Source organism: Arthrobacter senegalensis (assembly GCF_059091765.1).
The window spans coordinates 399707-515049 of record NZ_JBNHGZ010000001.1 but is presented as its reverse complement, the minus strand read 5'-3'; the positions used below and the strand labels follow the sequence as shown (position 1 = coordinate 515049).

The window sequence follows — 115343 nt, the reverse complement described above, 5'->3', positions numbered from 1 at the left end:
CCGCTTTCGTGCGCGCCCACGGGGTTGAAGTAGCGCAACAGGGCCACGTGCCAGCGCGGGTCGGAGTCGCCCAGGTCGGACAGGATGTCCTCGATCTGTTCCTTGGTCCGGCCGTAGGGATTAATCGCGTCCAGCGGAAGCTTCTCGGTCAGCGGCACCTCCTCGGTGGCGCCGTACACGGTGGCCGAGGAACTGAACACGATCGTGCGGACGTTGTGGGCATCCATCGCGCGGAGCAGGTTCAGCGTGCCGCCCACGTTGTTGTGGTAGTAGTGCAGGGGTTTTTCAACGGACTCGCCGACGGCCTTCAGGCCGGCAAAGTGGATCACGGCGTCCACGGACTCTGTCTCCAGCACCCGGTTAAGCGCGGCCTCGTCCAGCAGGTCGGCCTGGTGGAACCGTGCCTGCCGGCCGGCCAGCTCCTGGACGCGGCGCAGCGACTCCTCGCTGGAATTGGCCAGGTTGTCGAGCACCACCACGTCGTGCCCCGCCTCCAGCAGGGCGAGCGTGGTGTGCGAGCCGATGAAGCCGGTTCCTCCGGTGACCAGAATTCTCATGCCCACCAGCTTAGTAGCTCACCCCGGATCACCCCGCCACGGCCCGCAGCGGGGCAGGTACAAGGGCTGGACAGCAAGGTCTAGAGTTGAGCTACAGGCGGCAGTGGGGATGCCCGCCGGCGGCACCCGCGTGCGGGGGCAACTGCAGATGAGCTGCGTCGTCGGTCCGAGCGAAAGGACGCGGACAGCATGCACGAGACGGGCGGGCCGGGGTGGCGGATCACCGCAGACACCTCGGGACATATGCTGCTGGCCCTCTACCTTCGCGACGCCGCCGGCCTGGCCGGAGCCGGCCGGCCCGCGGTGTCGCCGGTGTTGCCGACGGTCCGCACCGCCGATCCCACCCAGCTGACCGCGCATGTCGGCGGCCCGGCGGCGCTGCGGGACGAATGGGAGAAGTGGTGGGAGGACCTGGTCCGTGACCGCCCGGGCAACGCCGCCAAACTGGCCCCGCCGTCCTTTCCCGCCTTCGCCGGCAGCCCCGCGCTGCGGCTGCTGCTGCAGGCCCACTTCGGCGCCGGGATGAGCTGGGCGCGTGCCCGGATGGCCGAGTACGGGAAGTTGGCGCAGGAGCGCGAGGCCAAGGGCACGAACGGGTTGATCCGCGAGCTGGTCCAGGACCGGGAAATGGAGCTCGGCCGCGCCGCGCGCACCTTCGAGCTGAAGCTCATCGAGCTGCCGCTGTGCGAGCCGCGTGCCTGGTTCGTGGAGCCGGACCGGGTGCTGCTGTGCCAGACACTGTTGGACGACGAAAGCGCCTTCCGCAGTTACCTTCAGCCGATCGTCGAACTCATCGTCTAGCCGCGACGGGGGGTTCAGGCGACCGGGCCCCGCGCCACCGTGATCACGACGTAGCCGGTGTCGGTATCGGCGCCGACCCAGCCGCCGTCGTCACGCTGCCAGCTGAGGCCCGCGTGGGCCACCGACTCAAGGTCGAGCCCTTTGGCAGAAGCCACCGCCCACTGCGCCACCGCCCAGCCCCGCTCGTCGGCTGCCGCCACCCGGACCTCGCGGCCGGCGACGGCCATGTCCAGGCCGGGATGCACGGCCTCCAGCTGCGCCAGGACGGCAGCGGGGTCGCCGGCTGCCTCGGCATCCTTGAGCACGCAGTTCAGGGCGGCGGGCGAGTGCCCGGTCAGCGCCGAGGCGAAGGCCTTGGCCTCGGCCTCATGGTCCGCGTACGCCAGCGGATAGGCGCTGCGCTGGACGGTCTGGGCCGCGTCGGTCACCGGCATGGACTCGTAGCCCGGGACCTGTTCGAGCACCTCGTAGAACTTGTTGGCCGCATACACCGGGTCCTGCACTTGTTCCTCGGTGCCCCAGCCCTGGGACGGCCGCTGCTGGAACAGCCCCCGGGAGTCGGGACCGGCCGTGTCGCCGTAATCGATGTTGCGCAGCTTCGACTCCTGGATGGCCGTCGCCAGGGCGATCGACGCGGCGCGTGCGGGCAGCCCGCGCCCGACGGCAATCCCCGAGATGAGCGCGGCGTTCGCGGCCTGGTCCGGTGCCAGTTCGTAGGTGTCCGAACCGACGACGGCGGTGCACCGCTCGCGGACCAGGGTTTGGGAACGGTCAATGAAGGTGGCGGCGAAGTAGGCGGCACCGCCGACCAGGGCCAGCAGGACGATCAGGCTGAGCAGGCTGCGTGTCCTGCGTGCACGGGCTTGCCGGGACATGGCGGTGCCGTCCGGGACTGCTAGTTGGCGTGCAGGACCGCGTTGAGCTCCACGCTCTGGCCCTTGCGCGGCAGGACTTCCACTGCGCCGCTGGTGGAGTTGCGGCGGAAGAGGAGGTTGGGCAGGCCGGAGAGTTCCACGGCCTTGACCTGGCGGTGGTCCCCGGTGGCAACGTCGATCAGGCTGACCCGGGTTCCGGCGGTCACATAGAGGCCGGCCTCGACCACGCAGTCGTCGCCGATGCTGATGCCGACGCCCGAGTTGGCGCCCAGCAGCACGCGCTCGCCGATGCTGATCCGTTCCTTCCCCCCGCCGGAGAGCGTGCCCATGATCGAGGCGCCGCCGCCGACGTCGGACCCGTCGGCCACAATGACGCCGGCGGAAATGCGGCCCTCCACCATGGAAGTGCCCAGCGTGCCGGCGTTGAAGTTGACGAAGCCTTCGTGCATCACCGTGGTGCCGGCGGCCAGGTGCGCGCCGAGGCGGACCCGGTCGGCCTCGGCAATCCGCACGCCGGTTGGAATCACGTAGTCCACCATGCGCGGAAACTTGTCCACGCCGAAGACGGTGACCTGGCCGCGGCGGCGCAGCCGGCGGCGGACCGCTTCGAAACCGTCCACGGCGCACGGGCCGAAGTTGGTCCAGACCACGTTGGGCAGCTGCCCGAAAATGCCGTCCATGTTCAGCGAATTGGGGGTGACGAGGCGGTGGGAGAGCAGATGCAGCCGGAGGTAGGCGTCGGCGGTGTCGGCCGGCGCGGCGTCCAGGTCGATGCTGCGGGTGAGGACCTCAAGACGGGTGCCGCGGTCCGCGTCGGCGCTGTCCGCGGCGTCGGCCTCGAGGCCGGTCTCCGCGTCCCGGGCGGCGCCGGCAGGGCCCAGCGCCGGCGCCGGATACCAGACGTCGAGGACGGTGCCGCTGTCGGTGACGGTGGCCAGCCCGGTGCCGTGGGCGGTGCGGGGAGTGGCGGTGGCGGTGGTGCTCGCGGTCATGGATGCAAGTCTACCGAGCGTGCCGGGGCCGGTGACGCCGGGATGCCGCAGGCGCGTCTGGCTAAGCTGGGGGAGTGACTTCCACCATTGCCCTGGACTTGACCGCCGACGTCGCCGAGCTGACCGCGGCGCTGATCGACGTTAACAGCGTGTCCGGCAACGAGACCGCCCTGGCCGACGCCGTGGAGGCCGCCCTGCGGGCCCTGCCGCACCTGAAGGTGCTGCGCGACGGCGACGCCATCGTCGCGCGCACGCAGCTGGGGCGGCCGGAGCGGGTCATCCTGGCCGGCCACCTCGACACCGTGCCGTTGCCCGCCGTGCCCGGCTCCCTCGGAACCGTGCCGTCGGTGTGGGACGGGGACGTGCTGTACGGGCGCGGCGCCACCGATATGAAGGGCGGGGTAGCGGTGCAGCTGGCGCTGGCCGCCGAGCTGGCGGCACCCAACCGCGATGTCACCTACGTCTTTTACGACCACGAGGAAGTGGATGCTGCGATGAGCGGGCTGGGCCGGCTGGTGCGCAACCACCCCCAGTTGCTGCAGGGCGACTTCGCCATCCTGCTCGAACCGACCGACGGAACCGTGGAAGGCGGCTGCAACGGCACGGCCCGGTTCGAAGCGAGCACAGTCGGCCAGGCGGCGCATTCCGCGCGCGCGTGGCGGGGCGTCAACGCTATCCACGCCGCGGCAGACATCCTGGTCCGGCTCCGGGACCATGAACCGGCCACTGTCACGGTCGACGGCCTGGAGTACCGCGAGAGCCTGAACGCGGTGAAGATCAAGGGCGGCACGGCGGGCAACATCATCCCCGACAGCACCACGGTGGAAATCAATTACCGGTTCGCTCCGGATAAGACGCCCGCGGACGCCGAACTGTACGTGCGGAACCTGCTGGAGGGCTTCACGGTGGTCTGCACGGATGCCGCGGCCGGCGCCCGGCCCGGCCTCGACCACCCGGCAGCCGCCGAATTCGTCGTCGCCGTGGGGGCGGAGCCAAAGCCGAAGTACGGCTGGACCGACGTGGCGCGGTTCAGCGAGCTGGGCATTCCGGCCGTCAACTTCGGCCCTGGCGACGCGTTGCTGGCGCACACCGACAACGAACACGTTCCGGCGGAGGCCGTCCGCGAGTGCCGGGCGGCGCTGCGCCGCTGGCTGCTGGCCTGACCGTCCGGGGGCGCCGGAGGATGCCGCCGCCGGGCAACAAGGCCGCCGGGCAACGGGGAAGGGGAGGACGCGCAGGCGTCCTCCCCTTCCCCGTCGGCGGTCAGCGGCAGCCGGTCACACCTTGACGGCCATCGGCTGCGTGGTCAGCGGCGCGGTCTCGCCCGCGGTCCGGCTGCTCAGGAACTTGGAGAGCCAGTTGGCTACCCAGGACAAGGCGAAGTTGACGATGATGAAGAGCAGCGCGGCAATCGTCAGCGACTGCAGGATCGGACCGGCGGAGCCGTAAATCTGCATCGACCGCAGCAACTCGGAGTACGTGATGATGTAGCCGAGGGCAGAGTCCTTTAGGATCACCACGAATTGGCTGACCAGGGCCGGCAGCATGGCCACCAGGGCCTGCGGCAGTTCGATGCTGCGCAACGACTGGGCACGGGTCATGCCAATCGCCATCCCGGCTTCACGCTGGCCCTTGGGCAGGCCGAACACGCCGGAGCGGACCAGTTCCGCGATCACCGATCCGTTGTACAGCGTCAGGGCCGTCACGACGGCGTAAAACGGGATGTCTGCCGGGGTGCCGATTCTCAGCTGCCCGAACAGGAGCCAGAAGAAGATCATCATCAGCAACACCGGGACAGCCCGCAAGAGTTCGACGATCACTCCGCAGAGCCACCGCAGGGGGCCGTTCGAGGCGAGCCTGCCCACGCCAAAGAGCAGCCCGAAGACCACGGACGTGAGGATCGAGACTGCGGCGGCCTTAAAGGTGTTGATCAGCCCCGGCAGGATGGTGAACTGCCAGACCTCGCCGGTCAGGAACGGCGTCCACAGCTCGGGTGCCAGCTGGCCCTTGTCGTTCAGTCCGACGATGACGAAGATCGCCGCGCCGAGGAAGAGCAGGATGCCGATGATGTTGGTGACCATGATCCGCGCACGGGCCTTCGGGCCGGGCGCATCAAAGAGGACGTTCTGCTTGATGTTCATCGTGACACCGCCAGTTTCTTGGAGAGCCAAGTGGTCACCAGGCCGATCGGCAGCACGATGATCACGAAGCCGATGGCGAAGGTCGCGAAAATGGCCATGATGACATCCGGCCGGAACTCGATCATGGTTTTCATCAGCCCGGCGGATTCGGCGACCGACGCCGCCGTTGCCACCGTGGTGTTCTTGGTCAGGGCGATCAGGGTGTTGCCCAGCGGCGCCACGGCACCCCGGAAGGCCTGGGGCAGGATGACCATCCGCGCCGCCGGCAGGAAGCTCAGCCCGATGGCGCGGGCCGCCTCGGCCTGTCCCAGCGGCACGGTGTTGACGCCGCTGCGAATGGATTCGCAGACGAAGGCCGCGTGGTAGACGGACAGCCCGACGATGGCCCAGAGGAAGAAGTTGAAGTCGAAATCGCCGGAGAGGTTCATCTGGAGCTGGAAGACCGCCACCAGAATGCAGAACACCATGATGATGGTCAGCGGCGTGTTGCGGAAGACGTTGACGTACGCCGCGCCGGCCCAGCGGAAGCTGGGCACCGGTGAGATGCGCATCAGGGCCAGGACAGTACCCAGCACCAACGAACCCAGGGCGGCCCAGAAAGCGAGCTGGATATTGACCCACAAGGCTCCGACGACGTCGTAGGTCTCCAGCGCCGTCAGGTAGCTCTGGAAATACTCGGACAAACTGTCCATCCCCTTTCGGTGGGAAGAGGCAGATCATGTTGTGGGGCGGGAGTGCCCCGCCCCACAACGGATGGTGCTAGGCGCAGGCTTCGCCCGGCTTCGGCGGGTTCAGGTCCTTGTTGTAGGAGTAATCCACACCCTCGGTGTTCTTCTTGAGGGCTTCTTCCCAGGCACCTTCCTCGACCATCTTGTTGATGGCTGCGTTGATGTCCGCGCAGAGTTCCGAGCCCTTCGGCAGGCCGACGCCGTAGTTCTCCTCCGAGAACGGGTTGCCGACCACCTTGTACTTGCCGGCGTTGTTCGGCTGCGCCGCGAGTCCGGCCAGGATGATGTCGTCGGTGGTCACCGCGTCGATCTGGCCGCCCTGCATGGCGGTCACGCACTCTGCGTAGCTGGGCCGCTCGACCAGGTTCACTTCGGCGGCGTGCTCGTCCTTGATGCGCTGGGCGGAGGTGGAGCCGGTCACCGAGCAGAGGTTCTTGCCGTTAAGCGCATCCGGGCCGGTGATTTCGGTGTCGTCGGTCCGGACCAGCAGGTCCTGGCCGGCCACGAAGTACGGTCCGGCGAAGTCGACGGTCTGCTTGCGCTCGTCGGTGATGGAGTACGTCGCGAAGATCATGTCCACCTGGTTGTTGGCGAGCATGTTTTCGCGGTTCGCCGAGGGCGACTCGACGAATTCGATCTGGTCCTCCGAGTAGCCCAGCTCGTTGGCCACGTACTTGGCGACATCCACGTCGAAGCCGCTGAACTTGCCGCCGGAGGAAAAGCCCAGGCCCGGCTGGTCGTACTTGATGCCGATACGGATGCCTTCGCCGCCGCCTTCGCCGCCGCCGGCAGTCTCGCCGCCGCCTCCGCCGCCTGTGCCGCCGCCGCCGCCGCCGCAGGCGGACAGCACGAGCGCGGCTCCGGCTGCCATGGCAGCCATTCCATAACGGGTCTTTCGCATGTTTTCTCCTTGCGTTGTCGGCCCTCCGTCAGTGAAGGGCCAGGTGTGGGGGTCAGTGTTCGAGGATCTTGCCCAGGAAGTCCTTGGCGCGGGTGCTCTTCGGGTTGGTGAAGAATTCTTCCGGGGTGGCCTGCTCCACGATCTGGCCGTCGGCCATGAAGAGCACGCGGTCCGCCGCCTTGCGGGCAAAGCCCATCTCGTGCGTGACCACGATCATGGTCATGCCTTCGCTGGCCAACTGCACCATGGTGTCGAGCACTTCGTTGATCATTTCCGGATCCAGTGCCGAGGTGGGCTCGTCGAAGAGCATCACCTTCGGTTTCATCGCCAGGGCCCGGGCAATCGCCACGCGCTGCTGCTGGCCGCCGGAGAGCTGGGCCGGCAGCTTTTGCGACTGGTTGGCCACGCCGACGCGCTCGAGCAGGCTCATGGCCAGCTCCTTGGCCTCGGACTGCTTCATCCCCTTGACCTTGATCGGTCCCAGGGTGACGTTCTCCAAGATCGATTTGTGGGCAAAAAGGTTGAAGGACTGGAACACCATGCCGACGTCGGCCCGCAGCTTGGCCAGGGCCTTGCCCTCGGCCGGCATCTTCTCGCCGTCGATCAGGATTTCGCCGTCGTCGATGGTCTCCAGGCGGTTGATCGCCCGGCAGAGGGTGGACTTGCCGGAACCCGACGGCCCGATCACGACCACCACTTCGCCCTTGGTGACCTCCAGGTTGATGTCCTGCAGCACATGGAGGGATCCGAAGTGCTTGTTGACGTTCTTCAGGGACACCAGCGGCTGACCCGCCGGCGCGGCGGATGTGGCTCGGGTTGCCGCCGCAGGAGCAGCAGGCGGCGTTTTACTGTGCGATGCGTCACTGGTCATGGAACGAATCTAGCGAAAGATTCCCTTCAAGCAATGCATTCGCGACCGAACCGCCGGAATCGTGATTTAAGAGCAACCTGCGCCCCGGACCGCGTGGGGGCCGAATTGCCACCGAAACGGCGGAAACCGCCACGGATGGCCGCCGGATCTGTAGCCTTGGGAAATGACAAACCAGCAAGACATCCCGCTCCCGTCGCAACTTCCGGGCGCACCGAAAACCCGTTTCAAGGGGCCGGTGGAGCTGCGGCGCAGCCAGGCGGACATCCCGCAGGCCGACCAGTACCTGCTGGACACCAAGGACCGGGCGGAATTTACGCACACGGATCCTTGGCGCGTGCTGCGGATCCAGAGCGAATTCGTCGAAGGGTTCGGCACCCTGGCCGACCTCGGCCCGGCGATCAGCGTGTTCGGTTCGGCCCGCACCCGGCAGGGAAGCAAGCACTACGCCATCGCCGAGGAGATCGGGCAGCTGCTGGTCCGGCATAATTTCGCGGTCATCACCGGCGGCGGCCCCGGTTCCATGGAGGCGGCCAACAAGGGCGCCAGCGAGGCCGGCGGCGTCTCGGTCGGGCTGGGCATCGAACTGCCGTTCGAGCAGGGGCTCAACAACTGGGTGGACCTGGGCATCAACTTCCGGTATTTCTTCGCCCGCAAGACGATGTTCGTCAAGTACGCGCAGGGGTTCATCGTGCTCCCCGGCGGGCTTGGCACGCTCGACGAGCTGTTCGAAGCCATGGTGCTGGTCCAGACGAAGAAGGTGACGTCCTTCCCGATCGTCCTGGTGGGCACGGCATTCTGGTCGCCGCTGATCGACTGGATCCGCAACACGCTCCTGGCCGAAGCGATGATCGCGGAGGCCGATCTGGACCTGGTCAGCGTGGTGGACACGGCCGAGGAAGCAGTCGAGCAGGTCATCTCCGGGCTGTCCGCCCGCTCCGGATTTTGACCCGGCGCGACGTCCTCTCTGGCACGATGGTGCTGTGAGCGCATTCCTGGTTTTCCTTGCCATCGCCGTTGCAGGTGCGGCCGCTGTCGCCGCGTCGGGCTGGCGGGGCCGGAGGAAGGCTGCCGCCGCCGGCGCGGGCGGCGAGAGTGACGGCACCGGATGGGAGCGCGGGCACGTGGCCGCGCTCCAGGGCCTGAGCGAGCATGAGGCGCGGCTGCCGGCGGTTTTGCTGCCTGAACACCCCCGTGCCGAAGACCTGGACAGCGTCCGGTTTTCCACCGCCCTGCGGGGCTACCGGATGGACCAGGTGGACGAAGTGCTGGACGTCCTGCGGGCCGAGCTGGGAGCCAAGGAGCGCCTGATCCGGCAACTGAGCCACGAACAGCCGCAGCCCGACGGCGGTGCCCACCCGGCGCGGGAAGGATGACGGGGGTGCAGGACCGCCTTCCGCGCACGCGCGTGCTTCGGGAGGCCGTGCACGCGGAGCTTTCCTTCTGGCGCCGACGGATCTCCGGGTGGCCGTGGTGGGTCCAGGTCTGCGTGCTTTACGCCCTTTCCCGGGTGTATTCGCTGCTGGTCTTCCTCGCGGTGGCACGCCAGCAGGGGCCGAATCCGTGGACCGGACCGCACCCCGACTATCTGTCCTTCATCGGAATTTGGGACAGCGCCTGGTACGAGCAGGTCTACCGGGAGGGGTATCCCGCCGATATTCCCCGCGGCCAGGACGGGCGGGTCGACGAGAACCAGTGGGCGTTCTACGCGCTTTTCCCCGGCATCGTCCGCATCCTGGCGGCGGCCACCGGGTTGGGGTGGCAGTTGCTGGCACCGCTGGTTGCGACCCTCGCCGGTTTTGCCGCCGTGCTGCTCATCTACAAACTTTTCCGTCGCTACGCCCCCCACGGCACCGCGCTGTGGGCCGTGGTCTTCGTGGCGGTCTTTCCGGTCTCGCCGATCCTCCAGGTGCCCTACGCCGAATCGCTGAACTTGGCGCTGCTGGCGGCGGCGCTGCTGCTGCTGGTGCGGCGGAAGTACCTGCTGGCGATTCCCGTCGTCGTGCTGATGTGCCTCTCCCGGCCGGTCGGCGTGCCGTTCGCGGCGCTCGCCGGCCTTCACCTGCTGTGGCGGATCAGGCAGCGCCGCACCGATCCGCTGCAGACCCCGGAATTCCTCCGCGCGGCAGCGCTGGCGCTGGTCAGCTGTGCCGCGGCCCTCGCCTGGCCGGTGCTGGCGTGGTCGGTCACGGGCGAGATGACCGCGTACACCGATACCGAGACAGCCTGGCGGGGCGAGGCCCTGATCCTGTTCAAGCCGTGGTTCGACATGGGCGTGAACCTTTTCGGGCTGTTGGGCGGAATGGCCGCCCCGCTGCTGCTGGTGGCCGCGGCGGCCGGGGTCCTGTGCTCCCCGCCTGCCCGGAAGATGGGGGCGGACCTGAGGCTGTGGTGCGCCTGCTACCTGGGCTACCTGCTTGCCTTTCTGCATCCGCAGACCAGCACCTTCCGGCTGTTGCTTCCGCTCTTCCCGCTGGCCCTGGCGGCGGCCTTGGTATCACGCAGCCGGGCGTACCGCGCGTGCCTGGCAGTGATGTTCCTGGCCGGGCAGATTGTCTGGGTGACCTGGCTCTGGTCCTGGGCCGAACTGCCCGGCGGCGGGGACTATCCGCCCTAGCGGCGGCCGGCGCCGGTGCGCCCCGTGTCGCGCAAATTAGCACCCGGTTGTGATGTACGCGATAATGGGTAGTGGTTGGACATGGCGGCCGGGCAACTGAAGGGCCGCCGATGTGAGGTTGGCGGGCAGGGCGATCACCGATCGGGCTGCCCCATGGCGGAAGGGAATTCCCAGATGGCTGCGATGAAACCGCGTACCGGTGACGGTCCGATGGAAGTGACCAAGGAGGGGCGAAGCCTCATCCTGCGGGTGCCCATCGACGGCGGCGGGCGTCTGGTGCTCGAACTGAACGCCGAAGAAGCCGGCAACCTCAAGGACTGCCTGCTCGGCGTCACCAGCGACGTGGCAGGCTAGGAACCGTTTGCTGTGAGCCACGTTCCCTCCACCGCAGAGGAACAAACCGCCCGTCATCTGGAGCAGGCCCTGGTTGAACCGCAGATGGCGCGCGTCCAAGCCCTTCCGGCCCTCGGCCGCGGACGGTCTCCGGCCGAGGGCGCCGGGGATGTCACGGTGCTGGCGGTCCCCATTGCTGAAGGCGAGGCCAACGTTGAGCGGGCCACGCCGCAGCCGCGCCAGGGTGCCGCCGAGGCGGCAGCCGACTTTGGCGCCGACGTGGCGGCCTTGGCAGAGGTCCACGGGATTGCCGGTAAGGCCGGCGAAGTGCTGGCGGTGCCGGCGCCGCCAGGCTCCGCCCGGCTGCCGGAGCGTCTGATCTTGATTGGGCTGGGCAGTGGCAGCGCAGCGGAGCTGCGCAAGGCCGGAGCCGCCCTGGCCAGGGCGACGATGGGCACCGACCGGGTGCGCAGCAGCGCCGTCGACGGCCTGCCCGAAGGGCTGCAACAGGCCTTCATCGAGGGGTTCCTGCTGGGCGGCTACCGGCCGCCGCGCGCCGGGACGTCCGCCGCGCCCAAGCCGATGGCCGCGGTGCTGGAACTGACCGGAACCGCGGCGGGGACGGCCGCAACGGCCGCCGCCGGCGCCCGGGCCACGTGGCTGGCACGGGACTTGGCAAACATGCCGTCCAACGTGAAGAGCCCGGAGTGGATGGCCGGCCAGGCCGCGCGCCTCGCCGCGGCCCGCGGCCTGGGCATCCGCACGTGGGACGAGCATCAGCTGGCTGCCGGAGGGTTCGGCGGTCTGCTGGCGGTGGGCTCGGCCTCGCCGACTCCGCCCAGGCTGGTCCAGCTGGACTACACGCCCGCACAGGCCGGCGAGAACACCAGGCACGTTGTCATCGTCGGCAAGGGCATCACCTTCGACACCGGCGGGCTGTCGCTCAAGCCGCGGGAGCCGATGCTGCCGATGAAGACCGACATGGCGGGCGCCGGCGTCGTGCTGGCGGTGCTGGCCGCTGCGGCGGAGCTGCGCGTTCCGCACCGTGTCACGGGCCTGCTCGCCCTGGCCGAGAACGCCATCGGCGCCGACGCCTACCGGCCCGGCGACGTGGTGACCGTCCACGACGGCACAACCGTGGAGATCGGCAACACGGATGCGGAGGGGCGCATGGTGCTGGCCGACGGCCTCTCCTACGCCGCCGCCCGGCTGCAGCCTGACGTCCTGGTGGATATCGCTACCCTCACCGGCGCGGCGTCCCTGGGGCTGGGCAGGCAGCATGCGGCACTGTACGGCACCCGGCGGTCCCTGGTGCGCGCGTTCGAAGCCGCGGGGGAGGCAACCGGGGAGCGGGTCTGGCACATGCCGCTGGACGAGGTGGCGGCCGAATACGGCTTCGCGTTGGAATCCGGCATCGCCGACATCTCGCATATCGCGTCCCAGCGCTCGAAGGTTGGCGGGGGATCGATCACTGCAGCGCTGTTCCTGCGCGAATTCACCGGCGCCCTTCCGTGGATCCATCTGGACATCGCCGGCCCCGCCCGGGCAGACTCCGACCGGGCCGAGGTCACGAAGGGCGCCACCGGGTACGGTGCCCGGCTGCTGCTGTCCTTCCTGCGCTCCTACCGCGGCTAGCACCCGGCCGGCGGGTGGCCCGGCGGCCCGCGGGCAGGGCGCCGCGGGTCGGTCAGCGTTTGACGGCCAGCAGCAGTCCCTCGCCGGTCGGCAGGATGGTGGACAGCAGTTGGTCGTTTTCCCGGATGGCCTTGCCGACCTTGCGCAGCGTGGTGGTGGATTCTTCGCGGATGGCCGGATCCGAGACCCGGTCGTGGTCCAGGGCGTCGTTGACAATCAGCATGCCGCCGCGCTTGAGCAGCCGGACCGCTTGCTCCACGTACAGCGGATACGAGGGCTTGTCCGCATCGACGAAGACGAGGTCGTAGGCGTTGTCGGTCAGTCGGGGCAGCACGTCGGCCGCGCGGCCGGAGATGGTGCGGGTGCGGTTGCCCGGAATGCCGGCATCGACGAAGGACTGGCGTGCCGCGCGCAGATGGTCGACGTCCGCATCGATGGTGGTCAGTACCGCGGCCGGCGGCAGTCCGCGCAGGAGGCAGACCCCGGAGACACCGGCGCCGGAACCGATTTCCACCACCGTCTGCGCCTTGGTGCCCGCGGCGAGGACGGTCAGGGCCGCGCCGACCCCCCTGCCGACAGCGGCAACGCCCAGTTCATGGGAGCGCTCACGGGCCCGAAGCAAGACGTCATCCTCGGCGGGGAGCCCCTCCGTGTAGGACCAACTCGTCTGCTTGTCGGCACTCATGAAACATCGCTTTCTCTTCAGCTTTTGCGGGAAAACGGCGCAGGGCCGCAGTGCCAAGCCTACTGCCACAGGTGGCGGGTTCAGGCGCGTGCCCCGGGGACGGGACACGCTGCCGCCGGCCGGGTCAGACGGGGACCGGGCTTAGCGGTCTTTGTGCAGCCGGTTTACAGAATTCTCCCAGTCTTTTGCGCCAAGATGGGTACCCGGGACGCCGAAAGCCAGACCGGCAGCACGCAGCCGCATTCCCGGACCCCCAGGAGGTGGGCGGCCGCGGGCGGTCCGACGAAGGGGCACGATAATGACGAAGCTACAGGACGCCGCGTCGAACGCCGCGGCCGGCAACGATCAGTGGGTCGCTCCGACGTGGGAAGAAGTGGTGAGCAACCACTCCGCCAAGGTCTACCGCTTGGCTTTCAGGCTCACGGGAAACCGGTACGACGCCGAAGACCTCACCCAGGAAGTCTTTGTCCGTGTTTTCCGGTCACTGGACAACTTCAAGCCCGGCACGCTGGACGGCTGGCTCCACCGGATCACCACCAACCTCTTCCTGGACCAGGCCCGGCGCAAGAGCCGGATCCGGTTCGATGGACTGAGCGACGAAGCCGAAGCCCGGCTGCCCGGCAAGGATCCCGGCCCCGAGCGCAGCTTCGAATTCAACAACCTGGATATCGATGTCCAGGCCGCGCTGGAAGAGCTGCCGCCGGACTTCCGCGCCGCAGTGGTGCTCTGCGACCTGGAGGGGCTGTCCTATGACGAGGTCTCCGCGGCCCTTGGCGTCAAGCTGGGCACCGTCCGCTCGCGGATCCACCGTGGCCGGACCATGCTCCGGGAAAAGCTGGCGCACCGGGATCCCGCCGAGCGCCCGCGCCTGAAACTGCCGCGCATCGCCGGAGCCCACTGATCGCTGCAATGCTCCACCCGGAAAGAGAGCTGGCGGAGTACCTGGACGGCGAACTCTCCGATGATCGCCGCCCGGCCCTTGAACGCCATCTTCAACGCTGCCGGCGGTGCCGCAAGAGCGTCGACGAATTCCGCCAGATCCAGGACCGCCTGCGCTCGCTGGACGTGCCGCCCCCTGACGACAACCTGACCGCGCGGTTGCTGCGCTGCAGCCGGCCCGGGGCCGCCGGACCGGCCGGGCCTCCGCTCGGCCTCGAAACTTCCGGCACCGCGGAAGACCTGAACTCCCGCGTACCCGCGGGCGGGCGCACCCCCGCGCCGGCCGGTGCCGCCTGCGGCCTCCCGCCCGCCGCCCTCCCTCCCGCCGGCGCCCTTCCTGACGCCTCCGCCGGCGCCGCGGCGGAGGCGTTGCCCGCGCGCAGGCCGGCCAGGCGGTTGCTGGCCGTTGCCGGCGGGGTCCTGGCCGGCTGCGCCGTGCTGACGTTGTCCGCGGCCTTCGTCCTGGGCGGCGAGAGCGGGCCGGCGGACACCGGCCGCGGCCTTGCCACCGGGACGGCCTGGGCGCCGGTGGCCGCTGATGCAGGCGCCGCCCGTCCGGTCGCCCTGGACGGCGCGGCACTCGAGGAGCTGCGGCGCGGCGGCTGGACCTGCCCGCTGCTGCCCGGGCTCGGCTACCGCCTGCAAAGAGCGGAACAGATGGTCGTGGACGGGCAGCCTGCCGTCAGGCTCGAGCTCGGCGACGGCAGCCACCGGGTGACGGTCACCGAGCAACGGCGCGGAGACGGCCGCGCCGGCGGAACGGCCCGGGTGGCTGACTCCGGGCCGCCGGTGAACGCGGCCACGGGCCATCCCGTGACCATGGACGGATTCCGGGAAGTGGCCGGGCTGAACCGCGCGGTGTGGGTGCGCGGCGGCGAGGACTGGACCGTGGTGCTCCACTCCGACGAGGTGACGTACACGTTGTGGTCCGACCTCCCGCTGGCCGAAATGCCGGAGACGGTCAGCCACGTGGTGCTGTCGGAGAACTCCCGCCTGAAGCTGCCGATGCCGTCCCCGGCCGACGATCCGTTCAGCCGGATCGTCCGCGGACTGGGCATGATGGTCAGCCCGCCAAGTGGCTGACCGGCCCGGCGAACGGGTAACCTTCAATCGTGTTTGGAATCAACGGCTCAGAACTGATCATCCTGGCAATTCTTGCCGTGGTGATCCTCGGACCTGAGCGGTTGCCCGAATATGCCGCGCAGCTGGCCAGGTTCGTCAAACAGCTGAAGACCATGGCTGCCGGTGCCAAGGAACAGCTGCGCGAAGAAGTCGGCGACGACATCGTCGACATGGACTGGCGCAAGCTTGATCCGCGGCAATACGACCCTCGGCGGATCATCAAGGAAGCCTTGCTGGACGACGACGAGGCGCCGCGTCCTGCGCCGGCGGCGCCGGCTGTCGCGGCTGCAGCCGCGACCGCGGCAGGCACGGCCGTGTCAACCGGTTCGCGGGCGCCGGCGCGGGCGGCGGCCACGTCCCGCGCGCAGCTGGCCCCGGGTGAGGCAGCGCCGTTCGATACCGAGGCGACCTGACCTCCGGGGCGCATTAGCCACCGGCGCGCCGTTGCGCACGGGGCGTTTCCCCGCCTGTGGCCCTAGCGGGGGGTGACGCCCAGCGTTCGTCCGGCCAGGCCGCGCGGACGCGCCGCCAAGTCGGCCGCAATCCGCCGCAGTTCGGCCGCGGCGCTGCCGGCAACGGAGGCGTCCGCCCCGTCCAGGACGATCGGGCGGCCGGCGTCGCCGCCGGCGCGCAGCCGTGGCTCCAGCGGGATGCTTCCCAGCAGCGGTACCGGCTTCTCCAGCACGGCGGAGAGACGCCCGGCGACGGCAGTTCCGCCGCCGGAGCCGAAGACTTCCATCCTGGATCCGTCCGGCAGCGCCAGCCAGGACATGTTCTCGATGACTCCCGCCACCTGCTGCCCGGTCTGCGCGGCGATGGCGCCGGCGCGTTCCGCCACCTCCGCCGCGGCGCCCTGCGGGGTGGTCACCACCAGGATCTGCGAGGACGGGAGCAGCTGCGCCACCGAGATCGCCACGTCCCCGGTGCCCGGAGGCAGGTCCAGGAACAGCGCATCCAGGTCGCCGAAATAGACGTCGGTGAGGAACTGCTCCAGGGCCCGGTGCAGCATGGGACCGCGCCAGGCCACCGGCTTGTTGCCTGAGACGAACATGCCGATCGAGATGACCTTCACGCCGTAGGCCACCGGCGGCAGGATCATCTCGTCCACCCGGGTGGGGGCCTGCGTGATGCCCAGCAGCCCGGGAACCGAGAAACCGTAGACATCGGCGTCGATGATGCCCACGCGCAAACCCTGGGCGGCCATGGCGCACGCGAGGTTGACGGTGACGCTCGACTTGCCCACCCCGCCCTTGCCGCTCGCCACGGCATAGATGCGGGTGAGCGAGGACGGATCAGCGAACGGATTGCCGCGGCCGGCACCGCGCAGCTGCTCCTTGAGCGCGTCGCGCTGCTGCGGCGTCATCACGTCCAGCTCCACCGCCACCCCGGAAACGCCCGGGACGGCAGCCAGGGCGTGCTCGATGTCGGCGGTGATGGTGCCGCGCAGCGGGCAGCCCGAGATGGTGAGCAGCACGCCGACGGTGACCCGTCCGGCGTCGTCAATCCGGACGTCCTTGAGCATGCCCAGCTCCGCGAGGGGCCGGCGCAGCTCCGGATCGATCACGGTTCCCAGTGCGCGCCGTACGGAGGCCGGGTCCGGGTGTTGCGACGGGTGTGGATCAGTCATGCATCAGTTCTCCTGGCCGCCGTGCTGGACGGGCGGCAGCTTGGGCAGCGAGGTGGTGGCATCGGAGGAACGGCGCCGGCCGCGGCGGCGTTCGTCCGCGGACTCGTCGTCCAACAGTTCTTCCAGCACCGAGCGTAGCTCGCTCCGGACGAAGTCACGCGTGGCCACTTCGCGGATGGCGATCCGCAGCGCGGCCAGTTCGCGGGTCAGGTACTCGGTGTCCGCCAGATTGCGTTCGGCCCGCTGGCGGTCCTGCTGCAGCGAGACCTTGTCCCGGTCGTCCTGGCGGTTCTGCGCCAACAGCAGCAGCGGAGCGGCGTAGGAGGCCTGCAGCGAGAGCATCAGGGTCAACGCGGTGAAGCCCAGCGCGGCGCTGTCGAAGCGCAGGTGAGCGGGTCCGAACGTGTTCCAGGCCAGCCAGAGCGCACAGAAGACCGACATCCACATCAGGAACTGCGGGGTGCCCATGAAACGAGCGAAGGACTCCGTGGCCTTGCCGAAATAATCGGGGTTCGGCCGCAACCGGACCAGCAGGCGCGTACGGGTCTCGCGCGGGGTGTCCAGTCCCGCGACCTTGATTTTCCGGTCTGCCTTTTCAGCCAAAGCGTCCACCTCCGCTTACGGGGGAGTCGTCCTGCGCCCGCCAGTCGTCGGGCAGCAGATGGTCCAGCACGTCGTCAACGGTCACGGCGCCGACCAGCCGGCCGGAGCCGTTGACCACTGCCAGGGCATTCAGGTTGTAGGTTGCCAGGGTGCGGGCCACGTCGCTGACATCGGCCTGGTCCAGCACCGGCTCCAGGTCGGTATCCACGATGTTGCCCAGCGCCTCCGGCGGCGGGTAGCGCAGCAGCTGCTGGATGTGGACCACGCCCAGGTATTTCCCGGTGGGGGTCTCCAGCGGCGGCCGGCAGACGAAGATGGCCGACGCCAGGGCCGGCGTGAGCTCTTCGCGGCGCACATGCGCCAGGGCCTCGGCGACCGTGGCTTCCGGGGGCAGGATCACCGGCACCGGGGTCATCATGGAACCGGCGGTGTTTTCCTCATACTCCAGCAGGCGGCGGACGTCCTTTGCTTCTTCCGGCTCCATCAGCTGCAGCAGTTCTTCCTTCTGCTCCTCGGGCAGCTCGGCCAGCAGGTCGGCGGCGTCGTCGGGATCCATCTCCTCCAGCACGACGGCGGCGCGTTCGGCATCCAGCGACGTGAGGATCTGCACCTGGTCGTCGTCCGGCAGCTCCTGGAGCACATCCGCCAGACGGTCGTCCTGCAGCTCGCTCGCGACTTCCAGCCGGCGCTTCTGGGTCATCTCGTGCAGTGCCTCGGCGAAGTCGGCGGGCTTGAGGTCCTCGTGGCTGGCCACGAAGGTAGTGGCCGCCTGCGGTTCGTGCCGGGCGCCCTGGTAGGCCTCGTGCCAGTCCACGATCAGTGTTTCGTTGCGGCGCAGGCTGCGCAGCGGCGACGTCGAATGGCCGCGCCGGACGAAGAGCTGGGACACGTACCAGTCGCCGTCGCGGGACTGTTCCATGCCGATGTCCAGGATGGTGGCGTCGCCGCTGCCGTCGGCGAGCGTGACGCGGCGGTCGAACATCTCGGCGACCACCAGGGTCTCGGCGCCGCGCTGCTCGAACCGGCGCAGGTTGACCAGCCCGGTGCAGATGACCTGCCCGGCGGTGATCGAGGTGATCCGGGTCATGGGGACGAACACGCGTTTCTTTCCGGGGACCTCGACCACCAGGCCGACCACCAGGGGCGGCTTGGCGGGGCCGTAGTCGAGGACGACGACGTCGCGCAGCCGGCCCAGGCGGTCTCCGAGCGGGTCGAAGACGTCCAGGCCGAGCAGCCGGGCTACGAAGACGCGGTTGGTTTTTGTGCTCACCCCTTTAGGCTACGTGCTGGGCCCGGTAATCCGGGATTTGGCGGGCCGGCTGTGCCTTGGTCCGGGCCGCCGCATGGGCGGAGGCTAAGGCAGCGCGGGGGTTCCCACGTTCACCTGAAGCGATACCCAAACCACCGGTTGCGTATATCAGCGACAATGGGGGTATGTCGATGCTTGGCCGTACAGATTCCCGGGACCCCAGCCGTACCCTTCCGCAGGGCGAGTTGATCGGAAACTACCGCTCGTATCTGGATGCCCAGAAGGTGGTGGACTACCTCGCGGACGAGGAATTCCCCGTCCAGCACGTGACCATCGTCGGCAACGACCTGAAGACGGTCGAGCGGGTGACCGGCAAGCTCAGCTATCCCCGGGTTGCCCTCTCCGGCGCGGCCACCGGCGCCTGGTTCGGCCTGTTCGTCGGCTTGCTGCTGATGCTCTTCGGCGGCGGCGAAACGTTCGTGCTGCTGATCTCGTCGATGGCCATGGGCGCGGCCTTCTGGATACTGTTCGGCATCATTTCCTACGCGCTGCAGCGCGGCAAGCGGGACTTTACCTCCACCAACCAGGTGATCGCCACCAGCTATGACGTGGTGGTCTCCACCGAGGTGGCACACGAGGCCCGGCGGTTGGCCGCGCAGCTGCCGATGGCCGGGACCGCGGTTCCCGGCCGCCCGGCAAACCACGGGCAGGGGCACGTCGGGCCGCAGCCGCCTGCCGGGTATGGCCAGCAGCCTCCTGCGGGCCAGCAGCCGCAGGCCCCGGAGCGGCCGGCCCAGTGGGGCGAGGACCCGTACCGCCAGGGCGGCGTCCAAGGACAGCAGCCCCAGCCCGGCCCGCCCGACGCGGCCCAGCCCGGGGTGCCGGGCCAGCCCGTGCGCGGGCGCTTTCCGGACCTGCCCGACGGCCGGCCGCAGTACGGGATCCGCGTTACTCCGGAGCAGCCCGCCCAGCCCCAGCAGTCCGACGGGCCCCAGAACGGCTCCAGCCAGCAGGCCGACGGGCCCCAGAACGGCTCCGGCCCGCAGACCGGCAGCGTCTCCGAGCCCGACGGCGGCACGCCGGCCGGCGGGAGCCAGCCGGGCGCCGGCCCTCGGGCCGGCGAGGGGAACCCGGACTCCTTCAACGACGACGACCGGCCCGGCACCTAGCCGCTTGCCACCGGCGCCCCGCAGGATGAACCGCCCGCACGACGAACGGGCACCGTGCGAGGCCCCGCATTATGCACGCACCATAAACGGGAAGGGATCCGCCGTCGCAGACGGCGGATCCCTTCCCTGGCGTTGCTCCGGCCACGGCTGCCGGGGGCGCTATTCCCCTGACGTGCCGTAGATGCCGGCCATCCAGGACTCCACGTCCTCGGGCTTGCGCGGCAGGGCCGCCGACAGGTTCACGGGGCCGTCGGCGGTCATCAGGATGTCGTCCTCGATCCGCACCCCGATGCCGCGGTATTCGGCCGGAACGGACAGGTCTTCGTCCTTGAAATAGAGTCCGGGCTCGATCGTGAACACCATGCCCGGGGTGAGCACGCCGTCCAGGTACAGCTCGCGCTTCGCCTGCGCACAGTCATGGACGTCCAGGCCCAGGTGGTGGCTGGTGCCGTGCGGCATCCAGCGCCGGTGGTGCTGGCCCTCTGGGGAGAGCGCCTCGGCCAGGGGAACAGGCAACAGGCCCCACTCGTCCAGCCGCTCGGCGAGCACGGTCACGGCGGCGGTGTGCACGTCACGGAACTTCACGCCCGGCTGCGCGGCGGCAAAACCGGCGTCGGCGGCATCGAGTACCGCCTGGTAGATCCTGCGCTGGACCTCGGTGAACGTGCCGTTGACCGGCAGCGTGCGGGTCACGTCCGCGGTGTACAGGGAGTCGGCTTCCACGCCTGCGTCCAGCAGCAGCAGGTCTCCGGCCTTCACCTGCCCGTTGTTGCGGATCCAATGCAGGATGGTTGCGTTGTTGCCGCTGGCGGCGATGGTGTCGTAGCCCAGGTCGTTGCCTTCTTCGCGTGCCCGGGCAAAAAACGCGCCCTCCACCACGCGTTCGCCCCGCTCGTGCGTCAGTGCGCGAGGCAGCACCTTGACCACCTCGTGGAAGCCGTTCACCGTGGCCTCCACGGCCTTCTTCATCTCCTGGACTTCCCACTCGTCCTTGAGCAGGCGCAGTTCGGACAGCGCTTCGGAGAGCTTGCCGTCGAGCCGGTCTGATTCCTCCAAATCCACGCCGGTGTTGATCCGGGAGGTGTCCACGAGGGCGTCCACGTTCAGGTCGACCTCACGCAGCAGCCGGATGCGCATGCCGCCCACATGGACGACGCCGGCATCCTTGGTGATCGCGACCTCGAGTTCGCCCAGGTCGGCGGTGGGCAGGCCCAACCGGCGGCTCAGCTCCTCCAGCGTGGGCCGGGGACCGATCCAGAACTCGCCGTACCGGGCGTTGGCGTAGAACTCGGCGGAATCCCGGCCGGACATGGGGCGGAAGTACAGCGTGGCCCGGTGGTGGCCGCCGTCGTCACCAGATCCCGCCTCGGTGGGTTCCATGACCAGCACGGCATCCGGCTCATTGTCCAGGCCCAAGCCCGTGAGGTGGGCGAAGCCCGAATGCGGGCGAAAGCGGTAGTCGGTGTCATTGGAGCGGACCTTCAGCGGGCCGGCCGGAATGACCAGGCGTTCGCCGTGGAAGTGCTCCGAGAGAGCCCGACGGCGGCGCGCGGCGTAGGGTGCGACGGCTTCCTGCTCCGGTGCGGACGAGCCGGCCGGAGCCCAATGGCTGCCCATGAACTCCTTGAAGGCATCCGATTCCGGGCGCTGGGAACGGTTGTTGACGCGGTCTTCCAGCGGCTGCTCCCCGGCAGGCTGCTGTGAGGCGTCCTCATTCTGGTAAGTACTCACCGGTCCATCGTCTCACCGGCCCAAGGCGCTGCCAACATCGGCGCCCGGCAGGGGCTCCTGGCGTAAATTAGTTCTGTGATGATCGACCTGCACGCGCATTCCACGGTTTCCGACGGCACCGAACCGCCCGCCGAGGTGGTGCGTGCCGCCGCAGCCGCCGGTCTTGACGTCGTGGCGCTGACCGACCACGACTCCACTGCCGGCTGGGAAGCGGCACGAACCGCCGCCGTCGAGGCAGGCCTGGGGTTTGTGCCCGGCATGGAGGTCACGTGCCGGACCGTGGAGGGCATCAGCGTGCATGTGCTCTCCTATCTCCACGATCCAGCACACCCCGGCCTGCTGGCCGAAATCAACAAGGCCCGCGACGCGCGGAGGACCCGGGCCGAACGGATGGTGGAACTGCTCGCCGAGGACTTCCCCATCTCGTGGGCAGAGGTCACGGCCCGGGCCGGGCACGGGGCGACCATCGGCCGGCCGCACATCGCCGACGCATTGGTGGCGGCGGGGATCGTGTCTGACCGCAGCGAGGCCTTCGCCCGGATCCTGACCGCCCACTCGCGCTACTACGTGTCGCACTACGCGCCCGACCCGGCCACCGCCGTCGCCCTGGTGCGCGAGGCGGGGGGAGTGCCGGTCTTTGCCCATCCTGTGGCCAGCAGCAGGGGCCGGGTGGTCGGCGATGCCGTCGTCCGAGAGATGCTCGACGCGGGGCTGGCCGGGGTGGAGATCGATCACCGGGACAACCCGGAAGAGGGCAGGGAACAGCTGCGCCGGCTGGCCGCCAAGCACGATCTGATAGTCACCGGTTCCAGCGATTACCACGGCGCGGGCAAGCCGAACCGGCTGGGCGAAAACACCACCGACCCGGCCATGCTGGACCGCATCCTCGCCGCCGGGACGGGCGCTGCGGCGCACCTTCCCGGCCGCATCGCCCGGTGACGCTTTACGTCCTCGTCTGGCCGGTCATTGTGGCCGCAACCCTGTACGTCATTGCCCGCGGCTTCTTCAAGGAGTGGGCTCAGGCGCGCCGGGAGGGCCGCGGCATCATCTAGCCGCCGCCCCGGGACACCACAACGACGGCGGGGCGCGGTCCGGTTCCTGGAACCGGACCGCGCCCCGCCGTTCTTTTCCGCCGGTTAAGTTTCCCCGGCGCCGACCGTGGCCTCGGCACCCACGGCGGCCTCTGCTCCGGCGGCCTCAACCACTGCCGCGTGGCGGCCCAGCCGTTTGCGCATGACGTCGATGGCCTGCGGGTTCTGGTCCACGCAGACGAACCGCCGGTCCATGCCGGCGGCCACGGCGCCGAGCGTCCCGGAGCCGGCAAAGAAGTCGAGCACCCAGTCGCCGGGCCGGCTGCTCGCGGCAACCATCCGGCGCAGCAGCCCTTCGGGCTTCTGGGTAGGATAGCCGGTCTTCTCCCGGCCGGTGGGGGAGACGATGGTGTGCCACCAGACATCGGTCGGGAGCTTGCCGCGGGCGGCCTTCTCCGCGGTCACCAGGCCCGGAGCCATGTACGGCTCGCGGTCCACTTCCGCGTTGTCGAAGTGGTACGCCTTCGGGTTCTTCACGTAGACCAGGATGTTGTCGTGCTTGGCGGGCCAGCGGTTGCGCGCACGGGCGCCGTAATCGTAGGCCCAGATGATCTCGTTCAGGAAGCTCTCGCGGCCGAAGAGCATATCCAGCAGCACCTTGGCATAGTGCACCTCGCGGTAATCCAGGTGCAGGTACAGCGTGCCGTCGTCGGCCAGCAGCCGCCACGCCTCGGAGAGGCGGGGCTCCAGGAAGGACCAGTAGTCGTCGAACGCGTCGTCATAGCTGGCGAGCGTGCCCTTGACCGTCTGGTACGACTTGCCCTTGAACCCGATGCGGTCGCCTTCGCCATCGGCGCTGCGCACCATGGAGGTCTGCTGCCGGACCTGGGCCCGGCCGGTGTTGAACGGCGGGTCCAGGTAGATCATGGTGAAAGCGCCGTCGGGCAGCGTGGGCAGGAAGTCGGCGTTGTCCGCCCGGACTACCAGCGAGCTGCCGTCGGGCGTCCACCGGATACCGGCCACTATTCCCCGCTGGCGCCGTCGGTGACCTGCTGGGCGGTCCCGTTGACGACCTCGCCGTTGCGGCGGCGGGTGCGTGAACGCTTCCGGCGCGGCTTGTCGGCCGAGGCGACGGTCGTGTTCTCGGTGGCTGCCTCCTCGGTGCCGCGGCGCTGCCGCGGGTTGCCCGAGTCGGACCGGCCCTGCGGGCCGCCCTGGCGTGCGCCGCCGCGGCGCGCACCGCCGCGGCCGCCGTCCTGTCGCTGGCCGCCGGAGCGGGCAGGGTGCTTTCCGGTCTCGCCCAGGTCTTCGAGCTTCTCGGCGTCGATGCCGGCTAACTTGCGCTGGCTGCGCGGAAGCCTGCCCTTGGTGCCTTCGGGAATGTTCAGGTCGGTGAACAGGTGCGGGGAGGAGGAGTAGGTCTCCTGGGGTTCCGGCACGTCCAGGCCGAGGGCCTTGTTGATCAGGCCCCAGCGCGGGACGTCGTCCCAGTCCACGAAGGTGACGGCGGTGCCCTTGTTACCGGCGCGGCCGGTCCGGCCCACCCGGTGCAGGTAGGCCTTCTCGTCTTCGGGGCACTGGAAGTTGATCACGTGGGTGACGTCTTCCACGTCGATGCCACGGGCTGCGACGTCGGTCGCGACCAGCACGTCCACCTTGTTGTTGCGGAACGCGCGCAGCGCCTGTTCGCGGGCGCCCTGGCCGAGGTCGCCGTGGATGGCGCCGGCGGCGAACCCGCGGTCGATCAGCTCCTCGGACAGCTTGGCGGCCGTGCGCTTGGTCTTGGTGAAGATGATGGTCCGGCCGCGGCCCTCGGCCTGCAGGATGCGGGCCACCACCTCGTCCTTGTCCAGGTTGTGTGCGCGGTAGACAACCTGGCGGATGTCCTTCTTGGTGATGCCTTCGTCGTCCGGGTCTGCGGCGCGGATGTGCGTCGGCTGCGTCATGTACCGCCGGGCCATGGCGATGACCGGTCCGGGCATGGTTGCGGAAAAGAGCATGGTCTGGCGTACGGCCGGGGTCGCGGCCAGCAGCGTCTCGACGTCCGGCAGGAAGCCCAGGTCCAGCATCTCGTCGGCTTCGTCCAGGACCACGATGCGGACGTTCTTCAGGCTCAGGTGCTTCTGGCGGTGCAGGTCGATCAGACGGCCGGGGGTGCCGACCACGACCTCGACGCCCTTCTGCAGCAGCTCGATCTGGGGCTCGTAGGCGCGGCCGCCGTAGATGACGGCGACGCGGGCGTTGCGCTGCTTGGAGGCGGTCATCAGGTCGTTGCCGACCTGCACGGCCAGTTCGCGCGTCGGCACAACGATCAGGGCCTGCGGCGCACCGGGCACCGGAAGCTTGTCGAAGCCGTCGTCGTCCGGTCCCACCACCCGCTGCAGCGCGGGGATGCCGAAGCCCAGGGTCTTGCCCGTACCGGTCTTGGCCTGGCCGATGATGTCGTGGCCGCCGAGGGCCACCGGCAGGGTCATGGACTGGATCGGGAAGGGGTGGGTAATGCCGGCGTCGAAAAGCGACCGCACGATGTCCGCGCGGACGTTGAAGTCGGCGAAGGTCTGCTTGGGCAGTTCGTGGGGGCGTTCGTCGGAGGCCAGCACGGCCTCGACGACCAGTTCTTCGGCGCTGTTGTCAGCGTGGATGAGCTGTTCGCCAGCCACCTGGATATTTTCAGTGTTCAATTACATACCGTTCATTCAGGCGCCGACGCCGGCGGTGCTCAACGGTCCCGCAGATGCTGCGGGAGCGGAACAAGGCGGAAGCGTGGCGCAACCAGTGGAAGCCGATCGCGGGCTAACAACTGCTTTCCCGGCCGGCCAACGAGGCAGCCAAGGAGGTTAAAGATCGCGTAGGGACGGATCTGTTGATGGATTCACTTCACTCAATCAACGACCGGGCATCCAGTACTACACGGTTAAGTCTACCGGTCGTTGGCAAACCGGCCCCCGCGCCGCACCGTGCGGGCACTTAACCGTCGGCCAGTTCAAAGTGCAGGCGCCGTTCCCCGATGTCCGCCATGGTCAAGCGAACGCGCACCGTGGCCCCTGCCGCCAGGATTCCCGAGCACCGTGCGGTGACCGGCGGGTCGCTGAGCTGAACCACGCCGTACGGCTCCTGGCCGCCGTTGCCTTTGCCCCTGCCGGCCACCAGGACCTTCCCGTTGCCGTTCCCGTTCCCGCTCCCGTTGCGGCCGCCGGCGCCGTTTCCGTTTCCGTTGCCCGGGTACCGGGTGCCGGTGATCACGACGGCGTCGAATTCTTCCCCGACGCGGTGGCTCAGCAGCGCCGTTTCAACGGCGTCCAGGGCGGCGCGGTCCACCCGCCCCGCCAACTGGTCGGAAGCCGCCATCAGCTTGGGCAATTCCTCCAGCGCGTCCTGGGCCCACTGCGGGACGGGTTCGCCGGCGCACAGGGCATGGCAGATCACCAGCACGAAACGGTCCACCAGCCGCCGCAGGGGAGCCGTGGCGTGCGCATAGGGTGCGGCAATGGCGGCCTGCTGCCGTTCGGGCGGGAGCTCGCCGACGAACGGCGTGTAGCCGGCACCGCGGAAGAGGGCGGTGGCCCCGTGCATCAGGGCCAGTTGCTTGGGATCGGTGGTGTCCAGGCTGCGCAGATAGTCGCCGTAGGCCATCTCGTGCGGCCACGGGAACCCCAACGCCTCGGTCTGCCGGCGGTACTGGGCCTCGGCGTCAGCGTCCGGTCCCGGCATGGTGCGCAGTATCCCGATCCGGCCTGCCAGCATGATCTCGGCCGCGGCCATCCCGGTCATCAGCGATATCTGGGCGTTCCAATCCTCCACCGGCAACGGCGGCCTGGTGACAATGAAGTAGTGCCGGCCGTCATGGGCAATCTCCTGGTCGGGGACATTCAGGCTCGCCCCGCCGCGCTCGCGTTCGAGCTCCACCCGCTTGCTGCCCACTTCCTTCAGCAGCAGCAGGGTGGGCGCCGCATCGCCCGAATCGATGTCCTGCTGCACCTGCTCGTAGTTCAGCTTGGCCCGGCTCCGCACCTTGGCGCGTTCCAGGGTGGCCGCGGTGACCCGCGCGGCGGCGTCGAGCTCGAATCGCCACACATAGGCTGACCGCAGCTGGTCCGCCAGCAGCGACCCGGCCTGTTCGCCGATGACGTCGGGATGCAGCGGGATCCGTCCGTCCGGGGCGTAGATGGTCTGGCCCCGCCGCCGGGTTTCGGCATCCAGTTCGCCGCCGGCCTCCACAAAGGAGGGGACGTCGGCGATCGCGTACCAGACCGTGTAACCGCCGTCGGTGGACTCGATGTACAGGGCCTGGTCCAAGTCGGTGGACGCGGGCGGATCGATGGTCACGAATTCCAGTGCGGTCAGATCGGTCTCCGGCAGCCGATGGGCGGCCACGGCGGCCCGGGCCTCCGCGAGTGCGCCCGCGTCGAACTCCTGCGGCAGGTCGAACTCTGTCCGCAGGTCTTTCAGCACCCGTGCCAGCAGATGCTGGGACTCGTTGACCTTCGGGTCCAAATGCGGGTACGGCACACGGTTAGCCTAACGGCAGCCGCGTCGAAATGGGACGCTACCCTTGGATTCATGAGCACCGTGAGCACCGTTCCCGCAGCGCCCGGCGAGGATTCCGGCCGCCGCCGGCAATTCCTGATCGATCTGTACGGCGTGATGGCCTACGGCGAGCTGTCCGCCTTCGAGCGGTTTTCCTCCGACGCACGCTTTTCGCCCACCCTGCATGACCGGGCCGCAGTCGGCCGGCTCGCGGTGACCGAGTTTGAACATTTCGAGGCCGTGGCCGCGCAGCTGGAGCAACTCGGCGTGGACGTGGAAACGGCCATGGCCCCTTTCCAGCCCTCCATCGATGCCTTCCACGACCGGACGCGCCCGGCCGACTGGTACGAGTCCCTGATGAAGGCCTACGTCACCGACGGCGTGCTGGGGGACTTCTACCTGCACATCGCCGGAGCCCTCGACAGCGAGACGCAGAAGCTGGTCGCCCGGATCAAGGAAAACACCGAGCAGATCTCCATGATCGCGGCCCGGCTGCAGCAGGTGCTGGCCGACGATCCACGGCTGGCCTCGCGGCTGGCGCTGTGGGGGCGCAGGCTGGTGGGGGAGGCCTTGACCCAGGCACAGCGGATCGGGATTGAGCGCGCCGTGCTCAGCGAGCTGATGCGGGGGCAGGATCCCGACCGGCAGGCACAGGCCACCGGAGAGTTGTTTGCCCGGCTGACCCAAAACCATTCGCGCCGAATGAATGACCTGGGCCTGACGGCGTGAGCGCAGGCCTTCAACGGGGTTGGCTTCACCGGTAGGCTGGCGGCACAGGCGGCCGCAAGCCGCGGCAGCCGGGCCGCGCGGCAGACCGCCGCGCAACCGGGAGGGCATCGTGGGACGTGCGAAAGACGTACTCGACAGTGAGGAAATAGACCGGCAGCTGCGCGGGTTGCCGCAGTGGCGCTACGCGGACGGAGCGCTGGTCAGCGCGTTCAAGCTGGACAATGGGCGCGAGGCCCTGAATTTCATTGCCGCCGTGGGCGACCTGGCCGAGGAGCAGCGGCACCACCCGGACCTGGACTGGCGGTACAACAAGGTCTTGTTGCGCTTCACGTCGCATGACGCCGATTCGGCAGTCACTACCCGTGACGTGTCCGCGGCGGCAGCGGTGAGCGTGCTGGCGCGGAAGCTTGGCGCGGACGCGGACCCGGACGGCTATCCCGGCTAGCTTTCCTGCCCGGCCGGCTTCGTTCAGCCCAGCAGGGCGGTCAGCCGTTCGGTATCCCGCTGCACGCGGCGGCGTCCGATCCACCAGGCACCGGCCCACGCGGCCGGAACGGAAACGGCCATCGGCAGCAGCCAGGACAGGAAGTGCACGCCCGGTTCGGAGCCGAGGCCGGCGGCCATGAGGACGAACCAGAGCAGCACCGCCGCCGCCACCGCGATCCCGGGCAGCAGCAGCACCCCGTAGGCGTGGCGCCGCCGGTCCACCGCCCAGGCGGTGAAGCCGACGGCGGCGGCGACGAGCACCAGCAGGACCAGTGCGACCATGGGTGGTTAGAGAGCGCCGAATCCGACGGGGCGCGGCCCCTCGGCGCCGATCTCGACGTAGGCCAGGACATTGGACGGGATGATGACCAGGCGTCCCTTGGCGTCGGTCAGGCGCAGCTCGGCGCCGCCGTTCATGGCGCGGCTCGCGATCTCGGCCACCTCGTCCGGCGACTGCGACGAATCGAGCACGATTTCACGGCCGACGTTCTGCATGCCGATCTTCACTTCCACGCTGATGCCTCCTGGTAATGCTGTAAGCCGGGTGGGTTCCCTACTGGCGAATCTATCCTAGGGTTCCTTCGGGAACCGTGAAATTCCGCGCCAAGCTAAACGGTAGATCAGTTCGCTCGCGGCGTCCTGGTCCAGTTCCCCGCCTGAGCGCAGCCAGTGCCGGGCACTGATCTGCGCCATGCCGGCCAGGGCCCGGCCCAGCAGTGTGGCCTCGACCGCCGAGAGCTTGGTGTCCTCGGCGATGACTCCGGCGATGGCGCTGGCCAGCCGCGCGTTGAAGTCCTCCAAGCGGCCGCTCACGTCGGGGTCGTTGTTCAGGTCGGATTCGAAGACCAGCCGGTGCGCCTGGCTGTCTTGGGCGATGAACTGGTAGTAGGCCCGGATGGTGGCGTGCACGCGGAGTTTGTTGTCCGTCGTCGAGTTCAGCGCAGCCATCAGCATCGCGTTCAGCGATTCCAGGTGGTGATCCAGCAGGGCCAGATAGAGCTCCCGCTTGCCGGGGAAGTGCTGGTAGAGCACCGGCTTGCTCACGTTCGCTGCGTCGGCGATCTCGTCCATCGCCGCCGCATGGTAGCCATTGACCACGAAGACCTCGTGTGCCGCCTGCAGCAGCTGGCGCCGTCGTTCCTCCCGCGGCAGTCGGGTGGGCTTGGCGGCTGAGCGGGGTTCTGTCGTCACGGTAGTACTCGGCCTCTTCCGGCGCTGCGGTCAGGAAAACTTACAGCGCCACGGTGCAGTAAGTGTCAGTCCCGACCAGTCTACGCACCAGCAACCGGCTGGGGCGTAGATTGGAAGAATGAGCACCTTGGAGACCCGGCGGCTGCCGCCGCTCGTGGAACCGGCAGCGTCCCTCAGCAAGGCCGAGACCGAGCGGTATTCGCGGCACCTGATCATCCCCGAAGTCGGCATGGCCGGCCAGCTGAGGCTGAAGAACGCCAGGGTGCTGGTGATCGGCGCCGGCGGCCTCGGATCGCCGGCCATGCTGTACCTGGCCGCTGCGGGGGTGGGCCGGATCGGGATCGTGGACGACGACGCGGTGGAAGCGAGCAACCTGCAGCGCCAGGTCATCCATGGCGTGGCGGACCTGGGGCGCAGCAAGGCGGCCTCGGCGCGGGACAGCATCCTGGCGCTGAACCCCGGAGTGGATGTGGTGCTGCACGAGGTCCGGCTGGACACCGGCAACGTCCTGGAAATTTTCGCCGGCTACGACGTCATCCTGGACGGCACCGACAACTTCGCCACCCGGTATCTGGTCAATGACGCCGCCGCGCTGCTGGGCAAGCCCTACGTGTGGGGATCCATCCTGCGGTTCGACGGGCAGGTCAGTGTCTTCTGGGACGCCCACGGGCCGAACTACCGCGATCTCTATCCGGAGGCGCCGCCGCCCGGTTCGGTGCCGTCCTGCGCCGAGGGCGGTGTGCTCGGCGTCCTGTGCGCACAGATCGGCTCCGTGATGGTCAACGAGGCGATCAAGCTGATCACCGGCATCGGGCAGACGCTGTTGGGCCGGGTCCTGGTCTTCAATGCCCTCCAGATGAGCTGGCGGGAGCTGAAGGTGCGCAAGGATCCGGACGCCGAGCCGATCACCGGGCTGGCCGACTACGAGGCGTTTTGCGGGGTCGCGCCGCCGCGCCGGGTCGATGCCGACCACGCCGTCGACGCCCGCACCCTGTCCCGGATGCTGGCCGACCGCGATGCCGGCGGGGGCGACTTCGAGCTGATCGACGTCCGCGAACCGGGCGAATACGAAGTGGTGAACATTCCCGGCGCCGTCCTGGTTCCGAAGGGACGCATCCTGTCCGGCGAGGCCCTGGACGACCTGCCCCGGGACAGAGACCTGGTTTTCCACTGCAAATCGGGCGCGCGCTCGGCCGAAGTCCTGCAGAGCCTGCTGGCGCGGGGCTACACCCGGGTATCCCACCTCGACGGTGGAATCCTGGCGTGGGTCAGGGACGTGGAGCCCTCGAAGCCGGTGTACTAAGGGTCGCCCTGGCGCCGGCCGCGGCCGGCTGCAGGCGCCGGGGCCGCCTCAGGCAGTGGCGGCCTCGTCGCCGTGCGCGACCGGGCAGGACGCCGCGTCCGCGGCCCGGGGCAGGGCGGGGTCTTCGACCGTGATGCCGTACAGCGCTTCCAGGGCGGCAATGTAACGCTCCTGCTCGCCGTTGGCGGCCAGTTCCCGCGCCCGCACGGTGGGCAGGTGCAGCAACTGCTTGACCATGCGGCGCATGGCGAACTCGACTTCCTGGGCCGGGCCGGTGCAGCCGTGCTGCGAGCGCACTTTCTCGAGCTCGTTCTCCAGTACCTGCATGGTGTGCTTGCGAAGCGCCACGATGGCGGAGTCCACGCTGCGCGCCTGCCGGCTGGCCTCGAAGCTGCGCGCCGCGTTGGCGACGATCTCGGCCGCCTGCTGCACGGATTCGGCCTGCTCCTCGGGCGCGGCCATCCGCACGGACTCCAGCGTGATCAGCTCCACGCCCTCGAGCGCGCCCACGGCGGGATCAAAGTCGTGGCTCAGCGCGAGGTCGATGATCGTGAGCGGCTTGTCGACGCCGGTGCGCACCCCGGCCACGCGCTCGGCACTGACCTGGTTGTCGCTGCCGCTGCAGCCGATGACGACGTCGGCGGAAGCCATCGCGCTGTCCAGCGCCGCGTGGGTCAGCGGGACGCCGCCGCGGGTTTCGGTGAACGCCGCGGCGCGGCCGGAAGCCGAGTAGACGCTGATGTGGGTGCAGCCGCGTTCGCGCAGCAGCGCCATGGTGGCCCCGGCATACGCGCCGGTCCCGAAGAGTACAACCTGCTTGCCCGACCAGTCCTTCTCGACGGCCAGATCCGTGGCGAGGTCGAGCGCGACCGACACGATCGAAAGCCCGCGGCCGCCGAGTGCCGTCTGCGTCCCGACGTCCTTGGCCGTCCGGGAAGCGGTCTGGAAGAGCCGGACCAGCCCCCCGCTCGCGGTGCCCTTTTCCTGCGCCTCGATCAGGGCCCGACGCACCTGGCCGGCCACCTCGCGTTCGCCGACCACGGCCGAATCCAGGCCGGCCCCGACCGCGAACAGGTGCCGCGCAACATCCTCGCCGGTGTTCACGTCGAAGGAGCGGGCGACCAGCGCGTCGTCCAGCCCCGAGCAGCGGCTGATCTGTTCAATGAGCGCGGCGCGGGCGGCCTCCAGGTCGGACTCGCTCTCGGTCTCGCAGTAAACTTCCACCCGGTTGCAGGTAGCCAGGACCACGGCTCCGGTGACCGGGGACCCGTCTGCGAGCACGTCGGTATCGATCCGGGAGGTGCCGGCACTCAGGCGGGCCACCGTTTCCAGATCGACCTTGGAATGGGTTGCAACAAGTGAAAGTAAGACCACAGCGCCTCTATCTTAGCGGGAAGCCAGCGTCGGCTCCTCCAAGCTTGGCCCATTAACCCGGCGTTAACCTGGTTTCGGGCGCCGCCGGCGCCGGTGATATTGGCCACTCGGGCCGGTGGCCGCCGCCATCCCGCGCTCCCGGCGCCGCCCGCGGTTGGCCAGAAGCAGGGCCGCTGGACCAGAATCTATGTCATGACACTCAATGCTTCCCATCCCCTGGTGGATGGGCGTACCGCCGACTCGGACCTGATCACCGCCTACCGCGGAGGGAAGCCGGGCCGCCGTCCTGTCTGGTTCATGCGGCAGGCCGGGCGCTCATTGCCCGAATACAAGGAAGCGCGGCAGGGCATCGCGATGCTGGATGCCTGCCTGAAACCGGAACTGGCGGCGGAAATCACCCTGCAGCCGGTGCGCCGCCACGATGTGGACGCAGGCATCTTCTTCTCCGACATCGTTATCCCGTTGAAGCTGGCCGGGGTGGATGTTGACATCGTCCCCGGTGTCGGCCCGGTCCTGGGCGCACCCGTCCGCACCGCCGCCGACGTCGCCGCCCTGCCGGTACTCACCGACGAATCGCTGGAGCCCATCCGCGAGGCGGTCCGGCTGACGGTGGCCGAGCTCGCTGCCAAGCCGCTGATCGGCTTCGCCGGCGCCCCGTTCACGCTTGCCGCGTACATGGTGGAGGGCCGGCCGTCCCGCGACCACTTGGGGCCGCGCACCATGATGCATGCCGACCCGGAGACCTGGGATGCCTTGGCCGGCTGGGCCGCCGACGCTTCGGGCAAGTTCCTGCGGGCGCAGTTGGAAGCGGGTGCCAGTGCGGGACAGCTGTTCGATTCCTGGGCGGGTTCGCTGTCCCTGGCTGACTACCGTCGGCGCGTGGCACCGGCGTCGTCGCGCGCGCTGGACCACGTCCGCCACCTGGGCGCGCCGCTGGTCCACTTCGGCACCGGCACGTCCGAACTGCTCGTGGCCATGCGCGACGTCGGGGCGGACGTGATCGGCGTCGACTACCGGCTGCCGCTGGACGAGGCGAACCGCCGGCTGGGCGGACGCACGCCGCTGCAGGGCAACATCGATCCGGCGCTGTTGTCGGCGCCGTGGGAGGTGCTGGAGGCCCATGTGCGCGAGGTGCTGGCCGCCGGCAGCGGCGCCCCGGGCCACGTGGTCAACCTGGGCCACGGCGTGCCGCCGGAGACGGACCCGGAGGTCCTGACCCGGGTGGTCAAGCTGATTCATTCCGTGGCCCCGTAGCCATGCAGCACCCGCATCCGCAGCCCGCCCGCCGTCCCGAACGGCAGGGCGGGCGCAAGCCCAAGCCGGGCACCGCCGTCGTCGTCGGCGGCGGGATCGGCGGCCTGGTCGCTGCGCGCGAGCTGGCGCTGGCCGGCGTCGAGGTGACGGTCCTGGAGCGTGGCCCCCGGTTCGGCGGCTGCGTGGTCCGGCATGAGGTGGGCGGGCTGATGCTCGACGCCGGCGCCGAATCTTTCGCGACGCGCTCCAGCGTGGTCCCGGACCTGATCGGCGAACTGGGCCTGGGCAACGACATTGTCCAGCCGAACCCGGCCGGCGCCTGGATCCAGCTGCCGGACGGTGCGCAACGGCTCCCGAAGACGGGCGTGCTCGGCATCCCGGCAGACCCTTCCGACCCGGACGTGGTGCGTGCCATCGGCCGCCGGGCGGCGTTGCGCGCCTCGGGCGACAAGGTCATGCCGCTGGGTTCGCTGCTGCGCCGCGAGCAGCTCAGCCTGGGCCAGCTGGTGCGCGCCCGGATGGGTGATGCCGTGCTGCAGAAACTGGTCGCGCCGGTGGCAGGCGGGGTGTACTCGGCGGATCCGGATGTGCTGGACGTGGACTCGGTGATGCCGGGCCTGCGCGCCTCGGTGGCCGCCCACGGGTCCCTGGCCGCCGCGGTGGGCGCCATCCGGAAGGCCGCCCCGGCCGGTTCCAACGTGGCCGGCATCGCCGGCGGCATGGGGCGGCTGGCCGAGGCCCTGCTGGCCGACCTGAAAGCCCGTCACGTGGCCCTGCACACCGGGGCGGAAGCCACAGCCGTCACCCGGCACGGCGGCGGGTGGCAGGTCGAGTCGGCGGCCGGGACGTTCCGCGCGGACGCCGTGATGCTGGCGGCCGATGGCGCTGCCGCCGTCCGGCTGCTCTCCGGCGCCGTCCCCGGGCTGGCCGGACTGGAACCCGAAACCGGACCCGCCGTCTCGCTGGTGACCCTGGTGGTGGACCTGCCCGACCTCGACGCCATGCCGCGGGGCACCGGCATGCTGGTGGCGCCGTCGGTGCGCAACGTCAAGGCCAAGGCACTCACCCATGCCACCGCCAAATGGCCGTGGCTGGCGGACGAAGCAGGCCCGGGAAGCCACGTGCTGCGGCTGTCCTACGGGCGCGCGGTGGGGCAGCGGGGCGCCGAGGACTTCACCGGCTGGGCCGACGACAGGCTCTACCGCCAGGCGCTGGCCGATGCCAGCTTCCTGCTGGGGGTGGCCGTGGGCGACGACGACGTGGTGGGCTCGAAGGTGGTGCGCTGGACCAACGCGCTTCCGTCCGCCACCGTGGGGCACCGCGAGCGGGTGGCAGCGGTGCGCCGCGAACTGGTTGCGCATCCCGGGCTGGGCAGCACCGGGGCATGGCTGGCGGGCACCGGGCTGGTGGCCGTGGTGGGGGACGCACGGCGCCGTGCACGCGATCTCGCCGCACGGCTGCAGCCGGCGGCGCACTGATCTTCTACAATATGTAGAAGTGGTTTTCGATTAATTACGATGCAGAAGGCAGACTGGTAAGCATGAGCGAATCGGCAAGGTCAGAGTCAGCAATCCCCGCCGCCGGCGGCACCGACGAGGAACTGTTCTACACCCTCTGGACGGTCTTTAAGCGCACCGGCGCACCGGTGGATCCGTCCGCGGCCGCGGCGTTCGATGAGACGGTTGCCGAACTCGCCGGCCGCAACGTCACCCTGCGCGGCGCGTACGACGTTTCCGCTATGCGCGAGGACGCCGACGTGATGATCTGGCTGCACGGACCGCAGCCGGACGAACTCCAGGCGGCGGTCCGCGACATCCGCAGGACCCCGCTGTTCGCCCCCGCCGAGATGGTCTGGTCCGCGATGGGCGTCCACCGCGATGCCGAATTCAGCAAGAACCACGCCCCGGCCTTCTCCCTGGGCAAGGACCCGGAGGCCTGGCTCTGCGTCTACCCCTTCGTGCGCTCCTACGAGTGGTACCTGCTGCCGGCCGAGGAACGCGGCAAGATGCTGCGCGACCACGGACTGCTCGGCCGCGACTTCCCGCAGGTGCTGTCCAACACGGTCGCCTCGTTCGCGCTGGGGGACTGGGAATGGATCCTGGCCCTGGAAGCCCCCGAACTGATCGACCTGGTGGACCTGATGCGCCACCTGCGCTACACCGACGCGCGCAACCACGTGCGCGAAGAGATCCCGTTCTACACCGGCAGGCGCATCAGCATTGCCGAAATCGCCGAGGTGCTGCGGTGAACCAGTCCGCCGAACCGTCCTTTGACCCGCGTGCCGGCGTCGCCGCCGACGGAACCATGCAGCCGAAGAAGTACGACGCCCTGCTGCTGGCCTCCTTCGGCGGCCCCGAGGGCCAGGACGATGTCATCCCCTTCCTCCGCAACGTCACCAGCGGCCGCGGGATCCCCGATGAACGGCTGGAAGAAGTCGCCACGCACTACCGCGCCAACGGCGGCGTCAGCCCCATCAACGCGCAGAACCGGGCACTGAAGGCGGCGCTCGAGGCCGAGCTGGCCCGCCGCGGGATCGAGCTGCCGGTGCTCTGGGGAAACCGCAACTGGGATCCGTACATCACCGATGTTTTCAAGGAAGCGTACGACGCCGGCCACCGCCGGGTGTTGGCCGTGACCACCAGCGCCTACGCCGGCTACTCAAGCTGCCGCCAGTACCGCGAGGACTTCGGCATGGCCCTGGTCGAGACCGGGCTCGCCGGCAAGCTGGAAGTGGACAAGGTGCGCCAGTACTTCGACCACCCGGGCTTCGTGGAACCGTTCGCCGAGGGCCTGGCCGAGGGCCTGGACCGGGTACGCGCCGACTTGTCCGCGCAGGGCGCCGCGGACGCGCCGGTCCACGTGATGTTCGCGACCCACTCCATTCCCCTCGGGGACGCCGAAAACGCCGGGCCCCGCGGGGTGGACTACGAGGGCGGCAGCGCCTACGTGGCGCAGCACCTGGCCACCGCCCGGGCCGTCCTGGACCGCGTTCCGGGAGCAGCCGGCGTCGACTGGTCCCTCGTCTACCAGTCCCGCTCCGGCGCGCCGCATGTGCCGTGGCTGGAGCCGGACATCAACGACGCGCTCGAAGAGCTGCCCGCGCAGGGGGTGAAGGGCGTGGTCATCGTGCCGCTGGGCTTTGTCAGCGACCACATGGAGGTGATGTGGGACCTGGACACGGAGGCACTGGAGACCTGCCGCGGCCTCGGGCTGGCCGCCGCCCGCGTGCCCACCCCGGGCGTGCACCGGAAGTTCGTCGAGGGCCTCGTGGACCTGGTCTGTGAGCGGACGGTGGAACAGCACCGCGCGGACCGCCCGGCGCTGACCGGCCTGGGACCCTGGATGGACGTGTGCATGCCCGGCTGCTGCGCCAACCGCCGCGGCGAGAAACCGACGGTGGCCGGCATGGATTCGACCGTGGGGGTGCCGCAGCCATGACCGTCACAGTCCGCATCGGCACCCGCGGCAGCGCCCTGGCGGTCACCCAGACCACCACCGTGGCCGAGGCGCTGGCCGCCGGCGGGGCCTTGGAGTATGAACTGGTCCGGATCAAGACCGAGGGCGACGTGCTGCGGGGGCCGCTGGCCCAGATCGGCGGAACCGGAGTCTTCACCGCCGCGCTGCGCGAGGCCCTGCTGGATGACCGCTGCGACGTGGCCGTGCATTCGCTGAAGGACCTGCCCACCGGCGTGGCCGACGGGCTGCAGATCGCCGCCATTCCCGCCCGCGTCGACGTCCGCGACGCCCTCTGCGCCCGGGACGGGCTGACCCTGGCCGGGCTGCCGGCCGGCGCCAAGGTCGGCACCGGCTCCCCGCGCCGGGCAGCCCAGCTGCGTGCCGCCCGCCCCGACCTGGACGTGGTGGATATCCGCGGCAACGTGGACACCCGCCTGGGACGGGTCAAGGGGCTCACGGGCGAAGAAAGGCACGAGGGAAAGCACGCAGATCTCGACGCCGTGGTGCTCGCCGCGGCCGGGCTGGCACGGCTGGGGCGCACCGAGCACGTCACGGAGCTGCTGGATCCGTCGGTCATGCTGCCGGCCCCCGGCCAGGGCGCGCTGGCCGTCGAATGCCGGGTTGCCGACGCAGCTTCCGGGACGGCGCTGGCCGGCGCGCTGGCCGACTACGACGACGCGGACACCCGCCTGGCGGTGACGGCCGAACGGTCGCTGCTGGCGCGGCTGGAAGCCGGCTGCAGCGCCCCGGTCGGGGCGTTGGCATCGGTCGACGCCGGCTCCCTGGTGCTGCGGGCCGTGGTCTGCAGCCCCGACGGCAGCCGGCTGCTGCACGGCGAGCGGACGGTGCAGGCAGCCGGTTCCGAGGATGCCGTGGCCCTGGGCGCACGACTGGCTGAAGAGCTGCTCGGGCAGGGTGCCGGCGACCTGATGAGCCTGGCCGGGCGCTGACGATGGCGTTGCTGTGGCAGCGCGGCGCGCCGGACAACCAGCTGCAGGGCCTGCGGGTGGTGCTGCCGCGCAGCCCAGACCGGGCGGCCGGCATGGCCGCCGAACTGGTCCGCCGCGGCGCGTCCCCCAGCGTCCTGCCGCTGATCGACTTCGAACGGACGGACAAGCCGGACGAACTGGACCAGGCCCTGACCCTGCTGGCGCAGAACAAGGCCGTCTGGCTGGTCATTACCAGCATCACGACGGTGCGGGCGCTGAAGGCGTGCGCACTGGAGCGTGGCACCAGCCTCGCCGCGCTGGCAGGGGACACGAAGATTGCGGCCGTCGGAAGCCCGAGCGCCAGGGCGCTGGAGGCCGAGGGCCTCACCGTCGACCTGGTGCCACCCGGCAGCATGGACGCCGTCGGCCTGGTCGATGCGTGGCCGCTGCCGCCGGAAACCGCCGGCGGCCCGGCCGAGCGGATGCTGGTCCTGCTGCCGCAGGCCGACATCGCGGCGCCCACGGTGTTCGAAGGCCTGATGGCGAAGGGCTGGCAGGTGCTGCCCGTGACCGCCTACCGCACGGTGGACTACCCCGCCCGTCCCGAGCTCCGCCTGACCGCGGAATTGGAGATCGCCGCCCGCGAGCCCGCCGACGACCTGGAACTCATCACGCCCGCGGAATTCCGCAGCCGCGCCGGCAACGGCGCCATCGACGCCGTCGTCCTGACCTCGCCCAGCGTCACCAGGCGGCTGGCGGTACTCCTTGACCCGTGGCCGGCCGGACTGCGGCTGATCGCGATCGGCACCAGTTCCGCTCGGCAGGGCGCCGAACTGGGCTTGGAGATCGCCGCCACCGCTGCCGAACCGACGCCGCCCGGCATCGCCGACGCCCTGGCGCGGTCGCTTGAAAACCATCCCACCGAACCAGAAGGAACGCCATGAGCTTCCCCTCCCACCGGCCGCGCCGGCTGCGGGCCACCGAGGCGATCCGCCGGATGACGGCGGAGGTCCGGACCCACCCGAACCAGCTGATCCTGCCCGCCTTCATCCGCGAAGGCCTCAGCGAACCGGTACCGCTGCAGTCCATGCCGGGCGTGGTCCAGCACACCACCGACACGCTCAAGCGCGCGGCCGCCGAGGCCGTGGAGCTGGGCCTCGGCGGCATCATGCTCTTCGGAGTTCCCCAGGTGCGTGACGCCACGGGCAGCGCCGGAGTGGATCCCGACGGCGTGCTGAACCGCGCCATCGCCGACGTGAAAGCGGAGGTCGGGAACGACCTGGTGGTGATGGGCGACGTCTGCCTGGACGAGTTCACCGACCACGGCCACTGCGGCGTGCTGGCCCCCGACGGCACCGTCGACAACGACGCCACGCTGTCGATCTACGCGGAAATGGCCGTCGCCCAGGCGGCTGCCGGCGCGGACGTGCTCGGTCCCTCCGGCATGATGGACGGACAGGTGGCGGTGATCCGGCAGGCACTCGACGAGGCCGGCTACCAGGACGTCTCCATCCTGGCGTACGCCGCAAAGTATGCCTCGGCCTTCTACGGGCCGTTCCGCGAAGCGGTCGACTCGCAGCTGACCGGGGACCGGCGGACCTACCAGATGGACGCCGCCAACCGGCGCGAAGCCATCCGGGAAGTGGAACTGGACCTGGCAGAAGGCGCGGACATGGTTATGGTCAAACCCGCGATGAGCTACCTGGACATCCTCTCCGACGTGGCGGAGATGTCTCCTGTGCCGGTGGCCGCGTACCAGATCTCCGGCGAGTACGCGATGATCGAGGCAGCCGCCGCCAATGGCTGGATCGACCGGAAGGCGGCCATCCTGGAATCTGTCCTGGGCATCCGCCGCGCCGGCGCCGACATGGTGCTGACCTACTGGGCCCCGGAAATCGCCCGCTGGCTGAAGTAACAGTTCACCGTCGGCCGCCGGTTGCCGCGCAGCACGACCCGTCCGCAGCGGATTCCGCTGTCCCGAAAGGACCCAAGACCATGATTAAAGCCATCCGCTCCGAGGAACTCTTCGAACGCGCCCGCCAGCTGATGCCCGGCGGGGTGAACTCACCGGTCCGGGCCTTCGGCTCCGTCGGCGGGACGCCGCGCATGATGGTCGGTGCCAAGGGGGCCTACCTCACCGACGCCGACGGGCGCGAGTACGTAGACCTCGTGTGCTCCTGGGGCCCGGCCCTGCTGGGCCACGCCCATCCGGCCGTCCTCGAGGCCGTGCACACGGCCGTGGACCGGGGACTGTCCTTCGGCGCCTCCACGCCCGCCGAATCGGAACTGGCGGCCCTGGTCGTCGGCAGGGTCTCCGCCGTCGAGCGCCTCCGCATGGTCTCCACCGGCACCGAGGCCACGATGACCGCCGTGCGCCTGGCCCGCGGCTACACCGGCCGCAACCTGGTCGTGAAGTTCGCCGGCTGCTACCACGGGCACCTGGACGGGCTGCTGGCCGCCGCGGGCTCGGGCGTGGCCACCCTGGCCCTGCCGGGTTCGGCGGGCGTCACCGAGGCGACGGCCGCGGAGACCCTGGTGCTGCCGTACAACGACGTCGCCGCCGTCGAGGAAGTGTTCGCCGCCCGCGGCAGCCAGATCGCCGCCGTCATCACCGAAGCGGCCCCCGCGAACATGGGCGTGGTTACCCCCGCCGACGGCTTCAACGCGGCCCTGTCCCGCATCACCCGGGAGCACGGGGCGCTGCTGATCCTGGACGAGGTGCTGACCGGCTTCCGCACCGGCTACGCCGGCTACTGGGGCTTGACCGGGGGAGCCGACGGGGCAGCCGATCCGTTCGTGCCCGACCTGTTGACCTTCGGCAAGGTCATCGGCGGCGGCATGCCGGTGGCGGCCCTGGGCGGCCGCGCCGACGTGATGGATTACCTGGCGCCGTCCGGTCCCGTCTACCAGGCCGGCACGCTCTCCGGCAACCCGATCGCCATGGCGGCCGGTGTCGCGACCCTGACCGCCGCGACGCCCGCGGTCTACGCGGCGATCGACGCCCGCTCGCTCGAACTGCAGGCCGCGCTGACCGCCGCCCTGTCCAAGGCCGGCGTGGACCACAGCATCCAGACCGCGGGGAACCTGTTCAGCGTGGCCTTCGGCACCTCGGCCAACGGCGTCCACAACTACGCCGACGCCCAGGGCCAGGAAGCCTTCCGCTACGCCCCCTTCTTCCATGCCATGCTCGACGCCGGCGTCTACCTGCCGCCGTCGGTGTTCGAAGCGTGGTTCCTTTCGGCGGCGCACGACGACGCCGCGATGGAGAAAATCTTCGCCGCGTTGCCGGCGGCCGCGCGGGCTGCCGCGGCGGCCACGCCGCCGGCCTGACCGCAACTCCGGTGCCGGGGGCGGGGGTCGCCGTCCGCCTGCCGCCCGGTCCCGGGGACAGCGGCATGGCAGACTGATGCTGACGGCGGTACACGGAATCGCCGCGCGAACCCAGGAGCGTGCAGATGGGCCTGTTCTCCAGGCGCAGGCAAACACCGGAAGACTACGACGCCGAGGCGCTCCTGGCGGACGCCGCGGCGCCCCTGGCGGAGGCCGGGCCGCCGCCGGTGCGGTCCGGGACCGAGCCGGCCCCCGCGCCGGTGCAGTCACGGCTGGATCCGGCCCCGGCGCCCATGCCGCCCCGCGCGATCTGGTCCGACGGACTCGGACGAACGGCCACCCGTTCCGCACAGCTGCTGCTCACGCTGCTGCTGGCCGGCGTGGTGATCTACGGGCTGTTGCAGCTGCGGCTCCTCGTCATTCCCGTCCTGATCGCCCTGATTCTGGCGGCGGCCGTGGGCCCGGTGGTGCGGCTGCTGCGCGGCTGGGGCTGGTCCGCGGCGCTGGCCACGGCGACGGCGTTCCTCGGGATCCTCGTGGTGCTCGGCGGCGTGATCACCGGGATCGTCTTCGCGGTCCGCAGCGAAGCGGACGAGCTGGTCAGCTCCGCCCGCGAGGGCTGGATGCAGCTGCAGGAGTTCCTGGCCACCTTCCCGCTGCCGGTCAGCCAGCAGCAGATCGACGAGGCGCTCGCCGGGGTGGTCGACTTCCTGACCAGCGCCACGGTGGGACGCAGCGCGCTGAGCGGATTGTCGACCGCGGCCGAAGTCGTCACCGGGGCCGTCCTGATGGCCGTGATCCTCTTCTTCTTCCTCAAGGACGGGCCGCGCATCTGGCGTTTCCTGCTCAGCTGGTTCCCGGCGGCAAAGCGGCCGCAGCTTGAGCTGGCCGGGTCGCGCGCCATGGACGTGCTGGGCAGCTACGTGCGGGGCACCGCCACCGTCGCGGCCGTCGACGCCTTCTTCATCGGACTCGCCCTGTTCATCCTGCAGGTACCGCTGGCGCTGCCGCTCTCGGTGCTGATTTTCATCGGCGGCTTCATCCCGATCGTCGGAGCCACCATCGCCGGCGTGCTGGCGACCCTGGTGGCGCTGGTGGCCAACGGGCCGGTGGCCGCGCTGGTAGTGGTCGCCGTCGTGATCATCGTGCAGCAGCTGGAGGGTAACTTCCTGCAGCCGGTGGTGATGGGCCGCTCGGTGAGCCTGCACTCGCTGGTGATCCTGTTGGCCCTGACCGCGGGAACCATCCTGGGCGGCATCATCGGCGCCGTCCTGGCCGTTCCGGTCACCGCGGTGGGCTGGGTGGTGATTCAGGTGATGTCGGGAAGGACCTCCGCCGAGGAATCCGCGCCGGTCCGGCGAGGCCGCTGACCAGGCACGCCGCCGGCCAGACACCGGCAGGCCGGTCGCTGACCAGGCACGCCGCCCGGCCAGACACCGGCAAGCCGGTCGTTGGCGGGCCGGACACAGAAGGTCCCCGGAAGCCCAAGCTTCCGGGGACCTTTCTGGCGTCGGCCGTTGCCGCTCACGCCGGCGGTTCGGGACTGACTAGAAAGCGGGGAAGACGTCGCCGTTGGGCCACGTTTCCTCGATGAACTTCTTCACGTCCGGCGAGTGGAGCAGCTCTTCGAGCTTCGCCACGGCAGGATTATCGTCACCGGCGTTCCAGACCAGGAAGTTGGCATACGGGTTGTTCTCCGAGGACTCGACGACCACTGCATCGTCGGTGTTCAGCCCCGCATCCAGGATGAAGTTGCCATTGATGATGGCCAGGTCGATCTTCGGATCCTCGATCAACTGGACCAGGATTTCAGGCTGGTTCTCCTCGAATTTCAAGCCCTTGGGGTTCTGCTCCGCGGTCAGCGTCAGCGCCGCCGAATCGTCCTCGATCCCGGTCAGCAGCCCGGCCGTTTCGAGCATCTTGAGTGCGCGCGGCTGGTTCCCCGGGTCGTTGGTGATCGCAATGGTTGCGCCCTCGCCAAGGTCGTCGACGCTCTGGTGCTTCGACGAGAACCCGGCGTACGGCTCGATGTGGATGCCTTCGCCATGTTCGAAGTCGTAGCCCTTGTCAGCCACCTGCTGCTCAAAGAAGGCCAGATGCTGGAAGTAGTTGGCATCCAGCGAGCCGTCGCTCAGGGCGATGTTCGGGGTCTGGTAATCGGTGAATTCCTTGATCTCCAGATCGATCCCGGCTTCCTGGGCCAGATTCTCATCCACGAATTCCAGGATTCGGCCCTGCGGCACGGGAGTGGCACCGACCGTGACGGTGACGGGATTGGCCGGATCCAGCGTGGTCTCGGCGCTGGGGGTGGATTCGGAGCCACCGCAAGCCGTCAGCGCCAAGGCCGCAGCCAGGCCGGTACCAATGAGCGTTAGTGCTTTACGCATCTGCGTGCGTTCCTTTCGAATGACCGGGCCGGCCGAAGTCGGTTCGTCCCGGATGTGGTGCAGCTAGCGGCTACTGGCTGCATTCTTCCGCTGCCGGTGAGGCGGGCGGGAAGCGTGGGGGCGGGACGGCGGTGTCCCGACACGGTCGCGGACGTTGCGCTCAGACGGCGGTTACCGGCTCATGCCGCCGGCGCTTCGAGCCTGCGGTGGAAGCGCTGCGGTGGTCCACCCGCCGGGCCACGGCGTCGCCGATCCATTGGATCAGCTGGACAAGGACCACCATGATCACGATGGTGACCACCATGACGGTGGTGTCGAACCGCTGGAAGCCATAGTTGTAGGCGAGCTGGCCGAGGCCGCCGCCGCCGGTGAGGCCCGCCATGGCGGAGTATCCCACGAGCGTGACCAACGTCGTCGTCAAGGCGGCGACCAGCCCGGGCAAAGCCTCGGGAACGAGGACCTTGGCCACGACCTGCAGGCGGGTGGAACCCATGACGAGGGCCGCGTCGATTTTGCCGGAGCTCACATCCCGCAGCGCGGTTTCCACCAGGCGGGCGAAGAACGGCACCGTGCCGATGGTCAGCGAGACGCAGGCGGCCAGGGCACCGATCGAGGTGCCGGTGATGACCCGGGCCAGCGGGATCAGCGAGATCATCAGGATGGCGAACGGAATGGACCGGGTGATGTTCACGATGATGTCCGACACGATCCGGTTCGTCACGGGCATGGGCCGCAGCCCGGCGGGCGCACTGGTGTAGAGGAAGATGCCCAGCGGCAGGCCGATCAGCAGGGTGAAAGCCCCCGAGACCCCGACCATCAGCAACGTTTCGCCGATCGCTTCCGGCAGGGCATTGGTGATGCCCGGGTTGGTTGTCAGTTCGTCGATGAAGTTCATGCCGCTTCCTCCTGCAGGACGCGGACGGCAACGCCCTGGCCGACCAGGTGCTCGGTGAGGGCAGCCGTGTCCGCCCCGGCCGGCAGTTCGATGCGCAGGTGGCCGAACTGGGTGCCGGCCAGCGACTCCACGCTGCCGGCCAGGACGTTCAGGTCGAGGCCGAAGGCCCGGGCAGCCCCGGTCAGCACGGGCTCCGACGCGCGTTCGCCGGAATAGAGGATTTCCAGCATCGTGCCCCCGCCGGTCGCCTCGGCCGAAGGCAGCGGCAGCAGCGTGCTCGAGAGGCGGCCGCCCAGGTCGGCGGCGACCTCGCGCAACGGGCCGTGTTCGACGATCCGGCCGGCTTCCAGCAGCGACACCGAATCACAGATGCGCTTGATGACCTGCATCTCGTGCGTGATCACCAGCACGGTCAGTTGGAGCCGCTCGGTCAGGTCACGGATCAGGGTCAGGATTTCGTCGGTGGTCTTCGGGTCCAGGGCCGACGTGGGCTCGTCGCAGAGCAGCACGTCCGGGTCCGAAGCCAAGGCGCGGGCGATGCCGACCCGCTGCCGCTGGCCGCCGGAGAGCTGGGACGGGTAGGCGTCCTCAAACCCCTCCAGGCCGACGAGCCTGATCAGCTCCGAAACCTTGGCGCGGATGGACGCCTTGGGCGTCTTGACGATCTCCAGGGGATGCGCCACATTCTGGGCGGTGGTGCGGGAGTCCATCAGGTTGGCGTGCTGGAAGATCATCCCGATGCGGCGCCGGGCCGACCTCAGGTCGGCGTCGCGGGCGGCACTGAGCTCGGCCCCGTTGATCGATACCGATCCGGACGTCGGGCTGTCCAGGAGGGTCAGGCAACGCACCAACGTGGATTTGCCGGCACCGGAATGGCCGACGATGCCGTGGACGGTGCCCTTGGGGACGGACAGGCTGACGCCGTCCAGGGCCACCACTTCGCGGCCGCCTTGGCGGTAGACCTTGCGCAGGTCGGTAACGGTGATCATGGAACCTCGGGGAATCGATGTCTGAAGCGTCGACAGCCGCCATAGCATGTGCCGCCATCAAGGATTAATTATGACAGCCGCGACAACACGCCAGAATTCGACGGGACGTTGCGTCATACGGCGACCCGAAGTTGACAGGGCCGCGCTGACTCAGGGGCGGGCGGGTACGCGCGTGTGGGCGGGGGCAGGGTCAGACAGCGGCGGGCATCAGGCGCACCGGCCAGACCCCGTCCACGACGGCTTCCGGATCCTTGCGCCGCAGCCAGGCCTCGAAATTTGCCGCCTGCTGTGCGCACCAGTCGATCTGCAGGGCATGCAGCTCGGCCGCGCCGATGCACAATGCTGCGTAGCGGCGGGCGAGGGCATCCGCGACGCCGATGGTGGCCAGGGCGTCCGCCGCCGACGTGTGCGCCGCGTCGAGACGGACGCCGTAAAGTTCGCACAGCGCCCCCAAGGTGCGCTTTCCCCGCCGGTAGCGGTCCACCTGTTTGTCCAGGACATACGGATCGATCACCGGAGCCGCCGCCGGGGCCGGCAGGCCGTACCGCCAGCATTCGCGTGCCAGCACGGTGAAATCGTAGGCGGCGTTGAAGGCCATGACCGGGATGCCCGCGTCGAAGTAGCCGGTCAGTGCCTCGGCGATACCGGCGGTGGCAATTGCCGCGGGCAGGCCCTCGCTGCGGGCCCGTTCGGTGCTGACCCCGTGGATTGCGGCGGCTTCCGCAGGGATCTCCACTCCGGGGTCCACCAGCCACTCCCGCTCCTGCAGCGGCTGTCCCGCTGCGTCGACCAGGACGATGGACGCCGTCACGATCCGCGCGGTGTGGGGATCACGGCCCGTGGTTTCGAGATCGAAGGCGGCGCGGGGACCGGTATGCCAGCTGTTCATGTCCGCAACGCTATCCGGCGGATCGGACAATCCCGGGGAGGCTCCGCGCGGTGTGTGGAAGCGGCTCCCGCAGCCCGCCGGTGCAGGCCTCGCGGGGCCGCTAAATTACACTGGTGTAATGCGCGAGGCGATAGTAGAGGCGGTCCTCGACCTTGCCGCGATCGTTCCGCGGGGCCGGGTGCTCTCCTATGGCGATGTCGCCGAGCTGCTCGACGCCGGAGGCGCCCGGCTGGTCGGCAGGATCCTGTCCCTGCACGGCGCGGCGGTTCCGTGGTGGCGCGTTATTCGTGCCAATGGTTCCCTGCCCGGTGAGCTGATGGAACAGGCTGTGGCGCACTACCGCCGGGAAGGCACGCCCCTGGCGGAGCCGGCGGCGTGGCCGGCCAGGGTGCGCATGGCGGAAGCCCGGTGGGTGCCCGGGCCTGAAGAATACGCAGCGATCGAGGAGCTCCGGCGCAAAGTGTCCGAACCGGCTGATGGGATGGGGCCATGATCGAGACCAAGCCGTCGGCCGGGCTGCAACTGGTCCGGCCCGAAACCGGATCCGCCGGTGCCCCGCTTCCGAGTCCGGACCAGGCGCAGGTCATCGACCTGCCCGCCGGCTGCGGTCCGGTGCTGGTCCTCGGCGGCCCGGGCACGGGAAAATCGACCGCTCTGGTGGAACTCGCGGTGCGCCGCGTGGAGGAAACCGGACTTGACCCGGCGAACCTGCTGTTCCTGGCCCCGAACCGGCTGGCGGCCGCGCGCCTGCGCGACGCGCTGACCGGGCGCCTCAACCGCAGCCTGGGCACCACCCCGACCAGGACCTGGTCGGCCTATGCCTTCGACCTGATCCGACGGGCACGGGTGGAAGGACTGCTGCCGCTGGTGGAGCGCGCGCCCCGGCTGCTGTCCGGACCCGAGCAGGACCAGATCATCGCCGAACTGCTGGCCGGCCATCGTGCCGGCTACGGCCCGGGGGCCGGCTGGCCGGAAGACCTGCAGCAGGCTCTGGCGACCCGCGGCTTCCGGCAGGAGGTCCGCCAGCTCTTCGACCGGCTGACCGAGTACGGCAGCACCGCAGGGCAACTGGAACAGTTGGGCGCAGAGTATGGCCGGGCGGACTGGATGGCGGCGGCCCGGCTGTATCGCGAGTACCGTGACGTGATCGACCTCCGGATGCCCGAGGCCTTCGACCCGGCCGGAATCATCACTTCGGCACGCCAGCTGCTGCTGGAGCATCCCGGCCTGCTGGAGCGGGAGCGCAGCCGCCTCCGGCTGATCCTGGCGGACGACCTCCAGGAAGCCAACCCCGCGGTCTTCGAGCTCCTGGCCTTGCTTGCGGAGGGACAGGATGCCGTCTTCGCGGCCTCGCCGGACACCGTCGTCCAAGGGTTCCGCGGCGCCCGTCCGGATGTCCTCGGCAAGTTGCCCGGGCTGGTTGGCACACCGGACAGGCCGCTGCACACGCTGGTCCTCACCAGTTCGCACCGGATGGCTCCCGGAGTCGCAACCGCCTGGCAGTCAGCTGCCGCCCGGATCTCGCAGGTCGCCGGGGCGCACCGCGCCCGCGACCTCGTCCATCCCGGTGCGGAAGCAGAAACCGGGAGCGGAACCGCGCCCGCCCACGGCGGCGCGGACCGGAACGACGCGCCCGCCGCCAGTTCGCACGTGGTCGCGTCGCCGGTCCACGAGCACCGCTATGTGGCGCAGCGGATCCTGGAAGCCAGGCTGTTCGAGGGCTACCGGCTCAGCGAGATGGCCGTGATCGTCCGCACCGGCGGCCAGCTCTCGGCCCTCGCCCGCTACCTCACCGGCCAGGACATCGCGGTCAAGGTCCCGGTTGCCGAAAGCGCGGTGCGCGACGAGGCCGCGGTCCGGCCGCTGCTGGACGCGTTGGCCGTGGCCCTGGAGCCGGAACTACTCACCCCCGACGCTGCCGTCGCCCTCCTGACCTCCAGGATCGGCGGCGCGACGGCGATCGACCTGCGCCGCCTGCGCCAGGCACTGAGGCGCGAAGAGCTGCTCGGCGGCGGGGGCCGGTCCAGCGATTCCCTGCTCGTGGAAGCGATCGGCGACCCCGTGTTCCTCGGCACGCTCGGAAGGGAAGGCGGATCCGCCAGGAGGATCGCGCGGATGCTCAAGGCCGGTCGGGACGCGGAGGCCGAGCCGGGGGCCAACGCCGAGACGGTGCTGTGGGCACTGTGGTCCGCCACCGGGCTCTCCGATCGCTGGGCGGCACAGGCACTGCAAGGCGGCCCCGTCGGCGTGCGGGCCGACCGGGACCTCGACGCCATGATGGCGCTGTTCCAGACCGCCGAGCGGTATGTGGACCAACTCCCCGGCTCGAGCCCGCGGCAGTTCCTGGAATACCTGTTGAACCAGGAACTGCCGATGGACAACCTCGCGCCGCGCGCCCAGGTGCGGGAAGCCGTGGAACTGCTCACGCCCGCCTCGGCGGCGGGCCGGGGCTGGCCGCTGGTCATCGTGGCGGGCGTCCAGGAGGGGGTGTGGCCGAACACCAGGCTGCGTGGCGAACTGCTGGGCAGCACGGAGTTCGTGGAGGTTTTGGAGCGCGGCGTCGAGGAGGCCCGGCGGATCGACGCGGTGACCCGGCTGCGGGAAATCCGGTACGACGAATTGCGCAGTTTCTCCACGGCCATATCGCGCGCCGAACGCCGGCTGATCTGCACGGCGGTGCAGTCCGAAGACGCCCAGCCGTCCCAGTTCCTCGATCTGGTTGAGCCCTGGCTGGATCCGGAAACCCCCCGTCCGGCGACCGAAGTCCTCCGCCCGCGAACCGTGCGTGCCTTGGCAGCGGAACTCCGGCAGGCCGCCCAGCAAGCCTCGACCCGTCCGGAAGAGGCGGCGGATGCGGCCGCCGTGCTCGCCATGCTGGCGGCCAGCCCGGTGCCGGTGCCCGGCGCTCACCCGCGCGACTGGTGGGGACTGCTGCCGCTGAGCAGCACGGCACCGGTCGTTCCGGAGGGGGAACCCGTCCCGGTTTCCCCCTCAAAGGTGGAAGCCGTCCAGAAATCCCCGCTCGACTGGTTCATCCAAGCGGCAGGGGGCGAAGCGGCCACCGACTTCGCCCGCAGCCTGGGCACCCTGGTCCACGGAATTGCGCAAGACATCCCCGCGGGCACGGGAACGGAATACGTGGCCGAACTGGTCCGACGCTGGCCGCAGTTGGGGATGAAGGAGAACTGGGAGGGACGGCTTGACTTCAACCGTGCCGAAGGAATGGTCCGGAGACTGGCCCAGTACGTGATCCAGATGCGTGCGGAGGGCCGGAGCCTGGTCGGCGTGGAACAGGACTTCTCGGTTGACCTGCCGGGTCCGGAACGCGTGGCCAGGCTGCGTGGACAAGTGGACCGGTTGGAACTGGACGCCGACGGGCGGCTCCACATCGTGGACCTGAAAACGGGACGCGCTGCCCCGACCAAGGCAGAACTGGAGCGGCACCCGCAGCTGGGCAGCTACCAGGCGGCGGTCCAGGCCGGAGGATTCCCCGAACATGCGTCAGCCCCGGGCGGCGCTTCCCTGGTCCAACTGGGACAGGACCTGAAATCGGTCAAAGTCCAGCAGCAGGAGAGCCTTGCCGACGGCGAAGACTGGGCCACAGCGATGATCCACGAGGCCGCGGCGCTCATGGCCGCTTCCGAATTCGAGGCCCGGCACGATCCGCAGCGGTCCGGCAACGGCGGTCACGGCTGCCGTGCACCGGAAATTTGTCCCCTGTGCGCAGAAGGAAGGCAGGTCACCGAATGAGCATAGGAACGGTCACCACAACCTACAGCCCGGAAGAGCTTGCCGGACTGCTGGGCCAGCACCTGCCGACAGCCGAACAGTCGGCCATCATCAGCTCCCCGCTGCAGCCGATGCTGGTCATCGCCGGCGCGGGTTCCGGCAAGACGGCGACAATGGCCGACCGCGTTGTCTGGCTCGTGGCCAATGGCTTTGTCCGCCCGGATGAAATCCTCGGCGTCACTTTCACCCGCAAGGCCGCAGGCGAGCTGGCCGCCCGGATCCGCGCGCAGCTGGCCAAGCTGGACCGCAAGGGCCTGCTGCCGCAGGACGCCGACGATGCTGCCGGACTGGTGGAACCGAAGGTCTCGACGTACCACTCGTACGCCAATGGTTTGGTCAGCGACTACGGGCTGCGCCTGGGAATTGAACGCGACGTGGTGCTGCTGGGCACCGCGCAGTCCTGGCAGCTGGCCAGCCACTGCGTGGAGGCGTACGACGGCCCCATCGAGCACCTGGTGGCCGGCAAATCGACCCTGGTCAACGCCGTGATGCAGTTCGCCGGGGAATGCTCGGAGCATCTGGTCACCCCGGACCAGGCTGCCGGCTACCTCGCGGAGGAGGTGGAGCGGATCGCCGCCCTTCCCTACATCGACGGCAGCACCAAGCAGGCCAAGGCGGAGGTGCGGAAATTGCTGGACCGGCTGCGGACCCGGATCACCGTGGCCAACCTGGCGGCCGGCTACAACCGGGCCAAGCGGGAACGGGGGGTGCTGGATTTCGGTGACCTGGTCTCCCTCGCGGCCCGCATCGCCCGTGAAGTGCCGCAGGCCCGCCAGCTGGAACGCAGCCGCTACAAAGTCGTGTTGCTGGACGAATTCCAGGACACCTCCCACGCCCAAATGGTGCTGTTCTCCGAACTGTTCGGCGACGGGCATGCCGTCACCGCAGTGGGCGACCCGAACCAGTCCATCTACGGCTTCCGCGGTGCCTCCGCCGGTCAGCTCTTCGCTTTCCGGGAGCACTTTCCCCTGGTGGGCGACGACGGCCGGCGGGCCCCGGCTCCGGCCGGTTTCCTCACGGTGGCCTGGCGCAACAGCATCAACATCCTGCGGATGGCCAACCGGATCTCGGCACCGCTGAACCGGGAAGACCCGAACCGTCCGCGCCCCGGCCGGATCAGCGTGCCGCCGCTGCGCCCACGGCCGGGAGCCACGGAAGGGACGGTGGCACTGGGGCGCTACGCGACCGAGGCGGAGGAGACCCTCGCCCTCGCCGACGCGATCGAACGGGCACGGAAGACGGTTTTCGCCCGGGACCCTGAAACCGGCCGTGCCGAACCCGTCAGCACGGCCGTGCTGTGCCGGCGGCGGGCACAGATCCCGGGCATCGCCAAGGTACTCGAAGAGCGGGGCATTCCCTACGAAATCATCGGGCTGGCCGGGTTGCTGGCGCAGCCGGAGATCGTGGACCTCGTGGCGACCCTGCGCGTCCTGGCTGATCCGGGACGGTCCGACGCGCTGATGCGGCTGCTGGCGGGGGCACGCTGGCGGATCGGACCGGCGGACCTGATGGCCCTGGCCGATTGGTCCCGGTTCCTGGAAAGCCGGCGCCGCGCGGCAACGGCAGGCGAGGCCGCCGAGCTGGACCGGGACGAGGCCGCGGGGGAGGCCGTCGTCGAACAGGACCTGGCCGAGGCCGCGTCCCTGGTCGAGGCGCTGGACCGGCTGCCCAAGCCGGGCTGGACCTCGCGCCACGGGCGGTCGCTGACACCCGTCGCGCTGGAGCGTCTGGGGCGCCTCGCGGAAGAGGTCCGCTACCTGCGCAGCTTCGTCGGCGACGACCTGACGCTGTTGCTGGGCGAGGTGGAACGCACCATGCTGCTGGACATCGAGGTTGCCTCCAAACCCGGGCAGAGCATCCACCAGGCGCGGCGCAACCTTGATGCTTTCCACGACGCGGCGGCAGCGTTCATGCAGACATCGCAGCGCGTGGACCTGCTGGCCTTTTTGGCGTGGCTGGAAGCGGCTGCCGCCGAAGAGGGAGGCCTGGACATGGCGCAGGTGGACGTGCGGCACGATGCCGTGCAGCTGCTGACCGTGCACGCTTCCAAGGGGCTCGAATGGGACGCAGTCTTCGTCCCCGGACTCAACGACGGCGCCTTCCCCTCCTCCTCGGACAACCGGTGGAGCAGCGGCCACGCCGCCCTGCCCTGGCCGCTGCGCGGAGACCGGTCCGACCTTCCCCAGTGGGATACCGACCAGCCGGACCAGTTGTCCTGGCTGAACGCGGAAGCGGACTACAAGTCGGAAGTCCAGGCACACGGTGAAGACGAAGAGCGCCGGCTGGCCTACGTCGCCTACACCCGGGCCAAGCACCTGCTGGTCTGCAGCTCCGCCGGCTGGACCGGCAGCAAGGTCAAGCCCACGGCCGTGTCGGCCTTCCTGGCCGAACTGCACGCAATGTCACAGGACGAACCCACGGCAGTGCAAGTGCGGCAATGGGTAGGGGACGAGGAACTCGGGCCGGAGAATCCGTTTCGGGCCGAAGTGGAAACAGCCATGTGGCCCTTCGACCCGTTGGAAGGGCCGCGGGTCTACCGCAGCGGTGTCCCGCAGCGGCAGCGTCCGGGCCGCCGGGCGGCCATGGAACAGGCCGCGCAGGCCGTGCTGGAGTCGCTGGCACAGCACCGGCAGCCGGCCGCGGACTCGACCTGGGCCCATGAGGCCAGGCTGCTGTTGGAACGCCACAATGCCGCACCGACCGCCGGCGAGGTGGAGCTGCCGGCGCACGTCTCCGCGTCGCTGCTGGTGGACCTGGCCGACGACCCGGACGAAGTCACGCGGCGCCTGCGGCGCCCGGTGCCCCGGAAGCCCGGCATGGCCGCCAGAAAGGGTACCGCCTTCCACAGCTGGATCGAGGAATACTTCGGCACCACGGGGATGTTAGATCTCGAGGCCTACCCGGACGCGGCCGACGCCTTCGTCGACGAGGCCTATGAGCTGGCCGGACTGGTCGAGAACTTCAAGGCATCCGAATGGGCCAACCGGGTCCCGGCAGCCATCGAAGTGCCCGTCGAGACCCGCGTCGGCGGCGTCGTGGTGCGCGGGCGCATCGACGCCGTGTTCCGCGACGCCGACGGCAGCTGGGACCTGATCGACTGGAAGACCGGAACCGCGCCGACGGGCCGGCAATTGTCGGTGAAGTCGGTGCAGCTGGCCGTCTATCGGCTGGCGTGGGCACGCCTGCACGGCATCGAATTGGACCGCGTCAAGGCCGCCTTTTACTACGTCGGGCAGGACAAACTGGTGCGCCCGCACGGCCTGGCCGGCGAGGCGGAGCTGGAGGCGGCGGTGCTGCGGGCCTACGCGTAGGGCCGCCGCGCGGCAGCGGTCAGCGCCCCGCACAGCAGCGGTCAGCGGTCAGCGGCGCCGCGCAGCAGTGTCAGCGCCGCTGGTTGATGATCGGAAGTGCCGTGGTGTCCGCGGACGCAGGCTCGGCTTCCTTGGCCGGCGGGGCCTCCTTGCCGGCGGCCGCTGCGCCGTCGGCGCGGCCGTTCTCCGGCGGCGCAGGCTCCGCGGCGTCCTGTTCCGCCGCGGGCGGTGCCGGAGAAGCTGGATCGACGTCAGGCCCCTCAACCGGGAGCAGCGTGACCTTGGAACTCCCGGATCGCCCGGCGAGCTGGACGCGGGCCGGTTCGTCGTGCCGGTGCTCCTGCCCGGCCGAACCGTTCCCACCCGCCGCAGCCGCCCTGCCGGCGCCGTCCTGCTCGCCGTCCGCCGCTTCGTCCCCTGTCGGCCGGTCGGCAGCAGCCGGCTCAGCGGCACGGTTCCGGCCCTCGGAACCGGCGGCCGGTTCCCGGGCCGGAGCCGCAGGGACAGCGGCAACCGTGGGCGGAACGGCAGGCGGCGGGGGAGCGGTGACACTGATGGGCTGGCCGCCGTGTACGGCCACGTCGGCCTCGAGCTCGTTCAGCATGTCGACCGCCTCGTCAACCATGGTCTGGTCGCCCGCAGCCAGTCCGCGGACCAGCCATTGGGCCAGCGCGAATTCGGCGGACAGCGCTGCCCGGCGCATCAGGTGGGGATCGACCGGGTCCTTGCGGTACTTGCGGTAGGACTCCAGCACGACGTCGGCGAACGACTGTTCGTGCACGGCCACCAGCCACGCGAAGTCATCGGCGGGATCGCCAATGCGCAGGTCGGTCCAACCGGTCACCGAGCTGACGCTGCCGTCTTGGACCAGGAGGTTGTCTTCGTGCAGGTCGCCGTGCACCACGCACGGATTGAACTTCCAAAGGGCCACGTCCTCCAGGGCGTGCTCCCACCGGCGCAGCAGGGCCGGCGGTATCTTGCCGGTGGTGGCAGCCTGGTCGAGTTCGTTGAGCTTGCGCTGGCGGAACTGGTCGGCCGTGTAGCTGGGCAGATCCGCGGCGTCGACCATGCGCTGGGGCAGGTCGTGGATGCCGGCTGTCGCCCGTCCGATCGATACCGGGACGGCGGCGCCGGCGGCGACCAGAGCTTCCAGCGCCAGCATGCTCCCCGGCACGTGGTTGTAAACGAAGGTGCGCAGCTCGGACTGCTGGACGGTCCCGGCGACCGTGGGCACCTGGAAAGGCAACTCCGCGCGGATCGCGGGCGAGAAGGCCCGGAGCACCAGCAGTTCCGTTTCGAGCCGCATGCTCGCCTCGGCGTGCTTCGGAGAACGCACGCGCCACCGCTTGCCGGACGCATCGGTGAGTACCGCGGACTGGAAATCCGCCGCATCATCCGGCAGCCCGGCAACGCCCGTGGGCGTCAACCCGGGAACGGCCGCGGTGGCTATGGCCGCCAGCTCCAGAGGTGTCTTTCTCACGTAGTCCACCGTACGTGCAACCGGTACCGGCAGCCCGGCCACGGCCGCGGCGAGTCGCCGGAAGGGTGAGGCAGGCCGCACCGGCGGGGCACCGCCGGTGCGCAGTCCACAGCGCCGGCGGCGCGAATAACGGTCCGGGCGCCGGGGTGAGTACGGTAGAGAGCATGAGTCTTAGCACCGCCGCTGCAGGGTTCCCGCCGCTGGGCCAGCTGATGCTGGCGCGCACCACCATGGACCGCGGGTGCGAGCGGCGCAGCCACCCCGGCCTGGTGGACGGCATCTGGGGCAGCGACACCACGCATGTGATGCTGATCGCCGACGGCAAGACGCTGGTCCGCGGCGGAAGAATCGTGTTGCTTCCGAGCAGGGAACGGACCGCAACCGACCTCTCCGTCTACCTCGGCCGGGCCGTGGAGGGTGCGGATGTGCCCGTCGGGACCGACATTGTGCTCTCGGTGTTGGCGGACCGCGCAGAAGCTGCCGGGTACGACGGCGAGTGGCTGGGCCTGCGGGATGTGGCGGGGGAGCTCTCTGCGCAGGACGCCGGGCTGTTTGTGGAGGCCGCGGCGATTTCCAACTGGCACCTGACCCACACCCACTGCCCGCGTTGCGGCCACCGCACGGAGATCGAGCAGGGCGGCTGGGTGCGCCGCTGTCCCGCCGACGGAAGCCAGCATTTCCCGCGCACCGATCCCGCCGTCATCGTTTCGGTCATCGACGAGGACGACCGCCTGTTGCTCGGCCGCAACAGCGCATGGCCGGCCAGCCGGTATTCGACCCTGGCCGGCTTCGTCGAGCCGGGGGAGTCGCTCGAGGCCGCGGTGGTGCGGGAAATCGAGGAGGAGTCCGGCGTCGTCGTGCACTCGCCGCGCTACCTTGGGTCCCAGCCGTGGCCGTTCCCGGCATCGCTGATGATTGGGTTCACGGCCGTCGCGACGGACGCGGCGTCGGTGCCCGACGGCGTGGAGATCCTGGACACACGGTGGTTCAGCCGGGAGGAACTGGCCGCGGCACTGAAGGCCGACGAGGTCCAGGTGGCCAGCGGCATTTCAATTGCGCGGGCGCTGATCGAGCACTGGTACGGCGGCGAACTGCCGCAGGCCGGACGATGAGCGCAGCGGCAGCCGGGCCCCTCCCGGACAGCAGCCTCGAAGACCGGATCCTGGCCGGACTGGATGACGAGCAGCGGCAGGTGGCCACCAACCTGGCCGGACCGCTGTGCGTCCTCGCCGGAGCGGGCACCGGCAAGACCCGGGCGATCACGCATCGGATCGCCTACGGGGTGCACACCGGGGTGTATACGCCGCAGCGGGTGCTGGCGGTGACGTTCACCGCGCGCGCGGCCGCCGAGATGCGGACGCGGCTGCGCGACCTCGGTGTTGGCGGGGTGCAGGCGCGAACGTTCCACGCCGCGGCGCTGCGCCAGCTGCAGTTTTTCTGGCCGCAGGCGGTCGGCGGTCCGTTGCCCGGCCTGCTGGACCACAAGGCCAGCGTCATCGCTGAATCTGCCCGGCGCCTGCGGCTGACCACCGACCGTGCCGCCATCCGCGACCTGGCGGCCGAGATCGAGTGGGCCAAGGTCTCCATGCTCACGCCCGAGAGCTATGTCCGCCGTGCGGCCGGGCGTGCCGCACCGGCAGGCTACGACCTGACGACGGTGGCGCGGCTGTACCAGGCCTACGAGGACGTGAAGACGGACCGGAACATCATCGACTTCGAGGACGTCCTGCTCATCACCGTGGGGATCCTTGAGGAAGACCCGAAGGTGGCGGCCGCCGTACGGGACCAGTACCGGCACTTCGTGGTGGACGAATACCAGGACGTCTCGCCGCTCCAGCAGCGGCTCCTGGACCTCTGGCTGGGTGACCGTGAAGAACTCTGTGTCGTCGGCGACGCCAGCCAGACCATCTACTCCTTCACGGGAGCGACCTCCCGGCATCTGCTCGAGTTCACCAAACGCTTCCCCGGAGCCGACGTCGTAAAACTGGTCCGGGACTACCGCTCCTCCCCGCAGGTGGTGCAGCTGGCCAACTCGCTGCTGGCCGCCCGCACCCGGCAGCCGGCGCGGGACAACGACAGCTGGCCGACCCCGCTGGAGCTCATCGCCCAGCGTCCGGCCGGGCCCGAGCCCTCGTTCACGGAATGCGCCGACGACGAGGCGGAGGCGGCCCAGGTGGCCACCCGCATCCGCAAACTGCTCGACGACGGCGTGGGCGCCGCCCAGATCGCCGTGCTGTTCCGCACCAACGGGCAGTCCCAAGCCTACGAACAGGCGCTGGCCAATGCCGGCATCGGCTATCAGCTGCGCGGCGGGGAGCGGTTTTTCCAGCGGCGGGAGGTCCGCGACGCGATCCTCCAGCTGCGGGCCTCCTCCCGGGCCGCCGGAACCGAACCCGTGCCGCAACTGGTCCGGGACGTGCTGGCGAACCTGGGCTACACGCGGGAAGCTCCGCAGACCGGCGGCGCGGTGCGCGAACGCTGGGAATCTCTGGCCGCGCTGGTGGGACTGGCCGACGAGTTGGACGCGGCCCGCGGTTCCGCGGCGGGCGGTGTTTTCACCATGTCCGACTTCGTGGCAGAGCTCGACGAACGCGCCGCCGCCCAGCATGCCCCCACCGTACAGGGTGTCACCCTCGCCTCGCTGCACTCGGCGAAGGGCCTCGAATGGGACGCAGTCTTCCTGGTCGGTTTGAGCGAGGGGCTGATGCCGATCTCCTTCGCCGACACCGACGAGGCCGTGGATGAGGAACGCCGGCTGCTCTACGTGGGCATCACCCGTGCCCGCCAGCACCTGGCGCTGTCCTGGTCGCTGGCCCGGACCCCGGGAGGCCGCGCCAACCGCAAGCCGTCCCGGTTCCTGGACGGGCTGCGGCCGGCCTCTTCCTCCTCCGTCCGCAGCACGCCGGGCCAGCGGCCGGCGCGGCGCAAGCAGGCCGCACCGGCGGCGTGCCGCGTCTGCGGCACCCTGCTCGGCAGCGGGGCGGAACGCAAGGTGGGCCGGTGCCACAACTGTCCGCCCACCTACGAGGAGTCGACGTTCGAGGCGCTGCGCGAGTGGCGCAAGGAGACGGCCAGTGAAGCCTCGATGCCCGCCTTTGTGATCTTCACGGATGCCACCCTCGTGGCCATCGCCGAAGCCCGGCCCCAGTCCTTGCAGGAGCTGTCCAGACTGGCCGGCGTGGGGCCGTCCAAACTGGAGCGTTACGGCGAGGAGGTGCTGCGCGTCCTGGCCGCGAACTGAGACTGTGCGGGCCCGGAGGCGAGCGCGCTCAGGCCGCCGCGCCCAGCACGCAGCCGCAGCCCGGGTGCGGCGGGTAGGCGTGGCGCGACACGGTACCGTCGCCGCTGTCGAGTTTGAGCACGGCGGAGAAGCTGCCGGGCTGGTTTCGTCCATCCAGGAACAGCAGGGCCTGCATCGCCGCCAGGCCCGCCGCGGCCACCGACTGCGACACTTCGTCGGCCGCGCCCCGGTCTGCCGGCGGCTCGTCCGGCCGGCTGGTCAACCGGGCAACGACGTCCGGCCACCCCGGATCGGCGTCGGCGCGGTGCAGTTCTACGCAGCCAAGGCAGCTTGTCTGGCCGGGGACCACCAACGGTCCGATCAGGGTGTCCTGCTCGCGCACCAGGACGCTCAGGTGCGGGTGTCCCCGGCTCATGAGCGCCGCGGCGACCCGGGGATCGGCCACGTCGCGGTCGACGTAGACCGCCAGGCTGAGCGCGCGCGGAAAGATGCCTGCGGCACCCTGCTCCGCGGTCGAGCCGGGCAAGAGGTGGCAGGCTACCGTGGGATCCACCTGGTGCACGGCCCGCCGCACGGCCTGCCCGCGGCCCAGGCCGATGTCCGTGAGCCGGATGGCGCCGGAACCGACATCTGAGGCGGCGGCGACCCCCGAATCCTTGAGCAGAAGCGTGCCGACGCCGGCCGCAGCCAGGGCGGTGCCCAACGCTGCACCGGTGCGTCCCAGCCCGATCAGCTGAACGATGCAGCGGCCCCGGGCGGCCAGCGGTCCTTCACCGTCGGCCGAGTACACCGCCGACCAACGGCGCGCATCCGGCGCGAGCCGGTCGGCGCGCAACCCCGACAGGCGTTCCCCGCCGGAGTCCGGCAACAGGACCGGTGCCAGTGCCGCCAACAGCGACGCGGCCCGCTCCCTGTCCAGGCCACAGGCTGCCCGCACGTCATCCAGGTCGGCCGATTCGATGCCCCGGCACAGCCGGGACAGGAAGTGCCGGTCCGCTTCCCCGGTCCCCTCGACCACCAGTCCGCCGGCGCCCAGGCCGAACTGGACGCTGCCCGCGGCGCCCTCCAGCATGCGCAGGCCTGGATTGATTCTCAACTGTGCCACCGCAACCCTCCTCGCCGCCTGCCCGTGGTCCGGGCGCGGCCCGGTCCTCCATGCTGGCACGGCGGCGGCAGGCGTCGGAGGGTTATCCACAGAAAACCGGGCACCGGGCCTGGGCGGATGCGGACGGTCGGATTGACCCGGTAACCTCGTCGCATGTCCCGAGCAGATCAGACGCAGGAATCCCGTGCCAGTGCAACGCCTCCGCGGCCGGTCCCGCTGGTGGCCGACACGGGGGAGCGGGTGGCGCTGACCACATCCACAGGGGCCCCCGTGGTGGTCAAACGGTCAGCACGCCGGCGCCGGACCGTCTCCGCCGCGTGGCGGGACGGGGCCGCCGTGATCTCCATTCCCGGCCACTTCTCGCCGGCGCAGGAACGGGAGTGGGTGCAGCGGATGCTGGCCAGGCTCGAGACGCGCGGCTCCCGGCCGGAGGGACGGACCGCCGCGGGCGACACTGACCTGGCCCGCCACGCGGCGGAGCTGTCGCAGCGTTACCTGGCCGGCAACGCCGTCCCGACCAGCATCCGATGGGTTTCCAACCAGAACGACCGCTGGGGGTCGGCAACGCCGGCCCGGGGCACCATCCGCATCTCGGACAAGATCAAGGACATGCCCGCCTGGGTCGTCGACTACGTGATCCTGCACGAGCTGGCACACCTGCTGGAGCCCGGCCACGGCCCACGCTTCTGGCGCTTGCTGCAGGCCTATCCGGAGCTCGAACGGGCCAAGGCCTTCCTCTCCGGCGCCGCCTTTGCCATGGGCCGCGGCCTGCAGGACGGGGACGACGTGGACGGTGCCGGCGAGAGCGACTGCTAGCCGCGGTCTCCGCTTCCGGAACCGTCCGGGCCTCCGTCGGCGGTGCCGGTATCCTCACCGCCAGCGGAGCCGTCCGGACCTCCGCCGGCGCTGCCGGAGTCTCCACGGTCGGCGGTGCCGTCCGGCTTCCGGGCATCGCCGTCGCCGGGCTGCTCTTCGAAGCCACCGCTCAAGAGTTTCTGCAGCGCCTCGTCGACTTCCGCCTCGGAGGCGTCCAGCAGCTTCCGCCGGGCGCTGAAGCCGGCCGGATCGTCCAGATCCTCCGCGGTCGGCAGCAGGTCGGGGTGGTTCCAGATCGCGTCCCGTCCTTCGACCCCGCGTTCCTCCTTCAGGGCGGACCACAGGGCGGCGGCATCCCGCAGCCGGCGGGGGCGCAGCTCCAATCCGACCAGGGCCGCGAAGGCGTGTTCCGACGGACCGCCGGTGGCCCGCCGCCGTCGGACCGTTTCGCGCAGCGCCGGTGCCGAGGGCAGGTTGGCCGCTGCGCCGGCGGTGAGCTCGTCCACCCAGCCCTCGACCAGCGCGAGCGCAGTTTCGAGCTTGGCCAGGGCGGCTTCCTGTTCCGGCGTGCGCTTCGGCATGAACACGCCCTGCGAGAGTGCCTGCTGCATGGATTCGGGGTTTGTGGGATCGAGGTCGCGGGCCACTTCCTCGATCCGCCCCATGTCGATATGGATGCCCCGCGCATAGCTTTCGATAGCGCCCAGCAAATAGCCGGAGAGCCACGGGACATGCGTGAACAGGCGGGTGTGCGCAGCTTCCCGGATCGCCAGGAAGAGCAGCACGTCCTGCCCCGGGATGTCCAGGCCCTCGCCGAACGACTTGACGTTGGCCGGCAGCAGGGCCATCTTGCCTTCCACCAGCGGGACACCGATGTCGCTGGAACTGACCACGTCCTTGGCCAAGGCGCCCACGGCCTGGCCCAGCTGCATGCCGAACATCGCGCCGCCGAGGTTCTGCAGCATGGAGTGTGCCCCGCCGAGCATCTGCTTCATCTCCTCCGGCACCTGCTCGGTCAGCGCGCTGGTCAGCGCGAAGGCGATGCTGTTGGCGACCGGCTCCGTCAACCGCTTCCAGGTCGGCAGCGTTGCCTCAACCCACTCGGCGCGGGACCAGGCCCTGCCGATGAGTCCCGTGCCGGGCATGCTCGTCACCGGATCGAGCCACATCTCGGCCAGCCGGAGCGCTTCGTCGACGGCGCGGCCCTGTGCGGTAGAGACGGACGGGTCGCTGTCCGAGGCGGCCACCTTGCGGGCGCTTTCATGGGCCAGTTTCCAGTTGACCGGACCTTCGGCGGGGGCACTCATCATCGCCTGGACCTGCTGGAACATCTGCGCCAAGGCAGTGGGGTCGGAGGGAAGTCCTGCCGCCTTGGCTATTTCCGCGGGATCCATTGCCCCGGCCTGGCCACCGAAGAGCTTGGCGAACATCTCCGCCAGCGGATCCTGCGGGTCGTCGTCGGGCTGCTTGGGGGTCATCACTACCACCGGTCCTCGAGGGTTGGAGCGGGCACGGGCCGTAGCGGCTGCCGGGGAGGCGGCGGGGGCTGTGCCCGGGGTGTTGCGTGAGTTCCACGTTACCGGCAGCCGGGATTCCTTGTCGCGCCGTGGGCCGGCAGTTCGCTCAAGGCCGAGCAGGCGCAGCACCACCGATGCCGGGCCGACGGCGTACGCTAGAGCAGGCGCCGCGAGCGCCCCGGGCGGCAGCGCGTTGGGTGCACGGCCCGGACAGCTGCGGGAGGGAACCACCAGGTGACACAGTCCACCAACAACGGCACGGAGCACGGCACGGACGGCTGGTCCGGCAACGTTCCCGGCCCGCAGCCGGCTGCGCCGCCGACCCGAAACCGCAGGCAACCGGTCCTGGCGGCCGCCGCCGTCGTCGCTGTGGTGGCCGGTGCCGCAGGGCTGGCCCTGCCGGCGGGCTACGTCATCGAGACGCCCGGTCCTGCCATCAACACCATCGGTGAGGTTTCCGCCACCCCGCTGATCGAGGTTCCGGACCGGCCCACCTACGAGACTTCCGGCGCCCTGGACCTGACGACGGTGTACGTGGAGGGCGGGCCCAACTCGAACGTCAACATGCTGCAGGTCCTGGCCGCCTGGCTCCATCCCCAGCGCAGCGTCGCACCCGCCGACCTGGTCTACCCCCCGGACGTCACGCAGGACGACATCCAGCAGCAGAATGCGGCGCTGATGGCCTCGTCGCAGGAGTCCTCGATCGCGGCGGCCCTGACCCAGTTGGACGTGGAGTACTCGCAGACCCTCTCGGTGGCCGATTTCACCCCGGACGCGGCGGCGGCAGGAGTCTTGGAGCTGCAGGACGCGATCCGGACCATCAATGGCCGGCCGGTCACCGGCATCGAGGTGCTGCGTGAGGAGCTCAATGCCAGTGCCGGCGCCCCGGTTGAACTGGGCATCGCGCGCGACGGCCGCGAGGAAACCGTGGATGTGGCACCGCGGGCCAACGGCGACGGCGACTACCAGCTGGGCGTCCTGCTGGGCACCGACTTCGACTTTCCGTTCGAAGTGAAGATTCAACTGGACAACGTGGGCGGCCCCAGCGCGGGCATGATGTTCGCGCTGGGGATCATCGACATCCTGACGCCAGGCGAGATGACCGGCGGCAAGCACTTCGCGGGGACCGGCACGATTGACGCCGAGGGCACCGTCGGGCCGATCGGCGGCATCCGGCAGAAAATGCTGGGCGCGCGGGAGGCCGGCGCCACCGTCTTCCTGGCGCCGGAGGCTAACTGCGCGCAGGTCGCCGGCCACGTTCCGGAGGGCCTGCAGGTCGTGTCGGTGGCGACGCTGGACGACGCCGTCAAGGCCGTCACCGCGATCGGCGGCGGCGGCGACGCGGCCGCCCTGCCCGGCTGCAGCTGATTCGTTTCAGCTGCGGCGCGGTCACATTCCGGCAACGGTGCCGGACCGTTCCCGCGCCGCGGTTCGCCGGGGCCGGTGTTGACAAGGCAGAATGGGAACGGAACCCTCCGAGACCGCCGTTCGTGGCATCTAGGGGGAGTGTCCCCGCAGCGGCGGTTTCGCCGTGATGCCACGCATGCAGACAACGAGGTAACGAGTGACGTTCGGACAAGACCGGTCTTACGGCGACCGGCCAACACCGCTTAACAGTCCTGGCAAGAAACGTTCCGCATTGGTGCCCACCCTCATCGTGGTGGCCGTCCTGGTGGTGGGCTTCGTCTTCTTCTCCCAGATCTACGCAGACATCCTCTGGTACAACCAGCTGGGCTACCTGGAAGTCATGCTTAAGGAGACCGGCACCAAGATCGCCATCTTCCTCATTGCCTTCCTGATCATGGGCCTTGCCGTCTACTTCAGCCTCCGGCTGGCATACCGTTCACGCCCGGTGTACGCGCCGGACAGCTCGCTGCAGGACAACCTTAACCGTTACCAGCAGCAGCTGGAGCCGGTGCGGCGCCTGCTGATGATCGGCATCCCGGTAGTGCTCGCCGGTTTCGCCGGCACCGCCGCCGCCTCGGCGTGGCAGACCGTCCTGCTGTTCTTCAACCAGCAGCCGTTCGGCCAGACCGATCCCCAGTTCGGCCTGGACTTCAGCTTCTACATGAACACCCTGCCGTTCCTCGGTTTCATTAACGGCTTCCTGATCAGCGTGGTGCTGATTGCCGGCATCGCCGGGCTGCTGACCCACTACCTCTACGGCGGGATCAGGCTGGAGGACAAGGGGTTCTTCGCCTCCACCGCGGCGAAGATCCATGTGGGAATCTTTGCCGCGTTGTTCCTCATCCTGCAGGGTGTCAACTACTGGCTGGACCGGTACGCCACCGTGCAGTCCAACGCCGGAAACTGGACCGGTGCGCTGTACACGGACGTCAACGCCGTGATTCCCACCAAGGCCATCCTCGCCGTCGCCGCCGTGCTGGTGGCCATCCTCTTCATCGTCTCGGCCTTCATCGGCCGCTGGCGGCTGCCGATCGTCGGCACGGCCATGCTTGTCGTCACCGCCATCCTCGCCGGCGGGGTCTACCCGTGGATCGTCCAGCGCTTCCAGGTGATCCCGAATGAGCAGGACGTCGAGGCCCCGTACATTGAACGCAACATCGCCCTGACCCGCCTGGCCTACGGGCTGGACGACGTCCAGACCATGAACTATGAAGCCGTCGTGGAGGCGGAAGCCGGCGCGCTGCGCGAGGACGCCGAAACCACGGCCAATATCCGCCTGCTGGATCCGAACCTGGTGTCGGACGCGTTCGCGCAGCTGGAACAGTTCCGCCAGTACTACCAGTTCGACGAGACGCTCAACGTGGACCGCTACACGGTCGACGGCGAGGTGCAGGACACCGTCATCGCCGTCCGCGAACTGAACACCGCGGGCGTGCCGGCCGGCTGGGTCAACGAGCACCTGCTCTACACCCACGGCTACGGCGTCGTCGCGGCCGCCGGCTCCCGCGTGGAGCCGGACGGCAAACCGTCGTTCATGCTCTCCGGGATCCCGTCGCAGGGCGTGTTGGGCGACGACTCGACCTACGAGCCCAGGATCTACTTCGGCGAAGCGTCTCCGGACTATTCGATCGTCGGTGCGCCCGAGGGCAGCACCCCGATCGAGATCGACCGGCCGCAGAGTGCCAATGCCGAAACCGACACCCGGAACACGTTCGACGGCGACGGCGGTCCCAACATCGGCAACTGGTTCAACCGGTTGGTCTACGCCCTGAAATTCCAGTCGACGGACCTGATGCTGTCGGACGCGGTCAATTCCGAATCGCAGATCCTCTACGACCGGGATCCGCGCCAGCGTATCGAAAAAGTCGCTCCGTACCTGACGGTGGACGGCAATGCCTACCCCGCCATCGTTGACGGCCGCGTGAAGTGGATCGTGGACGCCTACACCACCAGCGAGCACTTCCCGTACTCGACTCCGCAGCAACTGGAGTCGGCCACCATTGACTCCGGGACCACCGGGGGCGCCACGGTGGCACTGCCGGCGGAGGAGGTCAACTACATCCGCAACGCCGTCAAGGCAACCGTGGACGCTTACGACGGGTCCGTGGACCTCTACGCCTGGGACGACCAGGATCCGCTGCTCAAGGCCTGGACGAACGTGTTCCCGACGACGATCAAGCCGTACAGCGAGATGTCGGCCGACCTGATGGCGCACGTGCGCTACCCGGAGGACCTGTTCAAGGTGCAGCGGGAGTTGCTCACCAGGTACCACGTGACCAACGTCAACCGCTTCTACGAGAACTCCGACGCCTGGAGCGTTCCCACGGATCCGACGCTGGGCGAGGGATCGACCGTCAAGCAGCCGCCGTACTACCTGTCGCTGCAGATGCCCAACCAGGACGCGGCGTCCTTCTCGCTCACCACCCCGTTCATTCCGTTCGCCGTTCCCGGCGAGCAGGCACGCAACGTGCTGTACGGGTTCCTTTCCGCCAACGCGGACGCCGGCACCGGCGAGGACGGCGTGAAGTCCGAGGACTACGGCACGCTGCGGTTGCTCGAACTGCCGCGCGACATCACCGTGCCCGGTCCGGGCCAGGCACAGAACCTGTTCAACTCGGACACCGAAGTGTCGCAGGCGCTGAACCTGCTGCGCCAGGGCGCTTCCGAGGTGAAGAACGGCAACCTGCTCAGCCTGCCGGTCGGCGGGGGCATGCTGTACGTGCAGCCGGTCTACGTCCAGTCCTCGGGCGCTTCCTCCTACCCGATCCTGCGCCGGGTGCTGGTGAGCTTCGGTGAGGAAGTCGGCTTCGCCCCGACGCTGTCCGAAGCATTGGACCAGGTGTTCCAAGGCGATTCGGGCGCCACCACCGGCGACGAAGAAAACGTCGGGGAGACGCCGGCGACGCCGGACGCACCGGAGACCAGTGCCGAGGAGGACCTGCAGGCGGCCCTGCAGGCCGCGCGCACCGCGATCCAGGAGGGACAGGCCGCGCTGGCGGAGGGCGACTTCGCCGCCTACGGCGAAGCCCAGGAGCGGCTCCAGGCGGCGCTGCAGGACGCCATCGACGCCGAGGCAGCGATCTCCGGCGCCGCCCCCGAAGGCGGAGCGGACGGGGCAACGGAGCAGCCTTCTCCGGAGGCGACCGAGGGCAACTGACCGATTTGCTTCGCTACCCCGCGGCCGGTAATGTATTCACTGCGCCGCGGGGTGGAGCAGTTCGGTAGCTCGCTGGGCTCATAACCCAGAGGTCAGAGGTTCAAATCCTCTCCCCGCAACCAAGAGCAAGGGCCCCGTCCGATGTCATATCGGGCGGGGCTTTTGCGTGCCCCGATGCCGCAAGCCGGACCGGCTGTGCCCGGGGGCCGCAAGCCGGACCGGCGTGCCTGGGGCCGCGAGCCGGACTGGCTGTGCCCGGGAGGCCGCAAGCCGGACCGGCATGCCTGGGGCCGCGAGCCGGACCGGCTGTGCCCGGGAGGCCGCAAGCCGGACCGGCATGCCTGTGCCGCAAGCCCGGGGCCGCGAGCCAGGCGAATTAGTGCCCGAGGCCACAACCCCGACCGGTAGTATGGTTTCACCCGTCCCCGATTTTCCCTCGGAAAGATCGTTGTTGTCCCATGCTGGAATCAGTGAGCAGCTACGCCCTGGCCGCCGGAGTGGCAGCCCTGTTCAACCCCTGCAGCCTGCTCCTGTTGCCGGCGTGGCTCCTAATGGTCGCCGGCAGCAGCTGGCACAGCACGGCCGCTGACGCCGTGCGCCGGTCCGCCGTGACGGCTCTTGTCTTGACCGGCGGCTACACGACGTCGTTCTCGTTGGCGCTCCTGGCGGCAGGTAATCCGGCGACCCATGCCGGGGCCCTGGCCTACATTTCGGCCGGGACCGGGATGTTGTTGGTCCTGCTCGCGTCCTTCCTGGTGGCCGGCGGGCGGGTCCGGCTGTTGCAGGCAGCGGCGGCGGGAGGCGGATCGTTCGCCCGGCTCAGCGCGATGGCTGTTGCCGGTGCGGTGATCGGGCTGGCCTCGCTCGCGCCACAGTTGCCGGAGTTGCTGGCCCGGGCCGGGGAGCAGGGCGGCCCGGAAGCCCCTGTCGCCGGCGTGGCCGCCTACGTCCTGGGCCTGCTCGCCGGTTTCGGCCTGCTGTGCGCCGCAGCGTCCTCGGTCGGGGCCGCTGCCGGCCGGCGATGGCCCGAAGCCTGGCCGGTGCTGGAAAGAGCCCAGGGCTACCTGCTGCTGCTCGCCGGGCTGGGCACCGCCTACTACGCCTTCTTTGCTGTCCGGAATGCCGCGGGGCACCAGGTCGAGGACCGGCTGATCGATGCCGCGCACGGGGTCCACGGGTTGCTTACCGATGTGCTGTACGCCGTCCCCGCCTGGTTGGTTCCAACTGCCTACCTTGCATTGATCGGCTGGCTCCTGCTGCGCAGGCGGCGTCCCGGGCCCCCGGAACCTGACTCCGGGCACGACCGGGCCGCCACCCCTGCTCCGGCCGCGGCGCCCGCCACCCCTGCTCCGGCCGCGGCGCCCGCCGCACAGCCGGCTCCGGCGGCGTCCCGGGCGGGCTCCCGCCGTCGTCCGTCGCCAGAGCAGGACGGGGGAGTGGCTTCGGCGGCGCGGGGGCGGGGCGCCGGCGTGTCGGACGCAGTCGAGCACCGTCCCCGGCACTACAACCCCAAGGCCCTTCGCCGCGCGCGGATCCGCGCCTCCGGACCCGCCCGTTTCACCGGCCGCAGCCTTCTCCGGGCCGTGAAGCCGCGCCGTTAACGCGATCGCACCGCCCCTGGAAGGAAGGACCCGGTTGGACAGGAATGGCTCCGGGCCACACCGGAAGGTGCGGCACGGAGCCATTCATGCCGGGGCGGCCGGAGGGCTGGTGCTCAGTAGCTCTCTGAGGTAGCTTCCTTGCCGGCCTCCAGCGACGACGGGGCGGGGCCGGTCCCGGATTTAAGGGCTGCCAACCGCGCCTCAACCTCCGTCTGCTCGCCGAGGTCTTCCAGGCTCTCGAACTGGGCATCCAGGCTGGAAGCGGCCAGCTCGGCCTGGCCGCGTACCTTTGCTTCCTCGCGGCGGATCTTCTCCTCGAAGCGGCCAACTTCGCTGGTCGGGTCGAGAATGTCGATGCTCTTGATGGCGTCGTGGACCTGCGACTGGGCCTGCGCGGTCTTGGCGCGCGCGATCAGCTCGTCGCGCTTGTTCTGCAGCTCATTGAGCTTGGACTTCATCTGGTTGAGTCCCTGCTTGAGCTTTTCCACGATTTCGGTCTGCGAGGAGATCGTGGGCTCGGCGCCCTTGGCTTCGTTCTCCGAGGAGATCTGGCGCTGGATTGCCACCTTCGCGAGGTTGTCGAACTTCTCGGCGTCGGCGGCGTGGCCCGAGGTGCGGTACTCATCGGCCTTTCGGCTGGCGGCCAAGGCCTTGGCACCCCAGCTGCGGGCGTTCTCGAGGTCTTCGTTGTAGTCGTCCTGCAGCATGCGCAGGTTGCCGATGGTCTGCGCAACGGCGCTTTCGGCTTCGGCAATGTTGTTCGTGTAGTCGCGGACCATCTGGTCCAGCATCTTCTGCGGATCCTCCGCCTGGTCGAGCAGCGCGTTGATGTTTGCCTTGGCCAACTGTGCCATGCGGCCGAAAATTGAGTGCTTTACCACGGTGATGCCTTTCGATCGGGATTACTCGAACTTTGCCTTCCAAGCAGCCAGGACGGCTGCCCGGTCTGTCTGGTCTAGAAACCGCCGCCGGCTCCGCCGCCGTCGCCGAAGCCACCGAAGCCGTCGCCGCCGCCGCCGAAACCGCCGAAGCCGCCGCCGCCGAAAACGTCACCGCCTCCCCCGCCACCGAAGATCCCGCCGCCGCCGTGCGAGCCGTGTCCGCCGTGCAGGATGGAATCGATGAGGATGCCGCCGAGGATTGCCCCGCCCAGGCCGCCGCCCCGACCGCCGAACATTCCGCCGCCGCCGAAGCCGCCCATGCCGCCGCCGAAACCGTCCACATCCTCCTGGGCCATCTGGCTGGCCTGCTGCGCCAGGGCATTGGCTTGGCGGGCGTAGTTGAGCGCCTGCTCCGGATCCGAGTCGGCGATGGCCAGCGCATGGTCGAGATTCCGTTCCGCCTCCGCCAGCCGGGTGCGTGCCTCGCTGCGAACGCCGCCGCGCCGCGCCTGGATGTAATCCGAGGTGCCGGAGATCTGGGCCTGCGCGGACATGATGGCGTGCTGCAGGGCCTCGCGGGCACGCCGGTTGCGGTCCTGGGCGTCCCGGATCCCGGAGAGCGAGGCATCCAAGGGCTCCATGGCTGCCTCCAGCCGCTGCACCATCATGATCGGATCGATGCGTCCCCCGGCGGCCTCCTGCCGGACGGCGGACACGGCCGCTTCCAGCCCGGCCAAGGGGCCGGCAAGCTCGGGGTGCTGCCCGGAGGCGATGATGGCCCTGGCCTGGGCGATGTCCTGGGTCGCGTCGGCGATGCTGCGTTCCATGCTCTGCCGGGCGTCCTCGAGGTCCTTGGCCGTCTTGGCGATGGCCTCCAACAGGATGTTGGCCTGGTGCAGGCTCTCCTCGGCCGCGCGCACGGCGATCACGGCGGCGCTGCGGTCTCCTTCGTCGAGCTTGTCCTGCGCGGTGCCGGCCGCGTTCTCGACGAAATCCAGCCGTTCCCCGGCCTGGCCGATGTTGTCGGCGACCTGTTGCAGCGCGCTGTCGGCAAAGCGCGCGCGAAGCTGTTCCAGCCGGGCCGTGCCGTCATCCAGCCTGCCGCGGGTTTCCCGGGCGGCGGCCCGAGCCTGCTCAAGCGCCTGCGGTGCGGTTTTCTCCAGCTCCCGCAGCGCGTCGAAGTCCTCTTTGTGTGCCTGGAGGGAATCGTTGACTGCCTCACAGCGGCGGATGATGTCGCCCAGCCAGGCGCGCTGCTCTTCTTCGGTGTCCGGAATATGGTCATCGAGCTGCTGCTGCAGTTTGAAAGACTCCATCATGTGGGACTTGGCCGCGGTGATGTCCTGGCGGAACGGCTGCACGGCTTCGTCCCCGTACTGGGCCATGGCGAAGCCCAGCTCCTGCTCGCTCGATTTGATCGCGTCGTCGGCGGCCACCAGCAGGCTGCCGGCCTTCTTGCGAAGGTCCTCCACGGACATGGCGTCATGCGGATCCAGCGGCCGCCCGTCGGGGCCGGTCTGCAGCTGAGGCTGCGGGCGCTGGTTCTTGTTCCGCTTGGATCGGGCATACAGCAGTGCCGCGCCGCCGCCCACCACCACGACGCCGCCAATGAGCAGCACCGGGCCCAGCGAGCCGCCACCGGATCCGACGGAACCGTCACCGCCGGTGGCGGCGTCCTCGACCGCCGCCACGGCGGTCAGCGCGGCCCCTGCCCAGTCCGCTTCGCCGAGGGCAGGCCGGATGGATTGCGCGATGTTCTGGTCCCGGGAGACGACGGGGTTGCCCTCGGCCGACTGGAACAGGTATTCGCGGCCGTCGACGGCAACGGCCAGCAAGCTGTCGACGGAGCCCAGCGAGTTGAGCTCGGCCATCTCCAGCACCCACTGCTTGCGGTCGGCCGGTTCGGTGAATTCATCCACGAAGACGATGTAGACGTTCAGGCCTTCGGACTGCTGCAGCTCGCGTACCGCGTCCTCGACCTCGGCCGTCCGGGCACCGAGCACACCGGCCTGGTCCACCACGAACTCGCCCGGCGGAATGTCGACCGGCGGCACCGCGTGCGCCAGCGCTGCGGGCGCGAGAAAGACTGCCGTCAGGCCGGCTACGGCCGCCAGACGCCTGAACGGTGAGCGCATAAAGGTCCCTTCAGCAGCAGCTGGGGCCGTGGCGCCCCGGCTCATCGGCGTGGTCCTGGCCCCGGCCGGGGCGGATCCACCCACTCGTGATTCTATGGTCCTGCGTTTGGCACCGTCCACCACAGCCCTCCGCCCGCGGCGAACACCCGAGCAGCTCCTCCGCCGCACGTGGAGGACTGCGATACATCGTTTGACCCCGCAGGCGTGCGTGCGGAGGCGTCCGGCGGGGCCGCGCCCCGCCGCCGGCATACGGCTGGTTTCCAGATTCCTTACAGGAAACGTGCGACGTTATCCCAGCGAAGCCGTGCATAGTGGAATGCAGACCAAGAAAGGACCTGCCATGAGCGAGAACAACCAGGAGCCGCAGCAGCGGCCCGCCCGGCCGATGCCACCGTTGCCGCAGAATCCGCCGGCCTTCCGTGCCGGGGAGCAGCCGGCGGCAGCCGACGAGACCCAGCGGTTCCGTCGCCCGGCATCGGAAGCTGCGCGGCAGGTTTCGGCGCAAGACCAGGCCCGGCAGGAGCCCCAACACCACACCCCGCAGCAGCCTCAGTACGGCCAGCACGCCCCGGGCACGTTTGGCCAGTATGCCGTGCCGTCCTACGGCCCGGAGAACGCGGGCAGTCCAGGCGGCTACGGGGGACAGGGCCACACCCCCGGATACGGGAGCGGCAGCCACGGGCAGGGGAACGGCTACGGAAACCCGGCAGGCGGGCAGCGTGCCGGGGCGGGCGCCAGGAAACGCTTTGGCACCGGGACGCTGATCGCCGGCATGTTGCTGGCAGGCCTGGCCGGCGGTGGAGTCGCCGTGGGTTCGCAGGCGCTGGCGGACGGCTCGGCGGGCACCTCCATCACCGGCAGCGGTCCGGAGCAGCTGATCGTGAACAACACGGACTCGGTCAACGAGATCACCGCCGCGGCGGCCAAGGCCTCGCCGAGCGTGGTGACGATCTCGGTGGCCAGCGGCAACACCGGGGGATCAGGATCGGGCATCATCCTGGACACGGAGGGGCATATCCTCACCAACGCGCACGTGGTGACGCTGGGTGGCCAGACGGCTAATCCCGACGTCGAGGTGCGCACCAGCGACGGCGGCGTGCACAAGGCCAAGGTGGTCGGCACCGATCCCTTGTCGGACCTGGCCGTGATCAAGATCAATGCCAAGGGCCTCACGCCCGCGACGTTTGCCGACTCCGACAAGCTCAACGTCGGCGACACCACCATTGCCATCGGAGCGCCGCTGGGCCTGGCGGGCACCGTCACCGACGGCATCGTGTCCACCTTGAGCCGCACCATCAGCGTCTCGTCCTCCGCCGTGCCGGAGAATTCAGGCGACAGTGCCCAGCCGGGCCCGGGCGACCAGTGGAACTTCCAGTTCCCCGGCGAGGAACGGTCCTCGAACCAGGGCAGCATTTTCCTGAACGTCATCCAGACCGACGCGGCGATCAACCATGGCAACTCGGGCGGTCCGCTCGTGAACACCAACGGAGAGGTCATCGGCGTCAACGTGGCCATCGCTTCCTCGGGCGAAGACAGCGGCAGCATCGGCGTGGGCTTTTCCATCCCCAGCAACTACGCGCAGCGGATCGCCCAGGACCTGATCGAAGACGGGACGGCGAGCCACGGCCAACTCGGTGTGACGGTGACGGCCAAGCCCTCCGGCAACTCCTCCGGCAACACCCAGTTCTCGGTGGGGGCGGCCGTCGTGGAGGTGGTTGAGGGATCGCCCGCCAAGGAGGCCGGCCTGCAAAAGGGCGACGTCATCACCCGGGTGGAAAACCGCGTCATTGACGACAGCCAGTCCTTGACCGCGGCCATCCGCGAACACGCCGCCGGCAGCACCGTGCAGGTCACCTACCTCCGTGGCGGCGAAGAACGCACCGTCGACGTGACCCTGGGCGAAGGCCAGGCCTGACCGCACGTCCCCGGTGAGGCACCGGCCCTCACCGGGGCGGCGCACAACGGCAGCCCCGCAGGTGTTTACCGCCGCGGGGTTTGCCGTGGCGCAGGCGGCGGCCCCGCAGGTGTTTACCGCCGCGGGGTTTGCCGTGGCGCAGGCGGCGGCCCCGCAGGTGTTTACCGCCGCGGCGATGCCGGTAAGGTTAGGGTGTTTGCAGCGGCCCGCAACACCCGCGCGGGCCGTGGACGGCGGAAGGAAGTTCAGCGAGGATGCAAAAAGCAGCAGGCACAGCCTTGAACATCGTGGTGCTGGTCAAGCACGTACCGGACGCACAGTTCGACCGGCACCTGACCGGCGATCCGGCAACGGTGGACCGCTCGGAGAGCATCCTGTCCGAACTGGACGAATACGCCATTGAAGCCGCCCTGCAGCTGGCGGAGGAGCGCGGCGGCCCGAAGGCCGGCAACCGGGTCATCGCACTGAGCATGGGCCCGGCAGCAGCGGCCACCGCCGTGAAGAAGGCGCTCCAGATCGGCGCCACCGAAGGCATGCACGTAAACGATGATGCCCTGGCCGGCTCGGACGCCGCCGGGACGTCGCTGGTGCTGGCGGCCGCCGTCCGCAGCCTCGGCGACATCGACCTGGTGCTCACCGGGATGGCATCCACCGACGGCGAAACCTCGCTGGTTCCGGCGCAGCTGGCCGAGCGCCTGGGCCTGCCGCAGCTGACCTTCGCCGCCAGCCTGGAGGTCGACGGGACCACCGTGCGCGCCCGTCGGGACGGCGATACCCACGCCGACAGCCTGGAAGCGGAACTCCCCGCGGTGGTATCGGTCACCGACCAGATTAACGAACCGCGTTACCCGAACTTCAAGGGCATCATCGCCGCCAAGAAAAAGCCCGTGGCCACCGTGTCGCTGGCGGATTTGGGCATCGAACCCGGCGCGGTCGGCACGGCGGGTGCCTGGACCGCCGTCGTCAAGGCAGAAGCGCGGCCGCCGCGGTCGCAGGGCACCATCATCACCGATGAGGGCGACGCCGGGATCCGCCTGGTGGACTTCCTGGCCGCCCAGAACCTGCTCTAGTCCGCCACGGAAACCGCGAAGGATATCGGCACCATGACTACTGTTCTTGTCTTCATCGACCGTCCCGGTCACGCCCTGCACAAGATCCACCGGGAACTGCTCACGCTCGCCCGCAGCATAGGAGAACCGGTGGCAGCATTCAACGGCGATCTCACCGACGCCCTGCGGACCGAGCTCGGGGAGTACGGCGTGGGCACCGTCTACCTGCCGGCCGCGGACGTGGACGGCGCCCTGGTGGCCCCGAAGGCCGCCTTCCTGGCGGCGGCCGTGCGCCAGGCCCCTCCGGCCGCGGTGCTGCTGGACAACACGTTCGAAGGCAAGGAGATCGCCGCACGGGCCGGCATCAAGCTGTCATCCGGGGTCATCACCGACGCCATCGACGTCTCGGCGGACCTGACGGTCACCAAGAGCGTGCTGGCCGGCGCCTATACCGTGCAGGCCAACGTCACCGAAGGCACGCCGGTCATCACCGTGAAGGCCAATGTTGTGGCCGAGGCGCCGGCGGCCCAGGCCGCGGCGCCCCAGGTCGTGACGGTCGACGCGGGGGACTTCGGCCCCGCCGCCCGCATCACCGAACGCACCGAGAAGACCGCCACCGGCCGTCCTGACCTGACCGAGGCACGCGTCGTCGTGGCCGGGGGCCGCGGCACCGGCGGCGATTTCGCGCCGATCGAAGACCTGGCCGACGCGCTCGGCGGGGCGGTGGGTGCCTCCCGGGCCGCCACCGATGCCGGCTGGATCGAGCACTCGGCGCAGGTCGGCCAGACCGGCAAGACCGTCTCGCCCCAGCTCTACATTTCCGCGGGCATCTCCGGGGCCATCCAGCAGAAGGCCGGCATGCAGACCGCCAAGGTGATTGTTGCGGTCAACAACGACGCCGACTCGCCGGTCTTCGAGATCGCCGACTTCGGCATCGTGGGCGACCTGGCCACCGTCTTGCCGCAGGCCGCCGCCGAGATCCGCCGGCGGAAGGGCTAGCGGCGGTGACGGTTGAGGAATTCCAGCCGGCACGCGTCCTGGTCTTTGCCGCGCACCCCGACGACCTGGACTTCGGGGCCGCCGGCACCATTGCCCGCTGGACCGCGGCGGGCGTTGAAGTCAGCTACTGCATCATGACCGACGGCGACGCCGGCGGCTTTGACGACGCCCAGCGCGCCGGCATCGTCGAACTGCGGGCGGCCGAGCAGGCCAAGGCCGCGGCGCTGGCCGGCGTCACCGACCTGCATTTCCTGCATCAGCCCGACGGCTACCTGGAGCCCACCCACGAGGTGATCCGCCAGGTGGTGGAGCTGATGCGCCGCATCCGGCCCGACATCGTGCTGTCCATGCACCCGGAGCGTGCCTGGGACCGCATTCAAAAGAGCCACCCGGACCATCTGGCCTGCGGAGAAATCGTCACCCGCGCGATCTACCCGGCCGTGGAAAACCCGTACGCCTATCCCGAACTGCTCGAGGCAGGGCTGGCCGCCTACAAGGTGCCGTTCCTGTGGTTCTACGGCGGGCCGCGGGAACGCGAGAACCACTACGTGGACATCACCGACCACGTCGACACGAAGCTGGCTGCCATCCGGATCCACGCGAGCCAACACCCGGACCTGGCCGCCATGGACGCCCGCGTACGCCAGAACCTGGCGGAGAACGCCATGCGCGGCGGCCTGCCCGGACGCAGCGCCGAAGCCTTCCACGTGGTGGGGATCAATACCCCGGAAACCATCGCCGGATTCTGACGCAGGCCGCCCGCCGGCCGATCTGCCGCTCACGCCGGCACGGTGGGAGACCTGCGCCCCCACGGCGTGACGGTGGCCGGCCGCGCCGGGTGCCTGCGCCCGTGCCTCGGCAGGTGGCCGGCGGCGCCGGGCTACGGCGTGGCGAGCGGAATGACGACGGCGAACGGCAGGCGGGGGGATTCCGCTCCGCCGGGTGCCTCGATGGAGACGGCCAGTTCGCGGCTGGTGGAGATGCCGTCGATTACCACCGGCTTGCCCGAGGTGATGTCGGCGGCGTCGATGGTGCCGGCCGATACCGGCGCCGAACCGTCCACCGGAAGCCGCCAGACCTGGTACGTGCGCCCCTCGGACGCCTGGACGCCGTGGAACGTCAGGACGGCGGCGTTCTCGCGGAGCGACACCGAGGCATCCACGGTGCCGCCTCCCTCCAGTTCCTGCTGGCTGGCGACGACGTCCGCGGCAGCCGTGACGTCCTGGTCCGAGGTTCCGCCCACGGTTTTCGCTACGGCGATGGCCCCCACCACCACGACGACGGCGGCCAGGGCAAGCAGCAGCCACTTCGTGACGGCCGGCATCGGCCGCCGCTCGGCGTCTTCCGATCCGCCGGTGAGCTGGTCGGCGTGCAGCACGGAGGCATCGTCATCCGGTGCGTAGTCGTTGTCCCCGGGGGAGTTACCGGGGCTGGCCAGGCGATCAGATGGCTGGGGCGTATCCATAGGATTCAAGTCTATCCGTCCCCGCCGAAGGCAGGGTCCAGCCCGACACGCCGCCGCACCGCACAGCGTGGCGCTACAGTTTGGCCCCGGCAAAACCGTGCTGCCGCCACGCCTCATAGACGGCGATGGAGGCCGCGTTGGCCAGGTTCAGCGACCGCAGCGACGGAAGCATGGGCAGGCGCAGCCGCGCCGTGACGTGCGGATCCTGTTTGACCGATGCCGGCAGACCGACCGACTCCGGCCCGAACATCAGCACGTCGCCGGGAGCGTAGGCGACGTCCGTGTAGGAGCGCTCCCCGTCGGACGCAAAAGCGAAGACCCGTTCCGGCTGCAGGGCGTCCCACGCAGCCTCCAGATCCGCGTGGACCCGGACCACGGCAAGATCGTGGTAGTCCAGCCCGGCGCGGCGCAGCTTGGAGTCTTCGAAGGTGAAGCCCAGCGGCTCGACCAGGTGCAGTTCGGCTCCGGTGACCGCGGCCAGCCGGATGGCGTTGCCGGTATTGCCGGGGATTTCGGGGGCGTAGAAGAGGATGCGGAACACGGATTACATCCTAAGCGCGCCTCAGCCGCGGCCCGGCATCCGGGCTGGCGGGCGGAGCAGCACCCGGGCGGGCGGGGAAGCACGCCGTCAGGCGTGCATGCCGCCCAGCAACTTGGCGAGCGAGGGGACGTGCACGGTGTTTGGCGCCGGGCCGGAGGACAGGAACTGTTTGAGCTCGCGCACCAGCCGCGCCGCGTTGACCACGTGCACCGGGACGATCCCGTCCGGGTCGTAGCCGCGCGTGTAATCGATCACCGGTTCGTGGAGGTTCCCGTCGGCGGAGTGGATCACCGTCCAACCGGTGACATTGAGCTCCGGAAACAGTTCCTGCATCCTGCGCACGGCCGGTGCCAGCCTCGGCGGTTCCACGATCCGTCCGTCCTTGTGCAGGGTGCGGCCGTCCCAGCGGAAATTCCCCCGCGGCAGCAGCATCGAATCAATCAGTGCCAGCCGGTAGCCTGCCAACAGCGCGTGGTCGATGAAGCCGTTGTCCGCCGGCGAGTGCAGGCCGTTGACCAGCCGTGCGGACGGGATGGCCGGCAGGATCTGCCGGCTGATCAGCTGCGCCGTCAGCGCCTCGCGCCGCAGCCGGGCCCCGGCGCCGAAGATGCCACGCTTCCGCGGCGCCCCATGGATGTGTTGGCGGGCGATGTTCTCCGGCAATGCGGGGGACCCGTCCGGGGAGCCGTAGGCGGGAACATAGACGGGGGAGTCCGACGCCGACGGGCCGCGTTGTCCGGGCGCAGAGTGGCGGGGTCCGGGCCCGGCCGCGAAGGTTCCGGTGCTGTCCGTCGGGGCGCCCCGGCCGGCGGCACCGTAGGAACGGTCGTAGCGGGACCTGGCCTGCGGGTTGCTGAGGACCTCGTAGGCCTGGCTGACGCGGCGGAACTCGGCGGCATCCCCGCCATGGTCCGGGTGCGTGGCACGGGCGGCCCGGCGGTACGCGGCCTTGATCTGGTGCGCCGTGGCATTAACCGGCAACCCCAGGACGTCGTAGTGGGATAGGGGAATCACCGGCCGCCTCTCTGTCGGGTCTCGGGAGTCCTGCGCGAAGCCAAGTGTAACCGCCGGCCGTTTGTGTCGTACCGCAGCCGCGGGCCGCCGCGATGCCACAATGATCTGCTGTGACCTCGCTGCCGTCCTCCGCGCCGATCGCCGTCGCCGTCAACCCCCGCGCGTCCTTCGGAACGGCCGCCGGTGCCGGAGCGGAGGTCATGGCCGAGTTGGCCCGGCGTGGCCGCCCCGCCGTCGAGCTGCGGGCGGAAACGGGGGCCGCGCTCGCCGACCTGGTCGCCGGCGCGCTGCGCCGCGGGGTCTCCGCCCTCCTGGTGGTGGGCGGTGACGGAATGGTTCACTTAGCAGTCAACGCGCTGGCGGGCACACAGGTTCCGCTGGGCATCGTGCCGGCGGGCACCGGGAACGACTTTGGCCGGCTGTTCGGCCTGCCCGCCGGGCCGGCCGCCGCCGTCGGGCATTTCCTGCATGCCTTGGAGCAGCCGCGCAGGGTGGATCTGGGCCGGGTGACGCATCCGGACGGGTCCACGGCCTGGTTCGCCGGGGTGCTCTCGGCCGGCTTCGATGCGGCCGTCAACGACCGTGCCAACCGCTGGAGGTTCCCCCGCGGTCGGCTGCGCTATCCGCTGGCCATGCTGCGCGAACTCGCTTCCTTCCGGCCCATCCGCTACAGCCTCGTCGTGGACGGCGTGCCGCGGGAGGTCGACGCGATGCTCGTCGCCGTGGCCAACGGCCGATCCTTTGGCGGCGGGATGCGCATTGTGCCGGGGGCGGCGTACGACGACGGTTTGCTGGATCTGTTCATCGTCTCGCCACTGTCCCGTCCGGCCTTCGTCGGCATCTTTCCGCGCGTCTACGCCGGCCGGCACCTCGGCCATCCGGCCGTCCGCATCGAGCGGGTCAGGACGGTCCGGTTGGAGGCCGCCGGCGTCACCGCTTACGCCGACGGTGAGCGGGTGGGGAGGCTGCCGGTGTCCGTGGACGTGGTCCCCGGTGCGCTGTCCGCGGCGGTGTAACGCAACAGCAGCATCGACCCGGACTCGAGCACCTGCCGCAGTTGAAGCCGCTGCAGCGACTCGCGCGCGCCGGGAACATGGTCCGATATCCGCTTGGCGGCCCCGCCGGCCAACACCGGGCTGATCGTCAGGCACAACTCGTCCACCAGCCCCGCCGCCTGGAAGCTGCCGAAGAGAAGCGGCCCGCCCTCGCTGTGGATTTGCTGGTAGCCGCGGGCGGCCAGCGCCTTCACCACCCGCGCCGGTTCCACCCTGGTGGTGCCGGCGTCGAGCACGTCGGCCACCGGTTCCAGCGCCCGGCGCCGGGTCGCGGGCGACGCGGCGCTGGTCAGCACGATCGGCCGCACGGGCGCGGCGGTGAAGAATGCGCTGCCCGGGTCAAGGTCCAGCGACGCCGAGACCACGGCGACAGGCGGATGCGCACTCATGCCGCGGGCCAGGCGCCACGCCTGGGACTCCGCCGAGAGCAGCTCGCCGCCGTAGCCTTCGGCCCGGATCGTTCCGGCACCGACCACCAGGACATCGGCCAGCCTGCGTAACAGCAGGAACACCCGCTGGTCCACCTCGTCGCCCAAGGTTCCGGAGCGGCCGGCATAGGTCGAGGCGCCGTCCAGGCTGGCCACGAAATTGAAGCGGACCCACGGGCCGGAGCGGGGGAGATCGCCGTACCAGGCCAGCAGCTGCTGGTCGGTGGCCTGCTCCGGCCCAGGCGGCAGGAGGCGCCGGATCGGGCGTGTCACGGCGCCGCCGGTTCGTTGACGTCGCCCATGTTGTGCCTCAGGCAGGACGGTTCCCGCCAGCCCATCACGGCCTCGGTCATGCGGATGGCCGAGTTGGCTTCCGCGACGTTGTGCATGCGCAGGATCCGCGCCCCGTTCATGATGCACATCACCGCGGCGGCCAGCGAGCCGGAGAGCCGTTCCTGCTTGCGCTGCGCCAGCGTCTCGCCGATGAAGTCCTTGTTGGACACCGCCGCCAGCGCCGGGTAGCCGAGGGACGCGATTTCGGCAAAGCGCCGGGTGATTTCCAACGAATGCAGCGTGTTCTTGTTCAGGTCGTGGCCCGGGTCGACGATGATTTTCCCGGCCGGGATGCCCAGGTCCAGGGCCAGCTGCACCTTTCGTCGCAGGAACCCGGCGACGTCGTCGACCACGTCGTCGTAACGGGGGCGGGGAAACACGGTGCGTGGGGCGGCGAGCGAGTGCGTGATGACCAGATGCGCCCCGCCTTCCGCCACGACCGCCGCCAGCTCCGGGTGGTGCAATCCGGTGGTGTCGTTGATGACGTTGGCTCCGGCGCGGATGCTCGCTTCGGCCACCTCGGGCAGGAAGGTGTCGGCGGAGATGATGGCGTCCGAATCGGCCCGCACGGCCTCGATGACCGGGACAATCCGCTCGGCTTCCTCGCGCGCGGACAATGCCGGGCCCGGTGCGAACGGCACGCCGCCGATGTCCACCCAGTCCGCGCCCGCGGCCACCGCCGCCAGGGCGGCGTCGATGGCGGCCCGCCGGGTGAAGGTGCGGCCGGTGTCGTAGAAAGAGTCGGGGGTGCGATTGACGATGGCCATCAGCGCCACCTGGCGGCGGAAGTCGATCCGTCGGACACCGAAGTCATGCACCGGGTGGTACAGCTCGGGCAGGAAGGCGCTGGACGGCGACCGCGTCGTCAGTGGCTGGCTCACAGGCTGGTCAGCTCCTTGTCGGGATTGGACAGGTCCGCGGCATCGACGCTGCGGCCGGAACGGATCAGGTCCTGGATGGGCTCCTGGACGTCCCAGATATTTACATTCATACCAGCCACCACCTTGCCCTCACGCAGCCAGAACGCGATGAACTCCAATGAGTCCAGGTCCTGGTAGTTGCCCCGGAACACCGGCTCGCCCCGCGCCGACCAGGGGAAATAGCCGGAGTACTCCATGCCGATCCCGAACTGGTCGGTGTAGAAGTACGGGATGTCGTCGTTGGACGCGTCCTGGCCCAGCATGGCGGCAGCGGCGGTCTTCCCTTGGGCCAGGGCGTTCGCCCAGTGCTCGCTGCGCAGCGGGCCGCCGTAACCGGGATGGTAGGCATGGGCAACGTCGCCGGCAGCGTAGACATGCTCGGCGGAGGTGCGCAGGGTCTGGTCGGTGTCAATGCCGCTGGACACGGCCAGCCCCGCAGCTTCGGCCAAGGCGGTGTTCGGGACGGCGCCGATGGCCACCAGGACCAGGTCGGCGGGCAGGCGCTCGCCGTTGTCCAGGACAATGCCGGCGACCCTGCCCTCCCCGCCGTTGCCGTCCTCGCGGAAAATTTCCACCGGCCAGCGACGGGTGCGCAGCAGGACGCCCTCGCGGCGGTGGGTATCGGCGAAGATGCTGCCGATGGCGTCGCCCAGGGCGGGGGCGAGCGGGATGTCGCCGCGGCCCAGGACCGTGACCTCGTTGCCGAGCTGGCGCGCCGTGGCCGCAACCTCCATGCCGACCCAGCCCATGCCGATCACGACCAGCCGCTGGTCCCCGGAAGCCAGCACCGCGTGCAGTGCCCGGCTGTCCGCCAGCGTGCGCAGGTAGTGCACGCCGCCCAGCCCGGCGCCGGGCAGTTCCAGCCTGCGCGGCGATGCCCCGGTGGCCAGCAACAGCTGCGAGTACTCCAGGGTGCCCGCATCGGCGAGCGAGACAGTACGCGCAGCGGGATCGAAGGCTTCCACCGTGGTGCCGCGCAACAGTTGGACGCCGTGCTCCGCATACCAGTCGGGCTGCTGCACGAGCCCCGACTGTTCATCCTCCCGGCCCGCCAGAAAGCCCTTGGACAGCGGCGGACGAAGATAAGGGGGCTGGTCCTCGGCGCCGGCCAGCACAATCTCGTCGCTGAAGCCGCCGCTGCGCAGCTCCCTGGCCGCTGTCGCACCGGCCAGGCCGGCCCCGGCGATGACGATCGGTTTCCCAGCCATGGCAGCGCTCCTTCATGTGCCGGCGGGCACGCGGCGAGTCCGCCCCCTGGCCGCCGATCTGATGGAAGCACCGGCAGCTGCCTGTCGGGGCAGGGCCAGATGTTCTAAAATGGGTACATCCGACTTTAGAAACCGGTTCCAGATAAGTCAATGCGCCCCCCACCGGAAAGGACCCCATGGCCGACCAGCCGTCACCCGGACTCCCTGCCGTCTCGGCCCTGGGCGACGACGTCCGCCGCCGCCTCTTCGAATTCGTCCGCTACAGCGCCGAACCGGTGACCCGGGACCAGGCAGCCGCCGCCCTGGATTTGCCGCGCAGCACCGTGTCCCTCCAACTGGACGCGCTCGCCGGGCACGGACTGCTGAGCATCGAGTTCAGGAAACTCAGCGGCAAATCAGGGCCGGGCTCCGGCCGGCCGGCCAAGGTGTACGCGGCGGCGGTGCCGGAAGTATCGGCCTCCGTGCCCGAACGTGCCTACGGCCTGGCCGGCGAGTTGCTGGCCACGGCGGTCGAGGAATCGGCCAGGACCGCCCGCCCGGCGCATGAACTGGTGGCCGAGGCCGCCCACGCCAAGGGCCGCGAGCTGGGGGCCGGCGCCGGCGGCCTGGCGGAAGCCCTCGCCGCGGCGGGCTACCGGCCGCTGCCGGACGCGGCCGGTTTCGCGCTGGGGAACTGCCCGTTCCACTTGCTGGCCCGCAGCCACACGGAAACGGTATGCGGCCTGAACCTCGCCCTGCTGCAAGGGATGCTGGCCGGCTGCGCGGACCAGTCCCACCGCGTCGCCGCAGATCCGGACGGGCCGTTCTGCTGCGCCAGGATCAACCGGCGCTGAACCGCCCGCGGGCTCCGTGCCTCCCGGGGCCGGGCGACGGGCTGAAATTAGGCGCACCGGGGCATGTAAAATATTGGCGTGCCCGTGTACCTTGACCACGCGGCGACCACGCCCCTTGTGGCGCAGGCCCTGGCCGCACTCACCCATGAACTCAGCCGCAGCGGAAACCCCTCCTCGCTGCACGGTTCCGGCCGGCGTGCCCGCAGGGTGGTCGAGGACGCCCGCGAAACCATCGCCGCCGCGGCCGGGGCGCATCCGTCCGAGGTGATTTTCACGTCCGGCGGTACCGAAGCCGACAATCTTGCCGTCAAGGGCCTGTACTGGTCCCGGCGCGACGCCGACCCCCGGCGGCGGCGGATCCTGTGTTCGCCGGTGGAGCACCATGCCGTGCTCGACACGGTGGAATGGCTGGCGAAGCATGAGGGCGCCGAGGCGGTCTGGCTGCCGGTCGACGCCCACGGCGTGGTCTCCGTCGAGGCCCTGCGGCGGGAAATCGAAGCCGACCCCGCAGCCGTGGCGTTGGTCACCGTCATGTGGGCCAACAATGAGGTCGGCAGCGTCCAGCCGATGGCAGAAATAGTCGCCGCCGCGCAGCCGCACGGCATCCCGGTCCACTCGGACGCCGTCCAGGCGTTCGGCCACCTGCGGGTGGATTTCAAGGCCTCCGGGCTGGACACCCTCGCCATCAGCGGGCACAAGATCGGCGGCCCGGTGGGGGTCGGTGCGCTGCTGGTCGGCCGGGACGTGAAGCTGACGCCCGTCCAGCACGGCGGCGGCCAGGAACGCGACATCCGGTCGGGCACCCTGGACACCCCGGCGATCGCGGCCTTCGCCGCGGCCGCGGAGGCCGCCGTCGGGCAGTTGCCGGAGGAAGCCGCACGGCTGGCGGAATTGCGCGACCGGCTCATCGCCGGCGTCGCGCGCGGCGTCCCGGAGGCGGTGTTGCGGGGCACCCCGGATCCGCAGCACGAGGGCCTGCGGCTGCCCGGCAACGCGCACTTCACCTTCCCGGGCTGCGAGGGCGATTCGCTGCTGTTCCTGCTGGATCTGGCCGGCGTGGAGTCCTCCACAGGGTCGGCCTGCACCGCGGGAGTGCCCCGGCCATCGCACGTCCTGCTGGCCATGGGGCTGAGCGAAGAAGAAGCCCGCGGGGCCCAGCGCTTCACGCTCGGGCATACAACAACCGAGTCAGACGTTGACTCACTGGTGGCAGCGCTGCCGGAGGCATACGCGCGGGCCAGGAAGGCCGGGATGGCCGGCCACGTCTCCAGCATCCAGACCGCGGGCACGCAGTTCGGCTGAGGCCTCGGCGGACCGGGCAGGTGCGGTGGGGTGCACGGAAGGTGGCGGCCGCGGCGGACACGACAACGAATCAGTAGGGAAACGAATTCATGAAGGTACTGGCAGCGATGAGCGGCGGCGTGGACTCTGCCGTGGCGGCGGCACGGGCGGTGGAGGCCGGCCACGACGTGGTGGGCGTGCACCTGGCCCTGAGCCGGATGCCCGGCACCCTGCGCACCGGCAGCCGGGGCTGCTGCACCATCGAGGATTCGCGCGACGCCTGGCGCGCCTGCGACATCCTGGGCATCCCGTACTACGTCTGGGACTTCTCCGAGCGGTTCAAGGAAGACGTGGTGGACGATTTCATCGCCGAATACGCCGCCGGCCGGACGCCGAACCCCTGCATGCGCTGCAACGAGCGGATCAAGTTCGCTGCGCTGCTGGAGAAGGCTCTGGCGCTGGGGTTCGATGCGGTGTGCACCGGACACTACGCCAAGGTCATCGAGGACGAGCACGGCAACCGCGAACTGCACCGCGCCGCCGACTGGGCCAAGGACCAGTCCTACGTGCTGGGCGTGCTGACCCACGAGCAGCTGAAGCATTCCATGTTCCCGCTGGCCGAAACGCCGTCCAAGGCCGAGGTCCGCGCCGAGGCGGCGGCGCGCGGGCTCTCCGTGGCGAACAAGCCGGACAGCCATGACATCTGCTTCATTTCCGACGGCGACACCCGCGGCTGGCTGGCCGAAAAGATCGAGATGGAATCGGGATCCATCGTTGACCAGGACGGCCAGGTGGTTGGCGAACACGAGGGCGCCAATGCGTTCACCGTCGGCCAGCGCCGCGGACTGAAGCTGGGCCGGCCCGCCCCGGACGGCAAGCCGCGGTTCGTGCTGGAGATCCGGCCCAAGGAGAACAAGGTGGTGGTGGGACCCGAGGACCTGCTGGCCGTCGACCAAATGCGCGGCATCAAGGTCTCTTGGGCGGGCCTGCCGTTGCCCGAGGTCGAGGCGCACACCGAGTTCGACTGCATGGTGCAGGTCCGCGCACACGGCGACCCGGTGGCGGCGCGGGCGCAGGCGGAGGTTGGCGAGGATGGCCGACAGCAGTTGGTCGTGACCCTCATCGAACCGATGCGCGGCGTGGCCCCGGGCCAGACCATGGTGCTCTACCAAGGAACCAGGGTGCTGGGCCAGGCAACCATCGATTCGGCGCGTTCGCTGAGCTGGGACCCGGCCAACGTTTCCTAGATGAAGGCACCGCCCGGCGCGGGACCCCTTCGTCCGGTCCGCGCCGGCGGCGGTCGTCCTTTCGGGCCGGGAACGCGGGCCGCGACGGGCGGTGCTTCACAGAGCGGTAACCGGTGCACCTCCCGCGCGGGCCGAACCATAAACTGGTGGCATGACCGACCCCCGCCTTGCCGATGATTACGACCCGACCGCCAGCTCCCTCTCCGACCAGGTGGCGCCCGAGGTGATGGCGGAGCTGTTGGCGGTGCGGGGAAGCATCGACAACATCGACGCAACGCTGGTCTATCTGCTCGCCGAGCGGTTCAAGGCGACCCAGCGGGTGGGGTACCTGAAGGCCGCGCACAAACTGCCGCCGGCGGACCCCGATCGCGAGACCGCCCAGATCAACCGGTTGCGGCGGCTGGCCGAAGAAGCGCATTTGGATCCGGCCTTTGCCGAGAAGTTCCTGAACTTCATCATTTCGGAGGTCATCAGGCACCATCAGGCCATCTCCGACGAGCACAACGGCGGCAACTGACATGGCCGCCGGTTCCCACGGGCCTGCCGCCGACGTGAACGCCGCCGGGCGGCCCGCCCACGTGAGCGCCACCGGGCTGGGCAGCTGGCCCGGCACGGAACCAGCCGAGGCCGCGCGCATCGTCCGCGGTGAACTGGGCGAGCCGAACCTGCCGCACCTGGTCGAGCTGCCGGACCGCGGCGCCGGGTCGGATCCGACCGCACGAACTGCGGGCATGCTGGAGGGGCTGTTCATCGATCTGCAGCCGCACGGCTGGCGCTTGGTGGACCGTCCGGGGCAGGATCACCGCAGGGCCGTGTCCGCGCTGCGGACCGACCTGAACGTGCTGGCCGATGTGGTCGGCGCCGAAGACCGCCCCGGCGACCAACTCAAGATTCAAATGCGCGGACCGATGTCCCTGGCCGCCAACCTCCACCTGCACAACGGCGAACGCGCCCTGATCGACGCCGGCGCCCGGCGCGACCTCGCCCAGTCGCTCGCGGCAGGCGCGGCCGGACACCTGGCCAAGGTCAGGGCCGCGTTGCCGGCCGGCACGGAACTGGTGGTCCAGCTCGAGGAGCCGGAGCTCGATGCCGTGCTGGCCGGGACCATCCCCACGGCCAGCGGATACCGCACGCTGCGCGCGGTCGCGGCCACGGAGGCCTCCGCCGCCTGGGATTTGGTGGCCGCCGCACTGCGCGATGCCGGAGCCGTGGAGGTGGTGGCCCTGGTCCCCGCCGCCGATGCGTCCCTCGACGCCGTGGCGGGCAGCGCACTGGACGGGCTCGCCCTCCCCACCGGTGCCCTGACCACCCGGCAGTGGGAGACCATCGCCGCCGCGGTGGAAGCGGACCGGACCGTGTGGGCAGGCATCATTGACCCGGCCGCGGGCGCCGTTCCGCAGGTCAGCGCGCTCGTCGATGCGGTCGTCCGTCCCTGGCGGCAGCTGGGCCTGCCGTTGACGCGGCTGCCCCAGGTGAGGATCACGCCCTCCGCCGGCCTGGCCGGACGTTCGCCGGAGACGGCGCGCGCGGTGGTCAAGCGGCTCACCCAGACGGCCGACGCCCTGAACCAGGTCGTCGCCGAGGCATGAGCCCGGAGCGGCTCCGACCGGGGCGGCCCCGACCAAAGCCGGCCGCGGGCGGCCGGCAAAGAATCCCGGATTGCGCGCTGTGTTGGACTTCGATTAGGCGTGCACCGCGTACGTAAAGGATCCGGAGTATTCCAGCACGGTGCCGAGTTGGCGCTGAATGACCTTCGTCCGGATCCGGAAACGGCCCTCGGCTCCGTCCCACCACTGTTCCGTGAAGGCCGCGGCATCCAGCAGCAGCGGAAGCCCGATGGTGAGCGGGCCGGCTGATATCCGGCATCGCCGCGACGCGAGGCGCATCCGGCCGTCGGCACCGACCGAGCACGCCACGTCCGTCAGCAGCCGACCGCTGCGGCCCAGCGCACCGACGGGCCGGCGCAGATCGTCGTCCCAGCTGGTCCGGTCCTCCACGATCCGGGTCCGGTCGTCGAAGCTGAGCGTCCTGACGGCGGTGAGCTCCGGCTGGCCGCTGGCGTTCAGGGAAGCCCGGTTCTCGATGCTGAAGGGCACATTCTGCTGGTACTCGGGGAACAGAGCGTTGTCGCCGCTGGTCAGGCCGAGGAACGGCCGCAGCGCCGGAACCGGGCAGCCGGCGACGTCGAACAGGCCGGACCCGATACCCCGGGCTTCGTGTCCGCCGTCGTCCGCTGCCGGCGGGGCGAGCGAGAAGTATTCCTGCAGTTCGGGCGCCAGACGGGGAAAGTCCGGCCTCAGGGCCATCTGGTAGACGGAAAGCATTGCATCACCATCCGGGTCGGGAGGCGGGCCGGCCAGGCAGGCCGGCAGCGGGGTCCATGGCGGTTACAGCCGTCCGGCGGCTTTGAGCCGGATGTACAGGTCGGCCAGTTGAGGCGGCAGTTCGTGCGGGGGAGCGTCCACCACTTCCGCGCCGAACTGGCGGATCTGCGCGGCGACTGCCGCCCGTTCCAGCACGGCACGCTCGGCGGCGGCGGCCCGGTACGTGTCGTCGGCGGTCCCGCGGACGGCGCGCAGCCGGTCCACGTGCGGATCGCTGACGGAGGCGACCACCACGGTGTGCTTGGCGGTCAACTGGGCCAGCACCGGCAGCAGCCCCTCCTCCGCCGCCCCGGAGTCCAGCGAGGTCAGCAGCACCACCAGCGACCGGTGCGAGGACAGGGCGTGGATCTCCGAGGGTATCTGCGACCAGTCCGCCTCGATCAGTTCCGGTTCCAGCGGGGCCATGGCGTTGACCAGCTGGTTGAGCAGGTTGCCCTTGGCCGCGGAGGCAACCCTGGCCCGCGGCCGCCGGTCGAAGGCCAAAAAATCCACGCGGTCGCCGCCGCGCTCGGCGAGCACGGCCAGCAGCAGCGACGCCTCGATTCCGGTGTCCAGCCGCGGCTCGTCCTCGATCCGTGCGGCCGAGGTGCGGGAGGTGTCCAGCACGATCACTACCCGGCGGTCGCGTTCGGGACGCCAGGTGCGGACGACGACGGCCTGCCGCCGGGCGGTGGCGCGCCAGTCGATGGAGCGCACGTCGTCGCCGCGCACGTAGTCGCGCAGCGAATCGAATTCGGTGCCGGCCCCGCGGATTTGCACCGCCACGCGGCCGTCCAGTTCACGCAGCTTGCGCAGCTTGGAGGGCAGGTGACGCTTGGAATGGAACGGCGGCAGCACCCGCAGCCGGCCGGGCAGGGCGATGGTGATCTGGCGCGCGGCCACCCCCAGCGGCCCCAGCGACCGGACGGTGACGTGGTGCGCCTGCAGGTCGCCGCGGCGCTGCGGCGTCAGCTGCACCTCGACCAGCCGCCGTTCCCCCGGCGCCAGTCGCACGCGCTGCTCCGGGTTGACGGCGCCGGCCGAGGGCTGCCAGCCGTCGCGCACCACGGCCCGCAGCCGGCGGCGGCCATGGTTGGCCAGCAGCAGCCGGGCCGTCACGGATTCCCCCAGCCGGACATTCGACGGCAGCCTCCGCTGCAGCCCGACGCGGCGCGGCGACAGCGCCAGCGACAGGTCCACGCCGACCGCCGCGGCCAGCAGCAGGCAGCACACCAGAGCCGTGACGGGGCGCGGGAAGAGCATCAGCGGGATGACGCCCGCCAGGGCCAGCAGGACGAAACGTCCGGTGATCGCCACGGCGTCACTCAGCGGGGGACCGGCACGGTGGCCAGGATGCTCTGCAGCACGTCGTCGGCCTGCACGCCGTCCATTTGCGCCTCCGGCCGCAGTCCCACCCGGTGCCGCAGCGCCGGCAGGGCCATCGCCTTGACGTCGTCCGGCGTGACAAAACCGCGGCCGTTCAGCCACGCCCAGGCCCGGGAGGTGTTGAGCAGGGCGGTGGCGCCGCGCGGCGAAACGCCCAGCTGGAACGACGGCGCGGACCGCGTGGCCCGGACCAGGTCCACGATGTAGCCGACCACCTCCGGCGCGATCGCCACCCGGGCCACGGCGGCCCGGGCCCGCACCAGGTCCTCGGCGGAGGCGGCGGCCCGCACCCCGGCGGCCTGCAGGTCGCGCGGGTCGAAGCCCTGGCTGTGGCGGCGGATGATTTCGATTTCCGCGTCCCGGTCGGGCAGGTGCATGGTGAGCTTCAGCAGGAAGCGGTCCAACTGCGCTTCCGGCAGCGGGTAGGTGCCCTCGTATTCCACCGGGTTCTGCGTGGCCGCCACGATGAACGGTTCGGGCAGCTTCCGTGAGGTGCCGTCCACCGACACCTGGCGTTCTTCCATCGCTTCCAGCAGCGAGGCCTGCGTCTTCGGCGGCGTCCGGTTGATTTCGTCGGCCAGGAGGATGTTCGTAAAGACCGGGCCCTCCCGGAAGCGGAATTCGGCCGTGTGGGTGTCGTAAATCATGGAGCCGGTGACGTCGCCCGGCATCAGGTCGGGCGTGAACTGGATCCGCTTGGTGTCCAGGCTCAAGGCGGCGGAGAGCGAGCGGACCAGCAGCGTCTTGGCGACGCCGGGCACTCCCTCCAGCAGCACATGCCCGTGCGACAGCAGGGCGATCAGCAGCCCGGTGACGGTGGCATCCTGGCCCACCACTGCCTTCGCCACTTCGGTGCGGACGTCATGCAGGGTCTGGCGCAGGCGGTCGTCGTCGGCGGGCGGCGTGGCGACGGCCGGCCCTCCGCCGTACTGGGATGCCTGCCGCTGTCCTGGCTGATCGCTCATCGGTGCGTTACCTCTTTCTCTAGCTGCTGCAGTTCTTGTGCCCAGGCCGCCAGCCGGGCTTCGGTGCCGGGTGCCTCGTGGCGCAGGAGGCGCTCCAGTTCGGCACGCGGGCGGCTGCTGTCCCGGGCTACCGCATCGACGACGTCGGCGCTCGCGGCGCCTGCGGGCAGCCGCAGGTGGGCGGCGAGCCGGGTCAGGGTGGCGGCGCGCAGGTTGTCGGCGGCGTGGTTCACGGCCTTGGCGCTCCGGTACAGCCGGGCACGGCCCTCGATCGTCTCGGCCGAGCGGACCACCACCGGCAACGGCTCGGACACCAGGGGCCCGAGCCGGCGTCCGCGCCAGAACATCGCGGCGACGCCGACGGCCATGAGCCACAGGGACACCGGAAGCACCCAGGCGGGCAGCAGGCTCATGGGGTTGACCGCTTCGCCGGACACCGGAAGGTCCTCCAGTCCCGCCCGGTACCACACCAGCCGCTCGGTGGCTCCCAGCGTGCGCAGGGCCAGCGCGGCGTTGCCGGCGCGGACGACGCCTTCGTTGCTGAGCACATGGCCGGCGCCGAGCACGATGGTGGCTCCGTCGTCGGACACGACGAAGGGCGCCGCGTCATCGGCCGGTGTCTCGAAGGCGAAGCACAGCTCGCCGCCGCCGCGGTAGGCCAAGCCGCCGCGGGTGATTTCGCCGGCCGCGGCGGGGCCGGGCAGGCCGCAGGCGGCCGCGAGGTTGCCCCCGTCGGCAGGGACGACGCCGGCGGCCCGGACGCCGGGGGCAAGGGCCCGCAGCGCCTCAAAGCCGGGCTCGAGCAGCACGATCCGCGCGGCCTGCTCCTTCAGCGGTTTCAGCTGCCCGGCGGTCAGGTAGCCGTCCGGGTCGTGGATCAGCAGGGCGGCGGCGCCTGCCGTCAGCTGGTCCCGGGTCTCCTGCAGCGAATTCGTGGCGGTCACCTGCACCCCCTGCTGGCGAAGCACTTCGGCCACGGCCTGGGCCCCGTTGGGCGCGGCGTTGCCGGGGGAGAGGTCGGCGCGGTCGGCGGCCGGGCCGCGGAGCAGTTCCAGCGCCACGACGCCGCACAGCAGCACCAGCAGCAGGAGCCAGAAGCTCCACCGGCGCAGCCGGTCGCGCAGCGTGGACAGCACCGAGCCGCCGTCGCCGACGGTTTCCGGCAGGTCTCCGGGTGCGCCGCCGGTTCCGGTGGTGCCTCCGGCGAAGCTGTTGGCTGCCGCAGCAGTCCGGTCCGCGGCGCGTGCGTGGCTCATCGCGGAACCGCCAGCGGCGCCGGGCCGCTGCCGCCCGGCTGCGGGGAGGCCGCGGCCAGGGAATCGTCCAGGGCCGCCAGCTGGTCAAGGTCCGCACGCGTGGCGGGAACGTTGCCGTACCGCACGGCGTCGAACCGGTTGGCCGCAACCCGCAGCCGCCCGGCCTCGGCGCCGAACGCGGCGGCGATGCCTGCGGCCGCTTCGTCGGCGGTGCGGCCCGGCCGGGCATCCAGGACCACCCGCTCTTCCATCGAGCGCACCAGCGCGCGGAACCGCTCGGTCAGCGCCGCATCCCAGTCGCCCCGGTCCGCGGCCGCCCGGGACTTGCGGCGGTGTTCGTCGGCTGTGAGCGGGACGGCGCCGTCGAACATCTCCGCCGCCGCGCGGCTGCGGGCGTTGCGCCGGGGCTTGATCAGCCACACGGCCGCGCCGATCAGCAGCAGGGCGGCCAGGACCAGGACCAGCGTGCCGAGATTGGGGCTGAAGCCATTGAGTTGGGCGACCAGCCCGGCCAGCCAGTCGAGGATGGCCTGCAGCACCGATTCCAAGACCCCGGGCCGGGCATCCTGGTACTCCTCCTTGGCCAGTTCGCGGACGAGCAGTTCGCGCGCCTCTTCCGGCCCCGGCTCCACCGGGACCTCGAAGGGGACAGCTGCGGAACCCGGTGCCACTGCCGCGATGCCCGGGGCGTGCACGGTCACGTCGGCCAGGGGCCGGCCGGCCCGGGAACCGCGGGGCCGGGTGCCGCGCCCGCGCCGAGTCCCGGAATGGTCCGGGTCTCCCGGCCGCCGGAGGCTTCATGTTCGCGCAACAGCACGACGTCGAACCCTTCGCGGCGGATCCTCAGGTCGATGTAGACCAGGGCGATCACGGCCGCTTGGAAGGCGTAGCCGATGGCCGAGAAGATGGAAGACAGCAGCATCGAGACCAGCGTGAGCGGCCCCATGGTCGCCAGCATGCTCTCGGGCGATGTGGGGTCGCCCAGCAGCGGACCGGCGAGTCCCACGATGAACGAGATGGGCATGCTGACCACGGAGGTGATCACCGTGACGATGATGGTGCACAAGAGGATGATGCCAAAGGTCCGCCACCAGCTGCGGTCGGTCAGCTGCCACGACCGGGCGAGCGCCCGGAAGACCGAGGCGCGTTCCATGATGATCACCGCCGGTGCCAGCATCAGCTTGATGCCGATCCAGACGGATACCGCCGTCAGGCCCACAATGATCAGCACGATGATCCAGGCCGAGGACACGCCGAGCTGGTCGGCCAGGAAGAAGGAGCCGGCGATGATCGCGACCAGTGCGGCAGCGGTGAGGGCGAGATAGAGCAGGGCCAGCCCGACCAGCGCACCGATCCGGCCCTTCGCGAGCGCGAACATCAGGCCGAAGCCGGTTTTCTGGTTGACCGCGGCCCGGGCGGTGGGAATGGCGAGGACGCCCTGCAGGACCAGGATCCCCACCCCGGACAGCAGGCCGAGCACGAGCGAGGAGATGATGATGGACAGGCCGAAGGCCACCGCGGATGCATCCGTGAGTTCCTCGTTGGCCATGACCTGCAGGCCGCCGAAGGCCGAAATGATCAGCCCGCCGACCAGCCAGGCCAGCGCGCTGACGACCACCTGGAGCAGCACCGCGGTGCCGAAGACCGCCGCGGCGTTCTTGCGGGCCGCCTGGAAGGCGCCGTCGAGGATCTCGCCGACGCCGAGCGGACGCAGCGGGATGACGCCCGGTTTCGGCGGAGCCACATAGCCGCGGTAAGGGCCCGGACCTGCGGGCGCCGGCCAGCCTCCCTGCTGCTGTGCGCCGGGCGGGGGCTGTCCCCACACCGGCTGCGGGTTCCATCCGGGCTGGGAGGGCGGAGGCTGCTGGCCCGGCGGCGCCCACGTCGGGTGTTGCGCGCCCGGCCCGGGCTGTCCCCAGGCCGGCGGCTGGCCCCACACCGGCTGCTGCCCCCACGCAGGCTGGCCCGGCGCCTGGCTGTCGGCCCCGGCGCCGTTGCCGGGGCCCGTGCCGTCGGGGCCCTGGCCTTGCGGATCCCTGCTGTCGTGCCCGGCGTCATTGGCCCCGTGGCTCATCGCGTCCCGTCTTCCTCATCTCGTGTCGCCGGCTGCGGGAGGCCTCCGGCGAAGTGTTAGCCTCTCATCAGCCTATAGTTTCGGTCCGCCAGTTCCTACCATCCCGGCGCGGGCCCGCCGTGGGCGCAGTGTCGGTGTGCCCTGTGCGTCGTTACGTCAGGGATGAGGGGAATAGGGAACAATAGGGAGATATGAAGGCACGCATTCTGGTCGTAGACGACGACGAGGCCCTGGCCGAGATGATCGGCATCGTGCTGCGCAACGACGGATTCGATCCCGTGTTCTGCGCGGACGGCGCGCAGGCCCTCGAGGTCTTCCGCAGCAGCAAGCCGGACCTGGTGCTGCTCGACCTGATGCTCCCGGGGCTGGACGGCATCGAGGTCTGCCGCCAGATCCGTGGCGAATCGGATGTTCCCATTGTCATGCTGACGGCCAAGTCGGACACCTCCGACGTGGTCCGGGGCCTGGAATCCGGTGCCGACGACTACGTGCCCAAGCCGTTCAAGCCGGCAGAACTCGTAGCCCGGGTGCGCGCGCGCCTGCGCCCGGGCGACCAGCGGGCGCCCGAGACCCTGCGGATCGCCGACGTGGTGATCGATGTTGCCGGGCACGTGGTTCACCGCGGGGACGAGAAGATCTCGCTCACCCCGCTGGAATTCGACCTGCTGGTGGCCCTGGCCCGGAAACCCTGGCAGGTCTTCACCCGCGAATTGCTGCTGGAGCAGGTCTGGGGCTACCGCCACGCCGCAGACACCCGCCTGGTCAACGTTCACGTCCAGCGGTTGCGCTCCAAGATCGAACGCGATCCGGAGGCCCCCGAAGTGGTGCTCACGGTGCGCGGCGTCGGTTACAAGGCCGGCCAAGGGTAAGTGGAGCCGGTTCTCAGCCGGTGGACAGCCAAGCTGAAGGCGGCAGCTGAGGCCGCTTGGCATGCCACGCTGCGGGCCCGCGAGTTCCTGAACCGGAAATGGCGGCGGTCGCTGCAGTTCCGCACGGTGACCGCCGCCGTCCTGCTCACCGCCTTCGCCTTCATGGGCGTGGGCGCGTTCCTCTCCAGCCAGATCGCCTCCGGGCTCTACCAGGAGCGGGTAAACCAGGCGGAGGCCGAGTCCCGGCGCGGGCTGTCCCAGGTCAAGACAATCTTCGAGAGTTCCTCTGCCAGCGACCGGGCGACCGTCTCCAGCATGGTGGCGGACACGCTGAAACTGCTGGAAGGCACCGGCGCCGAAGCGCCGCGCTACTACCTGCTGACGCCGCTGCCGGGCGGCCAGAACCTCTACGTGTTCAGCCAGTCGAACACCTCCATCACCGCCAACATCATTCCGGAGGGGCTGGCCCGTGAGGTGGCCACCGGCACCGGGCAGTACCGACAGGCGCTCGCGCTGCCCGTGGGCGACAGTGATGTCCCGGCGATCGGATTCGGCACCAAGGTGTCGTTGCCGCCGGGCAATTCGTATGCGCTGTACCTGATCTACGACCTCTCCTCGGTCCAGCAGACCCTGGACTTCATTCACCGGGTGCTCTGGATCGGCGGCGGGCTGCTCCTGATCCTGGTCGGCGGCATCGTCTGGCTGCTGACCCGCGCCGTCGTGCACCCGGTCAGCCAGGCAGCGATCGCCTCGGAGAAGCTGGCGGCAGGACAACTGCAGGAGCGGCTGGAAGTCCGGGGCGAGGACGAACTCGCCCGGCTGGGGGCCTCCTTCAACCACATGGCCAACAGCCTGCAGGAGCAGATCACGCAGCTGGCGGCGCTGTCCGAAATGCAGCAGCGGTTCGTGTCCGATGTGTCGCACGAACTGCGGACGCCGCTGACCACGGTCCGCATGGCCGCGGAGGTGCTGTACGAATCGCGCGGGGACTTCGATCCCATCAACGCCCGCTCCACGGAACTGCTGTACAACCAGGTGGAGCGTTTCCAGGCGCTGCTCGCCGACCTCTTGGAGATCTCCCGTTTCGACGCCGGTGCTGCCGCCCTGGACGCGGAGCCGACCGATCTGGTGGAGATCGCCCGCACCGCACTCGACGCCGCCCAGCCGCTTGCGGAGAACAGCGGGTCGGAGCTGCGGCTGATTGCCCACGAGCCGCGCTGCATCGCGGACATGGACCGCCGCAGGATCGAACGCATCCTGCGCAACCTGATTGTCAACGCGCTGGAACACGGCGAAGGCAAACCGGTGGAGGTCACGGTCGGGGCAACCGAGGACGCCGTGGCCGTCTCGGTGCGGGACTACGGCATCGGGATGACGCCCATGGAAGCCTCCAGGGTGTTCGACCGCTTCTGGCGTGCCGACCCGGCCCGGGCTCGGACCACCGGCGGCAGCGGTCTGGGGCTGTCGATTTCCACCGAGGATGCCCGCCTCCACGGCGGCTGGCTGCAGGCGTGGGGCGAGCCGGGCAACGGTGCCTGCTTCCGGCTCACGCTGCCGCGGCACAGCGGCGGCACGCTCACCCATTCGCCGCTGCCGCTGCCACCGGCCGGCGCCTCCGCGTGGCACGGCCAGCTGGTGGCCGAGAATGTGCTCCTCGAACAGCAGGAGGAAAACGGTGTTCCGGATCCCAGCTGAGCCTGCCCGCCCCTCCCGGCTGCGCGCCGTCGTCGTCATGCTCTGTGCCATGCTGGCGCTGGTCTCCTGTTCCTCCATCCCGATGTCGGGGCCGGTGGGCACGGTCCAGGCCGATTCGGGCGAAACCGGGGGGACCGGCTACACCTTCAACCCGCCGGGGCCGTCGCCGGGGGACTCCCCGCAGCAGATCGTCGCCGGCTTCATCCAGGCGGGCACGGCCACGCAGGACGATTACCGGATTGCGCGCGAATTCCTCGCCCCGGACCTCGCCGGCGAATGGCAGCCGGTGCAGCGGACGCTGGTGTACCGGAACGTCGTGCGGATTGTCGGATCGCCGTCCGAAACCGAATTCGTGCTCCAGGTGGAGGTCGATGCCACGATCAACGAGTCGGGCGTCCGCACCCAGGCCGAGGAAGGGGCCACCGAATCGCTGCCGGTGGAACTGGCGCAGGTGGACGGCGAATGGCGGATCTCCAGCGTTCCGGACGGGACCATGGTCTCCACGGTGGACTTCCGCACCTTGTTCTCCCCGTTCAACCTGTACTACTACGACCCGACGTACACGTATGCGGTGCCGGACGTGCGCTGGTTCGCCAACCGGCAGGGCATCTCGGCGGCCATCGTGGCTGCCATGCTGGAGGGGCCCGCGCCATACCTGGCCGGCGCCGTGATCAGTGCCTTCCCGGAAGGCTCGCAGCTGGTTCGGCGGGCCGTACCGATCGAATCGGGGGCTGCCAGCGTGGACCTGTCGGCCGAAGTCCTCACGGGCACCACGTTCCTGCGCCGGCAGCAGATGCAACAGCAGCTGGAACTGACGCTGGGAGAGCTCAATACCGTCTCCACCGTCCAGATGACCGTGGACCAGCGGGAAGTGGACCTGGGCAATTCCCCCGATCCCCAGTTCCAAGCCGCGGTGACGGACCCCGCGGTCGGCAACGTGCAGATCGGGGTTTTGGACGAGGAACTGGTGTTTTACGAAGGATCGCGGCCGGTCAAGCCGGAGGACCTGCCGTCCGTCAGCCGGCTGCGCCCGCGCGAACCGGCGATGTCGCTGGACCAGGAACGCTTTGCCTTCCTGACCGCCGAGCGCAACCGGATGTTCGTGATCGGCGAGGACCGCCGCGCGGTGGAGGCGGCAACCGGAAGCAACCTCACCGGACCCAGCGTCGATCCCTTCGGCTGGGCCTGGGCGGCGGCCGGCGACGGCAGCGGGAAAGTCTCCGCGGTTTCCGTCGAGGCGCCGGACGAATCGGTGGCGGTCAGCGCCCAATGGCTGACGGAGCGGACCGTGACCGAGCTGCAGATTTCACGTGAAGGTTCCAGGGCGCTCATCACCACCCGTGAAGGCGAGAGCACCTCGGTCTACGTTGCCGGCGTCGTCCGCGACCAGGACGGCCGGCCCCGGGGCATCACCACCCCCAAGCGGCTGAACCCCTCGGTGCCGGTGGACTCGGGCGTCTGGGCGGACGAGGATACCGTCGTCGTCATGCAGGCCTCGCCCGACCAAGCGGTGACTGCGGAGGTGCTGAACCTGGACGGCAGCACCCTGCGGACCGCGCCCCTGCAGGGGATGGTGGAGATCAGCGCCGGCAACGGCGACCAGGACGTGTACGCCCAGACCAACGAGATGCTCTACATCCGCGTCGGCAACAGCTGGGCTCCGCAGCGAAATTCCCCGCTGGTCATCGATCCGTCCTTCCCCGGATAGCCCCGCCTCCACAGCGGCCGCAGCACCGGAACACTCCACAGCCGGCGCCCGGGCCGCCCCGGGCGGGCGGGGGCGTGGCCAGGCTGAAGGGATGGCGGGGACACGGTGATGAAGGTGACGGCGGACGTGGGCATCCGGCTGGACAGGCTGTATTTCAGCCGGGCCGCGCAGGCGCTGCGGATCTGGTCCGGCCAGTTCGGCCGGCTGCTGCTGCCGACCGACTGCGTGGCCTGCGGTGCGACGGATTACGTCCTGTGCGCTGCCTGCAGGCGGCGCCTGCGGCGCTCGACGGTGCGACCGATCGCCGTGGAGCAGGACGCCGGCTCCTTGCCGCTGGACGAGGCAGGCCGGCCGCTGCCGGTGACCGCCGGGGGACCCTACCGGCGTGAACTGTCCCAAGCCGTGCTGGCCTTCAAGAACCACGGCCGGACCGAGTTGGCGCCGGTGCTGGCCGTCGTGCTGGCCGGAGCCCTGGACGCGGCCGCTGCACGTGCGGGCCGGCCCGCCGCGGCGGTGCTGGTCCCGGTTCCCTCGCGCGGCAGCTCCCGCCGGCGCCGCGGCTACGATCCGCTTCAACTGCTGCTGTCCCGCCTGGCCCGGCAAGGCCTGCTGCCGGCCGGCCTGCAGTTGCTGCCCGCCGTCCGCCAGGTGGACCCGGCGCGGCGCCTGCAGCGGCCGGGTTCCCCGGGCGGGCAGAAGTCGCTGGGCCGGTCGGCGCGGCAACGGAACGTTGCCGGCAGCATGGCCGTGCCGCCGGGGTACGCACCCCTGATCGCCGGGAGGTGCTGCCTCCTGGTGGACGACGTGCTCACCACCGGTGCCACGATGGGTGAGCTGGCCCGGGCCCTGCGTGCCGCCGGCGGACATCCCCTGGGCGGAGCGGTGCTGGCAGCCGCCTCGGCCCCGGCCGGGCCCGCCGGCCGGGATGCGGGCCGGGAAGCCGCGAGCGGGCCCTCGTGAGCGCCGCGGAATGACGCGGGGTGTAACGATTATGCAGTGCCGGCTGCACCGGCCCTCGGAGTGCCCTCGGACATCGTCGGCAAATGTTGTAGATATTCGTGGGTAAAGGGTGAATAAAAGGTGTCCGTGATCTAACGTGAAGTATGGGCTCCCGCGAGGGAGGCAACCCGTCTTCAGCGGCTGAAAGGAGTTTCTCTTTTCGGTCGCTGTTGTGTCATCTAGGCAATTATGGAGGGCACCATGGAATTCAACATCAACGGCCGCAACCTGTCCGTTTCGGATCGGTTCCGCGAGTACGCTGAGGAGAAGATCTCCAAGATCGAGCAGTTGGGCGACAAGGTCCAGCGGCTTGATGCCAAAGTCACCAAAGAGGCCAATGCCCGCAATGCCGAAAGCTCGATGACCGTCGAGCTCACCGTGCTCGGACGGGGCAGCGTGGTCCGCGCCGAGGCCAAGGCCGCGGACAAGTTTGCAGCTTTCGACATTGCCTATAACAAGCTTTTGGAGCGCCTGCGCCGCGCTCGGGACCGCCGCAAGGTCCACCACGGCCGTCACACCCCGACCGCCGTCCATCAGGCCACCGCCACGCTGGAACCGGCCAGCTCGGACATGCCGCTGCACGAAGCAGCGCTGGCTGCGGCAACTGCCCAGGACCAGGCCGAGGACCGGACCGGCTACGACATCGACAACGATGTTCCCGCCGGAGACTCACCGGTGCTGATCCGCCGCAAGGTCTTCCCGGCCGCGTCCATGACTCTCGACGATGCCGTGGACAACATGGAACTGGTGGGACACGACTTCTACCTGTTCATCGACAAGGCGACGAACGCACCCAGCGTCGTCTACCGCCGTCGTGGCTGGACGTACGGCGTGATCACCCTCGACGCCGATTGCAGCGCCGAAGAAGCCAAGGCGCGCGAAGAGGTGCTGGCCTACCGCGCGTCGGCGGGCGCCAAGGCCTGACAGCGCCGCGGCTGCCTAGTATGAAGGCATGACAGCCCGCATCACTCCGGCCCAGGCCCGCCGCATTGCGCTGGCGGCGCAGGGCTTGGTTCAGGAACGGCCCACCGGCCTTGTCACGGCAAGGCAGGTGGGCCGGACCTTTGACCGGCTGCGGCTGCTGCAGATTGACTCCGTGAACGTGCTGGTGCGCTCGCATTACCTGCCGTTCTTCTCCAGGCTCGGCGGCTACGACGTTGACATCCTCCACCGGTTTGCGGGAAAAGCGCCGCGCCGCATGATGGAGTACTGGGCGCACGAAGCCAGCTATATCAAGCCGCAGGACTTCGCCGACCTCCGCCAGTGGCAGCGGCGCCGGTGGGTTGGCGCCGCCGGCATGGACCCGGTCCTCGTCCAGGACCTGACCGCCAAGATCCTGGACACGCTTTCCTCCTCGCGCGGCCTGACCGCCCGGGCGGTCGCCGACCGGATCGGCCATGACGCGCACCAGCCGAAGACCGACTGGGGCTGGAACTGGAACGCGGTCAAGCGGGTGCTGGAGGACCTCTTCGAACAGGGGCTGGTCAGCGCCGCCGCGCGGACTCCCCAGTTCGAACGGCTCTACACCCTGACCGAGCGGGTGCTGCCAGCCCCGCACGACGCACAGTACCGGCCCGATCCTGAACAGGCGATGCTGAGGCTGATCGAGGCCGCCGCGCTGGCTCACGGCATCGGGACCGTCAAGTGCTTCGCCGACTACTTCCGGGTGCCGGTGCGGGCGGCCGCCGACGCGGTGCGGACCCTGGAGGCGGCCGGAAAGCTGGAAGCGGTGCAGGTGGATGGCTGGAGGGGCGACGTGTACCTGCACGCCGAGGCGGCCCGGCCGCGCCGCGCCACCGGCAGGGCACTCCTGAGCCCCTTCGATTCCTTGGTGTTCGAACGCCAGCGGGTGGAGCGGCTGTTCGGCTTTCGCTACCGGATCGAAATCTACACGCCGGCGCCGAAGCGGACCTACGGCTACTACGTCCTGCCGTTCCTGCTGGGGGACCGGCTGTGTGCCCGCGTGGACTTGAAAGCGGACCGGGCCTCGGGCAGGCTCGTGGTCCGGGCTGCGCACGCCGAAGACGACGCCCCGCCCGGAACCGCCGCGGAGCTGGCAGCCGAGCTGGCCGGCATGGCCGAGTGGCTGGCGCTGGACGCCGTCGTGGTTCAGGAGAGCGGCGGTTTGGCCCCGGCCCTGGCCCGTGAGAGCGCGAAACGGCCGCCGGGAACCAAAACGCTGCGGGACTCGTCTCTCACGTAGACTGAACGAGCCAGATTTCTGCGCAACTGACTGGGAGCTATGTAGTGCCAACGATTCTCGAGCGTGTGCTTCGTACCGGCGACAAGAAGACGCTGAAGAGGCTGCGCGGCTACGCCGATGCGATCAACGTCCTGGAAGAGGACTTCAAGTCCCTCACGGATGCCGAGTTGCGCGGGGAAACCGACACGTTGAAGCAGCGCTACCAGGACGGCGAGCTGCTCGACGACCTGCTCCCGGAGGCATTCGCGGCCGTCCGCGAAGCCGCCAGCCGCACGCTCGGCCTGCGCCACTTCGACGTCCAGCTGATGGGCGGCGCAGCCCTGCACATGGGCAACATCGCGGAGATGAAGACCGGCGAAGGCAAGACGCTGGTGGCCACCGCGCCCGCCTACCTGAACGCGCTCACCGGCAAGGGCGTCCACGTGGTGACGGTCAACGACTACCTGGCCGAATACCAGTCCGACCTGATGGGCCGTGTTTACCGCTTCCTGGGCCTGACCAGCGGCTGCATCCTGTCGAACCAGAACCCGGCGACGCGCCGCGAACAGTACGCGGCGGACATCACCTACGGCACGAACAACGAGTTTGGCTTCGACTACCTGCGCGACAACATGGCCTGGAGCCGTGACGAACTGGTCCAGCGCGGACACCACTTCGCGATCGTGGACGAAGTCGACTCGATCCTGATCGACGAGGCCCGCACCCCGCTGATCATTTCCGGCCAGGCCTCCGGCGACGTGAACCGTTGGTACACCGAATTTGCGCGCGTCGTGATGCGGCTGAAGGACACCGAAGACTACGAAGTCGACGAGAAGAAGCGTACCGTCGGCGTGCTGGAATCCGGCATCGAAAAGGTCGAGGACTACCTCGGCATCGACAACCTGTATGAATCGGCGAATACGCCGCTGATCGGGTTCCTGAACAACGCCATCAAGGCCAAGGAGTTGTTCAAGCGGGACAAGGACTACGTGGTGCTCAAGGGCGAGGTGCTCATCGTCGATGAGCACACCGGCCGCATCCTGGCCGGCCGGCGCTACAACGAAGGCATGCACCAGGCGATCGAGGCCAAAGAGGGCGTCGAGATCAAGGCCGAGAACCAGACGCTGGCCACGGTGACCCTGCAGAACTACTTCCGCCTCTACGGCAAGCTCTCGGGCATGACCGGCACCGCCGAAACCGAAGCGGCCGAGTTCATGAGCACCTACAAGCTCGGCGTGGTTCCGATCCCGACGAACAAGCCGATGGCCCGCATCGACCAGTCGGACCTGATCTACAAGAACGAAGTCGCCAAGTTCGACGCCGTCGTGAAGGACATCGCCGAGCGCCACGAAAAGGGCCAGCCGGTCCTGGTGGGCACCACCAGCGTGGAGAAGAGCGAGTACCTGTCCAAGCAGTTGGCGAAACAGGGCATCCGGCACGAAGTGCTCAACGCCAAGAACCACGCCCGGGAAGCGGCCATCGTCGCGCAGGCCGGCCGCAAGGGGGCCGTCACGGTGGCCACCAACATGGCCGGCCGCGGTACGGACATCATGCTCGGCGGCAACGCCGAGTTCAACGCGGTGGCCGAATTGGAACGCCGCGGCCTGGACCCCGCCGCGAACCCGGAAGACTACGAGGCCGCCTGGCCCGCAGCCCTGGCAGCGGCGCAGAAAGCGGTGCAGGCCGAGCACGACGAGGTCAAGGAGCTCGGCGGGCTCTACGTGCTGGGCACCGAACGGCATGAATCACGGCGCATCGACAACCAGCTCCGCGGCCGCTCCGGTCGACAGGGCGACCCGGGCGAATCCCGCTTCTACCTCTCCCTGACCGATGACCTGATGCGGCTGTTCAACTCGGGCGCGGCCGAACGCATCATGAACTCCTCCCGCATGCCCGACGACGTGGCGTTGGAGTCCAAGATGGTTTCCAAGGCCATCCAGAACGCCCAGGCACAGGTCGAAGGCCGGAACGCCGAGCAGCGCAAGAACGTGCTGAAGTACGACGACGTGCTCAACCGGCAGCGCGAGGCAATCTACAACGACCGGCGGCGCATCCTGGAAGGCGACGACCTGCACGAGAAGGTCGCGTTCTTCCTTGAGGACGTGGTGACGGCGATGGTCAACGAAGCCACCGCTGAGGGCCATGGCGACGACTGGGACTACGAGCAGCTGTGGACCAACCTCAAGCAGCTCTACCCGATCGAACTGACGATCGACGAGGTGCTGGAGGAAGCCGGCGGGCGCTCGCGGGTCACGGCGGATTTCCTGCGCGCGGAAATTGTCTCCGATGCCAAGGTCGCCTACGCCCAGCGTGAGCAGACGCTCGGCTCCGAGACCATGCGCGAACTGGAGCGGCGCGTGGTGCTCTCGGTGATCGGCAGGAAGTGGCAGGAGCACCTCTACGAGATGGATTACCTCAAGGAGGGCATCGGACTGCGGGCCATGGCCCAACGCGATCCGCTGGTCGAATACCAGCGCGAGGGATTCGTGATGTTCCAGGCCATGATGGAGTCCATCCGTGAAGAGAGCATCGGCTATCTCTTCAACCTCGAGGTCCAGGTTCAGCAGCCGGCCGAGGCGACGGTTCCCGGGGTCGCCGACGCCCGGGCGGCGGCGGCGCCGCAGATCACCGCGGCCGGGCTGGAAGCTCCGCAGCGGCCGGCGGCCCTGCAGTTCACGGCGCCCAGTGCATCCGGGGAAGCCGAGACACGGGTCGAACGCCAGGCCCCGGCCAAGGCGGCAGCGCCCGCCAGGGACAAGCGCCCCGCCAAGAGCGGCAAGCGCCGGAAGTAGTTTGGGGGTTCAGCCGATCTCCAGGGCCGTGACCTTCCACAGTCCGCGGATCCACTCCAGCCGCAGCGCCACCGCGCGTATCCGGCGGGTCTCGGCCACCACCAACGACGCTTCATAGGCGCTGTCGGCGGCACGGCACACCCGGGCGGAGCGGACCACCGGGCTGCGGTGCAGCCGCAGCGGTGCCCGGCCATCGGAACGCAGCTGCGCCTGGTGGGCCCTGGCGATGTCTGCCCGGTGCACCAGCTTTTCGTAGCTGGCGGGGTCCAGCCAGCGGGCCAGCTGTTGGACCGGCCGTATGCCGGAGACGGCCTCCAGGCAGGCCTGCGCCACGGACCGGGCCATCGCCGTGACGTGGAGCAGTTCGGCCTCCGCCTCGGGGTCCCCGCCCACCGGCAGCGGAACGGGACGGGGCACTGCGGCGGGTCCGGCCGTCCCGCGGGTGTCATCCGGTCGCCTGGGCTGCAACCGGATGACGGGCGCAAAGTAGCCGTCCGGCCCGGCCGGTTTGACCCGCCGTACCGTCAGGGGCCGGGGCGCCCCGCTCGCCGGTGCCAGCGTGTCCAGGCGCGCGCTCGCCGCGGCTTCTTTCTCCGGCGTCTGCACAGCCGGGAGGTGTCGCACGTTGTCCATGTCCTGCCCTTCCTTCCACTGGTACTGCCTTGGCTTCCAGCCGCGCCACACAGCACGGCTCCCGTGTGCGTCTCTCGGCCGCTTCCGGAAAGCTTCACTATCCGGGCGGAGGCACGACGAGCGTTTGCCCGGGTTTGATCAGGGAGGGGTCGTGACCGATGAGGGTTTGGTTGGCGGCATACCACTCCGGCCAGCGCTCGGCGATTTCCACGTCGGTCGCCAGCGGACCGAGCTCGGCGGCCGCGAGCTGCCAGAGGGAATCGCCGGCGGTGACGGTAACCAGCCGGGGTGCGTCGGAGGCTTCCCGGGTTGGCGGCTTGGCGACGGCGCCCGGGGCCGCGGCCGGGGGAGCGGGCTTCCAGGAGGGGTCCACCGGAGGGTTTTCCGGACCGGCCAGGCCGTCCGGCTGCCATCGGGGATCCACCACGGCGGCGCTGGACGCACCGGTCCCGGCCGCGGCTTCGGCCGGACGCGTTGCGGCCGCCCCATGGGCGCCCGCGACCACCACCAGATTGAGGCCGACGACGGCGCCCGCCAAGCGCCGCAGGAACGCGGGACTCCACGCGGCCGACCGGGCCGCCAGGCGGCTGTGGCCGGTCCTGGCCAGCACCGCGCAGGCCGCCGCTGCCGCCATGCCCAGGAGCAACCAACAGAGCACGGCCGCGCCGGCTCCGATCGACAGGAGCGCCAGCAGGTCCTGATAGTTCTGCGAAGGCCACGCGGCGCCGGTGGCCAGCTCCCTCCCGGCGAGCACCAGCACGGCGGCGCAAGCCGTCACCAGCCCTGTGGTTGCCAGATCGGCGGTGGTTCTGAGCATGGGAAGCGCCTCCGGAGAGAAACGTGTTACTGCCGTTTGATGTAGTTTGGTTATGTTTAGTGCTGTTTGTTTTCCAATAGTGGCAGCTTCAAACACTTGTTGTAAAGCAGTCGGTTTTCCGTTGACGGTATGTGGTGCAGGTTCCTAGGCTGGCGCCATGCGTTGGGACGCCCTGTTTGCCGATTTGGAGACCCAGCTACACGCCGCAGACCGGCTGGAGCTGGAAGCGGAGGTAAACGAGCGCGCCCGGATCGAGCTGGCCGCGGTGGGTCTGGCCGACCGGCTTCGGGGGCAGCTGGGCAGCAGGTTGCGCGTCCGTGCAGGCGCAGACCTCAGGTTCGAGGGGACGCTGGCCCATGTCGGATCAACCTGGTTGGTGCTTACCGAGGGAGTGCGGAGCGTGCTCCTGCCGTTGGCCGCTGTCCAACTGCTCGAAGGAATGGGCCGGCATGCGGTTGCCGACTCGACCGGGGCGCGTCGGCTCGGGCTCGGATCCGCCCTGCGTGCCCTTGGCCGCGACCGCTCACCGGTCGCGGTCTACCTGTCGGGCGGCCCCGGCATCCCGGCGGCCGAGGGGGTGGTCGACAGGGTCGGGGCGGACTCCTTCGACCTCGCGGCGGTGCCGTCGGGCGAGGACAGGCGCGCGGCAAATGTCCGGTCGGTCTACACAGTGCCCTTCGCGGCCATTGCGGCCCTCGTGTCGCGCAGCCCGGACTGAATGCTCATTCCGTGGTGGACTTGGCCTCTTCGATCAGCCGCCGCGTCTGGGCGTACTTGTCCTGGATGTACTGGTCGAGCATGACCTGCTCGACGCGCCATTGGCCCCGGCCGCCGATCTGGATGGCGGGAAGTTCGCCGCTGCGAACCAGGGCGTACGTCTGCGACGAGGAGATCTGCAACTCCTCCGCCACATCGGACAGGGTGAGGAACCGCGGCATGAGCTGATCCTTCGAAGCGGGGACGGTTTCATCCATTATGGCATCGTTTGACGTCGTTTGGTCCAACTGGCCCCGTTGGTTCTGAAAAGTTTTCCCCAGATCCGGCCCGGGGGACCGCGGCGGTTCCCTTTCCCCTGGGCCACGGCCAGAATGGTGCCACCCGCGGCCTCGGGGCCGACTCTCGGAGCGCAGCCTGGCTGTCTCCTGGGCGCGGGAATAAGGGGGGAGGAAGATCCGTGAGCGCTGCCATCGCAGAAAAAACCGTCGCACAGCGGTTGAAACGCCCGTCGTGGAAAGATCCCCGGTTGCTGGTGGGGCTGCTGCTCATGGCGGCTTCGGTGGCCGGAGTCGCAGCGCTGGTCAACAGCGCGGATAAGACCACCGGTGTCCTGGCGGCCAGGACGGACATCGCGGTGGGACAACCGATCTCCGCCGCCGACGTGGTCGTCGTCGACGTTCGGCTGGGCGAGGCGGGCAGCCTTTATCTGCCGGCAGCAACGGGGTTGCCGGCAGATGCCGTCGCCACCGCGCTGGTCCGGGGCGGTGAACTGCTGCCGGCTTCCGTGCTGGGTGCCGGCGACGACTTGGACCGGAAACCGATCGGCCTGAGTATCGAGAGCCCGTTGCCCGAGGAGGCCGGTCCCGGTTCCCGGGTCGATGTATGGGTGTCGCTGCCCGACGGACGCAACGGTTTCAAGGAGCCGGAGAGGCTGCTCGAGGCGGCCGAGGTGTCGCAGTTGACGCGCGCCACCACCGCTTTCGGCTCGTCCGGGGCGGAACGGCTGCACGTCCTGGTGGGGGATGACACCATGCCGGCGCTGCTGCATGCCCTCGCCAACGGGGCACGCATCAACGTGGTACTCAACCCGGCCGGTACTCCATGAGTCTGCCGGTCGTCACGCTGGGAACGGCGGCCGCCGACTTCGTGACCGGCCTGGAACGGCTCCATGGGCCTGTCACCGTGGTCCGGCGCTGCACCGACCTCGCGGAGTTGCTGGCGGCGGCGCAGTCCGGGCTGGCCCGGGCGGCCATCGTGGCGGGCCGGACGAGGGAGCTCGACGGCAGCGTGCTGGAGCGGCTGCACGGCGCCGAGGTGTCGGTGGTGGCGTTGACCGACGACGGCGGGGAACGCCTCCGGCTCGAAGCGCTCGGCATCCGCACGGGTGCCGCAACCGTTGAGCCCGTGGCCCTGGCAGCACTGGTGGCCGAGTCCGTCGCGCAGCTGCGCTCGCTGACGGCGGCCAAAGCGGCAGCAGGAGCCGCCGTCCCGGGACGGGCGGGGCTGGCCGACCCCGCCCGGTCCCTGCGGCCGCACGCCGCTGCAGTTGAACCGCCGGTACCTGCAGGGGCCAAGGGTGAACTCGTCGCGGTGTGGGGTCCGGCCGGGGCGCCGGGACGCACCACCGTGGCGGTCAACCTCGCCGCCGAATACGCCGCCGCCGGCCGGCGGACCCTGCTGATGGATGCGGATACCTACGGGGCCAGCGTCGCCGCGTTCCTTGGCCTGCTCGATGAATCTGCCGCACTTGCCCACGCCTGCCGGCTGGCGGACCAGGGCGTGCTGGACAGCCCGGCCCTGGAACGGGTCTGCCTGAAGGTAGCCGTGGCCGGAACCTCGATGCTGGTGCTGACCGGGATTACGAGGGTGGACCGGTGGACCGAGCTGAGGCCGTCGGCGCTCGGGGCGGTGCTGGACGTGGCGCGGGCGGTGGCGGAGACCGTCGTCGTGGATTGCGGTTTCTCGCTGGAACACGACGAGGAGCTGAGCTTTGACTCGATGGCGCCGCGGCGCAATGGTGCCACATTGCGGGTGCTGGAGGCGGCGGACCGGGTGCTGGCCGTGGGCAGCGCGGATTCGGTGGGGCTGCCGCGGCTGGTCCGCGCGCTGGACGAACTGGCGCATGCCGTCCCCTCCGCCTCGGCCGAAGTGGTGCTCAACAAGGTTCGGGCGGCGGCGGTGGGAGCCCGGCCGGAAGCACAGTTGCGGGAGGCCTGGGAACGGTTCGTGCCGGCCGCCGGCGTCCCCGCCCTGCTGCCGTCCGATACCGCCGCAGCCGATGCCGCCCTGCTGGGCGGCTCGGTCCTGTTGGAATCCGCGCCGGGCTCTGCGCTGCGGCACGCCATCGCCGGGCTGGCCGGAAGCCGGCCGGCGCCGCCCAGGCGGGGAATCCGCCGTCGTGCCCGCTCAAAGTGAAGTTTTGAACGCGCCGCGTTAGGCTTGCCGAAGGACCGCAACGGCGCGGTTGGGACACACCTATCGGAGGCGTTTTACATGTCGACTGGATCCAGCATGGCGGATCTGTCCAGCTCAGCTACCGGCGATGAGGAATTCATCGCTAAATACTATGAGCACCTGGCCGCGGAGGATGCCGCGAGCTACAGTCCGGATGTGCTCCGCGCCCGCGCGCTGGCGCACCGGGAGCTGGCGGTTCACCGGCCGCCGGCGCAGCCCGTGATCGCCATCCGGGACGAACCCGAGGCCAGCGTCGTCATGATCGTCACCGATGACATGCCGTTCCTGGTCGATTCGGTGACCGCGGAGCTGCTGCGCCACGGCATTGCCATCCGGATGATCACGCACCCCACCTTTGTAGCCACCCGGGCCCGGGACAGCCACGACCTCACCGGCGTGGAACAGGTGCCGGCCGCCGCCGGAGTCTCCAGCGGCGACACGGCGGCACTGCCGCAGCTGGGATCCTTTGAGACCGGCGGCGACCAGGTCCTGCGGATCGAATCCTGGATGGCCGTGGAGACCGGGCGGATCGAGCCGGACAAGGCCGCCGAGCTGATGTCCGGCCTCAAGAGCGTCCTGGCGGATGTCCGGGCGTCGGTCGAGGACTGGCCGGCCATGCGCCGGCAGGTGCGGCAGGTTGCGGCGTCGCTGGATGCGGTCGTGGGAGCGGAGGAGATTCCCGACCTGCAGGAGGCCAAGGAGCTGCTTGAGTGGCTCGACGACGGGAATTTCACCTTCCTGGGCTACCGCGAATACGATCTCGTCACCCAGGACGGGGAAGACGTGCTCCTGGTCCGCGAGGACAGCGGCCTGGGCATGATGCGCCACATCGGCGACACGAAGCGGGTCCAGCACCTCACCGAAGAGGGCCGTGCCCGCGCCCGGGAAAAACGCGCGCTGGTGATTACCAAGGCGAACTCGCGGTCCACGGTGCACCGCGCGGCATACCTGGACTACATCGGCGTGAAGAGCTTCGATGCGCAGGGCAACGTCGACGGCGAGCGCCGCTTTATCGGCCTCTTCGCCACCAGCGCCTACAACCGTTCGGTGAAGAGCGTCCCGATTGCCCGGGAAAAGGTCGCGGCAGTGCTGCAGCACAGCGGCTTCCCGGCCGATTCGCACTCCGGCAAGGACCTGCTGTCGATCCTCGAAACGTACCCGCGGGACGAGTTGTTCCAGATGGACGTCGAGGAGCTGGCCGCGACCGCGATGGGCATCCTGCGGCTGCAGGAGCGGCGCCGGACCCGGCTGTTCCTGCGCACCGACGCCTACGGCAGGTTCGTGTCGGCCCTGGTGTTCCTGCCGCGCGACCGCTACACGACCGCCGTCCGGCTGCGGATCGAGCAGGAGCTGCGCAACACCTTCGACCCGCAGAGCATCGACTACGAGGCGCGGATGTCCGAATCCGCCCTGGCCAGGCTGTTCTTCCGCATCCGCCTCAAGCGTGCCTCCACGGTGCCGAAGGTCGACACGGCCGACCTTGAGCGCCGGCTTGCCCAGGCGTCCCGGTCCTGGTCGGAGGGCATCGAAGAGGTGCTGCGCGCCAATTTCGACGGCGAGGAGGCTGCGCGCCTCTCGGCGAACTGGAAGGACGCGTTCCCGCCCAGCTACCGGGTGGACTACGAGGTGGAAGACGCGCTCGAGGACATCGCCCGTTTCCGCAACTACGAGGGAGGCGACCCCGGCGCGGCCCCGGTGCTGCACGTCTACGTTCCCGAGGACAGCGCCGACGTCCTCGCCGCCGACGCCCGGCTGAAGCTGTACCTGCCGGAGGCCCGGTCGCTGAGCAACATCATGCCCGTGCTGCAGAACACCGGGCTGGAGGTACTGGACGAGCGCCCGTTCGAGATCAACACGGCGGACGGCCAAGACTACTTCCTGTACGACTTCGGCCTCCGGTATCCGGCGGGCGTCGACCCGATCGCCACCGGCGACCTGCTCGAGGAAGCCTTCGGCGCTGCCGTCACCGGACGCAGCGAGTCGGACGGCTTCGACCGGCTGGTCCTGGCCGAGGGCATCGGCTGGCGCCAGGTTGCGGTGCTGCGCGCGTACACCCGCTACCTGCGGCAGCTGGGCAACCTGGTCTCCTACGCCTTCGTCTCCGACACGCTGCTGGCCAACCCGGCAGTGGCCCGCGCCCTGCTGGCGGTGTTCAACGCCAGCTTCGATCCGGACCTGGAAGGCGACCGCGAGGCGGCGGTCGAGGCCGCCCGCTCCGAGCTCGCGGCGGGACTCGAAGCCGTGCCCACCCTTGACGCGGACCGGGTGCTGCGCTCGCTGGCCAACCTGATCGACGCGACGCTTCGCACCAACTACTTCCAGGACAAGCCCTACTTCAGCTTCAAACTCAGCCCGTCGCGGATCGAGGGTGCACCGTTCCCGCGGCCAAAATACGAAATCTGGGTCTACTCGCCGCGGGTGGAAGGCGTCCACCTTCGCTTCGGCGACGTGGCCCGCGGCGGACTGCGCTGGTCCGACCGGCGGGAGGACTTCCGCACCGAAATCCTGGGACTGGTCAAGGCGCAGACCGTCAAGAACGCGGTCATCGTGCCTACCGGCGCCAAGGGCGGCTTCTTCGCCAAACGGCTGCCCGACCCCGCCGTGGACCGCGCGGCCTGGATGGCGGAGGGGCAGGAAAGCTACCGCACCTTCATCCGCGGCCTGCTGGACATCACCGACAACCTGGTCCGGTCCGCAACCGGTCAGGACGTGGTGCCGCCCGAGCGGGTGGTCCGGCTGGACGGCGACGACACCTACCTGGTCGTCGCCGCGGACAAGGGGACCGCAAGCTTCTCCGACATCGCCAACGACATCTCGCTGGAATACGGCCACTGGCTCGGCGACGCCTTCGCGTCCGGAGGCTCGGTCGGCTACGACCACAAGGCGATGGGCATCACCGCCCGCGGCGCGTGGGAGTCGGTCAAGCGGCACTTCAGCGAACTCGGCGTCGACACCCAGGCCGAGGACTTCACCGTCGTGGGCGTCGGGGACATGAGCGGCGACGTCTTCGGGAACGGGATGCTGCTTTCCGAGCACATCCGGCTGGTCGCGGCCTTCGACCACCGGCATATCTTCCTGGACCCGGATCCCGACGCCGCTGCCTCCTTCCAGGAGCGCCGTCGCCTGTTCGAGCTGCCCCGTTCCTCATGGGCGGACTATGACGAGAAGCTGATCAGCGCCGGCGGCGGGGTCTACCCGCGGTCGGTGAAGTCGATCCCGTTGTCCGCGCAGGTGCGGGAAGTTCTCGGCCTCGATCCGCAGGTCACGAGCATGAGTCCGCCCGAACTGCTGCAGGCCATCCTGAAGGCGCCGGTGGACCTGCTGTACAACGGCGGCATCGGCACCTATGTGAAGGCGTCGACCGAGTCGAATGCCGAAGTCGGCGACAAGGCCAATGACGCCATCCGCGTCAACGGCGCCGACCTGCGGGTCAAGGTGATCGGCGAAGGCGGCAACCTGGGGATGACCCAGCGCGGCCGGATCGAAGCCGCCGGCAAGGGGATCATCCTGAACACCGATGCCATCGACAACTCCGCGGGCGTGGACTGCTCGGACTACGAGGTCAACATCAAGATCCTCGTGGACCAGATGGTCGCCGCCGGGAAACTGCCGGTAGCGGAGCGGGCCGACCTGCTGCATTCAATGACCGAGGAAGTCGGACGCCTGGTCATCCAGGACAACATCGACCAGAACGTCCTGCTGCTCAACGACCGCCAGCGGATCATCGAGTGGAGCCCGAGCTTCGAACGCCTGATGGACTGGCTGGAAAGCCACGCCGAACTGGACCGGCAACTCGAAGCGCTGCCGACCACCGAGGAGCTGCACGAACGGATCGCGGCCGGCCAGGGCCTGGCCTCTCCGGAGCTGTCCGTGCTGGCGGCGTACTCGAAGATCGAGCTGACCCATGCGCTGACCGAGAGCAACCTGGCCGACGACCCGTACTTCGACGGCGTGCTGCGCGGTTATTTCCCGCACCAGCTGGTCGAGCGGTTCGGCGACAATATGGCGGGCCACCCGCTGCGCCGGGAAATCATCGCCACCGTCGTTGCCAACGACATGATCAACATGGGCGGCATCACCTTCGCCTTCCGGGTCATGGAGGAAACGTCCGTCTCCGAAGCGGACGTGGCGCGGGCGTTCGTGGCGCTGCGCGAGATCTACGAATTCGACAAGCTCGTGGAAGCGTTGAACGCGTTGCCGGCCAGCTTCCCCACGGATTTGTGGTGCATGGTGCATCTGGACATGCGCCGCCTGCTGGACCGGGCAGTGCGTTGGTATATCAACCATGTCGACAGCGGAACACCGGTCGCAGAAGGCGTCGCGATGTTCAAGCCCCAAATGGACCCGTTGCGCAACAACCTGGCTCAGTACCTGCGCGGCGACGACCTGGTCCGCGTGCACGAATGGCTGGAAACCGCCGAAGAACGCGGGCTGCCCGCAGGGATCGCCCGGCAGTGGGCCGAGCAGTTCGAGAGCTTCGGTTTGCTCGACGTCGCCCGCATCGCCGGGCAGATCGACGAACCGGTCGAGTCCGTCGCACGCGTCTACTACGCGGTTTACGACCGGTTCGACGTCGACAACCTGCTCGAGCGGATCACGGCGCTGCCGCGGGAGGACCGCTGGCAGTCGCTCGCCCGGGCCGCCATGCGCGACGACCTGTACACGACGGTCACGGACATCACCGTGGCGGTTATGCAAAGCACCCCGGCAGGGGAGCAGGCCGAGGCCAGGCTCGACGAGTGGGAACGGGCCAACGCGGAGAACATCAAGCGCACCCGGGACATGTTCGAGGAAGTGAACAGGCTCGAGCAGGACGACATGGCGTCGCTGTCCGTGGCACTGCGACTGATGCGTTCGACAGTGCGGCGATAGCTTGGCGATCTTCACCGATCCCATCCGCGACTACGCGGACTTTCGTCCGGGTGACGCGGAGTGGCTCCACCTGCTGGTGGGCGACTGGCAGCTGATCGCCGACCTGGCGTTCGCCGACCTGGTCCTGTGGTTCCCGACGCCGGACGGGAGCTACGTGGCGCTGGCGCATGTGCGCCCGTCAACCACCCACACGGTGTTCCACCGGGACTTCGTGGGGGAGCGGATTCGTGCGGACCTCAAGCCGCTGGTGGACCAGGCACGCCGGTGGCAGGCGATCGAACGGTCGTCGGAGGCGGACTGGACCACCGAGATGGCCATGCGGGTCGAGGCGGTGCCCATGGTCCGCAACGGCCGGACGCTCGCCGTCGTGACGTCGCACATGGACCTGTCCAGCTCCAGAATGCCGTCGCGGCTGGAGCTGACCTACCGGCAGTGCGCCTACGACCTCCTGAAGATGGGAACGCTGGGACTGTGGCCGGACTTCGCCTCGCCGACCGGGTCGCGCCGCGGCGCGCCCCGGGTCGGCGACGGCCTGATCAGGCTGGACGCCGACGGGGTGGTGGAATACGCCAGCCCCAACGGGGTTTCTGCATTCCGGCGCCTCGGCGACGTCGAGTCCCTGGAGGGCCGCTCACTGGCCGAGGTGACGACGGCGCTGCTCAAGGACCGGCGGATGGTCGACGAAACCCTGCCGCTGGTGGTCACCGGCCGGATGCCCTGGCGCACGGAGATTGAATCCCGCGGCGTCTCGCTCTCGCTCCGGGCCATACCGCTGAGGAACGAACAGGAGCGTTTCGGCGCCCTGGTGCTGTGCCGGGACGTCTCCGAGCTGCGCCGGCGGGAGATGGAGCTGGTGTCGAAGGACGCCACCATCCGGGAGATCCACCACCGCGTGAAGAACAACCTCCAGACGGTCGCGGCGCTGCTGCGCATGCAGTCGCGCCGGATGGTCAGCGACGAAGCAAAGCAGGGGCTGGAACAGGCCATGCGCCGCGTCGCCTCGATCGCGCTGGTCCACGAAACGCTGTCCCAGGGCTTGGCGCAGAACGTGGACTTCGACGAACTGATCGGGCGTCAGTTCCGGCTCTCGGCGGAAGTAGCCTCGCCCACGCAGGCCGTCCGCACGGAGCGCAGCGGCGAGTTCGGGGAACTGCCCAGCGAGTTCGCCACCCCGCTGGCCCTGGTGATCAATGAACTGGTCACGAACGCCGTCGAGCACGGGCTGGCCGGGCGGCACGGCACCGTCCGGTTGACTGCCCGGCGGAGCCGGCGGGGCGAAGACGAATTGCTGACCGTCTCGGTCGAGGACGACGGCGTGGGCCTGCCCGAGGAACCGCGGCGGGAGGGCCTGGGCCTGCAGATTGTCCGCACCCTCGTCACCAGCGAATTAGGCGGCCGGATCGAATGGACCCCGCGCGACGGCGGGGGAACGTGTGTGCGGATTGACCTGGTGCTCAACACCAAAGGGGCCCGCTGAGCGCGGGCGGATCAGCCGACGCGAGAGGCCGCTGCCGAATCCGGCAGCGGCCTCTCGCCACACTGGGGGTACCGGGTCAGGAGGCCCGGCGGGCCCGGGCGGCACGGCGCTTCAGCGCCCGGCGCTCGTCCTCGCTCATGCCTCCCCACACGCCGGCGTCCTGGCCGGATTCGATGGCCCACTGCAGGCAGGTATCAATCACCGGGCAGCGCCGGCAGACGCTCTTGGCCTCTTCGATCTGCAGGAGTGCCGGCCCGGTGTTCCCCACGGGGAAAAACAGTTCCGGGTCCTTGTCCAGGCATGCCGCGCGGCTACGCCAATCCATGCTGATCACATACTCCTTTAAATGGTGTCCGGTGGTTTTTGTGAAAACATTCACGAACAGACTCATAGAAAAGGGAGCCCGACCGGCCCCCTCTGCGCTTCGCCATCAAGCGTTTCATGTTAAATCCGCGTAAACAAGAGGTCGTGCGGACTTAACCGGCCGTAATACCTGAGTCATTCGTCACAGGGTGATATGGTTCGGCTCCAAGCGGGAGCCGGTGCCCGGCGATCTGGAGCCGTTATTCCGACTATCTAAGGTAGGGTGCGAGTGTGTCAATGCCTGCACCCTCATCCTTCCCTGCCGCCCGTCCGATCGCCATCAAAATCGTAGCGGCGGCAGTGGTGCTGGAAGCACTGGTGCTCTTGGGCGGAGCGGCCCTGTTCGCGTACGGGCTGGCCACCCAGACCCCGATATCGCTGACCAGCAGCGTCTTCCTGCTGGTCCTGATGTTGGTCTTCGGCCTCTGGCTGCTCGTCGTCGGGCATTACCTGTTCCGCGGGTACCGCTGGACCCGCGCTGCTGCCCTGGTGTGGCAGATCTTCGTGGTCGTCGTGGCCATCTCCATGATCCAAGGCGGCCAGCTGCTGCTGGGCCCGGTCCTGTTGGTGGCGGCCGCAGCCTCCTTCGTCCTGCTGCTGACCAAGCCCGTGACGGATTTCCTGGTCAAGGGCGCCGCACCCCGCGCCCT

Annotated in this window: 102 protein-coding genes and 1 tRNA gene (3 of these 103 only partly in view); 58 read left to right on the top strand and 45 right to left on the bottom strand. The window is 69.7% G+C overall.

From position 1 onward, the window contains the following. Positions 1-557: the 5' portion of a UDP-glucose 4-epimerase GalE gene (gene galE / locus AC5RVG_RS02335; protein ID WP_494012578.1), read on the bottom strand. It extends 457 nt beyond the left edge of the window; 557 of the gene's 1014 nt are visible here — the first part of the coding sequence; it begins with the start codon at positions 555-557; its stop codon lies beyond the left edge, outside the window. Between the two features lie 189 nt (positions 558-746). On the opposite strand from galE, the gene AC5RVG_RS02330 reads away from it, so the two are divergent. Continuing rightward, positions 747-1358: a hypothetical protein gene (locus AC5RVG_RS02330; protein ID WP_494012577.1), complete on the top strand. Its 612-nt coding sequence runs from the start codon at positions 747-749 to the stop codon at positions 1356-1358. A 14-nt stretch (positions 1359-1372) separates the two neighbouring features. Here AC5RVG_RS02330 and AC5RVG_RS02325 read toward each other — a convergent pair whose 3' ends face one another. Together AC5RVG_RS02325 and dapD are read right to left on the bottom strand one after the other, a co-directional pair. Next, entirely contained in the window at positions 1373-2233 is an 861-nt protein-coding gene (locus AC5RVG_RS02325) for a hypothetical protein (protein ID WP_494012576.1), read from the bottom strand. 20 nt (positions 2234-2253) lie between these two features. Continuing rightward, positions 2254-3225, bottom strand: a complete 972-nt coding sequence (gene dapD / locus AC5RVG_RS02320; RefSeq protein WP_494012575.1) for a 2,3,4,5-tetrahydropyridine-2,6-dicarboxylate N-succinyltransferase — start codon at positions 3223-3225, stop codon at positions 2254-2256. 74 nt (positions 3226-3299) lie between these two features. On the opposite strand from dapD, the gene dapE reads away from it, so the two are divergent. Next, a complete protein-coding gene (gene dapE, locus AC5RVG_RS02315; RefSeq protein WP_494012574.1) occupies positions 3300-4388 on the top strand; it encodes a succinyl-diaminopimelate desuccinylase in 1089 nt (362 codons plus the stop codon). 114 nt (positions 4389-4502) lie between these two features. Here the strand turns inward: dapE and AC5RVG_RS02310 are convergent, their stop codons facing one another. The 4 genes from AC5RVG_RS02310 to AC5RVG_RS02295 all read right to left on the bottom strand — a co-directional run bounded on the left by AC5RVG_RS02310 (position 4503) and on the right by AC5RVG_RS02295 (position 7866). Continuing rightward, the gene (locus AC5RVG_RS02310) at positions 4503-5366 is read right to left on the bottom strand and encodes an amino acid ABC transporter permease (protein ID WP_494012573.1); all 864 of its coding nucleotides are present in this window, start codon (positions 5364-5366) and stop codon (positions 4503-4505) included. Then, positions 5363-6058, bottom strand: a complete 696-nt coding sequence (locus AC5RVG_RS02305; RefSeq protein ID WP_494000297.1) for an amino acid ABC transporter permease — start codon at positions 6056-6058, stop codon at positions 5363-5365. The genes AC5RVG_RS02310 and AC5RVG_RS02305 overlap by 4 nt, the downstream gene beginning before the upstream one ends. A gap of 67 nt (positions 6059-6125) precedes the next feature. Further along, a complete protein-coding gene (locus tag AC5RVG_RS02300) occupies positions 6126-6995 on the bottom strand; it encodes a glutamate ABC transporter substrate-binding protein (protein ID WP_494012572.1) in 870 nt (289 codons plus the stop codon). A 52-nt stretch (positions 6996-7047) separates the two neighbouring features. Then, positions 7048-7866: an amino acid ABC transporter ATP-binding protein gene (locus tag AC5RVG_RS02295; RefSeq protein ID WP_494012571.1), complete on the bottom strand. Its 819-nt coding sequence runs from the start codon at positions 7864-7866 to the stop codon at positions 7048-7050. A gap of 163 nt (positions 7867-8029) precedes the next feature. On the opposite strand from AC5RVG_RS02295, the gene AC5RVG_RS02290 reads away from it, so the two are divergent. From AC5RVG_RS02290 to AC5RVG_RS02270, 5 genes are all read left to right on the top strand, one after another. Further along, positions 8030-8812 carry an LOG family protein gene (locus AC5RVG_RS02290; RefSeq protein ID WP_494000294.1) on the top strand — a complete coding sequence of 261 codons (783 nt, stop codon included), beginning with the start codon at positions 8030-8032 and terminating at the stop codon, positions 8810-8812. A 34-nt stretch (positions 8813-8846) separates the two neighbouring features. Then, a complete protein-coding gene (locus AC5RVG_RS02285; RefSeq protein ID WP_494012570.1) occupies positions 8847-9239 on the top strand; it encodes a DivIVA domain-containing protein in 393 nt (130 codons plus the stop codon). Further along, positions 9236-10480 carry a hypothetical protein gene (locus AC5RVG_RS02280; RefSeq protein WP_494012569.1) on the top strand — a complete coding sequence of 415 codons (1245 nt, stop codon included), beginning with the start codon at positions 9236-9238 and terminating at the stop codon, positions 10478-10480. The genes AC5RVG_RS02285 and AC5RVG_RS02280 overlap by 4 nt, the downstream gene beginning before the upstream one ends. 174 nt (positions 10481-10654) lie before the next feature. Continuing rightward, the gene (locus AC5RVG_RS02275; protein ID WP_493979326.1) at positions 10655-10834 is read left to right on the top strand and encodes a DUF3117 domain-containing protein; all 180 of its coding nucleotides are present in this window, start codon (positions 10655-10657) and stop codon (positions 10832-10834) included. 12 nt (positions 10835-10846) lie between these two features. Continuing rightward, positions 10847-12448 (top strand): leucyl aminopeptidase family protein, encoded by a 1602-nt coding sequence (locus AC5RVG_RS02270; protein WP_494012568.1) that lies wholly within the window; start codon positions 10847-10849, stop codon positions 12446-12448. Between the two features lie 52 nt (positions 12449-12500). On the opposite strand, the gene AC5RVG_RS02265 is transcribed toward AC5RVG_RS02270, so the two are convergent. Next, the gene (locus AC5RVG_RS02265; protein ID WP_494000290.1) at positions 12501-13133 is read right to left on the bottom strand and encodes an O-methyltransferase; all 633 of its coding nucleotides are present in this window, start codon (positions 13131-13133) and stop codon (positions 12501-12503) included. 298 nt (positions 13134-13431) lie between these two features. On the opposite strand from AC5RVG_RS02265, the gene sigE reads away from it, so the two are divergent. From sigE to AC5RVG_RS02250, 3 genes are read left to right on the top strand one after another with little or no spacing between them, the layout of a single operon-like run. Then, positions 13432-14034: an RNA polymerase sigma factor SigE gene (gene sigE / locus AC5RVG_RS02260; protein WP_494000289.1), complete on the top strand. Its 603-nt coding sequence runs from the start codon at positions 13432-13434 to the stop codon at positions 14032-14034. Between the two features lie 8 nt (positions 14035-14042). Next, positions 14043-15155 (top strand): anti-sigma factor family protein, encoded by a 1113-nt coding sequence (locus tag AC5RVG_RS02255; protein ID WP_494012567.1) that lies wholly within the window; start codon positions 14043-14045, stop codon positions 15153-15155. A 29-nt stretch (positions 15156-15184) separates the two neighbouring features. Further along, positions 15185-15607 (top strand): twin-arginine translocase TatA/TatE family subunit, encoded by a 423-nt coding sequence (locus AC5RVG_RS02250; protein WP_494012566.1) that lies wholly within the window; start codon positions 15185-15187, stop codon positions 15605-15607. 62 nt (positions 15608-15669) lie between these two features. Here AC5RVG_RS02250 and AC5RVG_RS02245 read toward each other — a convergent pair whose 3' ends face one another. The 3 genes from AC5RVG_RS02245 to AC5RVG_RS02235 are packed head-to-tail and all read right to left on the bottom strand — an operon-like array spanning position 15670 to position 18694. Next, positions 15670-16821, bottom strand: a complete 1152-nt coding sequence (locus AC5RVG_RS02245; RefSeq protein WP_494012565.1) for an Mrp/NBP35 family ATP-binding protein — start codon at positions 16819-16821, stop codon at positions 15670-15672. Positions 16822-16824: 3 nt separating this feature from the next. After that, on the bottom strand, positions 16825-17424 hold the full coding sequence (locus AC5RVG_RS02240) for a DUF1003 domain-containing protein (protein ID WP_494000285.1): 600 nt from the start codon (positions 17422-17424) through the stop codon (positions 16825-16827). After that, entirely contained in the window at positions 17417-18694 is a 1278-nt protein-coding gene (locus AC5RVG_RS02235; RefSeq protein WP_494012564.1) for a magnesium transporter MgtE N-terminal domain-containing protein, read from the bottom strand. Before AC5RVG_RS02235 ends, AC5RVG_RS02240 begins: the two co-directional genes overlap by 8 nt. 164 nt (positions 18695-18858) lie before the next feature. Here AC5RVG_RS02235 and AC5RVG_RS02230 point away from each other — a divergent pair, with 164 nt between their 5' ends. Beyond that, positions 18859-19842, top strand: a complete 984-nt coding sequence (locus AC5RVG_RS02230) for a YflT domain-containing protein (protein ID WP_494012563.1) — start codon at positions 18859-18861, stop codon at positions 19840-19842. 159 nt (positions 19843-20001) lie between these two features. On the opposite strand, the gene AC5RVG_RS02225 is transcribed toward AC5RVG_RS02230, so the two are convergent. Beyond that, positions 20002-21573, bottom strand: coding sequence for an aminopeptidase P family protein (locus AC5RVG_RS02225; protein WP_494012562.1), 1572 nt, complete (start codon positions 21571-21573; stop codon positions 20002-20004). Between the two features lie 75 nt (positions 21574-21648). Between AC5RVG_RS02225 and AC5RVG_RS02220 the strand changes: the two genes are divergently transcribed. Together AC5RVG_RS02220 and AC5RVG_RS02215 are read left to right on the top strand one after the other, a co-directional pair. Beyond that, positions 21649-22512: a PHP domain-containing protein gene (locus AC5RVG_RS02220; protein ID WP_494000281.1), complete on the top strand. Its 864-nt coding sequence runs from the start codon at positions 21649-21651 to the stop codon at positions 22510-22512. Continuing rightward, on the top strand, positions 22509-22625 hold the full coding sequence (locus tag AC5RVG_RS02215; protein WP_494012561.1) for a putative transporter small subunit: 117 nt from the start codon (positions 22509-22511) through the stop codon (positions 22623-22625). Before AC5RVG_RS02220 ends, AC5RVG_RS02215 begins: the two co-directional genes overlap by 4 nt. Before the next feature lie 84 nt (positions 22626-22709). On the opposite strand, the gene AC5RVG_RS02210 is transcribed toward AC5RVG_RS02215, so the two are convergent. The 3 genes from AC5RVG_RS02210 to AC5RVG_RS02200 form a co-directional block, all read right to left on the bottom strand. Beyond that, complete coding sequence (locus AC5RVG_RS02210) at positions 22710-23627, bottom strand: DNA-methyltransferase (protein WP_494012560.1); 918 nt, start codon at positions 23625-23627, stop codon at positions 22710-22712. Next, a complete protein-coding gene (locus tag AC5RVG_RS02205) occupies positions 23627-25246 on the bottom strand; it encodes a DEAD/DEAH box helicase (RefSeq protein WP_494001282.1) in 1620 nt (539 codons plus the stop codon). The genes AC5RVG_RS02210 and AC5RVG_RS02205 overlap by 1 nt, the downstream gene beginning before the upstream one ends. 325 nt (positions 25247-25571) lie before the next feature. Further along, positions 25572-27113, bottom strand: coding sequence for an RNB domain-containing ribonuclease (locus AC5RVG_RS02200; RefSeq protein WP_494012559.1), 1542 nt, complete (start codon positions 27111-27113; stop codon positions 25572-25574). A 51-nt stretch (positions 27114-27164) separates the two neighbouring features. On the opposite strand from AC5RVG_RS02200, the gene AC5RVG_RS02195 reads away from it, so the two are divergent. Then, positions 27165-27860 carry a ferritin-like fold-containing protein gene (locus AC5RVG_RS02195; protein WP_494012558.1) on the top strand — a complete coding sequence of 232 codons (696 nt, stop codon included), beginning with the start codon at positions 27165-27167 and terminating at the stop codon, positions 27858-27860. A gap of 109 nt (positions 27861-27969) precedes the next feature. Then, positions 27970-28305: a 4a-hydroxytetrahydrobiopterin dehydratase gene (locus AC5RVG_RS02190; protein ID WP_494000276.1), complete on the top strand. Its 336-nt coding sequence runs from the start codon at positions 27970-27972 to the stop codon at positions 28303-28305. 23 nt (positions 28306-28328) lie between these two features. Here AC5RVG_RS02190 and AC5RVG_RS02185 read toward each other — a convergent pair whose 3' ends face one another. From AC5RVG_RS02185 to AC5RVG_RS02175, 3 genes are read right to left on the bottom strand one after another with little or no spacing between them, the layout of a single operon-like run. Continuing rightward, the gene (locus AC5RVG_RS02185; protein WP_494000275.1) at positions 28329-28628 is read right to left on the bottom strand and encodes a hypothetical protein; all 300 of its coding nucleotides are present in this window, start codon (positions 28626-28628) and stop codon (positions 28329-28331) included. Positions 28629-28634: 6 nt separating this feature from the next. Beyond that, a complete protein-coding gene (locus tag AC5RVG_RS02180; RefSeq protein WP_136784705.1) occupies positions 28635-28859 on the bottom strand; it encodes a DUF3107 domain-containing protein in 225 nt (74 codons plus the stop codon). A gap of 57 nt (positions 28860-28916) precedes the next feature. Further along, complete coding sequence (locus AC5RVG_RS02175) at positions 28917-29537, bottom strand: TetR/AcrR family transcriptional regulator (protein WP_494000274.1); 621 nt, start codon at positions 29535-29537, stop codon at positions 28917-28919. Between the two features lie 118 nt (positions 29538-29655). Between AC5RVG_RS02175 and moeB the strand changes: the two genes are divergently transcribed. Beyond that, on the top strand, positions 29656-30840 hold the full coding sequence (gene moeB, locus AC5RVG_RS02170; protein ID WP_494012557.1) for a molybdopterin-synthase adenylyltransferase MoeB: 1185 nt from the start codon (positions 29656-29658) through the stop codon (positions 30838-30840). 48 nt (positions 30841-30888) lie between these two features. Here moeB and AC5RVG_RS02165 read toward each other — a convergent pair whose 3' ends face one another. Continuing rightward, a complete protein-coding gene (locus AC5RVG_RS02165; protein ID WP_494000272.1) occupies positions 30889-32214 on the bottom strand; it encodes a glutamyl-tRNA reductase in 1326 nt (441 codons plus the stop codon). A 192-nt stretch (positions 32215-32406) separates the two neighbouring features. Between AC5RVG_RS02165 and hemE the strand changes: the two genes are divergently transcribed. The 9 genes from hemE to AC5RVG_RS02120 all read left to right on the top strand — a co-directional run bounded on the left by hemE (position 32407) and on the right by AC5RVG_RS02120 (position 42553). Further along, the gene (gene hemE / locus AC5RVG_RS02160; RefSeq protein WP_494012556.1) at positions 32407-33468 is read left to right on the top strand and encodes a uroporphyrinogen decarboxylase; all 1062 of its coding nucleotides are present in this window, start codon (positions 32407-32409) and stop codon (positions 33466-33468) included. A 2-nt stretch (positions 33469-33470) separates the two neighbouring features. Beyond that, entirely contained in the window at positions 33471-34946 is a 1476-nt protein-coding gene (hemG, locus tag AC5RVG_RS02155) for a protoporphyrinogen oxidase (protein WP_494012555.1), read from the top strand. Between the two features lie 62 nt (positions 34947-35008). Further along, positions 35009-35716 (top strand): hydrogen peroxide-dependent heme synthase, encoded by a 708-nt coding sequence (hemQ, locus tag AC5RVG_RS02150; RefSeq protein ID WP_494012554.1) that lies wholly within the window; start codon positions 35009-35011, stop codon positions 35714-35716. A 56-nt stretch (positions 35717-35772) separates the two neighbouring features. Then, positions 35773-36906, top strand: a complete 1134-nt coding sequence (locus tag AC5RVG_RS02145) for a ferrochelatase (RefSeq protein WP_494012995.1) — start codon at positions 35773-35775, stop codon at positions 36904-36906. After that, positions 36903-37874: a hydroxymethylbilane synthase gene (gene hemC, locus AC5RVG_RS02140; protein ID WP_494000268.1), complete on the top strand. Its 972-nt coding sequence runs from the start codon at positions 36903-36905 to the stop codon at positions 37872-37874. The genes AC5RVG_RS02145 and hemC overlap by 4 nt, the downstream gene beginning before the upstream one ends. Before the next feature lie 2 nt (positions 37875-37876). Beyond that, positions 37877-38797: a uroporphyrinogen-III synthase gene (locus tag AC5RVG_RS02135; protein ID WP_494012553.1), complete on the top strand. Its 921-nt coding sequence runs from the start codon at positions 37877-37879 to the stop codon at positions 38795-38797. Beyond that, complete coding sequence (gene hemB / locus AC5RVG_RS02130) at positions 38794-39768, top strand: porphobilinogen synthase (RefSeq protein WP_494000266.1); 975 nt, start codon at positions 38794-38796, stop codon at positions 39766-39768. The genes AC5RVG_RS02135 and hemB overlap by 4 nt, the downstream gene beginning before the upstream one ends. Positions 39769-39848: 80 nt before the next feature. Continuing rightward, complete coding sequence (gene hemL / locus AC5RVG_RS02125; RefSeq protein ID WP_494012552.1) at positions 39849-41183, top strand: glutamate-1-semialdehyde 2,1-aminomutase; 1335 nt, start codon at positions 39849-39851, stop codon at positions 41181-41183. A gap of 125 nt (positions 41184-41308) precedes the next feature. Continuing rightward, positions 41309-42553, top strand: a complete 1245-nt coding sequence (locus AC5RVG_RS02120; RefSeq protein ID WP_494012551.1) for an AI-2E family transporter — start codon at positions 41309-41311, stop codon at positions 42551-42553. Between the two features lie 177 nt (positions 42554-42730). On the opposite strand, the gene AC5RVG_RS02115 is transcribed toward AC5RVG_RS02120, so the two are convergent. The 4 genes from AC5RVG_RS02115 to AC5RVG_RS02100 all read right to left on the bottom strand — a co-directional run bounded on the left by AC5RVG_RS02115 (position 42731) and on the right by AC5RVG_RS02100 (position 46343). After that, positions 42731-43570, bottom strand: a complete 840-nt coding sequence (locus tag AC5RVG_RS02115; RefSeq protein WP_494000263.1) for a MetQ/NlpA family ABC transporter substrate-binding protein — start codon at positions 43568-43570, stop codon at positions 42731-42733. Between the two features lie 160 nt (positions 43571-43730). Further along, positions 43731-44465, bottom strand: a complete 735-nt coding sequence (locus AC5RVG_RS02110; RefSeq protein ID WP_494012550.1) for a methionine ABC transporter permease — start codon at positions 44463-44465, stop codon at positions 43731-43733. Then, on the bottom strand, positions 44462-45454 hold the full coding sequence (locus AC5RVG_RS02105; RefSeq protein WP_494000261.1) for a methionine ABC transporter ATP-binding protein: 993 nt from the start codon (positions 45452-45454) through the stop codon (positions 44462-44464). Before AC5RVG_RS02105 ends, AC5RVG_RS02110 begins: the two co-directional genes overlap by 4 nt. A gap of 190 nt (positions 45455-45644) precedes the next feature. Beyond that, positions 45645-46343, bottom strand: coding sequence for a 3'-5' exonuclease (locus tag AC5RVG_RS02100; RefSeq protein ID WP_494012549.1), 699 nt, complete (start codon positions 46341-46343; stop codon positions 45645-45647). A 118-nt stretch (positions 46344-46461) separates the two neighbouring features. On the opposite strand from AC5RVG_RS02100, the gene AC5RVG_RS02095 reads away from it, so the two are divergent. The 3 genes from AC5RVG_RS02095 to AC5RVG_RS02085 are packed head-to-tail and all read left to right on the top strand — an operon-like array spanning position 46462 to position 53443. Beyond that, entirely contained in the window at positions 46462-46836 is a 375-nt protein-coding gene (locus AC5RVG_RS02095; protein ID WP_494012548.1) for an MGMT family protein, read from the top strand. Beyond that, the gene (locus AC5RVG_RS02090; RefSeq protein ID WP_494012547.1) at positions 46833-50093 is read left to right on the top strand and encodes an ATP-dependent helicase; all 3261 of its coding nucleotides are present in this window, start codon (positions 46833-46835) and stop codon (positions 50091-50093) included. The genes AC5RVG_RS02095 and AC5RVG_RS02090 overlap by 4 nt, the downstream gene beginning before the upstream one ends. Then, positions 50090-53443 carry an ATP-dependent helicase gene (locus AC5RVG_RS02085; protein ID WP_494012546.1) on the top strand — a complete coding sequence of 1118 codons (3354 nt, stop codon included), beginning with the start codon at positions 50090-50092 and terminating at the stop codon, positions 53441-53443. The genes AC5RVG_RS02090 and AC5RVG_RS02085 overlap by 4 nt, the downstream gene beginning before the upstream one ends. A 70-nt stretch (positions 53444-53513) precedes the next feature. On the opposite strand, the gene AC5RVG_RS02080 is transcribed toward AC5RVG_RS02085, so the two are convergent. Next, positions 53514-54923 (bottom strand): macrolide 2'-phosphotransferase, encoded by a 1410-nt coding sequence (locus tag AC5RVG_RS02080; protein WP_494012545.1) that lies wholly within the window; start codon positions 54921-54923, stop codon positions 53514-53516. Between the two features lie 164 nt (positions 54924-55087). Here AC5RVG_RS02080 and nudC point away from each other — a divergent pair, with 164 nt between their 5' ends. Both nudC and AC5RVG_RS02070 read left to right on the top strand, forming a co-directional pair. Continuing rightward, positions 55088-56035 carry an NAD(+) diphosphatase gene (gene nudC / locus AC5RVG_RS02075; protein WP_494012544.1) on the top strand — a complete coding sequence of 316 codons (948 nt, stop codon included), beginning with the start codon at positions 55088-55090 and terminating at the stop codon, positions 56033-56035. Continuing rightward, the gene (locus AC5RVG_RS02070; RefSeq protein WP_494012543.1) at positions 56032-58164 is read left to right on the top strand and encodes an ATP-dependent DNA helicase UvrD2; all 2133 of its coding nucleotides are present in this window, start codon (positions 56032-56034) and stop codon (positions 58162-58164) included. Before nudC ends, AC5RVG_RS02070 begins: the two co-directional genes overlap by 4 nt. A gap of 28 nt (positions 58165-58192) precedes the next feature. Here the strand turns inward: AC5RVG_RS02070 and AC5RVG_RS02065 are convergent, their stop codons facing one another. Next, positions 58193-59269 (bottom strand): TOMM precursor leader peptide-binding protein, encoded by a 1077-nt coding sequence (locus tag AC5RVG_RS02065; RefSeq protein ID WP_494012542.1) that lies wholly within the window; start codon positions 59267-59269, stop codon positions 58193-58195. A gap of 153 nt (positions 59270-59422) precedes the next feature. Between AC5RVG_RS02065 and AC5RVG_RS02060 the strand changes: the two genes are divergently transcribed. Further along, positions 59423-60085, top strand: coding sequence for a M48 family metallopeptidase (locus AC5RVG_RS02060; RefSeq protein WP_494012541.1), 663 nt, complete (start codon positions 59423-59425; stop codon positions 60083-60085). Here AC5RVG_RS02060 and AC5RVG_RS02055 read toward each other — a convergent pair. Next, positions 60082-61563, bottom strand: a complete 1482-nt coding sequence (locus tag AC5RVG_RS02055; RefSeq protein WP_494012540.1) for a zinc-dependent metalloprotease — start codon at positions 61561-61563, stop codon at positions 60082-60084. The genes AC5RVG_RS02060 and AC5RVG_RS02055 overlap by 4 nt on opposite strands. Before the next feature lie 273 nt (positions 61564-61836). On the opposite strand from AC5RVG_RS02055, the gene AC5RVG_RS02050 reads away from it, so the two are divergent. The 4 genes from AC5RVG_RS02050 (at position 61837) to AC5RVG_RS02035 (ending at position 67767) form a co-directional block, all read left to right on the top strand. After that, a complete protein-coding gene (locus tag AC5RVG_RS02050; RefSeq protein WP_494012539.1) occupies positions 61837-62970 on the top strand; it encodes a YlbL family protein in 1134 nt (377 codons plus the stop codon). A gap of 271 nt (positions 62971-63241) precedes the next feature. After that, positions 63242-66166, top strand: a complete 2925-nt coding sequence (locus AC5RVG_RS02045) for a UPF0182 family membrane protein (protein WP_494000249.1) — start codon at positions 63242-63244, stop codon at positions 66164-66166. 45 nt (positions 66167-66211) lie between these two features. After that, positions 66212-66288, top strand: a tRNA-Met gene (locus AC5RVG_RS02040). A 348-nt stretch (positions 66289-66636) separates the two neighbouring features. Next, positions 66637-67767: a hypothetical protein gene (locus AC5RVG_RS02035; protein WP_494012538.1), complete on the top strand. Its 1131-nt coding sequence runs from the start codon at positions 66637-66639 to the stop codon at positions 67765-67767. Positions 67768-67880: 113 nt separating this feature from the next. Here AC5RVG_RS02035 and AC5RVG_RS02030 read toward each other — a convergent pair whose 3' ends face one another. Together AC5RVG_RS02030 and AC5RVG_RS02025 are read right to left on the bottom strand one after the other, a co-directional pair. Beyond that, positions 67881-68648, bottom strand: coding sequence for a PspA/IM30 family protein (locus AC5RVG_RS02030; protein ID WP_494000247.1), 768 nt, complete (start codon positions 68646-68648; stop codon positions 67881-67883). Positions 68649-68722: 74 nt separating this feature from the next. Continuing rightward, a complete protein-coding gene (locus AC5RVG_RS02025) occupies positions 68723-70783 on the bottom strand; it encodes a TPM domain-containing protein (protein ID WP_494012537.1) in 2061 nt (686 codons plus the stop codon). A gap of 340 nt (positions 70784-71123) precedes the next feature. Here AC5RVG_RS02025 and AC5RVG_RS02020 point away from each other — a divergent pair, with 340 nt between their 5' ends. The 4 genes from AC5RVG_RS02020 (at position 71124) to AC5RVG_RS02005 (ending at position 75495) form a co-directional block, all read left to right on the top strand. Then, the gene (locus AC5RVG_RS02020) at positions 71124-72698 is read left to right on the top strand and encodes a S1C family serine protease (protein WP_494012536.1); all 1575 of its coding nucleotides are present in this window, start codon (positions 71124-71126) and stop codon (positions 72696-72698) included. A 254-nt stretch (positions 72699-72952) separates the two neighbouring features. After that, entirely contained in the window at positions 72953-73768 is an 816-nt protein-coding gene (locus tag AC5RVG_RS02015) for an electron transfer flavoprotein subunit beta/FixA family protein (protein WP_494012535.1), read from the top strand. A 33-nt stretch (positions 73769-73801) separates the two neighbouring features. Continuing rightward, a complete protein-coding gene (locus AC5RVG_RS02010) occupies positions 73802-74746 on the top strand; it encodes an electron transfer flavoprotein subunit alpha/FixB family protein (protein ID WP_494012534.1) in 945 nt (314 codons plus the stop codon). Positions 74747-74751: 5 nt separating this feature from the next. Further along, positions 74752-75495: a PIG-L deacetylase family protein gene (locus AC5RVG_RS02005; protein ID WP_494012533.1), complete on the top strand. Its 744-nt coding sequence runs from the start codon at positions 74752-74754 to the stop codon at positions 75493-75495. Between the two features lie 131 nt (positions 75496-75626). Here the strand turns inward: AC5RVG_RS02005 and AC5RVG_RS02000 are convergent, their stop codons facing one another. The 3 genes from AC5RVG_RS02000 to AC5RVG_RS01990 form a co-directional block, all read right to left on the bottom strand. Continuing rightward, the gene (locus AC5RVG_RS02000; protein WP_494012532.1) at positions 75627-76211 is read right to left on the bottom strand and encodes an anti-sigma factor; all 585 of its coding nucleotides are present in this window, start codon (positions 76209-76211) and stop codon (positions 75627-75629) included. A gap of 73 nt (positions 76212-76284) precedes the next feature. Then, positions 76285-76752: a tRNA (cytidine(34)-2'-O)-methyltransferase gene (locus tag AC5RVG_RS01995; protein WP_494012531.1), complete on the bottom strand. Its 468-nt coding sequence runs from the start codon at positions 76750-76752 to the stop codon at positions 76285-76287. Between the two features lie 87 nt (positions 76753-76839). Then, positions 76840-77766, bottom strand: a complete 927-nt coding sequence (locus tag AC5RVG_RS01990; RefSeq protein WP_494012530.1) for a J domain-containing protein — start codon at positions 77764-77766, stop codon at positions 76840-76842. A 110-nt stretch (positions 77767-77876) separates the two neighbouring features. On the opposite strand from AC5RVG_RS01990, the gene AC5RVG_RS01985 reads away from it, so the two are divergent. Beyond that, complete coding sequence (locus AC5RVG_RS01985) at positions 77877-78782, top strand: diacylglycerol kinase family protein (RefSeq protein ID WP_494012529.1); 906 nt, start codon at positions 77877-77879, stop codon at positions 78780-78782. Here AC5RVG_RS01985 and AC5RVG_RS01980 read toward each other — a convergent pair. From AC5RVG_RS01980 to AC5RVG_RS01970, 3 genes are read right to left on the bottom strand one after another with little or no spacing between them, the layout of a single operon-like run. Then, positions 78704-79522, bottom strand: coding sequence for a pyrimidine reductase family protein (locus AC5RVG_RS01980; RefSeq protein ID WP_494012528.1), 819 nt, complete (start codon positions 79520-79522; stop codon positions 78704-78706). The two genes, AC5RVG_RS01985 and AC5RVG_RS01980, sit on opposite strands and share 79 nt — an antisense overlap. Then, positions 79519-80463 carry a dihydropteroate synthase gene (gene folP / locus AC5RVG_RS01975; RefSeq protein ID WP_494012527.1) on the bottom strand — a complete coding sequence of 315 codons (945 nt, stop codon included), beginning with the start codon at positions 80461-80463 and terminating at the stop codon, positions 79519-79521. Before folP ends, AC5RVG_RS01980 begins: the two co-directional genes overlap by 4 nt. Beyond that, a complete protein-coding gene (locus AC5RVG_RS01970) occupies positions 80460-81710 on the bottom strand; it encodes an NAD(P)/FAD-dependent oxidoreductase (RefSeq protein WP_494012526.1) in 1251 nt (416 codons plus the stop codon). The genes folP and AC5RVG_RS01970 overlap by 4 nt, the downstream gene beginning before the upstream one ends. Positions 81711-81886: 176 nt before the next feature. Here AC5RVG_RS01970 and AC5RVG_RS01965 point away from each other — a divergent pair, with 176 nt between their 5' ends. The 5 genes from AC5RVG_RS01965 (at position 81887) to AC5RVG_RS01945 (ending at position 86660) form a co-directional block, all read left to right on the top strand. Further along, positions 81887-82543, top strand: coding sequence for a helix-turn-helix transcriptional regulator (locus tag AC5RVG_RS01965; protein WP_494012525.1), 657 nt, complete (start codon positions 81887-81889; stop codon positions 82541-82543). 78 nt (positions 82544-82621) lie between these two features. Beyond that, on the top strand, positions 82622-83845 hold the full coding sequence (locus tag AC5RVG_RS01960; RefSeq protein ID WP_494012524.1) for a cysteine desulfurase family protein: 1224 nt from the start codon (positions 82622-82624) through the stop codon (positions 83843-83845). A gap of 89 nt (positions 83846-83934) precedes the next feature. Further along, positions 83935-85071 carry a tRNA 2-thiouridine(34) synthase MnmA gene (gene mnmA / locus AC5RVG_RS01955; RefSeq protein ID WP_494012523.1) on the top strand — a complete coding sequence of 379 codons (1137 nt, stop codon included), beginning with the start codon at positions 83935-83937 and terminating at the stop codon, positions 85069-85071. 151 nt (positions 85072-85222) lie between these two features. Continuing rightward, positions 85223-85588, top strand: coding sequence for a chorismate mutase (locus AC5RVG_RS01950; protein WP_494012522.1), 366 nt, complete (start codon positions 85223-85225; stop codon positions 85586-85588). Position 85589: 1 nt separating this feature from the next. Beyond that, positions 85590-86660 (top strand): uroporphyrinogen decarboxylase/cobalamine-independent methonine synthase family protein, encoded by a 1071-nt coding sequence (locus tag AC5RVG_RS01945; RefSeq protein ID WP_494012521.1) that lies wholly within the window; start codon positions 85590-85592, stop codon positions 86658-86660. Positions 86661-86753: 93 nt separating this feature from the next. On the opposite strand, the gene AC5RVG_RS01940 is transcribed toward AC5RVG_RS01945, so the two are convergent. The 6 genes from AC5RVG_RS01940 to AC5RVG_RS01915 form a co-directional block, all read right to left on the bottom strand. Further along, positions 86754-87395, bottom strand: coding sequence for a DUF4166 domain-containing protein (locus AC5RVG_RS01940; protein WP_494012520.1), 642 nt, complete (start codon positions 87393-87395; stop codon positions 86754-86756). A gap of 63 nt (positions 87396-87458) precedes the next feature. Then, positions 87459-88751, bottom strand: coding sequence for a DUF58 domain-containing protein (locus AC5RVG_RS01935; RefSeq protein WP_494012519.1), 1293 nt, complete (start codon positions 88749-88751; stop codon positions 87459-87461). Between the two features lie 8 nt (positions 88752-88759). Further along, positions 88760-89785 carry an AAA family ATPase gene (locus AC5RVG_RS01930; RefSeq protein ID WP_494012518.1) on the bottom strand — a complete coding sequence of 342 codons (1026 nt, stop codon included), beginning with the start codon at positions 89783-89785 and terminating at the stop codon, positions 88760-88762. Then, positions 89782-91041: a DUF4350 domain-containing protein gene (locus AC5RVG_RS01925; RefSeq protein WP_494012517.1), complete on the bottom strand. Its 1260-nt coding sequence runs from the start codon at positions 91039-91041 to the stop codon at positions 89782-89784. Before AC5RVG_RS01925 ends, AC5RVG_RS01930 begins: the two co-directional genes overlap by 4 nt. Continuing rightward, positions 91038-91742 (bottom strand): DUF4129 domain-containing protein, encoded by a 705-nt coding sequence (locus AC5RVG_RS01920; protein ID WP_494012516.1) that lies wholly within the window; start codon positions 91740-91742, stop codon positions 91038-91040. The genes AC5RVG_RS01925 and AC5RVG_RS01920 overlap by 4 nt, the downstream gene beginning before the upstream one ends. Next, complete coding sequence (locus tag AC5RVG_RS01915) at positions 91739-93115, bottom strand: glycerophosphoryl diester phosphodiesterase membrane domain-containing protein (RefSeq protein ID WP_494012515.1); 1377 nt, start codon at positions 93113-93115, stop codon at positions 91739-91741. Before AC5RVG_RS01915 ends, AC5RVG_RS01920 begins: the two co-directional genes overlap by 4 nt. Before the next feature lie 191 nt (positions 93116-93306). Here AC5RVG_RS01915 and mtrA point away from each other — a divergent pair, with 191 nt between their 5' ends. From mtrA to secA, 7 genes are all read left to right on the top strand, one after another. Next, positions 93307-93984, top strand: a complete 678-nt coding sequence (mtrA, locus tag AC5RVG_RS01910) for an MtrAB system response regulator MtrA (protein WP_493989146.1) — start codon at positions 93307-93309, stop codon at positions 93982-93984. Then, positions 93985-95679, top strand: a complete 1695-nt coding sequence (mtrB, locus tag AC5RVG_RS01905; protein ID WP_494012514.1) for an MtrAB system histidine kinase MtrB — start codon at positions 93985-93987, stop codon at positions 95677-95679. Next, positions 95660-97387, top strand: a complete 1728-nt coding sequence (locus tag AC5RVG_RS01900) for an LpqB family beta-propeller domain-containing protein (RefSeq protein ID WP_494012513.1) — start codon at positions 95660-95662, stop codon at positions 97385-97387. Before mtrB ends, AC5RVG_RS01900 begins: the two co-directional genes overlap by 20 nt. Positions 97388-97495: 108 nt before the next feature. Then, positions 97496-98347, top strand: a complete 852-nt coding sequence (locus AC5RVG_RS01895; protein ID WP_494012512.1) for a ComF family protein — start codon at positions 97496-97498, stop codon at positions 98345-98347. A gap of 240 nt (positions 98348-98587) precedes the next feature. After that, entirely contained in the window at positions 98588-99310 is a 723-nt protein-coding gene (gene hpf / locus AC5RVG_RS01890) for a ribosome hibernation-promoting factor, HPF/YfiA family (protein WP_494000220.1), read from the top strand. Between the two features lie 28 nt (positions 99311-99338). After that, positions 99339-100589, top strand: coding sequence for a winged helix-turn-helix domain-containing protein (locus AC5RVG_RS01885; protein WP_494012511.1), 1251 nt, complete (start codon positions 99339-99341; stop codon positions 100587-100589). Between the two features lie 44 nt (positions 100590-100633). Continuing rightward, positions 100634-103360: a preprotein translocase subunit SecA gene (gene secA / locus AC5RVG_RS01880; protein ID WP_494012510.1), complete on the top strand. Its 2727-nt coding sequence runs from the start codon at positions 100634-100636 to the stop codon at positions 103358-103360. 9 nt (positions 103361-103369) lie between these two features. Here secA and AC5RVG_RS01875 read toward each other — a convergent pair whose 3' ends face one another. After that, on the bottom strand, positions 103370-103993 hold the full coding sequence (locus AC5RVG_RS01875; RefSeq protein WP_494012509.1) for an Rv3235 family protein: 624 nt from the start codon (positions 103991-103993) through the stop codon (positions 103370-103372). Between the two features lie 97 nt (positions 103994-104090). Continuing rightward, positions 104091-104810, bottom strand: coding sequence for a LysM peptidoglycan-binding domain-containing protein (locus AC5RVG_RS01870; RefSeq protein WP_494012508.1), 720 nt, complete (start codon positions 104808-104810; stop codon positions 104091-104093). A gap of 157 nt (positions 104811-104967) precedes the next feature. Between AC5RVG_RS01870 and AC5RVG_RS01865 the strand changes: the two genes are divergently transcribed. Continuing rightward, complete coding sequence (locus AC5RVG_RS01865; protein WP_494012507.1) at positions 104968-105528, top strand: hypothetical protein; 561 nt, start codon at positions 104968-104970, stop codon at positions 105526-105528. A 4-nt stretch (positions 105529-105532) separates the two neighbouring features. Here AC5RVG_RS01865 and AC5RVG_RS01860 read toward each other — a convergent pair whose 3' ends face one another. After that, a complete protein-coding gene (locus AC5RVG_RS01860; RefSeq protein ID WP_493979122.1) occupies positions 105533-105748 on the bottom strand; it encodes a helix-turn-helix domain-containing protein in 216 nt (71 codons plus the stop codon). A gap of 236 nt (positions 105749-105984) precedes the next feature. Here AC5RVG_RS01860 and AC5RVG_RS01855 point away from each other — a divergent pair, with 236 nt between their 5' ends. From AC5RVG_RS01855 to AC5RVG_RS01840, 4 genes are all read left to right on the top strand, one after another. After that, positions 105985-106632, top strand: coding sequence for a hypothetical protein (locus tag AC5RVG_RS01855; protein ID WP_494012506.1), 648 nt, complete (start codon positions 105985-105987; stop codon positions 106630-106632). After that, a complete protein-coding gene (locus AC5RVG_RS01850) occupies positions 106629-107942 on the top strand; it encodes a CpaE/TadZ family protein (protein WP_494012505.1) in 1314 nt (437 codons plus the stop codon). The genes AC5RVG_RS01855 and AC5RVG_RS01850 overlap by 4 nt, the downstream gene beginning before the upstream one ends. A 78-nt stretch (positions 107943-108020) precedes the next feature. Further along, positions 108021-112853: an NAD-glutamate dehydrogenase gene (locus tag AC5RVG_RS01845; RefSeq protein ID WP_494012504.1), complete on the top strand. Its 4833-nt coding sequence runs from the start codon at positions 108021-108023 to the stop codon at positions 112851-112853. A 1-nt stretch (position 112854) separates the two neighbouring features. Then, positions 112855-114330, top strand: a complete 1476-nt coding sequence (locus tag AC5RVG_RS01840) for a sensor histidine kinase (RefSeq protein WP_494012503.1) — start codon at positions 112855-112857, stop codon at positions 114328-114330. A 76-nt stretch (positions 114331-114406) separates the two neighbouring features. Here AC5RVG_RS01840 and AC5RVG_RS01835 read toward each other — a convergent pair whose 3' ends face one another. Continuing rightward, entirely contained in the window at positions 114407-114655 is a 249-nt protein-coding gene (locus AC5RVG_RS01835) for a WhiB family transcriptional regulator (protein WP_086994524.1), read from the bottom strand. 275 nt (positions 114656-114930) lie between these two features. Here AC5RVG_RS01835 and AC5RVG_RS01830 point away from each other — a divergent pair, with 275 nt between their 5' ends. Beyond that, on the top strand, positions 114931-115343 hold the 5' portion of the coding sequence (locus AC5RVG_RS01830) for a hypothetical protein (RefSeq protein WP_494000210.1). The gene runs 4 nt beyond the window's last position; the window shows 413 of its 417 coding nt (coding positions 1-413); it begins with the start codon at positions 114931-114933; the stop codon falls past the right edge of the window. Continuing rightward, a protein-coding gene (locus tag AC5RVG_RS01825; RefSeq protein ID WP_494012502.1) for a type VII secretion EssC family protein crosses the window boundary here: on the bottom strand, positions 115319-115343 show its 3' portion. 3926 nt of this gene lie beyond the right edge of the window; the window shows 25 of its 3951 coding nt (coding positions 3927-3951); its start codon lies beyond the right edge, outside the window; its stop codon occupies positions 115319-115321. The two genes, AC5RVG_RS01830 and AC5RVG_RS01825, sit on opposite strands and share 29 nt — an antisense overlap.

Bases quoted from the DNA above. Each gene is read 5' to 3' on its own strand.
- AC5RVG_RS02330 (WP_494012577.1), top strand. From the start codon at position 747: ATGCACGAGACGGGCGGGCCGGGGTGGCGGATCACCGCAGACACCTCG.
- AC5RVG_RS02325 (WP_494012576.1), bottom strand. From the start codon at position 2,233: ATGTCCCGGCAAGCCCGTGCACGCAGGACACGCAGCCTGCTCAGCCTG.
- dapD (WP_494012575.1), bottom strand. From the start codon at position 3,225: ATGACCGCGAGCACCACCGCCACCGCCACTCCCCGCACCGCCCACGGC.
- AC5RVG_RS02310 (WP_494012573.1), bottom strand. From the start codon at position 5,366: ATGAACATCAAGCAGAACGTCCTCTTTGATGCGCCCGGCCCGAAGGCC.
- AC5RVG_RS02305 (WP_494000297.1), bottom strand. From the start codon at position 6,058: ATGGACAGTTTGTCCGAGTATTTCCAGAGCTACCTGACGGCGCTGGAG.
- AC5RVG_RS02300 (WP_494012572.1), bottom strand. From the start codon at position 6,995: ATGCGAAAGACCCGTTATGGAATGGCTGCCATGGCAGCCGGAGCCGCG.
- AC5RVG_RS02295 (WP_494012571.1), bottom strand. From the start codon at position 7,866: ATGACCAGTGACGCATCGCACAGTAAAACGCCGCCTGCTGCTCCTGCG.
- AC5RVG_RS02290 (WP_494000294.1), top strand. From the start codon at position 8,030: ATGACAAACCAGCAAGACATCCCGCTCCCGTCGCAACTTCCGGGCGCA.
- AC5RVG_RS02280 (WP_494012569.1), top strand. From the start codon at position 9,236: ATGACGGGGGTGCAGGACCGCCTTCCGCGCACGCGCGTGCTTCGGGAG.
- AC5RVG_RS02275 (WP_493979326.1), top strand. From the start codon at position 10,655: ATGGCTGCGATGAAACCGCGTACCGGTGACGGTCCGATGGAAGTGACC.
- AC5RVG_RS02265 (WP_494000290.1), bottom strand. From the start codon at position 13,133: ATGAGTGCCGACAAGCAGACGAGTTGGTCCTACACGGAGGGGCTCCCC.
- sigE (WP_494000289.1), top strand. From the start codon at position 13,432: ATGACGAAGCTACAGGACGCCGCGTCGAACGCCGCGGCCGGCAACGAT.
- AC5RVG_RS02255 (WP_494012567.1), top strand. From the start codon at position 14,043: ATGCTCCACCCGGAAAGAGAGCTGGCGGAGTACCTGGACGGCGAACTC.
- AC5RVG_RS02245 (WP_494012565.1), bottom strand. From the start codon at position 16,821: ATGACTGATCCACACCCGTCGCAACACCCGGACCCGGCCTCCGTACGG.
- AC5RVG_RS02230 (WP_494012563.1), top strand. From the start codon at position 18,859: ATGTCGATGCTTGGCCGTACAGATTCCCGGGACCCCAGCCGTACCCTT.
- AC5RVG_RS02195 (WP_494012558.1), top strand. From the start codon at position 27,165: ATGAGCACCGTGAGCACCGTTCCCGCAGCGCCCGGCGAGGATTCCGGC.
- AC5RVG_RS02185 (WP_494000275.1), bottom strand. From the start codon at position 28,628: ATGGTCGCACTGGTCCTGCTGGTGCTCGTCGCCGCCGCCGTCGGCTTC.
- moeB (WP_494012557.1), top strand. From the start codon at position 29,656: ATGAGCACCTTGGAGACCCGGCGGCTGCCGCCGCTCGTGGAACCGGCA.
- hemE (WP_494012556.1), top strand. From the start codon at position 32,407: ATGACACTCAATGCTTCCCATCCCCTGGTGGATGGGCGTACCGCCGAC.
- hemG (WP_494012555.1), top strand. From the start codon at position 33,471: ATGCAGCACCCGCATCCGCAGCCCGCCCGCCGTCCCGAACGGCAGGGC.
- hemQ (WP_494012554.1), top strand. From the start codon at position 35,009: ATGAGCGAATCGGCAAGGTCAGAGTCAGCAATCCCCGCCGCCGGCGGC.
- AC5RVG_RS02145 (WP_494012995.1), top strand. From the start codon at position 35,773: ATGCAGCCGAAGAAGTACGACGCCCTGCTGCTGGCCTCCTTCGGCGGC.
- hemC (WP_494000268.1), top strand. From the start codon at position 36,903: ATGACCGTCACAGTCCGCATCGGCACCCGCGGCAGCGCCCTGGCGGTC.
- AC5RVG_RS02135 (WP_494012553.1), top strand. From the start codon at position 37,877: ATGGCGTTGCTGTGGCAGCGCGGCGCGCCGGACAACCAGCTGCAGGGC.
- hemB (WP_494000266.1), top strand. From the start codon at position 38,794: ATGAGCTTCCCCTCCCACCGGCCGCGCCGGCTGCGGGCCACCGAGGCG.
- hemL (WP_494012552.1), top strand. From the start codon at position 39,849: ATGATTAAAGCCATCCGCTCCGAGGAACTCTTCGAACGCGCCCGCCAG.
- AC5RVG_RS02120 (WP_494012551.1), top strand. From the start codon at position 41,309: ATGGGCCTGTTCTCCAGGCGCAGGCAAACACCGGAAGACTACGACGCC.
- AC5RVG_RS02115 (WP_494000263.1), bottom strand. From the start codon at position 43,570: ATGCGTAAAGCACTAACGCTCATTGGTACCGGCCTGGCTGCGGCCTTG.
- AC5RVG_RS02110 (WP_494012550.1), bottom strand. From the start codon at position 44,465: ATGAACTTCATCGACGAACTGACAACCAACCCGGGCATCACCAATGCC.
- AC5RVG_RS02105 (WP_494000261.1), bottom strand. From the start codon at position 45,454: ATGATCACCGTTACCGACCTGCGCAAGGTCTACCGCCAAGGCGGCCGC.
- AC5RVG_RS02100 (WP_494012549.1), bottom strand. From the start codon at position 46,343: ATGAACAGCTGGCATACCGGTCCCCGCGCCGCCTTCGATCTCGAAACC.
- AC5RVG_RS02095 (WP_494012548.1), top strand. From the start codon at position 46,462: ATGCGCGAGGCGATAGTAGAGGCGGTCCTCGACCTTGCCGCGATCGTT.
- AC5RVG_RS02090 (WP_494012547.1), top strand. From the start codon at position 46,833: ATGATCGAGACCAAGCCGTCGGCCGGGCTGCAACTGGTCCGGCCCGAA.
- AC5RVG_RS02085 (WP_494012546.1), top strand. From the start codon at position 50,090: ATGAGCATAGGAACGGTCACCACAACCTACAGCCCGGAAGAGCTTGCC.
- nudC (WP_494012544.1), top strand. From the start codon at position 55,088: ATGAGTCTTAGCACCGCCGCTGCAGGGTTCCCGCCGCTGGGCCAGCTG.
- AC5RVG_RS02070 (WP_494012543.1), top strand. From the start codon at position 56,032: ATGAGCGCAGCGGCAGCCGGGCCCCTCCCGGACAGCAGCCTCGAAGAC.
- AC5RVG_RS02060 (WP_494012541.1), top strand. From the start codon at position 59,423: ATGTCCCGAGCAGATCAGACGCAGGAATCCCGTGCCAGTGCAACGCCT.
- AC5RVG_RS02055 (WP_494012540.1), bottom strand. From the start codon at position 61,563: ATGACCCCCAAGCAGCCCGACGACGACCCGCAGGATCCGCTGGCGGAG.
- AC5RVG_RS02025 (WP_494012537.1), bottom strand. From the start codon at position 70,783: ATGCGCTCACCGTTCAGGCGTCTGGCGGCCGTAGCCGGCCTGACGGCA.
- AC5RVG_RS02020 (WP_494012536.1), top strand. From the start codon at position 71,124: ATGAGCGAGAACAACCAGGAGCCGCAGCAGCGGCCCGCCCGGCCGATG.
- AC5RVG_RS02015 (WP_494012535.1), top strand. From the start codon at position 72,953: ATGCAAAAAGCAGCAGGCACAGCCTTGAACATCGTGGTGCTGGTCAAG.
- AC5RVG_RS02010 (WP_494012534.1), top strand. From the start codon at position 73,802: ATGACTACTGTTCTTGTCTTCATCGACCGTCCCGGTCACGCCCTGCAC.
- AC5RVG_RS02000 (WP_494012532.1), bottom strand. From the start codon at position 76,211: ATGGATACGCCCCAGCCATCTGATCGCCTGGCCAGCCCCGGTAACTCC.
- AC5RVG_RS01970 (WP_494012526.1), bottom strand. From the start codon at position 81,710: ATGGCTGGGAAACCGATCGTCATCGCCGGGGCCGGCCTGGCCGGTGCG.
- AC5RVG_RS01965 (WP_494012525.1), top strand. From the start codon at position 81,887: ATGGCCGACCAGCCGTCACCCGGACTCCCTGCCGTCTCGGCCCTGGGC.
- mnmA (WP_494012523.1), top strand. From the start codon at position 83,935: ATGAAGGTACTGGCAGCGATGAGCGGCGGCGTGGACTCTGCCGTGGCG.
- AC5RVG_RS01950 (WP_494012522.1), top strand. From the start codon at position 85,223: ATGACCGACCCCCGCCTTGCCGATGATTACGACCCGACCGCCAGCTCC.
- AC5RVG_RS01945 (WP_494012521.1), top strand. From the start codon at position 85,590: ATGGCCGCCGGTTCCCACGGGCCTGCCGCCGACGTGAACGCCGCCGGG.
- AC5RVG_RS01940 (WP_494012520.1), bottom strand. From the start codon at position 87,395: ATGCTTTCCGTCTACCAGATGGCCCTGAGGCCGGACTTTCCCCGTCTG.
- AC5RVG_RS01930 (WP_494012518.1), bottom strand. From the start codon at position 89,785: ATGAGCGATCAGCCAGGACAGCGGCAGGCATCCCAGTACGGCGGAGGG.
- AC5RVG_RS01925 (WP_494012517.1), bottom strand. From the start codon at position 91,041: ATGAGCCACGCACGCGCCGCGGACCGGACTGCTGCGGCAGCCAACAGC.
- AC5RVG_RS01915 (WP_494012515.1), bottom strand. From the start codon at position 93,115: ATGAGCCACGGGGCCAATGACGCCGGGCACGACAGCAGGGATCCGCAA.
- mtrA (WP_493989146.1), top strand. From the start codon at position 93,307: ATGAAGGCACGCATTCTGGTCGTAGACGACGACGAGGCCCTGGCCGAG.
- AC5RVG_RS01895 (WP_494012512.1), top strand. From the start codon at position 97,496: ATGAAGGTGACGGCGGACGTGGGCATCCGGCTGGACAGGCTGTATTTC.
- hpf (WP_494000220.1), top strand. From the start codon at position 98,588: ATGGAATTCAACATCAACGGCCGCAACCTGTCCGTTTCGGATCGGTTC.
- AC5RVG_RS01885 (WP_494012511.1), top strand. From the start codon at position 99,339: ATGACAGCCCGCATCACTCCGGCCCAGGCCCGCCGCATTGCGCTGGCG.
- AC5RVG_RS01875 (WP_494012509.1), bottom strand. From the start codon at position 103,993: ATGGACAACGTGCGACACCTCCCGGCTGTGCAGACGCCGGAGAAAGAA.
- AC5RVG_RS01870 (WP_494012508.1), bottom strand. From the start codon at position 104,810: ATGCTCAGAACCACCGCCGATCTGGCAACCACAGGGCTGGTGACGGCT.
- AC5RVG_RS01865 (WP_494012507.1), top strand. From the start codon at position 104,968: ATGCGTTGGGACGCCCTGTTTGCCGATTTGGAGACCCAGCTACACGCC.
- AC5RVG_RS01860 (WP_493979122.1), bottom strand. From the start codon at position 105,748: ATGCCGCGGTTCCTCACCCTGTCCGATGTGGCGGAGGAGTTGCAGATC.
- AC5RVG_RS01850 (WP_494012505.1), top strand. From the start codon at position 106,629: ATGAGTCTGCCGGTCGTCACGCTGGGAACGGCGGCCGCCGACTTCGTG.
- AC5RVG_RS01845 (WP_494012504.1), top strand. From the start codon at position 108,021: ATGTCGACTGGATCCAGCATGGCGGATCTGTCCAGCTCAGCTACCGGC.
- AC5RVG_RS01835 (WP_086994524.1), bottom strand. From the start codon at position 114,655: ATGGATTGGCGTAGCCGCGCGGCATGCCTGGACAAGGACCCGGAACTG.